Origin of the sequence: Rhodococcus sp. NPDC006774, from assembly GCF_040636045.1 — a bacterium.
Classification (GTDB): domain Bacteria; phylum Actinomycetota; class Actinomycetes; order Mycobacteriales; family Mycobacteriaceae; genus Rhodococcoides.
Genome location: NZ_JBEYIW010000010.1, coordinates 114355 through 229321, shown reverse-complemented (window position 1 = coordinate 229321; position 114967 = coordinate 114355). Strand labels below are relative to the sequence as shown.

At 63.6% G+C, this 114967-nt stretch carries 113 protein-coding genes and 1 pseudogene (1 of these 114 cut by a window edge); 63 read left to right on the top strand and 51 right to left on the bottom strand.

The genetic code is table 11. The annotated features are described in order from the left end of the window. Nucleotides 1–217, bottom strand: partial view of a DUF2071 domain-containing protein gene (locus ABZ677_RS17385; RefSeq protein WP_230596269.1) — the 5' end (the start) only. It extends 533 nt beyond the left edge of the window; the window shows 217 of its 750 coding nt (coding positions 1–217); the start codon lies at nt 215–217; its stop codon lies off the left edge, out of view. 23 nt (nt 218–240) lie between these two features. Next, complete coding sequence (locus tag ABZ677_RS17380; RefSeq protein ID WP_358371499.1) at nt 241–909, bottom strand: SIMPL domain-containing protein; 669 nt, start codon at nt 907–909, stop codon at nt 241–243. An 87-nt stretch (nt 910–996) separates the two neighbouring features. Between ABZ677_RS17380 and ABZ677_RS17375 the strand changes: the two genes are divergently transcribed. Continuing rightward, nucleotides 997–1989 carry a 2-oxoglutarate and iron-dependent oxygenase domain-containing protein gene (locus ABZ677_RS17375; RefSeq protein WP_358371496.1) on the top strand — a complete coding sequence of 331 codons (993 nt, stop codon included), beginning with the start codon at nt 997–999 and terminating at the stop codon, nt 1987–1989. Here the strand turns inward: ABZ677_RS17375 and ABZ677_RS17370 are convergent. Beyond that, complete coding sequence (locus ABZ677_RS17370; protein ID WP_358371493.1) at nt 1983–2411, bottom strand: hypothetical protein; 429 nt, start codon at nt 2409–2411, stop codon at nt 1983–1985. The genes ABZ677_RS17375 and ABZ677_RS17370 overlap by 7 nt on opposite strands. A gap of 34 nt (nt 2412–2445) precedes the next feature. Between ABZ677_RS17370 and ABZ677_RS17365 the strand changes: the two genes are divergently transcribed. Beyond that, nucleotides 2446–3513: a DNA polymerase IV gene (locus ABZ677_RS17365; RefSeq protein WP_358371491.1), complete on the top strand. Its 1068-nt coding sequence runs from the start codon at nt 2446–2448 to the stop codon at nt 3511–3513. Here the strand turns inward: ABZ677_RS17365 and ABZ677_RS17360 are convergent, their stop codons facing one another. From ABZ677_RS17360 to ABZ677_RS17350, 3 genes are all read right to left on the bottom strand, one after another. Next, nucleotides 3514–4215, bottom strand: a complete 702-nt coding sequence (locus ABZ677_RS17360; protein ID WP_358371488.1) for a tellurium resistance protein — start codon at nt 4213–4215, stop codon at nt 3514–3516. 118 nt (nt 4216–4333) lie between these two features. After that, nucleotides 4334–6085, bottom strand: coding sequence for a pyruvate dehydrogenase (locus ABZ677_RS17355; protein ID WP_358371485.1), 1752 nt, complete (start codon nt 6083–6085; stop codon nt 4334–4336). Between the two features lie 195 nt (nt 6086–6280). Beyond that, on the bottom strand, nt 6281–7333 hold the full coding sequence (locus tag ABZ677_RS17350) for a LacI family DNA-binding transcriptional regulator (protein ID WP_358371482.1): 1053 nt from the start codon (nt 7331–7333) through the stop codon (nt 6281–6283). A 112-nt stretch (nt 7334–7445) separates the two neighbouring features. Between ABZ677_RS17350 and ABZ677_RS17345 the strand changes: the two genes are divergently transcribed. From ABZ677_RS17345 to ABZ677_RS17300, 10 genes are all read left to right on the top strand, one after another. Next, nucleotides 7446–8480 carry a formamidase gene (locus ABZ677_RS17345; RefSeq protein ID WP_037190707.1) on the top strand — a complete coding sequence of 345 codons (1035 nt, stop codon included), beginning with the start codon at nt 7446–7448 and terminating at the stop codon, nt 8478–8480. A gap of 159 nt (nt 8481–8639) precedes the next feature. Beyond that, nucleotides 8640–9272, top strand: a complete 633-nt coding sequence (locus ABZ677_RS17340; protein ID WP_094629339.1) for a flavin reductase family protein — start codon at nt 8640–8642, stop codon at nt 9270–9272. Next, a complete protein-coding gene (locus ABZ677_RS17335; RefSeq protein WP_358371478.1) occupies nt 9269–10162 on the top strand; it encodes a carbon-nitrogen hydrolase family protein in 894 nt (297 codons plus the stop codon). Before ABZ677_RS17340 ends, ABZ677_RS17335 begins: the two co-directional genes overlap by 4 nt. After that, a complete protein-coding gene (locus ABZ677_RS17330; RefSeq protein ID WP_037190708.1) occupies nt 10140–11171 on the top strand; it encodes a hypothetical protein in 1032 nt (343 codons plus the stop codon). The genes ABZ677_RS17335 and ABZ677_RS17330 overlap by 23 nt, the downstream gene beginning before the upstream one ends. Before the next feature lies 1 nt (nt 11172). Next, the gene (locus ABZ677_RS17325) at nt 11173–12432 is read left to right on the top strand and encodes an FAD-dependent monooxygenase (protein WP_358371475.1); all 1260 of its coding nucleotides are present in this window, start codon (nt 11173–11175) and stop codon (nt 12430–12432) included. After that, nucleotides 12429–13859 (top strand): MFS transporter, encoded by a 1431-nt coding sequence (locus ABZ677_RS17320; RefSeq protein ID WP_358371473.1) that lies wholly within the window; start codon nt 12429–12431, stop codon nt 13857–13859. Before ABZ677_RS17325 ends, ABZ677_RS17320 begins: the two co-directional genes overlap by 4 nt. Next, entirely contained in the window at nt 13859–14710 is an 852-nt protein-coding gene (locus tag ABZ677_RS17315; RefSeq protein ID WP_358371470.1) for an FAD binding domain-containing protein, read from the top strand. Before ABZ677_RS17320 ends, ABZ677_RS17315 begins: the two co-directional genes overlap by 1 nt. Then, complete coding sequence (locus tag ABZ677_RS17310) at nt 14707–17073, top strand: xanthine dehydrogenase family protein molybdopterin-binding subunit (RefSeq protein ID WP_358371467.1); 2367 nt, start codon at nt 14707–14709, stop codon at nt 17071–17073. Before ABZ677_RS17315 ends, ABZ677_RS17310 begins: the two co-directional genes overlap by 4 nt. Then, nucleotides 17070–17573 (top strand): (2Fe-2S)-binding protein, encoded by a 504-nt coding sequence (locus ABZ677_RS17305; RefSeq protein ID WP_037190717.1) that lies wholly within the window; start codon nt 17070–17072, stop codon nt 17571–17573. The genes ABZ677_RS17310 and ABZ677_RS17305 overlap by 4 nt, the downstream gene beginning before the upstream one ends. Continuing rightward, nucleotides 17570–18196, top strand: a complete 627-nt coding sequence (locus ABZ677_RS17300; RefSeq protein ID WP_037190719.1) for an SRPBCC family protein — start codon at nt 17570–17572, stop codon at nt 18194–18196. The genes ABZ677_RS17305 and ABZ677_RS17300 overlap by 4 nt, the downstream gene beginning before the upstream one ends. Nucleotides 18197–18200: 4 nt before the next feature. Here the strand turns inward: ABZ677_RS17300 and ABZ677_RS17295 are convergent, their stop codons facing one another. After that, on the bottom strand, nt 18201–18866 hold the full coding sequence (locus ABZ677_RS17295) for an aspartate/glutamate racemase family protein (protein WP_358371463.1): 666 nt from the start codon (nt 18864–18866) through the stop codon (nt 18201–18203). 3 nt (nt 18867–18869) lie between these two features. Beyond that, complete coding sequence (locus tag ABZ677_RS17290) at nt 18870–20288, bottom strand: MFS transporter (RefSeq protein WP_358371461.1); 1419 nt, start codon at nt 20286–20288, stop codon at nt 18870–18872. Between the two features lie 199 nt (nt 20289–20487). Between ABZ677_RS17290 and ABZ677_RS17285 the strand changes: the two genes are divergently transcribed. Further along, nucleotides 20488–21162: a GntR family transcriptional regulator gene (locus tag ABZ677_RS17285; protein ID WP_358371458.1), complete on the top strand. Its 675-nt coding sequence runs from the start codon at nt 20488–20490 to the stop codon at nt 21160–21162. Between the two features lie 7 nt (nt 21163–21169). Here the strand turns inward: ABZ677_RS17285 and ABZ677_RS17280 are convergent, their stop codons facing one another. Then, nucleotides 21170–22288 (bottom strand): YbfB/YjiJ family MFS transporter, encoded by a 1119-nt coding sequence (locus ABZ677_RS17280; protein ID WP_358371515.1) that lies wholly within the window; start codon nt 22286–22288, stop codon nt 21170–21172. A gap of 155 nt (nt 22289–22443) precedes the next feature. Here ABZ677_RS17280 and ABZ677_RS17275 point away from each other — a divergent pair, with 155 nt between their 5' ends. Genes ABZ677_RS17275 through ABZ677_RS17260 form a run of 4 tightly spaced genes read left to right on the top strand, consistent with a single transcriptional unit; the run spans nt 22444 to nt 25188 of the window. After that, nucleotides 22444–22743, top strand: coding sequence for a type VII secretion target (locus ABZ677_RS17275; RefSeq protein ID WP_358371455.1), 300 nt, complete (start codon nt 22444–22446; stop codon nt 22741–22743). After that, nucleotides 22740–23747, top strand: coding sequence for a hypothetical protein (locus ABZ677_RS17270; RefSeq protein WP_358371452.1), 1008 nt, complete (start codon nt 22740–22742; stop codon nt 23745–23747). The genes ABZ677_RS17275 and ABZ677_RS17270 overlap by 4 nt, the downstream gene beginning before the upstream one ends. Then, nucleotides 23744–24661, top strand: a complete 918-nt coding sequence (locus tag ABZ677_RS17265) for a hypothetical protein (RefSeq protein WP_358371449.1) — start codon at nt 23744–23746, stop codon at nt 24659–24661. Before ABZ677_RS17270 ends, ABZ677_RS17265 begins: the two co-directional genes overlap by 4 nt. 17 nt (nt 24662–24678) lie before the next feature. Then, nucleotides 24679–25188, top strand: a complete 510-nt coding sequence (locus ABZ677_RS17260) for an LpqN/LpqT family lipoprotein (protein WP_358371446.1) — start codon at nt 24679–24681, stop codon at nt 25186–25188. Here the strand turns inward: ABZ677_RS17260 and ABZ677_RS17255 are convergent. Then, entirely contained in the window at nt 25185–26552 is a 1368-nt protein-coding gene (locus ABZ677_RS17255; protein WP_358371443.1) for an MmgE/PrpD family protein, read from the bottom strand. The two genes, ABZ677_RS17260 and ABZ677_RS17255, sit on opposite strands and share 4 nt — an antisense overlap. A gap of 178 nt (nt 26553–26730) precedes the next feature. Here ABZ677_RS17255 and ABZ677_RS17250 point away from each other — a divergent pair, with 178 nt between their 5' ends. Then, on the top strand, nt 26731–27543 hold the full coding sequence (locus ABZ677_RS17250) for a cyclase family protein (protein ID WP_037190730.1): 813 nt from the start codon (nt 26731–26733) through the stop codon (nt 27541–27543). Next, the gene (locus ABZ677_RS17245; protein WP_358371440.1) at nt 27540–28967 is read left to right on the top strand and encodes an MmgE/PrpD family protein; all 1428 of its coding nucleotides are present in this window, start codon (nt 27540–27542) and stop codon (nt 28965–28967) included. The genes ABZ677_RS17250 and ABZ677_RS17245 overlap by 4 nt, the downstream gene beginning before the upstream one ends. A gap of 58 nt (nt 28968–29025) precedes the next feature. Here the strand turns inward: ABZ677_RS17245 and ABZ677_RS17240 are convergent, their stop codons facing one another. Together ABZ677_RS17240 and ABZ677_RS17235 are read right to left on the bottom strand one after the other, a co-directional pair. Then, nucleotides 29026–29853: a CoA ester lyase gene (locus ABZ677_RS17240; RefSeq protein WP_358371437.1), complete on the bottom strand. Its 828-nt coding sequence runs from the start codon at nt 29851–29853 to the stop codon at nt 29026–29028. Beyond that, entirely contained in the window at nt 29850–30638 is a 789-nt protein-coding gene (locus ABZ677_RS17235; protein WP_094741438.1) for an IclR family transcriptional regulator, read from the bottom strand. The genes ABZ677_RS17240 and ABZ677_RS17235 overlap by 4 nt, the downstream gene beginning before the upstream one ends. Before the next feature lie 210 nt (nt 30639–30848). On the opposite strand from ABZ677_RS17235, the gene ABZ677_RS17230 reads away from it, so the two are divergent. Genes ABZ677_RS17230 through ABZ677_RS17190 form a run of 9 tightly spaced genes read left to right on the top strand, consistent with a single transcriptional unit; the run spans nt 30849 to nt 40205 of the window. Beyond that, nucleotides 30849–32069: an ABC transporter substrate-binding protein gene (locus ABZ677_RS17230; RefSeq protein ID WP_358371434.1), complete on the top strand. Its 1221-nt coding sequence runs from the start codon at nt 30849–30851 to the stop codon at nt 32067–32069. Next, nucleotides 32066–33055: a branched-chain amino acid ABC transporter permease gene (locus ABZ677_RS17225; RefSeq protein WP_094634764.1), complete on the top strand. Its 990-nt coding sequence runs from the start codon at nt 32066–32068 to the stop codon at nt 33053–33055. The genes ABZ677_RS17230 and ABZ677_RS17225 overlap by 4 nt, the downstream gene beginning before the upstream one ends. Further along, entirely contained in the window at nt 33052–34095 is a 1044-nt protein-coding gene (locus ABZ677_RS17220; protein ID WP_358371431.1) for a branched-chain amino acid ABC transporter permease, read from the top strand. The genes ABZ677_RS17225 and ABZ677_RS17220 overlap by 4 nt, the downstream gene beginning before the upstream one ends. After that, nucleotides 34092–34814: an ABC transporter ATP-binding protein gene (locus tag ABZ677_RS17215; RefSeq protein ID WP_358371428.1), complete on the top strand. Its 723-nt coding sequence runs from the start codon at nt 34092–34094 to the stop codon at nt 34812–34814. The genes ABZ677_RS17220 and ABZ677_RS17215 overlap by 4 nt, the downstream gene beginning before the upstream one ends. Next, nucleotides 34811–35515, top strand: a complete 705-nt coding sequence (locus ABZ677_RS17210; protein ID WP_037190745.1) for an ABC transporter ATP-binding protein — start codon at nt 34811–34813, stop codon at nt 35513–35515. The genes ABZ677_RS17215 and ABZ677_RS17210 overlap by 4 nt, the downstream gene beginning before the upstream one ends. A gap of 13 nt (nt 35516–35528) precedes the next feature. After that, entirely contained in the window at nt 35529–36161 is a 633-nt protein-coding gene (locus ABZ677_RS17205) for a hydantoin racemase (RefSeq protein WP_358371425.1), read from the top strand. Continuing rightward, nucleotides 36158–37531 (top strand): FAD-binding protein, encoded by a 1374-nt coding sequence (locus ABZ677_RS17200; protein WP_358371422.1) that lies wholly within the window; start codon nt 36158–36160, stop codon nt 37529–37531. Before ABZ677_RS17205 ends, ABZ677_RS17200 begins: the two co-directional genes overlap by 4 nt. A gap of 20 nt (nt 37532–37551) precedes the next feature. Next, complete coding sequence (locus ABZ677_RS17195) at nt 37552–39018, top strand: dihydroorotase family protein (protein WP_037191075.1); 1467 nt, start codon at nt 37552–37554, stop codon at nt 39016–39018. Then, nucleotides 39015–40205 (top strand): CoA transferase, encoded by a 1191-nt coding sequence (locus ABZ677_RS17190; protein WP_358371419.1) that lies wholly within the window; start codon nt 39015–39017, stop codon nt 40203–40205. Before ABZ677_RS17195 ends, ABZ677_RS17190 begins: the two co-directional genes overlap by 4 nt. Nucleotides 40206–40245: 40 nt before the next feature. Here ABZ677_RS17190 and ABZ677_RS17185 read toward each other — a convergent pair whose 3' ends face one another. After that, nucleotides 40246–41172, bottom strand: coding sequence for an ABC transporter substrate-binding protein (locus ABZ677_RS17185; protein ID WP_358371417.1), 927 nt, complete (start codon nt 41170–41172; stop codon nt 40246–40248). A gap of 75 nt (nt 41173–41247) precedes the next feature. Next, complete coding sequence (locus ABZ677_RS17180) at nt 41248–43545, bottom strand: excinuclease ABC subunit UvrA (RefSeq protein WP_358371414.1); 2298 nt, start codon at nt 43543–43545, stop codon at nt 41248–41250. Nucleotides 43546–43719: 174 nt separating this feature from the next. On the opposite strand from ABZ677_RS17180, the gene ABZ677_RS17175 reads away from it, so the two are divergent. Beyond that, a complete protein-coding gene (locus ABZ677_RS17175; protein ID WP_230596271.1) occupies nt 43720–44190 on the top strand; it encodes a PASTA domain-containing protein in 471 nt (156 codons plus the stop codon). A gap of 1 nt (nt 44191) precedes the next feature. On the opposite strand, the gene ABZ677_RS17170 is transcribed toward ABZ677_RS17175, so the two are convergent. Continuing rightward, nucleotides 44192–44731 carry a DUF2231 domain-containing protein gene (locus ABZ677_RS17170; RefSeq protein ID WP_358371411.1) on the bottom strand — a complete coding sequence of 180 codons (540 nt, stop codon included), beginning with the start codon at nt 44729–44731 and terminating at the stop codon, nt 44192–44194. 89 nt (nt 44732–44820) lie between these two features. Here ABZ677_RS17170 and ABZ677_RS17165 point away from each other — a divergent pair, with 89 nt between their 5' ends. Continuing rightward, the gene (locus ABZ677_RS17165) at nt 44821–46317 is read left to right on the top strand and encodes an acyl-CoA synthetase (RefSeq protein WP_358371408.1); all 1497 of its coding nucleotides are present in this window, start codon (nt 44821–44823) and stop codon (nt 46315–46317) included. Nucleotides 46318–46324: 7 nt separating this feature from the next. Here the strand turns inward: ABZ677_RS17165 and ABZ677_RS17160 are convergent, their stop codons facing one another. The 3 genes and pseudogenes from ABZ677_RS17160 to ABZ677_RS17150 form a co-directional block, all read right to left on the bottom strand. Then, entirely contained in the window at nt 46325–47905 is a 1581-nt protein-coding gene (locus ABZ677_RS17160) for a DUF222 domain-containing protein (protein WP_358371405.1), read from the bottom strand. Nucleotides 47906–47951: 46 nt separating this feature from the next. Continuing rightward, nucleotides 47952–48203, bottom strand: coding sequence for a DUF3253 domain-containing protein (locus tag ABZ677_RS17155; RefSeq protein WP_230596286.1), 252 nt, complete (start codon nt 48201–48203; stop codon nt 47952–47954). A gap of 15 nt (nt 48204–48218) precedes the next feature. Continuing rightward, nucleotides 48219–48347 (bottom strand): annotated as a pseudogene (locus ABZ677_RS17150) (DUF2256 domain-containing protein); the annotation flags it as partial. A gap of 22 nt (nt 48348–48369) precedes the next feature. Between ABZ677_RS17150 and ABZ677_RS17145 the strand changes: the two are divergent. Continuing rightward, complete coding sequence (locus tag ABZ677_RS17145) at nt 48370–48936, top strand: peptide deformylase (RefSeq protein ID WP_358371402.1); 567 nt, start codon at nt 48370–48372, stop codon at nt 48934–48936. Here ABZ677_RS17145 and ABZ677_RS17140 read toward each other — a convergent pair whose 3' ends face one another. Then, complete coding sequence (locus ABZ677_RS17140) at nt 48937–49377, bottom strand: hypothetical protein (RefSeq protein WP_358371399.1); 441 nt, start codon at nt 49375–49377, stop codon at nt 48937–48939. Further along, on the bottom strand, nt 49377–49709 hold the full coding sequence (locus ABZ677_RS17135; RefSeq protein ID WP_094741449.1) for a hypothetical protein: 333 nt from the start codon (nt 49707–49709) through the stop codon (nt 49377–49379). The genes ABZ677_RS17140 and ABZ677_RS17135 overlap by 1 nt, the downstream gene beginning before the upstream one ends. 108 nt (nt 49710–49817) lie before the next feature. Here ABZ677_RS17135 and ABZ677_RS17130 point away from each other — a divergent pair, with 108 nt between their 5' ends. Beyond that, entirely contained in the window at nt 49818–50231 is a 414-nt protein-coding gene (locus tag ABZ677_RS17130; protein ID WP_094634911.1) for a hypothetical protein, read from the top strand. Nucleotides 50232–50373: 142 nt separating this feature from the next. Beyond that, complete coding sequence (locus ABZ677_RS17125; protein ID WP_358371396.1) at nt 50374–51642, top strand: DUF4185 domain-containing protein; 1269 nt, start codon at nt 50374–50376, stop codon at nt 51640–51642. On the opposite strand, the gene ABZ677_RS17120 is transcribed toward ABZ677_RS17125, so the two are convergent. Beyond that, a complete protein-coding gene (locus ABZ677_RS17120; protein WP_358371392.1) occupies nt 51575–52237 on the bottom strand; it encodes a hypothetical protein in 663 nt (220 codons plus the stop codon). The genes ABZ677_RS17125 and ABZ677_RS17120 overlap by 68 nt on opposite strands. Further along, nucleotides 52234–53187 carry a hypothetical protein gene (locus tag ABZ677_RS17115; RefSeq protein ID WP_358371389.1) on the bottom strand — a complete coding sequence of 318 codons (954 nt, stop codon included), beginning with the start codon at nt 53185–53187 and terminating at the stop codon, nt 52234–52236. Before ABZ677_RS17115 ends, ABZ677_RS17120 begins: the two co-directional genes overlap by 4 nt. A 299-nt stretch (nt 53188–53486) precedes the next feature. On the opposite strand from ABZ677_RS17115, the gene ABZ677_RS17110 reads away from it, so the two are divergent. The 6 genes from ABZ677_RS17110 to ABZ677_RS17085 all read left to right on the top strand — a co-directional run bounded on the left by ABZ677_RS17110 (nt 53487) and on the right by ABZ677_RS17085 (nt 61138). Beyond that, nucleotides 53487–54467: an ABC transporter permease gene (locus ABZ677_RS17110; RefSeq protein WP_358371386.1), complete on the top strand. Its 981-nt coding sequence runs from the start codon at nt 53487–53489 to the stop codon at nt 54465–54467. Between the two features lie 31 nt (nt 54468–54498). Then, nucleotides 54499–55419, top strand: coding sequence for an ABC transporter permease (locus tag ABZ677_RS17105; RefSeq protein WP_358371383.1), 921 nt, complete (start codon nt 54499–54501; stop codon nt 55417–55419). After that, nucleotides 55412–57313 (top strand): ABC transporter ATP-binding protein, encoded by a 1902-nt coding sequence (locus ABZ677_RS17100; RefSeq protein ID WP_358371380.1) that lies wholly within the window; start codon nt 55412–55414, stop codon nt 57311–57313. The genes ABZ677_RS17105 and ABZ677_RS17100 overlap by 8 nt, the downstream gene beginning before the upstream one ends. A gap of 37 nt (nt 57314–57350) precedes the next feature. Then, nucleotides 57351–59039: an ABC transporter family substrate-binding protein gene (locus ABZ677_RS17095; protein WP_358371378.1), complete on the top strand. Its 1689-nt coding sequence runs from the start codon at nt 57351–57353 to the stop codon at nt 59037–59039. Between the two features lie 212 nt (nt 59040–59251). After that, complete coding sequence (locus tag ABZ677_RS17090) at nt 59252–59692, top strand: hypothetical protein (protein WP_358371375.1); 441 nt, start codon at nt 59252–59254, stop codon at nt 59690–59692. 81 nt (nt 59693–59773) lie between these two features. Next, on the top strand, nt 59774–61138 hold the full coding sequence (locus tag ABZ677_RS17085; RefSeq protein ID WP_358371372.1) for an acetamidase/formamidase family protein: 1365 nt from the start codon (nt 59774–59776) through the stop codon (nt 61136–61138). Between the two features lie 74 nt (nt 61139–61212). On the opposite strand, the gene ABZ677_RS17080 is transcribed toward ABZ677_RS17085, so the two are convergent. Then, the gene (locus ABZ677_RS17080) at nt 61213–61830 is read right to left on the bottom strand and encodes a TetR/AcrR family transcriptional regulator (RefSeq protein WP_358371370.1); all 618 of its coding nucleotides are present in this window, start codon (nt 61828–61830) and stop codon (nt 61213–61215) included. Between the two features lie 85 nt (nt 61831–61915). Here ABZ677_RS17080 and ABZ677_RS17075 point away from each other — a divergent pair, with 85 nt between their 5' ends. Next, entirely contained in the window at nt 61916–63268 is a 1353-nt protein-coding gene (locus tag ABZ677_RS17075; RefSeq protein WP_358371367.1) for a cytochrome P450, read from the top strand. Nucleotides 63269–63270: 2 nt separating this feature from the next. Here the strand turns inward: ABZ677_RS17075 and ABZ677_RS17070 are convergent, their stop codons facing one another. The 7 genes from ABZ677_RS17070 to ABZ677_RS17040 form a co-directional block, all read right to left on the bottom strand. Then, entirely contained in the window at nt 63271–64134 is an 864-nt protein-coding gene (locus ABZ677_RS17070) for an alpha/beta hydrolase (protein WP_094741455.1), read from the bottom strand. 47 nt (nt 64135–64181) lie between these two features. After that, nucleotides 64182–64478 carry an antibiotic biosynthesis monooxygenase gene (locus tag ABZ677_RS17065; protein WP_358371364.1) on the bottom strand — a complete coding sequence of 99 codons (297 nt, stop codon included), beginning with the start codon at nt 64476–64478 and terminating at the stop codon, nt 64182–64184. A 71-nt stretch (nt 64479–64549) separates the two neighbouring features. Then, the gene (locus ABZ677_RS17060; protein ID WP_037190791.1) at nt 64550–65926 is read right to left on the bottom strand and encodes an NAD-dependent succinate-semialdehyde dehydrogenase; all 1377 of its coding nucleotides are present in this window, start codon (nt 65924–65926) and stop codon (nt 64550–64552) included. 67 nt (nt 65927–65993) lie between these two features. Beyond that, the gene (locus ABZ677_RS17055; protein ID WP_358371360.1) at nt 65994–66980 is read right to left on the bottom strand and encodes a helix-turn-helix domain-containing protein; all 987 of its coding nucleotides are present in this window, start codon (nt 66978–66980) and stop codon (nt 65994–65996) included. A 112-nt stretch (nt 66981–67092) separates the two neighbouring features. Next, nucleotides 67093–67575: a hypothetical protein gene (locus tag ABZ677_RS17050; RefSeq protein ID WP_358371357.1), complete on the bottom strand. Its 483-nt coding sequence runs from the start codon at nt 67573–67575 to the stop codon at nt 67093–67095. Nucleotides 67576–67597: 22 nt separating this feature from the next. After that, nucleotides 67598–68125 (bottom strand): flavin reductase family protein, encoded by a 528-nt coding sequence (locus ABZ677_RS17045; protein WP_358371355.1) that lies wholly within the window; start codon nt 68123–68125, stop codon nt 67598–67600. Nucleotides 68126–68244: 119 nt separating this feature from the next. After that, nucleotides 68245–69669: an NtaA/DmoA family FMN-dependent monooxygenase gene (locus ABZ677_RS17040; RefSeq protein WP_052047713.1), complete on the bottom strand. Its 1425-nt coding sequence runs from the start codon at nt 69667–69669 to the stop codon at nt 68245–68247. 629 nt (nt 69670–70298) lie between these two features. Between ABZ677_RS17040 and ABZ677_RS17035 the strand changes: the two genes are divergently transcribed. Next, on the top strand, nt 70299–72536 hold the full coding sequence (locus ABZ677_RS17035) for an NADP-dependent isocitrate dehydrogenase (protein ID WP_037190794.1): 2238 nt from the start codon (nt 70299–70301) through the stop codon (nt 72534–72536). A gap of 68 nt (nt 72537–72604) precedes the next feature. Here the strand turns inward: ABZ677_RS17035 and ABZ677_RS17030 are convergent, their stop codons facing one another. Both ABZ677_RS17030 and ABZ677_RS17025 read right to left on the bottom strand, forming a co-directional pair. After that, a complete protein-coding gene (locus ABZ677_RS17030) occupies nt 72605–73438 on the bottom strand; it encodes an adenylate/guanylate cyclase domain-containing protein (RefSeq protein WP_358371352.1) in 834 nt (277 codons plus the stop codon). Then, nucleotides 73435–74415: a helix-turn-helix domain-containing protein gene (locus tag ABZ677_RS17025; RefSeq protein ID WP_358371349.1), complete on the bottom strand. Its 981-nt coding sequence runs from the start codon at nt 74413–74415 to the stop codon at nt 73435–73437. Before ABZ677_RS17025 ends, ABZ677_RS17030 begins: the two co-directional genes overlap by 4 nt. Before the next feature lie 123 nt (nt 74416–74538). Between ABZ677_RS17025 and ABZ677_RS17020 the strand changes: the two genes are divergently transcribed. The 4 genes from ABZ677_RS17020 to ABZ677_RS17005 are packed head-to-tail and all read left to right on the top strand — an operon-like array spanning nt 74539 to nt 77274. After that, entirely contained in the window at nt 74539–75171 is a 633-nt protein-coding gene (locus tag ABZ677_RS17020; RefSeq protein WP_358371346.1) for an isochorismatase family protein, read from the top strand. Between the two features lie 20 nt (nt 75172–75191). Then, nucleotides 75192–75611 (top strand): hypothetical protein, encoded by a 420-nt coding sequence (locus ABZ677_RS17015; protein WP_358371343.1) that lies wholly within the window; start codon nt 75192–75194, stop codon nt 75609–75611. A 12-nt stretch (nt 75612–75623) separates the two neighbouring features. Continuing rightward, a complete protein-coding gene (locus ABZ677_RS17010) occupies nt 75624–76595 on the top strand; it encodes an alpha/beta fold hydrolase (RefSeq protein ID WP_358371340.1) in 972 nt (323 codons plus the stop codon). 22 nt (nt 76596–76617) lie between these two features. Then, complete coding sequence (locus tag ABZ677_RS17005) at nt 76618–77274, top strand: nitroreductase family protein (protein ID WP_358371336.1); 657 nt, start codon at nt 76618–76620, stop codon at nt 77272–77274. 35 nt (nt 77275–77309) lie between these two features. On the opposite strand, the gene ABZ677_RS17000 is transcribed toward ABZ677_RS17005, so the two are convergent. The 3 genes from ABZ677_RS17000 to ABZ677_RS16990 all read right to left on the bottom strand — a co-directional run bounded on the left by ABZ677_RS17000 (nt 77310) and on the right by ABZ677_RS16990 (nt 80307). After that, the gene (locus ABZ677_RS17000) at nt 77310–78377 is read right to left on the bottom strand and encodes a ParB/Srx family N-terminal domain-containing protein (protein WP_358371334.1); all 1068 of its coding nucleotides are present in this window, start codon (nt 78375–78377) and stop codon (nt 77310–77312) included. A gap of 139 nt (nt 78378–78516) precedes the next feature. Further along, nucleotides 78517–79743 (bottom strand): MFS transporter, encoded by a 1227-nt coding sequence (locus ABZ677_RS16995; protein WP_358371331.1) that lies wholly within the window; start codon nt 79741–79743, stop codon nt 78517–78519. Between the two features lie 33 nt (nt 79744–79776). Next, on the bottom strand, nt 79777–80307 hold the full coding sequence (locus ABZ677_RS16990; protein WP_358371328.1) for a GNAT family N-acetyltransferase: 531 nt from the start codon (nt 80305–80307) through the stop codon (nt 79777–79779). A gap of 116 nt (nt 80308–80423) precedes the next feature. Between ABZ677_RS16990 and ABZ677_RS16985 the strand changes: the two genes are divergently transcribed. From ABZ677_RS16985 to ABZ677_RS16970, 4 genes are read left to right on the top strand one after another with little or no spacing between them, the layout of a single operon-like run. Next, entirely contained in the window at nt 80424–81284 is an 861-nt protein-coding gene (locus ABZ677_RS16985) for an ABC transporter permease (RefSeq protein ID WP_358371325.1), read from the top strand. Between the two features lie 3 nt (nt 81285–81287). Continuing rightward, nucleotides 81288–82007 (top strand): ABC transporter ATP-binding protein, encoded by a 720-nt coding sequence (locus ABZ677_RS16980; RefSeq protein ID WP_358371322.1) that lies wholly within the window; start codon nt 81288–81290, stop codon nt 82005–82007. 37 nt (nt 82008–82044) lie between these two features. After that, complete coding sequence (locus ABZ677_RS16975) at nt 82045–83091, top strand: ABC transporter substrate-binding protein (protein ID WP_358371319.1); 1047 nt, start codon at nt 82045–82047, stop codon at nt 83089–83091. A 29-nt stretch (nt 83092–83120) separates the two neighbouring features. After that, on the top strand, nt 83121–84230 hold the full coding sequence (locus tag ABZ677_RS16970; RefSeq protein ID WP_358371317.1) for an LLM class flavin-dependent oxidoreductase: 1110 nt from the start codon (nt 83121–83123) through the stop codon (nt 84228–84230). Between the two features lie 16 nt (nt 84231–84246). Here the strand turns inward: ABZ677_RS16970 and ABZ677_RS16965 are convergent, their stop codons facing one another. The 4 genes from ABZ677_RS16965 to ABZ677_RS16950 are packed head-to-tail and all read right to left on the bottom strand — an operon-like array spanning nt 84247 to nt 88252. Beyond that, nucleotides 84247–85389: a serine hydrolase domain-containing protein gene (locus ABZ677_RS16965; protein WP_358371315.1), complete on the bottom strand. Its 1143-nt coding sequence runs from the start codon at nt 85387–85389 to the stop codon at nt 84247–84249. Next, nucleotides 85379–86005 carry a TetR/AcrR family transcriptional regulator gene (locus tag ABZ677_RS16960; RefSeq protein ID WP_358371312.1) on the bottom strand — a complete coding sequence of 209 codons (627 nt, stop codon included), beginning with the start codon at nt 86003–86005 and terminating at the stop codon, nt 85379–85381. Before ABZ677_RS16960 ends, ABZ677_RS16965 begins: the two co-directional genes overlap by 11 nt. Next, complete coding sequence (locus tag ABZ677_RS16955; protein ID WP_358371309.1) at nt 86002–87564, bottom strand: class I adenylate-forming enzyme family protein; 1563 nt, start codon at nt 87562–87564, stop codon at nt 86002–86004. Before ABZ677_RS16955 ends, ABZ677_RS16960 begins: the two co-directional genes overlap by 4 nt. 25 nt (nt 87565–87589) lie before the next feature. After that, nucleotides 87590–88252, bottom strand: coding sequence for a nitroreductase family protein (locus tag ABZ677_RS16950; RefSeq protein WP_032383742.1), 663 nt, complete (start codon nt 88250–88252; stop codon nt 87590–87592). 183 nt (nt 88253–88435) lie between these two features. Here ABZ677_RS16950 and ABZ677_RS16945 point away from each other — a divergent pair, with 183 nt between their 5' ends. Both ABZ677_RS16945 and ABZ677_RS16940 read left to right on the top strand, forming a co-directional pair. Continuing rightward, a complete protein-coding gene (locus ABZ677_RS16945) occupies nt 88436–90361 on the top strand; it encodes an NAD(P)/FAD-dependent oxidoreductase (protein WP_358371305.1) in 1926 nt (641 codons plus the stop codon). A gap of 129 nt (nt 90362–90490) precedes the next feature. After that, nucleotides 90491–90886 (top strand): RidA family protein, encoded by a 396-nt coding sequence (locus tag ABZ677_RS16940; RefSeq protein ID WP_358371302.1) that lies wholly within the window; start codon nt 90491–90493, stop codon nt 90884–90886. Nucleotides 90887–90939: 53 nt separating this feature from the next. On the opposite strand, the gene ABZ677_RS16935 is transcribed toward ABZ677_RS16940, so the two are convergent. Both ABZ677_RS16935 and ABZ677_RS16930 read right to left on the bottom strand, forming a co-directional pair. After that, a complete protein-coding gene (locus tag ABZ677_RS16935) occupies nt 90940–91581 on the bottom strand; it encodes a hypothetical protein (protein ID WP_358371299.1) in 642 nt (213 codons plus the stop codon). Further along, nucleotides 91581–92249, bottom strand: coding sequence for a hypothetical protein (locus tag ABZ677_RS16930; protein ID WP_358371296.1), 669 nt, complete (start codon nt 92247–92249; stop codon nt 91581–91583). Before ABZ677_RS16930 ends, ABZ677_RS16935 begins: the two co-directional genes overlap by 1 nt. A gap of 262 nt (nt 92250–92511) precedes the next feature. On the opposite strand from ABZ677_RS16930, the gene ABZ677_RS16925 reads away from it, so the two are divergent. Next, a complete protein-coding gene (locus ABZ677_RS16925) occupies nt 92512–93036 on the top strand; it encodes a hypothetical protein (RefSeq protein ID WP_358371293.1) in 525 nt (174 codons plus the stop codon). A gap of 23 nt (nt 93037–93059) precedes the next feature. Further along, nucleotides 93060–93575 (top strand): hypothetical protein, encoded by a 516-nt coding sequence (locus ABZ677_RS16920; RefSeq protein WP_358371290.1) that lies wholly within the window; start codon nt 93060–93062, stop codon nt 93573–93575. 19 nt (nt 93576–93594) lie between these two features. On the opposite strand, the gene ABZ677_RS16915 is transcribed toward ABZ677_RS16920, so the two are convergent. The 4 genes from ABZ677_RS16915 to ABZ677_RS16900 all read right to left on the bottom strand — a co-directional run bounded on the left by ABZ677_RS16915 (nt 93595) and on the right by ABZ677_RS16900 (nt 96541). Continuing rightward, nucleotides 93595–94068 (bottom strand): helix-turn-helix domain-containing protein, encoded by a 474-nt coding sequence (locus tag ABZ677_RS16915; RefSeq protein ID WP_358371288.1) that lies wholly within the window; start codon nt 94066–94068, stop codon nt 93595–93597. Beyond that, on the bottom strand, nt 94065–95171 hold the full coding sequence (locus ABZ677_RS16910; protein ID WP_358371285.1) for a serine hydrolase: 1107 nt from the start codon (nt 95169–95171) through the stop codon (nt 94065–94067). Before ABZ677_RS16910 ends, ABZ677_RS16915 begins: the two co-directional genes overlap by 4 nt. A gap of 100 nt (nt 95172–95271) precedes the next feature. Continuing rightward, nucleotides 95272–95775, bottom strand: coding sequence for a GNAT family N-acetyltransferase (locus tag ABZ677_RS16905; protein WP_358371282.1), 504 nt, complete (start codon nt 95773–95775; stop codon nt 95272–95274). Nucleotides 95776–95809: 34 nt separating this feature from the next. Beyond that, the gene (locus ABZ677_RS16900) at nt 95810–96541 is read right to left on the bottom strand and encodes a hypothetical protein (protein ID WP_358371279.1); all 732 of its coding nucleotides are present in this window, start codon (nt 96539–96541) and stop codon (nt 95810–95812) included. Nucleotides 96542–97019: 478 nt separating this feature from the next. Here ABZ677_RS16900 and ABZ677_RS16895 point away from each other — a divergent pair, with 478 nt between their 5' ends. Next, a complete protein-coding gene (locus ABZ677_RS16895) occupies nt 97020–101006 on the top strand; it encodes a hypothetical protein (protein ID WP_358371276.1) in 3987 nt (1328 codons plus the stop codon). Nucleotides 101007–101509: 503 nt separating this feature from the next. On the opposite strand, the gene ABZ677_RS16890 is transcribed toward ABZ677_RS16895, so the two are convergent. The 4 genes from ABZ677_RS16890 to ABZ677_RS16875 are packed head-to-tail and all read right to left on the bottom strand — an operon-like array spanning nt 101510 to nt 104643. Then, nucleotides 101510–102331 (bottom strand): ABC transporter permease subunit, encoded by an 822-nt coding sequence (locus ABZ677_RS16890; RefSeq protein ID WP_358371273.1) that lies wholly within the window; start codon nt 102329–102331, stop codon nt 101510–101512. Next, nucleotides 102331–103155: an ABC transporter permease gene (locus ABZ677_RS16885; RefSeq protein WP_358371270.1), complete on the bottom strand. Its 825-nt coding sequence runs from the start codon at nt 103153–103155 to the stop codon at nt 102331–102333. The genes ABZ677_RS16890 and ABZ677_RS16885 overlap by 1 nt, the downstream gene beginning before the upstream one ends. Further along, nucleotides 103152–103961 carry an ABC transporter ATP-binding protein gene (locus tag ABZ677_RS16880; protein WP_358371268.1) on the bottom strand — a complete coding sequence of 270 codons (810 nt, stop codon included), beginning with the start codon at nt 103959–103961 and terminating at the stop codon, nt 103152–103154. Before ABZ677_RS16880 ends, ABZ677_RS16885 begins: the two co-directional genes overlap by 4 nt. A 31-nt stretch (nt 103962–103992) precedes the next feature. Continuing rightward, entirely contained in the window at nt 103993–104643 is a 651-nt protein-coding gene (locus tag ABZ677_RS16875) for a hypothetical protein (RefSeq protein ID WP_358371265.1), read from the bottom strand. 691 nt (nt 104644–105334) lie between these two features. On the opposite strand from ABZ677_RS16875, the gene ABZ677_RS16870 reads away from it, so the two are divergent. The 6 genes from ABZ677_RS16870 to ABZ677_RS16845 all read left to right on the top strand — a co-directional run bounded on the left by ABZ677_RS16870 (nt 105335) and on the right by ABZ677_RS16845 (nt 111375). Further along, the gene (locus ABZ677_RS16870) at nt 105335–106069 is read left to right on the top strand and encodes a FadR/GntR family transcriptional regulator (protein ID WP_358371262.1); all 735 of its coding nucleotides are present in this window, start codon (nt 105335–105337) and stop codon (nt 106067–106069) included. Between the two features lie 131 nt (nt 106070–106200). Beyond that, entirely contained in the window at nt 106201–106764 is a 564-nt protein-coding gene (locus tag ABZ677_RS16865; protein WP_358371259.1) for a MaoC family dehydratase, read from the top strand. Further along, nucleotides 106761–107978: a CoA transferase gene (locus ABZ677_RS16860; RefSeq protein ID WP_032406923.1), complete on the top strand. Its 1218-nt coding sequence runs from the start codon at nt 106761–106763 to the stop codon at nt 107976–107978. Before ABZ677_RS16865 ends, ABZ677_RS16860 begins: the two co-directional genes overlap by 4 nt. After that, nucleotides 107975–109345, top strand: coding sequence for an MmgE/PrpD family protein (locus tag ABZ677_RS16855; protein ID WP_358371256.1), 1371 nt, complete (start codon nt 107975–107977; stop codon nt 109343–109345). The genes ABZ677_RS16860 and ABZ677_RS16855 overlap by 4 nt, the downstream gene beginning before the upstream one ends. A gap of 39 nt (nt 109346–109384) precedes the next feature. Then, nucleotides 109385–110548, top strand: coding sequence for an acyl-CoA dehydrogenase family protein (locus tag ABZ677_RS16850; RefSeq protein WP_037190923.1), 1164 nt, complete (start codon nt 109385–109387; stop codon nt 110546–110548). After that, nucleotides 110545–111375 (top strand): CoA ester lyase, encoded by an 831-nt coding sequence (locus ABZ677_RS16845; protein ID WP_358371253.1) that lies wholly within the window; start codon nt 110545–110547, stop codon nt 111373–111375. Before ABZ677_RS16850 ends, ABZ677_RS16845 begins: the two co-directional genes overlap by 4 nt. A 2-nt stretch (nt 111376–111377) precedes the next feature. On the opposite strand, the gene ABZ677_RS16840 is transcribed toward ABZ677_RS16845, so the two are convergent. Both ABZ677_RS16840 and ABZ677_RS16835 read right to left on the bottom strand, forming a co-directional pair. Beyond that, nucleotides 111378–111755 carry a hypothetical protein gene (locus ABZ677_RS16840; RefSeq protein WP_358371250.1) on the bottom strand — a complete coding sequence of 126 codons (378 nt, stop codon included), beginning with the start codon at nt 111753–111755 and terminating at the stop codon, nt 111378–111380. A gap of 76 nt (nt 111756–111831) precedes the next feature. After that, nucleotides 111832–112278, bottom strand: coding sequence for a hypothetical protein (locus tag ABZ677_RS16835; protein ID WP_358371248.1), 447 nt, complete (start codon nt 112276–112278; stop codon nt 111832–111834). Nucleotides 112279–112352: 74 nt separating this feature from the next. On the opposite strand from ABZ677_RS16835, the gene ABZ677_RS16830 reads away from it, so the two are divergent. The 3 genes from ABZ677_RS16830 to ABZ677_RS16820 all read left to right on the top strand — a co-directional run bounded on the left by ABZ677_RS16830 (nt 112353) and on the right by ABZ677_RS16820 (nt 114485). After that, nucleotides 112353–112676 (top strand): integrase core domain-containing protein, encoded by a 324-nt coding sequence (locus tag ABZ677_RS16830; protein ID WP_358371512.1) that lies wholly within the window; start codon nt 112353–112355, stop codon nt 112674–112676. Nucleotides 112677–112895: 219 nt separating this feature from the next. Next, nucleotides 112896–113300 (top strand): hypothetical protein, encoded by a 405-nt coding sequence (locus ABZ677_RS16825; RefSeq protein WP_358371245.1) that lies wholly within the window; start codon nt 112896–112898, stop codon nt 113298–113300. 684 nt (nt 113301–113984) lie between these two features. Beyond that, nucleotides 113985–114485, top strand: a complete 501-nt coding sequence (locus ABZ677_RS16820; RefSeq protein ID WP_358371242.1) for a hypothetical protein — start codon at nt 113985–113987, stop codon at nt 114483–114485. Nucleotides 114486–114967: the final 482 nt, after the last annotated feature.

Below are 114967 nucleotides of genomic sequence, written 5' to 3'. Positions count from 1 at the left end.
CGAGGCCGGCTCCGACCATGTGGAAGCCGATCAGTCCGACCCACGACGAGCCGTCGAATTCGTCGGGCGCGCACCCTCGGGGCAACAGCGGGGCGACAGCCGAACTCGGAACCCGCCAGTGCAGAAAGACGAGCCGTTCCCATCGCTGATCCATCAGGATCGGACGAGGCAGCAGTGGTGGCCGCGGCCAGAGGCGTCGGGCATCGTCTCGATTCATCGTTCGAGCGTAGGCGCGACGCGTCAGGAGGCAGTGAATCGGGCGTGCACGCTCGCGGAGATCGTGATGTTCTCCGGTTTGAGGGCAAACCCGGCCGGCGCGGATGTGGCGGCGAACATGCGCGCCGAGGATTCGGCACCACCACTCTCCGTGATCCCTGGCAGCAGACCGGGGTCGGCCACCGCGACGGCCTGCACGCCCGATCTCCCCAGGCTCGACGCGTAGGACTCGGCCTTGGAGACGGCGTCACGAACAGCAAGTTCTCGGACGGCGAGGGTGTGAGCAGTTCTGCTGGATTCGGTGAGGTCCCAGCCGAAGTGGTCGATCGACACTCCCTCGAGTGCGGATGCTGCGTAGACGAACGCATCCACCAGATCGAGTTGGCTGAACTGCACCTCCACGGACGCCTCCGCTTGATACACGTACGGCAGTTGTTCTCCGTCGTGGTTGAACGGGCGGTGGCGCGAGTGGCGCACTTGGTCGACCGACCACCGATCGATGGGGCCGCCGTCGCTGTTGTAGAGCGGCTCGACCAATCTCGTGAGCTCCCGGACGAGTTGCTGAGCCGGTTCGGACGCCGACTCCGCCGTTCGTCCGTCGGTACGGACGGTCAGCGACAGCGTGCACTGCTCGGGCGGATAGGTGGCTGCGCCGTGACCGACGACTGTGATGTCGAGTGCTTCATGGCTCATGGCGTCCAGTCTCGCATCCGCGCACCGATATTCACCGAATCTCAACAGTGCTGGCCGACGCGTCAGGTGGGGAGGACAATTGCGAACATGCTTCCTGTTCTCGATCTTGCTTCCGCCGAAAACGACCCCCGCGCGTTCCAGCGGTCACTGCGCGAAGCTGCTCATCGTTCCGGCTTCTTCTATCTCGTCGGACACGGGATCGAGACCGAACGAATGCACGAGGTGCTGCGTCTTGCGCGTCGGTTCTTCGCCGTGCCGGACCATGTGAAGGACGAGATCAGTCAGCTGAAGAGCCCGCACTTCCGCGGTTACTCACGGGTGGGTGGGGAGCTGACCAACGGCCGGGTGGACTGGCGGGAGCAGATCGACATCGGACCCGAGCGCCCGGCCATCGACGGGGCCGAGGGGTACTGGAACCTGCAGGGTCCCAATCTGTGGCCGTCACAGCCCACAGGCTTCAGAGAGACGTTCGAGGAGTGGGAACGCACGGTATCGGGTCTCGGACTTCGCCTCCTGCGACATTGGGCGCAATCCCTCGGAGCCCCCGAGAACGTGTTCGACGATGCTTTTGCCACCGCGCCCGCAACGCTCATGAAGGTCGTCCGCTATCCGGGTACTCCCGACCATTCGCAGGGCGTCGGTGCGCACAAGGACTCCGGGGTGTTGACGCTGCTGCTCGTCGAGCCGGACTCGACCGGGCTGCAGGTGGAGACGACGCCCGATACCTGGATCGACGTTCCGCCGTTGGCCGGGGCGTTCATCGTCAACATCGGCGAGCTGTTGGAAGTGGCGACCGGCGGTTATCTACGGGCGACGCGCCATCGGGTCGTCGCGCCAGGGCCTGACACGGACCGGATATCGGTGCCCCACTTTCTGAGCCCGGCCCTCGATGCCGTCGTCCCGGTGATCGAACTGCCCGCCGAATTGGCGCAGCACTCACGAGGTGTCGAGAACGATCCCGACAACCCCATCTACAGCACCTACGGTGAGAACGCGTGGAAGTCACGTACGCGAGCACACCCCGACGTGGCGCAGTTGCACCACGGCATCGCTCCGGCCGGTCGGCAGTCTGCTTACTGACGCCGACTGCTGCCCTGACGTGACGCGCGGTACTGGGCCCACGCCCCGGTGCACCACAGTGCCCAGACGATCAGCAGCGGCTGGAACAGCAATCGGATTCCTCGTGCCGTATCGGAGTCGAGGCCGAACGCGTCGGTGTGGGTGACGAACTGCGAGATGTTGCCGGGGAAGACCGCGACGAAGAACGCTGCGACCACCCAACCCACGAGCGGCGCGCGAGCAGTCCAGAACAGCAGCGCCAGGCCGAGCGCGATCTCCACGACGCCCGATGCCAGCACGACGAAGTCGGTGCTCAGCGGCACCCACTCGGGGACCTGCGCTGCGAACGTCTCGCGCGCCCAGAAGAGGTGGCTGAGCCCGGCGAAGACGAGGAACGCCCCCAACACGACCCGCCCGATGGTGCGAGAAATCGATTTCGTCATGGCGTCATGAGACACCACGGGCACACTGAACACCATGACCGGGAGCGCTTCGACCGACTTCGCTCGTCGCCGATGGGTACTGCATGTCGACCTCGATCAGTTCATCGCCGCCGTCGAAGTGCTGCGCAACCCCGATCTGGTGGGCAAGGCAGTGGTGGTCGGAGGGCGGGGAGATCCCACCGAACGCGGGGTGGTCTCGACGGCCTCGTACGAGGCGCGTGCGAAGGGCGTCGGGTCCGGAATGCCACTGCGCGTCGCTGCGAAGAAGATTCCCGACGCGGTCTTCCTGCCCGTGGACAAGCCGGCGTACGACGAGGCGTCGGCGATGGTGATGGACACTCTGCGGACGTTGGGGTACGTGGTCGAGGTCATCGGCTGGGACGAGGCGTTTCTCGGTGTGGAGACCGACGATCCCGAGGGTGTGGCGAAGACAGTGCACGACGCCGTGTTCGACGCGACGGGGCTGCATTGCTCGGTGGGCATCGGAGACAACAAGTTACGAGCCAAGATCGCCACCGACTTCGACAAGCCGCAGGGCATCTACCGCCTGACGCAGGACAATTGGTTCGAGGTGATGGGCGATCGCGGCACCGATGCGCTGTGGGGGATCGGCAAGAAGATCTCGAAGAGGTTGGCCGCCCTCGGCATCTCGACAGTCCGAGAACTGGCCGATGCGCGGGACGCGGACCTCGCCGCTGCGTTCGGACCGAAGATCGGTCCGTGGCTCGGTACGAAAGGGCGAGGCATCGACCTCGCGCCGGTGACGTCCGAGCCGTGGGTCGCGCGGTCGCACAGCCGTGAGGTCACGTTCCAGACCAACGTCGCCGATTGGGCGGTCATCCGAGACGAGGTCGCCGGTTTGACGTCGAAGGTGTTGGCCGACATCGAAGCCGAGAACCGGCCGGCAGTTCGGGCGGCATTGAAGATCCGCTACGCGCCGTTCGAGACGCACACCGTCAGCGCACCGATCGTCGGTGCGCCGACCTTCGATCCGAAGATTCTGACCTCGGCTGCGGTGGCCCTCGTCGACCGCCTCGACCACAGTCGCGAGGTTCGACTGATCGGCGTCCGGCTGGAAATGACTCCGCCGCAACCTCTCTGACTACTTGCGACCCGCCGCCCAGCGCAGTCCCCAACCGTACTTCTTGTCGAGGTCGGCCTGGCTGCCCTGGATGTACTCCACCTCGCGGGTGACGGTGATCCCCGCAGAAGTGTTCTCCAACAATGCGATCGAGCAGATTCGCGCGGAGTTCTCGGCCGAGTCGAGGCGTACCTCGACCTGTGGTCCGCTGGTGGGGTACAGCGTCACCACCCCGTCCACTGCTGCCCAGTTCGGCGCGCCGTCGTAGATCATCGCGAAGATCAGGATTCGAGCGAACTTCTCGGGATGGGCGAGGTTGATGTGCATGTTCTCGCCTCCGCTGACCGAACCGGAGCGATCGTCGCCGTCGAGCGCGATGAACGGGGCATCCTGCAGTGAACCGAAGCTGTTCCCGAGTGCCTGGACGACGCCCTTGGAACCGTCACGCAGTTCGTAGAGGCAGCCGAGGTCGAGATCGACACCGCCGGAGCCGTACGACGCCGCGGCCAACTTGGCCAGGAAGCCCTTCTTCGGCTGTGCCGCAGGTGCGCCGGTCGACCAGTTCAGGTTGACCCGCATCGAACCCTGCTTCTCGCCGGACTTGGTGAGGCTGATCGTCGGTGACGCCTTGGACAGCGTCACTTTGCTCAGACTGACCGGAGCACCGGCCTGCGACGCCGAGGATTGCCCGGACGAGGGCTTGCGGGTGTAGTCGATGGCCATGGTTGTGCCTTCCGGAACGGTCGGTTACCGGATCGAGGTGTCCGGTTTGGGCGGTGTGTCGACAATAACCGCCTGTCCGAACATCTCGGTGATCGCACCGCTGCGTACGAGAATTCGTCTACGGTCGAGGCACGTTACGCAGATTCGACTTGGCCATTCGCATTGCCTCGCCGACGCCGCCGTTGAGTACGACTTTGCTCATCGCGAGCGCGAATCCCTTGATCTGCTCGCCGGTGATGGTCGGCGGGACGGACAGTGCCAGCGGATCGGTGATCAGTTGCACCAGCGCCGGTCCGTCGACGGCGAACGCGGTCTCGAGTGCGCCGCGGATGTCCTCGGGCTGCTCGACGCGTTGTGCGTGGATACCCGCGGCGGCGGCGATGCCGGTGTAATCGACCTGGGGCACGTCGACGCCGAAGTCGGGCAGACCGTCGACGAGCATCTCGGCCTTGACCATGCCGAGCGTGGAATTGTCGAACAACACGATCTTCACGGGCAGCTTGTACATTGCGACGGTCAAGAGTTCGGAGAGCAGCATCGAGAATCCGCCGTCGCCGGAGATCGAGACGACCTGGCGGCCCGGATTGGCGAACTGCGCTCCGATGGCGTGTGGCAGGGCATTGGCCATCGAACCGTGCAGCATCGACGCGACGAATGCCCTTCTGCCGGTGGGGTTGATGTACCGCGCGGTCCACACGTTGCACATGCCGGTGTCGGTGGTGAACACGGCGTCGTCGGCGGCGAGGTCGTCGAGCACCGAGGCAGCGTACTCGGGGTGGATCGGAACGAGCTTCTCGGCGTTGCGGGTGTACGCGCCGACGGTCTTCCCCATCAGGTCGTTGTGCTTGTCCACCCACTTCTCCACGTAGCGGCGGTCGGTCTTGCGAGTGATCAATGGCTGCAACGCATTCAGTGTTGCCCGAACATCACCGTGGATCGGGTACTGCACCGAGGTTCGACGCCCCAGCTTCGTGGGATCGATGTCGATCTGCGCGGTCGTGACGTCCTCGGGCAGGAACTGCTGATACGGAAAGTCGGTGCCGAGCAGGATGAGCAGATCCGCGTCGTGAATTCCTGCATGGGCCGCGCCGTAGCCCAGCAACCCTGTCATGCCGACGTCGTACGGGTTGTCGTACTGGATGAATTCCTTGCCGCGCAACGAATGTCCGACGGGGGCACCGATGGTGTCGGCGAATGCCACCACCTCGTCGTGAGCACCCTTGACTCCATAGCCGGCGAAGATGGCAACCTTCTCGGCATTGTTGATGGCGTCGGCCAGTTTCTGGATGTCCGCCGCAGGCGGGGTGACGACCGGTGTCGAGGGAATGGCGATCGGATCCATCGTGCCGGCGGCCGACAATTCGGCGATGTCTCCGGGGAGCGTCAGCACCGACACTCCGCCGCCGGTGATGGCGGCATTGATCGCCGCTCGGAACACCCGGGGTGCCTGCTCGGCGGTGGAGACGAATTCGTTGTAGAGCGAGCATTCGCCGAAGAGGCGATCGGGGTGCGTCTCCTCGAAGTACCCCGAGCCGATCTCACTGCTGGGAATGTGCGACGCGATCGCCAGAACCGGTGCGCCGGAACGGTGTGCGTCGTACAGGCCGTTGATCAGATGCAGATTTCCGGGTCCGCACGAACCCGCACAGACGGCGAGTGTGCCGGTGGTCTGCGCGTCGGCAGACGCCGCGAACGCCGCGGCCTCCTCGTGTCGTACGTGAATCCAGTCGATACCGCCCTTGGCCGATCCGCCGGTGCGACGCACTGCGTCGACCACCGGATTGAGACTGTCACCGACGATGCCGTAGATGCGTTGTACGCCGGCGGCGACGAGTCCTCGAACGAGCTGATCGGCCACTGTGGTGGGCATTCACTGTCTCCTCAAAATTCGGTGACGCACCGATATGCCTCGGCTGCGCCTTCTCGACGCCTTCCCTGCACCGAGGGTCTGCCAAACATAGAAGTGCACGCAACGGAGGGTCGTCAAGGTGAACCTGCTGGTGAAGGCCCTCTACGATCTCCGTCACGTCGGGATGTTCCAGGCAGCACCCAGAGATGACTGCGGCTACCCGCCGACCGGCGAGAAGTGGCTGGGTGCAGTTCGCCCCGGAACCGTGGAGTCGCGGACGACCAGCGTCGGCGTGAGTGCCACCGAGGACACCGGCAGTCCGTGAGTGACGGCCAACAGCATTTCGGCTGCGCGTGTGCCGATTTCGCGGTGCGGGCTGTGCACTGTCGTCAAGGGCACCGTCAGCTCGCTGCAGATCGAGATGTCGTTGAAGCCGACGACCGCAACGTCGCGTCCCGGCTGCAATTCCGCTTCGCGCAGGACGCCGAGAACTCCGATGGCACTGAAATCGTTGGTCGCGAAGATCGCCGTCGGCGGTGTCGGCAATGCCAGAAGTGCAGTGGCCCCGCGTCGTCCGGCCTCGGGATCGAAGCCCTCTTCCCGTACGTACTCGTCCGGAACGTCGATGCCTGCATCGCGGAGGGCAGCTCGGCAGCCCTCCAATCGGTCGATTCCGGTGCTGGCCCACGCCGGGCCGGACACGATCCCCACTCGGGTGTGGCCGAGTCTGGCCAAGTGCTCACCGGCGAGGTAACCGCCCCGATGGTCGTCGCACGTCACCGAGGTCATCCCCGGGTATCTACGGCTGATGAGAACGAACTTGATTCCTCGGCGGTGCAGGTCCTCGAGGTTCTCGCTGTCGAGGCGAGCGTCCCCGAAGATGAGGCCGTCGACGTTGCGGCCGAGCAACAGATCGATGCGTCGACGCTGTTGAATCGGATCGTCGTGGGTGTTGGCGACGAAGGTCTCGTACCCGGCACGGTTCGCTGTTTCCTCGATGGCGTCGTACATCGCCGAGAGCACCACGTCGGTCAATCGGGGGACGAGTACACCGAACGCGGTGGACTTCTTGGTGGTCAAGCTCGCCGCGTTGGGGTTGGGGACATAGTCCATCTCGCGGGCCAGCTCGAACAATCGCAGGTCTCCTGCGCTGGCACCGGCCGGGTCGAGCGCAACGCGTCGCAGAGCTCGGGAAACGGTCGAGACATGAACTCCCGCAGCAGCTGCGACCGTTTTGAGCGTGACGTTTCCCGACGTAGTGCTGTCCACTGGCGGTTCCCCTCGATCCTCCGTCGGCGCTGCCCCGACCCCTGATGACCCCTAAGCTAGCACCGTGCGCAATCGTTTGCGCAACAAGTTGCCCTCGAGGAACGGACATTCGATGACAGGTTTGGGTGGTCTCAATCCGTCGCCGACGTCGCTCACGCTCGGCCTGGTTCAGCAGCAGATTCCGCTGATCACGAGCATGGACGATGTGAACGCGACGACCGATCGCGTGTGCAGGCAGTTACGCGAGGCGAAGGCCGGCTTCTCGGCGCTCGACCTCGTGGTGTTCCCCGAGTACTCGCTGCACGGTCTGCGCAAGTCGTCGTGGGCGTCCGACGAGGTTATGTGTGACATGGACGGTCCGCAGGTGGAGCGGTTGCGCGACGCGTGCCGTGAGTCGGCAGTGTGGGGGTGTTTCAGCATCATGGAACGTAACCCCGGCGGAGCGCCGTTCAACTCCGGAATCATCGTCGACGACCGAGGTGACATCGCGCTGTACGTCCGCAAACTGCATCCCTGGACGCCCAAGGAGCCGTGGGAGCCCGGCGACATCGGCCTACCGGTCTGCCCAGGTCCCAAGGGGTCGGTGCTGTCGTTGTTGATCTGCCACGACGGAATGTTTCCCGAGATGGCGCGGGAGGCGAGCTACCGCGGTGCCAACGTGCTGCTGCGCACGGCAGGGTACAAGTTTCCGCTGCGGCAGTCCTGGCGTATCACCAACGAGGCCAATGCTTTTCACAACCTGGCGTACACCGCGTCGGTGTGTCTGGCGGGGGAGGACGGCAACGGCATCCCGTCGATGGGCGAGGCGATGGTGTGCGACTACGAAGGAACGATCGTCGAGCGCGGCGATTCGACACCCGATCGGGTGGTGACCGTGTCGATCGAGCCGGCCAGGGCGGATGCGGCACGTCGCGAGTGGGGAGTGGAGAACAACATCTATCAACTGGGTCATCGTGGGTACACCGCGCTCGATGGAGGGGCGCGCGATTGCCCGTACACCTACGTTCGCGACCTCGCCGACGGAACCTACCGAGTGCCGTGGGAGGACGAGGTTCGCATCGTCGACGGGACCTCGGAGGGGTACGGACCCCCGCGTCGGCTCGGCAGCGCAACCGATTCCGCGCGGGCCGGTCTGCGCGGGGAGTAAGGCGGAGGTTACGCGACCCGTGCCCGTGTAACGGTGCCATTAATTGGTTCCGGATTTGTCGCCCAAAGCTCGACATCGACCGAGAAACCCCTCTATCGTCAGGGCAACGCAATCGGTTGCACGACCGGTTGCGCAGCAAGCGAAAGAAGGCTCGTTTCGATGACTTCCCAGGTAGGCGACTCTCTGGAGCTCACGGATCGCACCCGCCACGACATCGAATCGATGTCGTCGGGGGATGTGTACAAACTGCTGTCCTGCGCGGTACAGCCTCGTCCGATCGCATGGATCTCGACCGTTTCCGGCGACGGCGTCCGCAACCTGGCACCGTTCAGCTTCTTCAACGTCGCGTCGCGCAATCCGGCAACGCTGATGATCTCCATCGGTGAACGCATCGGGTTCCCCGGTGAGTTCAAGGACACACTGGTCAACATTCGCGACACGGGCGAATTCGTCGTCAACATTCCGTCCGCAGACACCGTGGATGCGGTGACCGCGAGTTTCGCCACCGTCGATGCGGAGGTCGACGAATTCGAGCTCTCGCACATGACCGCGGTGCCGTCGGTGTCGGTCGAGGCCCCGTCGGTGCTCGAATCCCTGGTCTCTCTCGAATGCCGCACGATGCAGGAAATTGCACTCGGCACGGACACTCTGGTGTTGGGGACCGTGACGGCGGTGACCAGTAGGCCTGGCCTGCTCACTGCCGACCTGCACGTCGATACTCTCGAACACCGTTTTCTCGGCAGGCTGGCGGGCCCGTTCTACACCACCGACATGAATCGGGTGGCGCAGTGACCGCCTCGGCCCGGCTGCGCGGCGTCGACACCGAGTCGGTCGTCGATACGTTCGATATCGCTGTGGTGCAGACCGGTTCGCGAATCGGAGCCTGGCAGCAGAACATCGACGCGGTGCGCGCAGAGGTGCAGGCTCTCGCCGCGAGCGGGTCGAAGGTGATCGTTCTGCCCGAATTGTTCGCCAGTGGTTACGATCTCGACGGCGTCGAAACCATGGCAGAGTCCGTACCCGGTCGAACGTCGACCGCACTCGGAGCGCTGGCCGCCGAGACCGACACGGTTCTGGTGACGGCCATCGCGTTTCGTGATGCCGACGGAATCGTCTTCGACAGCTCGCTCGTCGTGGGCCCGGGCGGCCTGATTGCTCTGGGACACAAGCGCTTTCTGTGGGACCGAGAGAAATCGGTGTTCACTCCTGGCGCTGAGAGCGGACTGCTGGTCAGCACTCCGTTCGGCACCATCGGCGTCGTGATCTGCTACGAGGCAGGGTTCCCCGAGACGGTCCGAGACCTCGTCCAGCGAGGAGCCGATGTGATCGCCGTACCGTCGGCCTTCGGGCACGTCCGTTTGCACGTGTGGAAGCTGCTCACCCGCTCCCGCGCACTCGAGAACGGCGTCGTCGTCGCGGCCGCCGGACTCACCGGACAAACCGGCGACGGCCCACGGTTCGCGGGCCACAGCGTCATCGTCGGACCACAGGGGCGCACCATCGTCGAGATGGACGAGAGCGTCGGATCGGTGTCGGCAACAGTGACTCGCCGCGAGTTGCTCGACGCACGCGACGAAGTCCCCTATCTGAAAGACCTTGCCCGACTGGGCGGTATCACCGAGACACGAACGACCGAGAACGATCACGAGAGGAACCGAGATGTTCGATCTGCGATCAGCTGATCTGTTGCGCGCCTTCACCCGTCAGCTCGAGCTGTGCAAAGTTCGGCCCGGAGAGCAGGTGGTCATTCTGGCGGAACCGTCGAGCCGCGGTGATTACGTGTCGGCTGCGTTCGGGGCGGCTCAGAGTTTGGGCGCACAGGTACTCTCGGCCACCGTTCCCGGCGGAAGTCCGGCACCGATGCCGAGCACCCACACCGGTGCGGGCCCCGGTCTGGTGTCGGTCATGAACAGTTCGGTCGCACAGGACATGCTCAAGGGAGCCGACCTGGTGGTCGATCTGACCAGCGAGGGCTTCATCCACGCGCCCATCCAGCAGGAGATCCTGGCCGCAGGAACGCGCATCATCTTCGTGTGCGACGCCCCGGACGTGCTCATCAGGAACATGCCGCAGGACGGAGACAAGGAACGGGTGCAGGCCGGCGTCGATCTGATCCGCAACGGTTCGACCATGCGCATCACCAACGAGGCCGGCACCGATCTCACCGTGCAACTGAGCAATTCGCAGCCCGAGTTCCAGGTGGGCTTCGCCGACGACAAGGGACGCTGGGACCACTGGCCGTCCACCATGGTGCTGTGTTGGCCGGAGATCTCCAACGGACAGATCGTGTTGTCCGAGGGCGACATCTTGCTGCCGTTCAAGGAGTACGTCCGCGACAGGACGACACTCGCCGTCACCAACGGCCACATCGACGAGGTCACCGGCGGCGCAGAAGCGGCCCTGCTCAACATGTTCTTCGACGACTCCAACGACAAGTGGGCGCGCTACCTGTCCCACATGGGCTGGGGGTTGATGAAGACCGGCGACTGGTTCGCGGCCGCGATGTACGGCAAGGACGACATCATGGGCATGGACGCCCGAGCGTTCGCAGGCAGCTTCCTGTGGTCCACCGGCCCGCACCCCGTCCTCGGCCGAGACTCCTACGCACACCTCGACATCGGGATGCGCGCCTGCACCGTATCCATCGACGGCATCGACGTCGTCACCGAAGGTCGATTGGTGGAGAACTGACATGGCACCGATCGAAGTGGTCGTCGCAGGCGGCGGCCTGGGCGGGCTGACCGCGGCGCTCTCGCTGCGGCACAGGGGAATCCAGGTAACGGTACTCGAAGCTGCCGCCGAGCTCGGCGAGGTCGGCGCAGGCATCCAGACCGCTCCGAACGCCAGCCGCATTCTCATCGCCCTCGGTATGCGCGAGAAGCTCGAAGCGATCAAGACCGAGCCGATGGATCAGGTGCGCAGGCGGTGGGAGAACGGCAAGGTCATCGCGCTCACCGCACTCGGCGAGTACTGCAAGAAAACGTTCAACGCGCCGTACTGGCACTACCACCGCGCAGACCTGCACTCCGCCATCCACGCGCAGTGCCTCGACCCCGACGGCCCGGGCCCGGTCGTGGTGTTCGAGACCGACGCGAAGGTCGTCGAGGTCGATCGCACCGACCCGATGCGGCCCGTCGCGGTCACCGGAGCGGGACGTCGGTACGAATCGGATCTGCTCATCGGAGCCGACGGAATCCGATCTACGGTGCGCGATCTCATCGGTCTGCCCGACACGCTGGTGTTCTCCGGCGAAATGGCATACCGCGCACTCATTCCGGGTGATCGCATCGTCAAGGATCCGGCCACCCGCTGGCTCGTCGACCGATACCAGAGCACCATCTGGTACGGACCCGACCGACACCTGGTGCACTACATGATTCGTGACGGCGAATACCTCAATGTCGTTGCGCTGGCACCGTGTAGCGACGAGGTCCGCGACGGTGGACCACGGCTCGTCGGGCCCGAGGAACTGATGGCGACGTTCCCGGACTGGGACGACCGTGCCCACGCGATGCTGTCCAAGGCCGACGAGAACGTGCTGTGCCAGGCGCTCTACTACCGCAGGCCCGACCCGCGTTGGACCGACGGCCGCGTCGCGCTGCTGGGGGATGCCTGCCACGCCATGCTGCCGTACCAGGCGCAAGGTGCGTCGCAGGCCATGGAGGACGCCGCCGTGCTGGCCGAGGAACTCGCGAAGGTGACCGCGAGCGGAATCGACGACGCGTTGGCGCGCTACGTCTCTCGCCGGGCCCGACACGCGCGGATGGTGCAGGACGCGAGCCTGCAGAACAAGACCTTCTACCACATACCCGATGGACCCGAGCAGCAGAAGCGGGACGCGACACTGGCGTCGTTCGATGGGGAGTCCGACATCTCGTACGACTGGCTGTGGAGCGGTACACCGCTCGACGACAGCGACGACGAGAAATTCCATTACTCGTTCGTCCGATGACGACCTCGGACCACAAGACCGCGCCGGAGGCTGCGATGAAGACTGGTGATCAGGTAGTACAGGAACTCCCCTGGAAATGGGGTGTGCAGGGCAAGATCTTCATCATCGGCGGGCTGGGTTACATGTTCGACGCCTGGGACGTGGCGCTGAACGGCTTCTTGACGCCGCTGCTCGGAAGTTACTGGGATCTGTCCCAGGCCGAGCGTGGGCTCGTCGCCACCGGCAACCTGATCGGCATGGCCGTCGGAGCCGTCGTGTGGGGAACGATCGCCGACCGAGTGGGGCGAAAACGTGCATTCTCGTTGACGCTGTTGATCTTTGCGCTGTTCTCGGTCCTGGGTGCTTTCGCGCCGAGCTTCGAGATCTTCATCGTTCTGCGGTTCCTCGCAGGGTTCGGCCTCGGCGGCTGCATCCCGGTGGACTACGCGTTGGTCAGCGAATTCTCGCCACGCCGCATTCGCGGCAAGATTCTGTCCGCGATGGACGTCTGGTGGCCGATCGGTGCCACCATCTGCGGCGTCGTCGCCACACTTCTGGTCCCGATCGACGGTGATGTTCGCTGGCGCTACATGCTGCTGTTCATGGTTCTGCCTGCGCTGCTGCTGTTCTGGGTCCGACGCGGTATCCCGGAGTCGCCGATCTACCTCGCCAAGGTCGGCCGAGAAGCCGAGGCCCGCGCCGTCATCGACGACATGGTGACGCGCACCGGAACCGAGGCCGTCGAGTACGTCATCGTCGCCGATACCGCACCGAAGGGTCCGGGCGGCATGAAAGCTGCTCTGACACAGCTCAAATCGGTCTGGCGTTACAGCCCGCGCATCACCGCTGCAGCCTGGATGCTGTTCGTGTCGATCATGCTGCTCTACTACGCAGCGCTGAGCTGGATGCCGTCCATCCTCCGCGCCGAGGGCTACGGAGAGTTCGCAGCCTTCGCCGGTACGACGCTCATGACCGGAGTCGGCATCGTCGGTGTGCTCACCTCGGCGTTCATCGTGGAGATCTTCGGACGCAAGTGGGTCATCGGGCTGTCCGGCCCGATCGCGGGTAGCGCGCTGGTCATGTTTGCCGTGATGCTCGACATCCAATCGGCTGCGCTGATCTGGCTCGGCATCTTCGGCTTCGTCATCCAGCTGACCATCCCGGTGCTGTACTGCTACGTCTCGGAGTTGTATCCCACCAACATCCGCGCCTCGGGATTCGGGTACGCCTCCTCGGTCAGTCGGGTGGCCACCGGCTTCGCGCCACTGCTCTTCGGCTCGGTGATGTGGCCGATCCTGGGTCTGCCGTTGACCTTCGGCATCGTCACCGCGTTCGTGTTGTTCGCGGTGATCTGGATGGCGTACTTCGCACCCGAGACCAAGGGGCGCGAACTCGACACCCTCGTCGACGAACCCACCGAGGTAGTCGCAGGCGAGGCACGGGTCTGATGAAGCCCGCACAGTTCGACTACCACAGGGCGCGCGATGTCTCGGGTGCAGTGCGGCTGCTGTCCGAGCTGGGCGAGGACGCGAAGATCATCGCCGGAGGCCAGTCTCTGGTCGCCATGATGAACTTCCGCCTCGCCCGGCCCGGGCACCTGGTCGACGTGGGTGGGTTGAACACTCTGCAGTACATCCGCCGAGAATCCGACGGCCTGCACATCGGGGCGCTCACCACCCACCACGACGTCGAATCCGGTGACGTGGGAACGGACTTCGCCGTCCTTCGCGAGGCCATGCGGTGGGTCGGGCACTACCCGATCCGTACCCGCGGCACCGTCGGCGGCAGCATCGCCCATGCGGACGCCACCGCGGAATGGTGCTTGTTGGCCATCCTGCTCGACGCCCGCATCGTCGTCGAGAGCGTACGGGGGCGGCGAACCGTCGAGGCAGACTCGTTCTTCTTCGGGTACTACTCCACCGATCTCGCGTTCGACGAGATGATCGTCGAGATCGTGTTCCCGAACCCGGCACCGCACGCTGCGGTGACCGAATACGCCGAGCGGCAAGGAGATTTTGCGATCGTCGGCGCAGCAGTGTCCCTCGATCTCGACGGCGTGGCCGTGGTGGGCGGGCGCGTCGCCCTCGCCGGGGTCGGCGCGACCCCGATGCGATCTCCCGCCGGCGAGGCCGCGCTCGCGGCAGGAGGAACGTTTGCCGACTGCGCGGACGCCGCAGCCGAAGCACTGGAACTGGAGGACGAGGGCATGGTCACCGCCGAGTACCGCCGCGCCCTGGTGCGCACGTTGGTCGCCGAAGCCTGCAGCGACGCACTGGTATCGCAGGGGGTGCCCACGTGAGCGTCGATCAGGTTCTCACGCCGAAATTCGTCGGCACCTCGGTCGCACGCCGCGAGGATCCGCGATTGCTCACCGGCCGAGGCAGATTCGTCGACGACATCGCGATGCCGGGCATGCTGCACGCCCAGTTCGTGCGCAGCACCGTGGCGGCCGGCCACATCACCGGTCTCGATGTCGGTGATGTCACCGGGGTCGAGGGAGTGCGCGGCGTCTTCACCGCGGCGGACTTGGACCTGCGGCCGATCCGCGCCGAATTGTCCCGTCCGCTGAGCGAATTCGTGCCCACCGATATGCCCGTGCTGGCGCACGACGTCGTACGTTACGTCGGTGAGCCGCTGGCCATCGTCGTCGCCGCCGATGCGTACAGCGTCGAGGACGGGCTCGAAGCGGCACGAGTGTCGTACCGGACCGTCACCGCCGTCACCTCCGCAGACCAGGCCATATCCGAGGGCATTCCGCTGGTGCACGATTCGGTGCCGAACAACACCGTCGTGGACGTGCAGATGTTCGCCACCGAGGGCATCGACGAGATCTTTCACGACGCGCACACCGTGGTGTCCGTGCAGTCCAGAACGGGGCGTCAGAACGCACTGCCGCTCGAGACCCGCGGATGCATTGCCTACTGGGACGACCGCGACGAACAGTTGATCATCTACATCTGCACGCAGGTCCCGCACCAGGTTCGCACCGTCACCGCACAGTGCCTCGGTCTCGACGAACGCCAGGTTCGGGTTGTCGTGCCCGACATGGGCGGTGGGTTCGGGCAGAAGTGCGTCGTCGGTCGTGAGGAGATCGCCGTCGCGGCAGCTGCCTTGAAGCTCCGTCGCCCGGTCAAGTGGATCGAGGATCGCAAGGACGCACTGACGGCGTCGTTCCTGGCGCGCGAACAGCAGTACGACGTGCGAGCCGCGTTCGATTCCGAGGGGCACATTCTCGGCCTCGACGCAGATGTCGTGTGTGACATGGGTGCGTACTCGTGCTACCCCTTCACCGCAGGCATCGAGCCGCTCATGGCGTCGGCGGAAATGCCTGGGGTGTATCAGGTTCCGGCCTACCGAGTGCGGGGCCGTTCCGTGTTCAGCAACAAGGCACCGACCGCACCGTACCGAGGGGTGTCCCGGCCGCAGTACGTCATGGTGATGGAGCGGCTGTTCGAGCGAGCGGCTCGTGAACTGCAGCTCGATGCAGTGGAGATCAGGCGGCGCAACGTCATCACCGCCTTCCCGTACACCGGCGTCAACAACATCACCTACGACCCGGGCTCGTACCTCGAGGCGCTGAACCAGTGCGAGCAGACCCTTCGCGACGGCGGTTGGTACGACTTCCAGGAGCGGGCGACCGCAGACGGCCGACACATCGGCATCGGATACTCGTGCTTCAGCGAGCGAACCGGATACGGCAGCAGCGCATTCGCGGCCCGCAAGATGAACGTGGTGCCCGGGTTCGACATCTCGGAGGTCAGGATGGACACCTCCGGAACCGTCGTCGTGACCACCGGAACGATGAGCCACGGGCAGAGTCACGAGACCACGATGGCGCAGATCGTCGCCGACCGACTCGGCATCGGCGTCGAACAGGTCAAGATCGTGCAGGGCGACACCGACCGGATCACCTACGGCTTCGGGTCGTTCGCCTCCCGCTCGATCACCATCGGCGGCAGCGCGGTGGCGTTGGCGTCGAACAAGCTGGGAGACAAACTGTGTGAGATCGCGGCGCACCTGCTGGACACTCGCGACGACAACGTCGAGCTTGCTTCGGGGCGCGTCCGTCAGCGCGACGACCATTCGAAGTACGTCACCTACCGGGACATCGCCGACGTCGCGTACCTCAAGGCGCAGCTGCTGCCGAAGGGCGTCGAGCCGGGATTGTCCGCGACGGCGAGCTTCGACGTGTTCAACGACGGTACGTTCTCCAACGCCACGCACGGCGTTGTCGTGGAGTTGCACGAGGGCACCGGGCAGGTGGAAATTCTGAAGTACGTGTGCGTCGAGGACTGCGGAGTCGCCATCAATCCCAAGATCGTCGAAGGACAGTGCCGGGGCGGAATCGCCCAGGGCATCGCCGGTGCGTTGTTCGAGCAGGTGTCGTACGACGATCACGGAAATCCACTGTGCGCCAGCTTCATCGACTACAAGGTGCCCACTGCCTGCGAAATCCCGGACATCGAGATCCATCACCTCGAAACGCCGTGCCTGTTCACCGAATCCGGGGCCAAGGGAGCCGGTGAGGGCGGCACGATCGGCGCACCGGCCGCCGTGCTCAACGCCGTCAACGACGGATTGCGCTCCACCGGAATCGAACTGAACGACACACCGATCACCCCCGTGGCGGTACAGGCGGCATTGGCGAAGGGAAGGCCATGAGCAACAAGCAACTGATCGAACTGAACGTCAACGGAACCATCCATGAGGTGATCACCGAACCACGCCGCACTCTGGTCGACGTACTGCGGCACGATCTGCAGCTCACCGGAACGCATGTCGGCTGCGAGCACGGCGTGTGCGGAGCCTGCACCGTGCTGATCGACGGCAAGCCGGCCCGCGCGTGCCTGACATTCGCAGCGCAGGTGGAGAACTCGGACATCGAGACCGTCGAATCACTCGGCATCGACGGTGAATTGAACGATCTGCAGCAGGCCTTCGCAGACCACCACGGCCTGCAGTGCGGGTTCTGTACACCGGGATTCCTGATGTTGGCCGAGGGCTACCTCGCCGACAACCCCGATGCGACCAAGGAACAGATCCGCGAGGTGGTGGCGTCGAACTACTGCCGCTGTACCGGGTATCAAACCATCGTCGAGGCCATCGACTCGTGTGCCGAACAGCGGCGCTGCGCCGGCTGTGTGAACGGAGTTTCCCAGTGATCTTGACCAACACGCTCGATATCGATGCCTCCGCCGAGGACGTCTTCCGGTTGATCAACGACGTCGAGAAGGTGGCGACCTGCGTACCGGGTGCCGCCATCACCGGTAAGGACGGCGAGACCTACCTCGGTGGAGTCAAGGTCAAGGTCGGCCCGATCAGCGCGTCGTACGCCGGCACGATCAGGTTCCTCGAGGTCGATGCCGAAACCCGGACGCTCTCACTCGAAGCCAAAGGAGCCGACTCGCACGGAAACGGCGACGCCGAGGCCCAGGTGAAACTGGCGGTCGAGGCGATCGGTGACCGTACGCGGTTGACCCTGAACACCGATCTGGTGATCAGCGGAAAGATCGTCTCGTTCGGCAAGGGCGCGATCGTCGCGGTCTCGAACAAGGTGCTGCAACAGTTCGCCGTCAATCTCGGTGCGCTGCTCAGTGGTTCGGCCACGGCCGAATCGACCACGCCTGCAGCGGTGAGGACTGCTGCTGCGAGCCCGGTCGGCGGCGAATTGAATGCGATGAGCCTGATGCCCGAACCGGTGCGCAAGTACGCACCGATCGCGGGCATCTTCCTCGCCGGAATGGTCGAGGGCTGGCTGGTGTCCAGGGCCTTCGGGCGACGGTAGAGAGCTAGCTGCGCACCGCGCTCGAGATTCTGTCGACGACCATCGCAACGGCACTCGGAACCGGCTCGATGACGTCCACGTCGGTGCGCAGCGCCAGCCGCCGGGCCGAATCGCTCAACGGTCCGCCGCCGATGACAACGGCGCTCGCTCCGGCGGCCACTGCTGCATCGACCGCCGTTCCCAATTCGGCAACGCTCGATGCGAGGTCCTCGGCCAGGACCAACGGCGACGACGCAGTGAGGAACACACCCGCGAAATCGCCGTCGGGCACGGTGGCACGAGTCAGCGCATCGAGTTGGGCGGCGAGATCGGCTGTGGTGGTGGCGATCGCGAAGCGGTGACCGCCTCGTGCGGCGTACAGGATTCCTGCCTCGCCGATCCCGACGACCGGAATGTCGACGAGGGTTCGGAGTTCGGCCGCACCGGGATCACCGAACGCGCCGACGATCACCGCGGCCGGGCCATGGTGCTCGATCGCGTCGAGGGCCGCTGCTACGACATCCGGTCCGGCAGCACGCAACTGTTCGGTGCCGGTGATCATCGCCGGTCCGGTACCCGCGGTGACCCCGATGACGGTGAACTCTGTGTCGTGGAGCCAACGCCGCGCGACGTCGACGAGCAGCTGCGTCGTTGCAGTGTTCGAGTTGGGGTTGATCACGAGAATCTTCACTGCTCAGCCATCTTCCGGCATGGGTTGTCCGAAGGTCTCTTTCGGGAACTGCACGGCAATGCCGCACACGATGAACAGGCCGGCCAGCATCGCGAACATGGCACCCACGCCGGACGAGTCCAGTACGGCTCCGGCAATGAGCGGGAACAGTCCGCCGGAGAGGGAGCCCAGCGCCAGGATCACCGACGTCGCGAGGCCACGGATTCGCGTGGGGTACTGCTCGGGTGCGAACAGCCAGATCGTCGTGTTGAGGATGATGACCGAGAAATTGAACAGGGCACCGAAGAACAGTACGAGGCCGATGGACGTTGCGAAGAAACCGAATCCGAGCCCGGCGACAATACCGAGTACAGCGCCACCGGTCAGCGTCACCTTGCGGGGGAGTTTGCGGGCGATGAGCGCAGCGGTCAGCGCGCCGATCAGCGATCCGGACTGCATCACGAGGGTGTACCAGAGCGCACTCGAGATCGACATTCCCCGCTCGGTCAGGATGACGGGAATGAGTGTGAGCATCGAGATCTGTGCTGCGTAGGACATGCAGACGGCAATGCCGAGGGCGAGAGTGCTTCTGCGGTAACGCCGTCCGAACATCTCCGTCCACCGCGCGCGCGGTGCGGCGTGATCATCGATCGCGGTGTCGACGTTCAAGTACTGAACCTCGGAGTCGAGGGTGCCGCGAAGCTTGCCCTGCGCCAGGCGGTTGATGACGGTATTGGCCTCGGCCACACGGCCTGTCGCCGCGAGGAAGCGAGGTGTTTCCGGAAGCGAGCGGCGATAGAACACGACCGCGAGTGCGGGCAGTACGAGCAGACCGAACAGCCAACGCCAGCGGTCGTCACCGGTGAAGATGGCGAAGACGATGACCCCGAACAGTGGGGCGAGCATGTTGCCCAGGCCTGCAGCTGCGACGTTGATCATGCCGACCGCGGTACCGCGATGCTTGGCGGAGAAGAACTCCGAGAGCATGATCACCGCTACGGCGATCTCACCGCCGAGTCCGAGCCCGACCAGGAACCGAGCGCCCACCAGCACCTCGTAGTTGGGTGCGAATGCGCACAGTAGCGAGCCGAACGCGAAGACGAGAAGGTTTGCGCCGAGGAGGGTTCGACGACCGAAACGGTCCATCACCGCTCCGGCCAGGATGCGCCCGAGGGCGACGGCGGTGAACGTCGCGGTGTTCAGCAGTCCGATCTCGGTTCCGCCGAGGCCCCAGGATTCACGCAGGAGCGGTCCGGTGATGCCGACGGCATTCTGTTCGATGGCATCGAAGAACACACCGAACAGGACCATGGCGACGATGCCGAAGTGCGCTGTGGTGAGGCCGATCTTCGAGTACGACGCCTCGATCTGTTCGCTGAGGCTGCCTGCCTCGGGCGGTGGGTCGATCGGTGACGGCTTCTCGTTCGTGGTCGGGACGCTCATCCCAGTGCCTCTCGCTAAGTGGTATACCAACAGCGGAGAATTTACGGAGCATTGCGCCGCGACAGGTTTCTCGGCGGTAACACTTGTGTTTCCAGGTCCTCTCACCTGCTCCTTCCTGTCTAGGTCTTCATTGGTCAGCGTCCGCCGATGGTCAATGTGAATCAGCGGTATACCTTCGGTTCGCTGGTATACAAGCATCATGGCATCCACGGAGGGTCGCGAGTCGCTGTCGCGTTCGGTGTTCGACGCGATCAGAACACGCATTCTGGACGGCCGCCTCCGACCTGGTGAAACACTGAGCGAGCGCAATCTGGGAACCGAGCTGCAGGTGTCGAGGGTGCCGATTCGTGAGGCACTTCCATTGCTCGAAGCAGCCGGGTTGGTGACGCTGTCGCCGAGACGCCCTGCCGTGGTGACGGGAGTGACCAGAAGTTCGGTCGACGAGTTGTACGACATCAGGTCCGCGCTCGAGCCGCTCGTGGCTCGACGGGCAGCGTCCGCTGTGGCGGCGGGTGCGGACGCGTCATCGCTGGTCGACGCGGTGTCCCGTGCAGGTGCAGCGCTCGACCGGGGTGATCTACTCGACTTCCATCACGCGAGCTCAGGAGTGCACTCGGGGATCGAGGCATTGTCTGCCAACCGGCTCTTCCCGGTCATCATGGAACCGTTGCGCGAGCGCAGCAATCGACTCAACATGGCCAATCTCGAACGGGATCCGTCACTGCGACACGGGGAGCATGTTTCCCTCGTCGACGCCATCGCCAAGGGGGACGCGGAATTGGCTGCCGCCGTTGCGTTCGCACACGTGGAATGGGGCCGAGCACGAACCTTCGAGACTCTGGCGCAAGTCCCGGGTTACGACCCACAGCACTAGGTCGTCCTCAGCGCGCCGCGGTCAGTCCGGCCACCCTTACGGCCCCGGCAGTCCCGAGCACGAGCACCCCCGTCGCAACAGCGAAGGCGATCGAATAGGAGTCGCCGATGGCAGGCGCGACGATCAGTGGGCCGAGTACCTGCCCGACGCCGTAGAACGCCGTCAGTGTTGCCGCGGTACGACCGATGGGCAGTGTCTGGGCGGTGCTCATCGTCAGCATCGTGATGCCCATGAACGTTCCGCCGAACAGCAGGGCCGAGAACACGGCGGCGACGGTGTTCCCGGTCAGAGCGGGGAGTACTGCTGCGATCGACTGCAACGCGAACGCTGCCACCAGGGCGTTGCGCATGCTGGTACGGCGGGCGACTGCCTGCCACAGCACCGTCGCCGGTATCGCGGCGAATCCGACGACGATCCACACCGCCGGACCCACCGACGTGCTGCCGTGGCCACCGACCGCCGCCACGAGAAACGTGCCGACGATGATGTAGCCGAGGCCCTCGAGGAAGTACGCGAACAGCAATGTCCGCCATACGGTCCGGGTCCTGCGGTCGATGTCGCCGGGCGCGGCCCGCGTTGCGGGCTCGGGATGCACGCGTAGCGTCCATGCCGGGGCGATGAGGACCGCTGTCAGGAGCGCCGAGCACACCCACAGCGCCTCCCAGGACAGGTGCGGTCCGACGAGCAGGGTCAGAATTCCCGACGCCGCGATGCCTGCGCCGACGCCGCCGAACGCGATACCGGGGGAGGCACCGTCGGCGCGATGTTTCGTCACGGTGCTCGCGCACGCGATGAAGACCGCTGCGCTCGCCAGGCCTGCCAGGAACCTCAGTGCGGAGAACGCAGCGGTGGAATGGACAGCGGCCATGGCCAATTCGCTGGCGACGAGGACCACGGTCCACAGTCGGAACGATGTCGTCGTGTTGATCGACGGGCGTACGGACAACACGATTGCGCCGACGAGATAGCCGGCGTAGTTCGCGGTCGCGATGACGGCACCGCTGCTCGGCGTCACCTCCGCCGCATCGACCATGATCGGCAGTAGTGGCGTGAACACGAATCGCCCGACGCCCATCGCGGCCGCGAGTCCGGCCGCGGCAGCGAACGACAGTCGACGGCCGTTCATGGCGAGCACCCCCTAGATCGTTAGCCGGGCCAACGGTACCCGCCGCATTTGCGACTCCGGAATCGGACCGGACGGAACCGATCCGAGCCCACAGGCGTCAAACCCCATGACGCCGATTCACCGGGCGTCGATACGGTGCGACTCGGGGGAGCGTCATGACAGTGAATGTGGATCCAGCGATCCTGCGGCAGTTCTCGAATGTGTTGTCGGCAACTGGCGGGGCGATCCGTGAGGTGGATGCTCTTGCTCCGTTCCGGGAATCGGAGAATGCGGTGCAGGGGAGTGACTTCCGCGCAGCATGTGCGGCGGCGGCAGCTGCAGCGGCCGGAGCTGTTGCAGCCCTGGCCGGGCGGGCCGAATGCGTCGCGGACATCGCCCGCGGCGTAGCGCAGAACTACGAGATCGCCGACGACGAACTCGCCCGCCGCTTCGCTGCGATGGACCAGCCGAAGTGACCCCCACCGTGCCGCACGTCGCGGGCTGGGAGCCGGAGTCGATGCGCAAGACGATGATCGAACTGTCGGAGATCGTCGAGCGCGTCAACGGCCAGCGCACCGGAGTGCTGGAGGAGCAGGACACATTGGCCGAGACGTGGACCGGTGAGGCAGCCGAGGCCGCAGCCGAACGCGTGGTGGCCGAATGCTCCCGGATGAGCTCCGTCTGCAGTGAGATCGATTCACTCGGTAAGGCATTCGAGACCGCAGCAGCAATGGTCGACGCCGCAAAGGCGCACCTGCAGGCGCAGGTGTCGGCGGCGACGACGAGCGGGTTCGCCGTTCGGGCCGACGGTGTGGTCGACCCCGACGGGATGATCGCGTTGATACCGGACGTCCTGGGTGAAGAAAAGGTACGACAGGCCGACGAACTACGTTCTGCTGCAGCGCAGTTGACCGACGACATCCAGGATGCTCTGAGGCAGGCAGACCGAGCCGCACTCGACGCTGCTCAGCAGTTGGCCGAGCCCACGAAGCTGTTGACCGAGCTTGCGCTCGGTAGCCCGACCGGGAAGTTCGTCGAGAACCCGGACGGATCGTTCTCGTGGATGCCGGACTGGCCGACGACCATTGCAGCGACGGTGATCGGGGGCATGAGCGACGCAATGACGAGGGCGCTGGAACTTCCAGGTGTCGGTTCCGTGGACGATGTTGCCAAGAACATCGGTCGGGGGTTGGGGGCGTTCGGTGCGGTGGCGGGAACTATTCCCTCGATCACGCACGATATCGACGAGGGGGTGAGCCCCACCGAGGCGGTCGCGGTCAACACGGCGAGTACCGCCGCCGGCCTCGCAGCTGCGACCTACGTGACCGGCGCCCTGGCGGGACTCGGTGGTACCGCGGGTTCGGTGTTTCCCGGGCCGGGCACGGTGGCCGGTGCTGCCGCAGGCGTCGCGTTGGGTGCCCTGGTCGGGGGCTCCGTCAGCCACGGCGTATCGAAGGTCTTCGAATGGACGCTGCGATGACCGATCGTGAGGACACAGGCGCGAACACGCCTGCGACAGCAAATCCCGGACCTCTGTGGGTGCGGAGGTGGCGCAGTGTCCACCTCGGCTGGCTCGCAGCGGTTTTCGGCATCTGTACGGTAGTGGTGGGACTGCTGGTTGTCGCCGTCCCTGTGATTGCCAGGACGGGCGTAGGAGGCCTCCTGGCACTGTTGTGGCTCGCGTTCTTCGTGCTCCTTCCCTTGGGGATGGCTGTGCCGATGTCCGGCATCGGATCTGCACGACTGTCACGTTTCGTGCGGCGGGTCGACGTTGCAGGCGTCGGCGCAGGTTTGTCGGTGCCCGGGCGCGGGGACTTCGTGGCTCGGGCAGGTCTGCTCGCCTTCGCGTCGGTTGTGGGCCTGTCCTACTTCGTATTCAGGGACGACGGACCGGACCCTCGCCAAGAGATGGCCGAGTTGCTGACGGCGATAGGCGCGCCGGCATGCCTGGCGTGGTTCGTCCTGGGGTTCGTTGTCGTCAACCGCACCAGGGTCTCTCTGCACCCCGAAGGTATCGTCCGACAGATCTATCGACGTCGTGGGTGGAAGGTGTCGAACGACGTGACGGTCCTGCCCTGGAGCGACATTGCGGATCTGCGCCTGGAGGAGCATCCGAATCCAGCAGTACCGCACCGAGGTGACCTGCCGGTGATCACAGTCCCGCGCCGATCGAGCGAGACCGACGAGCCGGAGCTGGTCATCATGGCGTGTGAGAAGAAGGTCGAACCGAATACGCTGCTCGCGCTGCTTCTGTGGTGTCGCGACAATCCCTGGGCGCGCGAGCAACTGGGACGCGAGGATGCGCGGAAGTTACTGCGTCCGCCCAGCCTGCGCGAGCGCATCCGCGCCGACCGTGCCGCATCGACTGTCGGTGGAAGGAGCACTGTCCAGTGACGGTTCGAGAAAGGACGATGGAAACCTATCTCCAGCAGCAGGGTGTCGAACTGGCACCGGTACACCGCGACGAATGCGACAGGTTCGGGCTCGAGCTCCCGGTGCCACCGGACTGGGAGGCTGTTTTCGAGCATCACTTCCCACACGCCACCGCGGTGCTGTCCTCACCGGTGAACGCGGTCGAGGGATTCGTGCCGAACGCGGTCGTTCTGGTCGGCAAACTCAGTCGATCGGTCCATCCGGAATCGTTGCTGGACTGCGGCTTCGGTGACTCTCGGGCGCTGCCCGGCTGGGTCGAGATCGGTCACGACCGAGACTCGTTCTGCGGTCTACCGGCCGTCTCGATCGCAGGTCGCTACGACTGCGACGGTCGGTTGCTCTTCGCCCGGACCCGGTACGTCGTCGTCCACCACATCGTCGATCAGTATCTGGTGCAGGTGACCGTCACCGTGCCGGATTCGCTACGGCAGCCATTGTCCTGCGCTGTAGACGCATTCGTCGACGAGGTGCGCTTCGGACGAAGCTAGTGTTTGGGCAGCTCGCGCAACAGTGCCGCCACGTCCTCCGTCGCGCCGAGGGCATCGACGATGTCTTCGAGAACGGTGGTATCGGATTCGCCGACCAAGCGAGAGATCTTGGCCCGCAGTGCGGCGTAGTCCATGGGGAAATGGTCGATGTCGCCCACTGGATTCGGGGTGGTCGCGGAGACCGTACGTCCGTCCTTGAATTCGATCGTCACCTCGGCGGCTCGACGCGCGGGCAGCAGAGCATCGAATTCGCTCGATGACGCCACGTCGACCCGAGCGCTGAACAATTCGGCCGCCGCGAAAGTCGCACCTCGAGGATCGAGAGATTCGACGTCTATCGCGTCGGACACGACGGCGGCTGCAACGACGAACGGCAGCGAGAACATGGCGCCCAGCCTGCTGGAGGGGTGTCGGCGAAACAGTGGTTCTGCCAACGAATGCGTTCGCACCCGCACATGTTCGATGTCCTCCGCGGACCATTCGGCATTCGAGCGCAGACTCTGCACGGCGTCGACGGCGGCGTGCGTGTACGAGCAGCTGGCGTGCTGCTTCGTGTAGCCCTCGAGCGTGAGCCATCGATCGCCGAGGTCCTCCGTCAGTCTGGCGGTGTTCAAGGTCCCGACAATCGCGCCCAAGGTGTGCTCGATGGCACCCGAATTGTGCACCGCCCTCGATCGGGCCAGTCTGGCCGCGTTCAGGCCCGCCCGCGCGGCACCGCCGATCCACAGGTTGCGGGAGAAGTTTCCGTCGAGAACCACCGCCCATGGCGCTACATGAACCAGCGCAGACGAGGAGTCGATCGCTGCGGCAACCTCGTTCGCACCGGCACCGTGTATGAATGCCGCTGCCGTGGCCGCACCGGTAGCACCCCAGTGTCCATGGGTGTGCCAGGAGCTGTTGCGGTTCAGTGCCCAGCCGAATCGGGCAGCAACCTCGTATCCCGCCACGATGGCCGTCAGGAAGGTCGAACCCGAAATCGGCGTCGGTGAAAGCCTGGTCGCGGCGACAGCCGCGGGGAGCACGTGCGCAGCAGGATGACCGGCGGCGTACTTGTTCCCCTCGTCCAGTTCGAGGCAACACGATGCGATCGCGTCGAGCTCGGACGCGGTTTCGACAGTGGTACCTGCGCTTCCACCGATCGGGTGCGTCGATCCGGTCTCTGCAGCCCAGTTCCTTCGCAATTCGACCATCTCGGCGGAGCGGGCACCGGCGAGTGTGACACCCAGTAGATCGAACAGGACCAACCGAACCCGTTCGTTCAGCGGTGCGGTCAAGGGTGCGCCCCTGAGCTCGACCATCACGGCAGCCAGACGATCGACTGCGGCAATATGTTCCGTTGAGCGAAACGCGTGTGAACCGTCCATTCGCGGACTGTAGAAGGTGGAGAACGAAAGAGTCAATGATCGAGACGGGTAACCAGCAGACTGCTACGCTCGTCCTAGCGCCGGCGCAACTCTCGGAGAGTCACAAACGTTCCGGCTAGCGAAACGAAACTACGCTGGTGTGAGGTGCCTGCTCAGCGTCGAACGAGGAGATGAAGCAATGTCCGATCAACTTCTTCGTGCCGTCCAAGGGGGCGTGCACGTAGTCGATCTCGGGAGGCAGCTGAGAGTCGGCATGCCACAGTCACCCAATCATCCGCAGTTCTGGCACACGTTGCCGCGCAGGCACGGTGACATGACCCGAGCGGATGGCGGCAGCGCCGCGAACGACATGATCACCACCGGAACGCATGTGGGCACGCATATCGACGCCCTTGCTCACGTCAGCCAGGACGGCAAACTGCACGGCGGGGCCGATGCAGGTCAGTCCTGCCTCGGTGGGAAATACGTCGAACACGGCGTGCACACCATCGAGCCCATGATCCGCCGCGGTGTGCTGCTGGACATTCCGAGGCGTCTCGGTGTCGGCCGCTGCGAGGGTGGTTACGAGATCACCGTCGACGATCTCGAATCGGCCTGTGCAGCCGAGGGTGTCGAGATCGGACCTGGCGATGTCGTCTTGATACGTAGCGGCTGGGGGCAGTTGTTCGCCGAAGGGCTGCCCTACGTCGGCGGACCGTCCGGCGTTCCCGGAGTCGGAGAAGCAGGTGCGCAGTGGCTGGCGGACAAGGGCGTGCACGCTGCGGGTGCCGACACCATCGCGTTCGAGCGGCTCGCTCCCGGCAGTGGCCACGGTCTGCTACCCGCGCACCGGGTTCTCCTGGTGGAGAGCGGAATCTACATCATCGAGGCACTCGACCTCGAAGAGCTCTCGCAGCAGGAACTCTTCGAATTCACGTTCCTCCTCGTTCCGCTGAACATCTTCGGCGCAACGGGTTCGCCGGTCCGGCCGTTGGCGGTGAGGTCCGCATGACCGAACGCACTCTCGCACAGCACATAGCTCACTTCGCCGCGACCACCCGCTACCAGGATCTACCCGAGGCCGTTGTCGCCTCGGTGGGGATGCGAGTACTGGACACGCTCGGCATCGCGGTGGCCGCCACCGACCTCGATACCAGTCGGGCCGCGACCGCGTGGGCACGAGAACAAGGTGGGTCGGCAACGGCGTCCGCCGTCGGGCTCGACGTTGCACTGCCTCCTGCCATGGCCGCCTTCGTCAACGGCGTGCTCGCACACTCGCTCGATTTCGACGACACCCATCTGCCGTCGATCCTGCACCCGAGTGCCAGTGTGGTGCCTGCGGCACTCGCGGCCGCTCAAGAGCACGGAGCCGACGGTCGAGAACTCGTACGGGGCATCGCGATCGGGCTCGAAGTCTGTGTGCGGATCGGAATGGCGGGCTTCGATCCGGAGACCAAGAATTCGGTGTTCTTCGAGCACGGTCAACACGCCACTTCCATCTGCGGTGCCATGGGCAGCGCCGTGGCTGCAGCAGTCATCGGTGGTGCATCCGAGGATCGGATCGTGGACACGATGGGTATTGCCGCGTCGATGGCGTCGGGCATCATCGAGGCCAACCGCACCGGCGGAACGGTCAAGCGTATGCACTGCGGATGGGCTGCACACTCCGCGCTGTCTGCGGCCGGGCTTGCGCGACACGGGATCACGGGACCGCCGACCGTCCTGGAAGGCCGATTCGGCTTCTTCCAGGCCTGGTTGCACGAGCCGGGTCGAGCCGACGAAATTCTGGACGGACTCGGCTCCGAGTGGGCCGTTCCCGGAATCTTCTTCAAGCCCTACCCGGCCAACCACTTCACCCATGCTGCGATCGACGCGGGAGCAGCCCTGCGGGCGAGGGGAATCGGGCCGGAGCAGATCGAGAAGCTGGAGCTCGGAGTGCCCGCGGCGAACCTGCGGACGATCGGCGAACCCATCGACGTCAAGCGCACGCCCGAGACCGGATACATGGCTCAGTTCAGCGGACCCTACGCGGTGGTGGTCGGCCTGCTGGGCGGGGGCGGACTCGGTGCTGCGCTCGAGGATTACACGGACGAGTTGGCGAAGTCAGCCGATCGGCGAGCGCTGATGGCCAAAGTCGACGTCGTTCCGGATTCCCGATGCGATGCCATTTTCCCGCATCAGTTTCCAGCGGTACTGACAGCAACCCTGACCGACGGAACAGTCGTCGTCGAAGAGGTGCTGACCACCCGCGGAGGACCCGAACGGCCGCTGTCGTTCGGTGAGGTCTCGACCAAGTTCACCAGCAACGCCGGGCCGTTCCTCTCCGACGTCGAACTGAAGGAACTGGCCGGTCGATGCGATCGGCTCGGGGACCTGACCGACATCGGAACACTGCTCGCGCCGTTGACCGATCTGAAATCGTCCACGCAGCAATAGGACAGGCCTCGGGCACCGTCTTTCCTGTGGCGGTGCCCGAACTGCGGTTTCGACCAGTTCAGGCCCGGGCGAGGATCTCTCGCGCGCCCCGCACCACTGCTTCGTCGACGAATCGGCCGCTGTCGTCCACGGTCGGACCGCCCTGGGCCACGTCGTAGAGTTCCACCAGTCGACGGGCCGCAGTGACATCGTCCGCCGACGGCGTGAGTGCGGCATTGATGATCGGGACCTGGCTCGGGTGCAGTGCCGTCCGGCCGCGGAACCCCATCTGCACGAAACGTGCTGTGGTGGCGACAAATCCGTCCAGGTCGCGGAAATCGGTCGATGTCGGAGCGATCGGCGCGGCCAGACCTGCGGCAGCGCAATCGATCACGACGCTCAGGCGGATGGCGTCGATCATCGACTCGGTGGACTCCGAACGGGTGATCCGCAGGTCTGCGAGCAGGTCGACCTCACCGATCCCGAACGTTCGAACTCTGTTGCACCGAGCCATCTCCGGCAGAGCGCGCAAGGAGTGAGCGGTCTCGATCAGGCCGATCAGCTCGACGTCGGGGAGGTTGCGCATCTCGAGGAAACGGTCCGCGCGTGTCAGTGAATCGGTCGAACACTTCGCCACCATGATGCCGGTGACGGCGGTTCCGGCGACGGCCTCGAGATCCTGCGTCATGAACTCGGGGGTGACTCGGATCCAGATCTGGGTGTCGGTCGACGACCTCGACTCCAACCACTGTGCGACCTCGTTGCGCGCTCGATCCTTGTCCGGCAACGGAACCGCGTCCTCGAGGTCGATGATCACCGCGTCGGTGTCTCCGTTTACTGCCTTGTCGAACAGTTCGGGTTTGTTCGCGGGGACGTAGAGGAACGACCGGGCAGAGGTGGGGGTCATCGAGCTGCACGCGCTTCCAGGATGCTGGTGATCGACTGGGCTGCCGCGACAACCTGACCGGCGTGCACGATGTGTTCGTCGTCCGCGGACGAGGAGTAGCGGAAGGCTGGACCGGACGAGCTGACCGATCCGAGTACGTGCCCTGCGGCGTCGAAGAACGGAGCGGCGATCGAGGCTGCACCGGTGTTTCGTTCGTTCGTCGAGGTTGCGTACCCGTTGGTGCGGATCTCGGCGAGGCGAGCGCGGAAGCGGGTCTCGTCGGCGTCGGGGGAACTGCTGCGGAGTTCCTGGAAGGCCTCCTCTGCGAATCGGTCGGGTAGAAACGCCAGGATGGCTCGGCTCGAGGCACCCGAGTGCAGCGCGTACTGGGGTCCGATCTCGACGACCATCTTCACCTCCTGGGGGCTCTCGTACTGATCGAGATAGACGCGGCGGTGCCCGACAAGTACCGACAGCGTTGCGGTTTCGCGTGTGTTCGCACGCAGCGCGCGCAATACCGGAGCGGCGATGGAGCGAACGTCGAGCTGGCTCCACGCCTTCGTGCCGAGTCCGATCGCCGCCGGGCCGAGTGAATAGGTCGACTCGCCCGCGACCGGCTGCACGATCGACCGCGACGCAAGCGATTGCAGAATGCGGTGCACCACAGCCTTGCTCAGGTCCAGAGTGCGGGCGATCTCGGACACGCCGAGCGCCCGGTCGGATTGCGCGAAGGCGATCAGTACATCGGCGACACGATCGGCCGACTCGGTTCCGGTCGAGGTCTCCAGTGCAGGCTTGCTGACCATAAGTGCCACCTTTCGGATGTGCAGGCGTTCCGCTGAGCGAACCATACCCGTAACAAGAAATTGACGGAAGAGCCTGTTCTGAGGCCGTGATGCGTGCCATACTCGATTTCAGCGAGATCAATCATCAATCTGATGGTGCGCTCAGCGGAACGGTAGGTTCCGCCCAGTGGTTCGACTCGGCGCCGATGGGCGCGGAAGGCAGATTCGACAATGAAGAAGCTCGTAGGTGTGCTGACAGCCGTTGCAGTCGTGGGTGCAGCAGCGTGTGGTTCCTCCACCGGCTCGGACGACTCCGGCCCCATCAAGATCGGATCGGTTCATCCCACCACCGGAGCTCTGGCAGGTGTGGGCGGATTGATGAACGACGGTGCTGCTCTTGCGGTGGCCGATATCAATGCAGCAGGCGGTATTTCGTCCTTGGACGGTCGGCAGCTGGAGTTGGTGTCGGGTGACAGCCAGGGCAAAGCAGAGGTCGGCCAGAGCGAGGCACAGCGACTGATCGACGACGGCGCGGTGTCGCTCATCGGCACGTACCAGAGTGACGTCACTCAGAACGTCGCCTCGGTCGCCGAACGATCTCGGGTGCCGCTCGTGATCGACGTGGCCGTCGACGACAAGATCCTCGATCAGGGTTACCAGTACTCCTTCCGGATGCAGCCGAACGCCTCCAGCATGGGTACCGACGGTGCCAAGGCACTGGCCGCGATCGAGGAGCAGACCGGCCAGGCCATCGACCGAGTGTCGTACCTGCATATCGAGGGATCCTTCGGCGACAGCGTCTTCGACGCATTCGAGGCCGAGGCAGCCAATCAGGGGATCTCGTCGGTGCAGGAAATCACCTATCCCGCAACCAATTTCTCCGACGCCACCACTCAGGTCCGTGAGGCAGCGGTATCGAATCCCGACGTCATCGTCGCCACCGGCTACTACCCGGACGGTTTGTTGATCGCGCGTGCGGTGCAGCAGCTGAACCTGAACGTCAAGGGTGTCTACGGAATTGCCAACGGCGCGTTCGACGACAGCTCGTTCCCCAGCGATGCAGGCGCGGCCGGCAACGGCGTGTTGAGCGCGAACTACCACTACGACGCCACCAGTGACCGCGTCACCGACATTCGTACGCGGTTCGAGGCTCAGTACGGACGCCCGATGGAGACCGCAGCGATGCTGTCCTACCAGGCGGTCGAGGTCATCGCGGCGGGTCTGAACGACGGCGCCTCCAGCGACCCGGAAGATCTGCGCGAGGCCATTTCCGGCGTCTCGATCGACGACCCGCTCCTCGCGTTCAGCGGACCGATCGAGTTCGACGAGACCGGGCAGAACAAGAACGCGACCGTCATCGTCATGCAGGTCCGCGACGGTGCAGTCGCTCAGGTCTTCCCCGAGGAGTTCGCAACGGACGCACTCGAGTTCCCCGTGGGAGCCGGCCAGTGACGGCCGCTACCTCGACTGCGGAGAGGACGGGTAAGAAAGGTCTGGCCGGGATCGGCCCCGGTATCCCGGTCGCGGCAGCGATCGTCGTCATCATGGCGGTGATCTACCTCGTCGGTGGTAAAGATCAGGGCTTGGTCACGCAGTCGGTCGTCTCCGGACTTCTGCTCGGCGGCGTGTACGCACTGATCTCCGTCGGACTGACGCTCATCTTCGGCGTTCTCGGGATCGTGAACTTTGCCCAGGGCGCGATGCTGACGATGGCGATGTACATCGTGTACGCCCTGTCCAACGCGGGTCTGCCGGTCTATGTCGCAACGCTGTTGGCCGTTCCGGTGATGTTCCTGTTCGGGATGGTCGTGCAGGCAACGCTGCTGACGAAATTGACCATCAGCGGTAGTCACGACGGCCCACTCCTGGTGACCCTCGGCCTGTCGCTGCTGATCATCAACGTGCTGCTGATGATCTTCGGCGGACGACCACAGTCGGTGCAGGCACCGATCGAGGGTTCCCTCGACGTGCTGGGTGCCGTCGCGTCGTGGCCGCGAGTCATCGCATTCATCGGGGCTGCTCTGGTCGCCGTCGCGCTCACCGCGGTACTGAAGCGGACGCCGCTCGGATTGTCCATTCGCGCAGTCGCATCCAACTCCGAGGGCGCCAAGCTGGTCGGCGTCGACATCGGTCGGGTCTACGCGCTCACCTTCGGTATCGGTGCAGCCTGCGTCGCCGTCGCCGGCGGCTTGATGACGCCGTTCACCAGTCTGACGCCGTCGGTCGGAGAACAGTTCACCATCCTGGCGTTCGTCATCGTGGTTCTCGGCGGACTCGGAAGCGTCGTGGGAGCCATGGTCGGTGGCCTCGTCATCGGCCTCGTGCAGACCGTCGGCGCGCTGTATCTACCGGGAACAGGCTCGTTGATCCTGGTGTTCGCGGTGTTCGTTCTCGTCCTGTTTCTCAAGCCCGAAGGATTGTACGGAGCTCGCCGATGACAACGACAACGACCGCACCCACCCCGGTGTCGGACGATCCACGGTTGAAGGGCACCTGGCTTCGTCGCCAATTGATCACGCTCGCCATCGGTTTCGTCGTAGTGGCGGCATTGCCGCTGCTGCTCGGTGAGCAGGCGCAGACGGTTGCCGTTCGCACGCTGATCTTCGCCGTGATGGCCGTGGCGTGGAACATCATGAGCGGGTTCGGTGGCATGTTCAGCTTCGGCCACGCCGCCTTCTTCGGAATCGGTGCCTACACCGGTGCATATCTGTTGGTCGAACACGGCGTTTCGCCGTGGATCTCGATGGTCGTCGCGGCGATCATCTCGGCGGTGGTGGGAACCCTCATCGCGTACCTGTGTCTGCGTTACCGGCTCGCCGGGTCCTACTTCGCGTTGGCCACGTTCGCCTTCGCGCAGATGTTCCTGCTGCTGGTGCAGAACCTCGAAGTCTTCAACAAGACCGAGGGATTCAATGTGCCCATCCTGCCTCGTGATTCGTGGTGGATGCTGCAGTTCGAGAAGGGCAGCCCCAACTACGTCTGGATTCCCCTCGTCATCCTGGCCCTCGCCGTTCTCGGAACCATCTTCTACACCCGCTCGCGGGCCGGGCAGTTCGTCCAGGCCACCCGCGACGACGAAACCGCAGCAGCCTCACTCGGTATCGACACGATGAAGTATCGGCTGATTGCCGTGGCGGCGAGTTGTGCTCTGACCGCAGTCGCAGGCGTCTATTACACGCAGTACTACTTCTTCGTCGGCCCGGAACAGGCCTTCGGTTCGGCGGTCTCCGTCGAAGCGATCGTCCCGGCCGTCATCGGCGGCATCGGCACGATCTGGGGACCGGTCATCGGCGCTGCCGTGATCGGGCCGCTGTCCGAGTTGATCAACGAGCTGCTGAGAAACCCACCCGCCTTCCTCGAATTCCTGCAGGGAACAATCGGATTGGACGTTGCCGCGTACTCGGTGATTCTGATCGCGATCGTGATCTTCCTGCCCAAGGGAATCTTCGGCACGATCCGTGAGAGGTGGAACCGATGAGCCTGTTGAGCATCGAATCCCTGAGCAAATCCTTCTCGGGTATCCATGCGGTGCGCGACGTCAGCCTCGATGTGCCCGAGCACGAATTCCTCGGCATCATCGGCCCCAACGGGGCAGGTAAGACGACTTTGTTCTCCCTGCTGTCGGGTGAACAGCCGCCGACCACCGGTCGAGTGATCTTCGACGGTACCGACATCACCGGTTGGCCGGCGAGCAAGATCGCGCGCGCCGGGCTGGTTCGCACCTTCCAGCTGATGCGCCCGTTCGAGTCGATGTCGGTACTGGAGAACGTCACCATCGCCGCATTGTCGAAGCGCAAGTCGCGCAAGGATGCGCGGCGTCACGCCCTCGATGTCCTCGATCGTGTGCAATTGTCCGATCAGGTCGGCGGCAAGGTCTCGGCCATGTCGACGGCGGGATTGAAGCGACTCGAGCTGGCGCGCGCACTGGCCATGGAGCCACGTGTGGTGCTCCTCGACGAGGTTCTCGCCGGGCTGGTCCCAGCCGAGCGTGCGCCGATGATCGAACTGCTGCGCACAGTGCACCAGGAGGGCCAGACGGTGCTGTTCGTCGAGCACATCATGGCTGCGGTGATGGCCCTGTCCGAGCGTCTGGTGGTCATGCACGAAGGTGCCGTGCTCACCTCGGGTGACCCACGCACGGTGGTTGCCGACGACCGCGTCGTCGAGGCATACCTCGGTGAGGAGAAAACAGCATGATGCTCGAAATCGACAACCTGCATGCCGGGTACCGTCGTCTGGAAATTCTGCACGGGTTGACCCTCGCGGTCGACCGCCACGAGATCGTTTCCCTGATCGGTGCCAACGGGGCAGGTAAGACGACAACGCTGCGCGCCCTGTCCGGTCTGGTGTCCACCTCCGGCGGTAGGATCATGTTGGACGGCAACGCCATTCACGGCATGCGGGCGGATCGGATCGTGCGAGCGGGGCTCGTGCACGTGGCACAGGACCGAGCACTGTTCGGCAGCCTCACCGTCGCCGACAACCTCGAGATGGGTGCCTACACCCAGAAGCGCAGCGGTGTGAAGGAATCCCTGGACCAGGTCTACGCGCTGTTCCCGATTCTGGCCGAACGACGAGAACAGCGGGCCGACACCATGTCCGGTGGTCAGCAGCAGATGCTCGCCATCGGTCGCGCGATGATGTCGAAGCCGCGAGTACTGACACTCGACGAACCGTCGGTCGGGCTCGCCCCCAAGCTCGCAGCTCAGGTGCTCGACGCGATCGTCCGCATCCGTGATTCGGGTGTCACCGTGCTGATCGTCGAGCAGAACGCAGCGCAGGCACTGGCCATCTCCGATCGCGCGTACGTCATCGAGAGCGGGTCGATCGTGTTGACCGGCACCGGATCCGAACTGGCACACGACGAACGGGTCAAAGCTGCCTACCTCGGTATTTAGGAGTTCACCCCACATGCACCTCTTGGCTTTCACCCCGATCGACGTCGACGCGGCAGAACTGCAGCGGCGGCAGGATCGGTACGACCAACTTTCCCCCTCGGGGACCACAGTCGAGCTTCGCAACATCGGGGCCGACGCGCCCAGCGCACTGGACTCCGAACGCGACATCAGACGGTCCGAGGAGGTGCTGTCGGCTGCTTTCCGATCCGTGCACGAGACGGAAGCCGACGGGTTCCTGCCCGACTGCGTGCTCGATCCCTGCGCCGAAGAAGCAGATTCGTTCGCGCGGCCGCTCTACGGACTGACGCGGTTGACGGCATCGTTCTACGCGTCCCAGGGACACCGGATCGGCGCACTGGCGCGCAACGACGCCATTGCCGCGGAAATGGACCGCCGTCTCGGGTTCTACGGGATCGTCGCCGAAGCCACCGAGGTACTCGGACTCGGTGTGCACGATATTGCCGACACCGGAGCCTGGGGGAGAGCGGTCTCGGAACACGCGAGCAAGCTCCGGTGCACCATCGCCATCAATGCGTGCTCTGCCGTCGATCTCGTCGATCCACCCGCGTCGCCGCAGGTGGTCGACCCGACCGCCACTGCACTGCGGCTGCTCGGTCTGCGATCCGAACTGCAGGTCACCGCGTGAGCGAGGACGGACCCGACCTGGTGGTGGCAGGCGCGGGCGGCGGGCTCGTTGCTGCTCTCCGAGCCGCCGAGCTCGGGCTCGACGTGCTGGTGGTCGAGGCCAGTGCGCACTTCAAGCGGGGTAACAACACCGCGATGTCGACCGCCATGATCCCAGGCGCGGGTTCGCGATGGCAGCGTGAGGCCGGAATCGAGGACTCACCGCAGCAGTTCTTGGACGACGTGTTGCGCAAGACCAAGGGCACTGCCGATTTACGGCTGGCGTCCACCCTGGCCGATGTCAGTGCCCCGCTGGTGGAATGGCTCGCAGATCATGTGAAGCTGCCGCTCACCCTCGTGACCGATTTCTCGTACCCGGGGCACTCGCAATTGCGTTGCCACACTGTCGAAGGCCGGCACGGCAGTGCGATGCTCGAGCACCTTGCGCGAGCGGTGGCGGACGAGCCACGCATCGATATGTTGACTCCCGCTCGCCTGACCGACGTGTCCGTCGATTCCGACGGGGCCGTCGACGCGGTGACGATCACGATGCCCGACGGCAGTATCGACGTCGTTCCCACTCGTGCAGTTCTGTTGGCCACCAACGGTTACGGTGCCAATGCTTCGATGGTGGCCGAGCACGTCCCTGAGATATCGGCGGCGCGTTATCACGGCAGCGAGCACTCCACCGGTGACGCGCTCGCCATCGGACGTCGCCTCGGAGCCGAGTCGGCGTATCTCGATGCCTACCAGGGGCACGCCGCGCTCTCCAAGCAGGCCGCGACGCTCGTCGGCTGGGCGACGGTGATGCACGGCGGTGTTGTGCTCGACGTCAACGGCCGTCGGTTCGGTGACGAGACGACCGGCTACTCCGAGTACGCGGCCACGCTCGCGTCCAGGCCCGGATCCGAGGGGTGGATCATCATCGACCGGGCGATCTACGACAAGTGTTTGTCGTTCAAGGACTTCCAGCAGACCGTCGACTCGGGTGCTGCGGTGTGGGCCGACGATGCCGATAACCTTGCGGCCGCAACAGGGCTCCCACCTGCGGCAGTGGCGGAGGAGCTCGACGCTGTGGAAAGGTATGCCTCGGGCGAGGCACCGGACCCGTTCGGCCGCAGCTCTTTCGAGCACACTCTCACCGGGCCGTATGCCGCCATCAAGATCGTGCCCGCGTTGTTCCATACGCAGGGCGGCCTCGTCGTCGACGAGAACGCACGTGTACTGCGAACCGACGGTTCGGCCATCACCGGCCTGTTCGCCTCGGGCGGTGCCGCGATGGGCATCTCCGGCCACGGTGCTGCCGGGTACCTCGCCGGTAACGGATTGCTGCCGGCACTCGGACTGGCGTACCTCGCGGCAAGCTCGCTCCGAACCACTGAACTCTTGTGAAGAAACTCGAAAGGACCATCATGTCAACGCTGTTGATCACCAATGCGCGCGTAGTTCGGCCAGGATCCGACGCCCCCGACGAGGGTGAGTTTCTGGATCTGCTCATCGAAGACGGCAAGTTCACCCGTATCGAGGCGAACATCGATGCAGCATCCGCAGAGACCGTCATCGACGCGGCAGGCAAGGTCGCATTTCCCGGTGTGGTCGACGCACACCAGCATTGGGGCATCTACAACTCGCTCGGCGACGATGCCGAGACCGAGTCGCGGGCGTGTGTCCAGGGCGGCGTGACCACCTCACTGTCCTACATGCGGACCGGCCAGTACTACATGAACACCGGTGGTTCCTACGCCGACGTGTTCCCGAAGGTCCTCGACGCCACCGAGGGACGTCCCTACGTCGATTACGCGTACCACCTCGCGCCGATGTCGAAAGAACACATCGACGAAATTCCAGCGCTCATCGCAGATCACGGCGTCACCTCGTTCAAGATCTTCATGTTCTACGGCAGCCACGGGCTCCACGGGCGGTCGACCGATCAGAGCGAATTCCTGATGACCCCCGAGGGGGAGCGGTACGACCTCGCGCACTTCGAGTTCGTGATGCGCGGCATCCAGGCGGCACGGGAGCAGATGGGCGACAAGGCCGATCACATCTCGCTGTCGCTGCACTGCGAGACCGCCGAGATCATGAGCGCGTACACCAAGATCGTCGAGGAGGAAGGCACCCTCGAGGGCCTGGCTGCGTACAGCGCGTCACGGCCACCGCACTCGGAGGGCCTCGCCGTCACCATCGCGTCGTTCCTCGCGGACGAGACGCAGCTGCCCAACATCAACCTGCTGCACCTGTCCTCGCGCAAGGCGTTGACTGCGGCGATGCGGATGGCAAAGGCGTTCCCGCACGTCAACTTCCGCCGTGAGGTCACCATCGGGCACCTGTTGGCCGATATCGACACCGCCTACGGCCTCGGCGGCAAGGTCAACCCGCCGCTGCGTCCGCGCGACGACGTCGAAGCGCTGTGGGAGCACCTGCTCGCAGGTGACATCGACTGGGTCGTCAGCGATCACGCGTGCTGCAAGGACGAGAAGAAGTTCGCCGAGGACCGCGGCGACATCTTCGCCGCGAAATCAGGCTTCGGCGGTGCCGAGTACCTGCTGCCCGGACTGGTCAGCGAAGGACGCAAGCGCGGCCTGAGCTGGCGTCGCATCGCCGAGCTGACCTCGCTCAACCCTGCCCGGCGCTACGGCCTACCGGGCAAGGGTGACATCGCCGTCGGGATGGACGCAGACATCGCTCTGATCGACCCGGACCATACCTGGACCGTCCGTCCGGAGGATTCCGAGTCGGCGCAGGAGTACACACCGTTCGAGGGATTCGAGCTCGGTGCCAAGGTGACCGACACGTTCGTCCGCGGTCAGCGGGTACTCACCGACGGTGCCGTCGCCGGTGCTCCCGCAGGCCGCTACCTGCACCGTCCGTACCTGTGACGGGCCCACTGGAGGGCATCAAGGTACTCGACATCTCGACGATCCTCGCCGGCCCCCTCGTCGCGCAGATTCTCGGCGATTTCGGGGCGGAGGTCATCAAGATCGAGCACCCCACCAAGCCCGACGGTATGCGCGGACACGGCTTGGACAAGGACGGTCATCCGCTGTGGTGGACGATGATCAGTCGCAACAAGCGAACGATGACCCTGAACCTCGGAAACGCGCACGGCGGAGCGATCTTTCGTCGCCTCGCCGCAGAAGCCGACGTGGTGGTCGAGAATTTTCGGCCGGGAACCCTCGAACGCTGGGGACTGGGATACGACGTTCTCTCCGAGCTCAACCCTGGTTTGATCCTGTTGCGTGTCACCGGCTTCGGTCAGACCGGACCGTACGCCACGAGGCCTGCCTTCGGCACGCTCGTCGAATCGATGAGTGGGTTCGCGCATCTGACCGGCGAAGCCGATGGGCCGCCGACGCTTCCGGCGTTCGGGTTGGCCGATTCCCTCGCCGGGATTGCGGGTTCGTCTGCCGTCTCGATGGCTCTGCTGCACCGCACCAAAAACGGCGGTAAGGGCCAGCAGATCGATCTGGATCTGTTGAGCCCCATCATGGCTGCGGTCGGGCCGGGCGTCATCTACGCCGATCAGCTGGGGATCGATCAGGAGCGAACCGGGAACCGGTCGAGCAACAACGCGCCCCGCAACCTGTACAAGACCGCGGACGGGCATTGGTTGGCGATCTCCACGAGCGCCAATTCGATAGCCGAACGCGTGCTGGTGCTGGTGGGTCACCCGGAGGTGCTCGACGAACCGTGGTTTGCCACCGGGCGTCAGCGCGCCGCCCATGCCGACCTTCTGGACGAGTACGTCGGCGGCTGGATTGCCGAGCGGACCAAGGACGTGGTGATCGACGAGTTCGAGAAGGCCGGAGCGGCAGTCGCTCCCGTCTACAAGCCGAGCGACCTGTTGTCCGATCCCCAGGTCAACGCCATCGAAATGGTGACGACCGTCGAGGACGACGACCTCGGCCCCGTGCGCATGCAGAACGTCATGTGGCGGATGGGTGGCAGCCCCGGCCGGATCAGGTACACCGGCCGCAAGCACGGTGCCGATACCGACCAGGTGCTTACCGAAATCGGCTGTAGCGCCGACGAGATCGAGGCGATGCACCGCGACAGCATCGTGTAGAGCGCGGCGGGTGATCGCGATGTCCGGTCACCCGCCGAGTTCACATCGGAATCTGCTGCACCACGGCGGCGACGGCTTCCACCTGGTCCGCGATGCGTGGCCCCCACCGACTCGACAGGTCCTCGTCCATCGGGAAGATTCTGCCGTCTCGGACGGCGGTCATCGAACCCCACCCCGGCCGAGCCGCGACCGATTCGGCTGTGACGCCGCAGCATTGGGCGTCGGCGAGGAACACGATGTCGGGATCCGCGGTGATCACCGATTCGGCGGACAGCTGTGGGTAGTCGCCTGCGCCGGAGCCGTCGGCGATGCTCGTCAGGCCGAACAGACCGTAGATCTGGCCGACGAAGCTCGCGCTCGACACCGTGTACAACGTGTCGTCGAGTTCGTGGAAGTACGTCAGCGGTTCATCACGATCCGGAACGCTCGCCACCGCGGCGTCGATCCTGGACCGCATCTGCGCGACCACGGCGTCGCCGTCGGCGTCGTGCCCGGTCGCATCCGCAACGCGTTCGATCTGGGAGTACGCGTCGTCGAGGCTCGTCGCGGCCGGGACCAGCAACGTCGGAATACCCGCCTCGGCCAGAGTGGACGTCACGAGGCCGAGGTCGGTGGAGGTGATCACCAGATCGGGGTCGTACGCGACGATCGCCTCGAGGCTCGGCGTGAACGCCGACAGCCCGGTCTTCGGAGCGTCGGCGGGATAGTCCGACTGATCGTCGACGGCCGCCACCTGCTCACCCGCCCCGACGGCATACAGGGTCTCCGTCGCCGTCGGGCTGAGCGAGACGATCGAACGAGGCATCGCGTCGATGGTGACGGTCCCGCCGTCCGAGCCCGACGCGATCGTCCTCGGAAACTCCCCGCTCGACGCCGTAGCCGAGGTGGCGGCCGGCGGGGAGTCCGTGGTCGTGCTGCCGCAGCCGGTCGCGACCAGCGCGACGACCGCGAACCCGGCTGAGATCATTCGTGCCGATCGACGCTGCACTGCCACTCCTGAGTTTCCGATGCCTCGTGGAGCGCCAACACTATCGGGTCGCGGTCAGCGCCCCAGGCTCCGTGCCAGGTACGTGCCGGTGTGGGTGTCCGAGACCACCAACTCGTCGACGGTTCCGGTGAAGGTGATCAGACCGCCGTTGTGCCCGCCGTCGGGGCCGAGGTCGATGACCCAATCGGCGGCGGCGATGACGTCGAGGTTGTGTTCGATGACGATCACCGACCTGCCCTCGTCGACCATCCCGGACAACAACGCGATCAGGTTCGACACGTCCGACGGGTGCAGACCGGTCGTCGGCTCGTCGAGGACCAGCACCGGCGACGACCCGACCAGTTCGGTAGCGAGCTTGAGCCGTTGCCGCTCGCCGCCGGAGAGCGAGGACAGGTTCTGGCCGAGCGAGAGGTAGCCGAGCCCGACGTCCCGGCACCGGCGGAGGATGTCGCGGATCTTCTTGACCTCGAAGAAGTCCTGAGCGTCCTCGACGGACATCTCGAAGATGTCGGCGATGCTGATGCCGTCAACGGTATGCCGGATCGCGCCCGAACGGAATCTCCTGCCCTGGCACGTCTCGCAGGTGCTCGTCACCGGGTCGGTGAACCCGAGGTCGGTGAAGATGACGCCACTGCCTTGGCAGTCGGGGCACGCGCCGTCGGAGTTGGGCGAGAACAGCGACGGCGGCTGGCCGGTCTTCTTGGCGAAGTACGCGCGGATCGGGTCCAGCAGACCGGTGTAGGTCGCGGGGGAGGAGCGGCGCGATCCGCGGATGGGTGCCTGGTCGATGATGACGGCGTCCGGCGCGGCCTCACGGAGGTGGCCGTGGATGAGGCTCGATTTGCCGGAACCCGCGACGCCGGTGACGGCGGTCAGAACTCCGAGCGGCACGTCGACGCTGACGTCGCGCAGGTTGTGCGTGCTCGCACCGGTGATGCTCAGCCAGCCCGAAGGCGCACGGGGAGTGCGTAATTCGACGCCCTCGCGGCGCAGCGCGGCACCTGTCCTGGTGTCGGCGCGGCGGAGTTCGTCGTAAGTGCCCTCGAACACGACTGTGCCGCCTGCCTTTCCCGCGCCGGGGCCGATCTCGACGATGCGGTCGGCGATGGCCATCACCTCGGGGTCGTGCTCGACGACGAGGACGGTGTTGCCCTTGTCGCGCAGCGCGAGCAACATGTCGTCGAGGCGGTGAACGTCGCGGGGGTGGAGGCCTGTGGTCGGTTCGTCGAAGACGTAGAGCATGTCGTTGAGGGTGGCTCCGAGGTGGCGGACCATCTTGATGCGCTGGGATTCACCGCCCGACAGCGACGACGTCGCCCGGTCCAGGCTGAGGTAGCCCAGACCGAGATCGACGAGCCTTCGTAGCTGCGTGACGATTTCGGCGGTGACGGTGCCCAGTCCGTTGATCTGCCAGCCGTCGATACGATCGGCGAGTTCGGACACCTGCATCGCGAACGCGTCGGGCAGAGACAGTCCCTCGAGGGTTGCGCCGCGGATGGCCTCGTTGTAGCGGGAGCCGCCGCAGGACTCGCAGACGCCGCGCGTGACGATGCGCTCGAACGCGAGCTTGGCCTTGCCCTTGAGGGCATCGGCGTCCTTCGCCAGGTAGCTGCGCCGGAACCGGGACACGATCCCCTCGTAGCTCTTCATGACGGCGTCGGGGTTCAGCACTTCGACCTCGCCGGGCTTGGCGTCGAAGAAGATGTGGCGCTCGCGGGCGGAGTACTGCTCGATCGGGACGTCGAGATCGAACAGGCCCGAGTCGGCGAACACTCGATACGGCCATTTACCGACCTCGAAGTCCGGATGCCGGAACGGCCCCTCGCGCAGGGACTTCGACTCGTCCACGAGTTCGCCGAGGTCGACGACCTTCGCCTCACCGAGCCCGTCGCACTCGAGGCACATGCCGGCCGGGTCGTTGAACGAGAACGCGTTCGCGAACCCGATCGTCGGGGTGACGCCGCGGGACCACAGCATGCGCAGCCAGTCACCGATGTCGGTGATGGTGCCGACCGTCGACCGCGGGCCACCGAACAGACGCTTCTGGTCGACGATCACGACGGCAGACAGGTTGGCGATCAGATCTGCGTCGGGACGACCGTAGGACGGAAGGAAGGTCTGCGCGAACGCGGTGAACGTGGAGTTGATCTGCCGTTGAGCTTCGGCAGCGATGGTGTCGAACACGAGCGAGGATTTCCCCGACCCGGACACGCCCGCGAACACGACGAGCGAGCGCTTGGGCAGGTCGAGGTTCACGTCGCGAAGATTGTTCTCGCGCGCTCCGCGAACGATGATCGTGGACAGTTCGTTGCTGGATGGCTGGGCTGGGGTGGTCGGCTGGGCCTGGGTCATGTGCGCTGAGGTCGCCTTTCGCCGCCCCCGACGCTGGTTCGCCCGGGGCCGACGCAGTCTACCGTACGCCGTACGGAAATGCCGTTCGTGCGTCCGCAGTAACAGACTTACCGGTCTGGCGATCTCACATGGGCGCCGGTTGCATCAGGCGATCGGTCGTGTCGAAAGGTATTCATGACCAGTAGTAGTCGTTTCCGCGTGCGATCGGCCATCGTGCTCGCCCTCCCGGCGATCGTCCTCGCGGGCTGCGGATCGCAGGACTCCACCGAGCCCGAAGTGCGCACCGAAGTCCGGACGGTGACCGTCGAGGCAACGGCAACCCCAGCGGCTATCGCGCCGACGTCGGTCGACAGGATCGTCCTTCCGGACACCACTGCGCCCGAGCCGTCCGCATCGGAGCCGGCCGCGCCGGTCCTCGTTGCCATGCCTCCGGTCGTATGCATGAATTTGCAGTCCGCGCAGAATGCGATCCAGGCAGCCGGTGTCTTCTACTCCCGCAGCGCCGATGCCTCCGGCGAAGGTCGGATGCAGGTCAACGACTCGAACTGGATTGTCGTGGCGCAGGATCCGCCCGCAGGGACGCTGATCGGTGAGGGGGATGCTCTGCTGTCCGCGGTGAAGATCGGTGAGCCCAGCAACTGCTGAACTACCGGCGAATGCTGTGCTTGCCTGCTGGAGCCGGTTCCTGCTCGGTCGAGCTGTAGGCGAGGTGGCCTCCGATGAGGCCGCCGACGCTGGCTGTCGCCAGACCGGCCGCAGCCAGCGCCTTGGCGATGCCATCGGTCTGGTTCCGGCGACGTATGTACGAGCCGAGGAAGAGGAAGACGCCGGTCGCGTTGGAGGCCGCGTGGATCATCCCGACGCGTCGTTGGCGGGTGTTCATCGTCGACCAGTCCGCCCAGCCGGTGGCGATGGCTGCCGGTGCGGATGCCAGCCCGAGGGAGATGACCAGCTTGCTCGCCCTCGATTGGTGATTCATCAGGTCGAGGGCGACTGCGCTCGTCCAGCTGCCGATGGTGACGTTGACGAGAGCCGGGTGGATGGGGTGACCGATCCACCGTCCCCTCAGTGCGCCACCGACGGCGCTGTCGTCGAGGGCGGGCGCGAGAACGCCGTTGATCGCGTTGCCGGCACCGTCGAGAATGGACGCCGATTCGAGGCTGTCGAGTGCTTGTTTCGTCTTCATGCCTTGCCGCATGCCCCGCTGACGCTGCGCGAACCGTAAGGGCAGCCAAACACGGGACGAGATGCTTGGACGTCCTATAAAGTCGGGTGATGAGCAGCGGAACACGAGTGAACACCGTCGACGGCGTCCTGCGACGGTCGGCCGCGAAATTTCCTGACCGTCTCGCCGTGACCTTCGAGGGACGCAGTCACACCTACGGAGAACTCGATATCGCGGTCACCCGCGCCGCCCGACGACTGATCGCGTTGGGATTGAACAAGGGTGACCGTGTGGCGGCGTACGGCGTCAACTCGGACGCGTACGTCGTCGCGTTCCTCGCTTGTGCGCGAGCCGGATTGGTGCACGTTCCGATCAACTACGCGCTGGTGGGCGACGAATTGCGGTACATGCTCGACCAGTCGGGCTCCCGCGTGGTTCTCGTGGACCCGGCGTTGACGGCCACCCTCGACTCCGTTCGCGGAGACCTGACGATCGAGCACGTGATCTCACTTCCCGATGTACTGGGCACGGACGGCGACGGCTCCGAACTCGAACCCGCCGCCGATTCGACCGACCTCGCTCAGCTGCTCTACACCTCGGGAACGACGTCGAAACCCAAGGGCGCGATGATGTCTCACGGCGCACTCGTCGCGGAGTACGTCTCGTGCGTCATCGCGCTCGGGTTCACCCAGGACGACGATCCGCTGCTCGTGATGCCGATGTACCACTCGGCGGGGATGCACGTGTTCATGCTGCCGTATCTGTCGGTGGGTGCCACGGTCCGTTTGATGCGCAGGCCCGACGTTCCGGAGATCCTGCGCCGGATCGAAGAGGAGAAGATCAAGTCTCTGTTCCTGGCACCGACGGTGTGGGTTCCGCTCGCCAATCACCCCGACCTGCCCACGCGCGACCTCTCGTCGCTGAAGAAGGCACAATACGGTTCGTCGATCATGCCCGTCACCGTGCTCACTCGGCTACGTGAGCGGTACCCGGACATCGAGTTCTACAACTGCTTCGGGCAGTCCGAGATCGGTCCGCTGGCAACGGTATTGCAGCCCGAGGAGCACGAGGCGCGGCCGGCGTCGTGCGGACGTGCGGTGTTCTTCGTCGAGACCCGCGTCGTCGATGCCGACGGCAACGATGTGCCGGACGGCGAGCCCGGGGAGATTCTCTACCGTTCTCCTCAGCTGTGCGACGGCTACTGGGACAAACCGGAGGCGACGGCAGATGCGTTCTCGGATGGGTGGTTTCATTCCGGCGACTTGGTGACACGCGACGCCGAGGGTTTCATCACCGTGGTCGACCGGATCAAGGACGTCATCAACACCGGCGGCATTCTCGTCGCGTCACGCGAGGTGGAGGATGCGATCTACACCCATCCGGCGGTCGCCGAGGTCGCGGTGATCGGGACGCCCGACGACAGGTGGATCGAGGCGGTGACGGCTGTTGTCGTGCTCAAGGACGGCAGTGAGTTGTCGTCGCAGGTGTTGATCGACCATGTGAAGGGTCGGATAGCGCCGTTCAAGGTGCCCAAGACCATCACCTTCGTCGACGAATTGCCGCGCAATCAGAGCGGAAAATTGCTCAAGCGTGAGCTGCGCAGCTGACCTGTTGTCAGGCTGCGCGCCGTTTTCGTCGGTGGTAGCTGGGGATGGGTCGTCTCGAGGGGTCGACGGATTCGGGTGGGATGGCGTAGGGGTGTCCGTCGTCGCCCATGAACAGTTGCCAGTCGCCGTGGTGGACGAGGCGGTGGCATTCTCCGCAGACCAGAGCGAGGTTGTTCAGGTCGGTGTGGCCGCCGTGTTCCCAGAATTTCACGTGGTGGGCTTGGCACCACTGTGCGGGGCGGCCGCACATCACGCAGCAGGTGTCGCGGATGGTCAGAGCGATGCGTTGGTCGTCGCTGGCGAGGCGGGTGGTGCGGCCGAGGGCGAGCGGGACGCCGTGGTGGTCGACGATGACGGGGGTCAGGTCGGCGTCGCAGGTGAGAAGTTCGGCGAGGGAGCGACTGATCGGCCCGGTCCAGTCGAAGTGGAACGGCCACTCGGCATCACCGGGCTCGGGCGCAGACTTCTGCCCGCGATGGTCACCGGCACCAGCACTGCTCCCGCTGACACGGTGACCGCCGCCCGCACCGTTGGGACTCGTGTTGGCATCATCGGTTCGGGCGGTGGCATCGGCCGCGGGTGACCTCGAACCCGTTGGTGCGCATGCGGATCGGCCTCTACCACTATCGGTGAGCAACTCCCGCAGCGGGACGATCAGGTGCACCGACGCTGGCGACCCGCCCGACGATCCGCGGCTGCTGCCGTGCAGGTGCCGGTCGAGGATCTGATCGAGCGCGTCGGCCCGCCGCTTCGACGGACCACGCGGGTCGCGCTCACCACCGGGACCCGGGCGCGGGGCAGTCAACGGCGACAACGCCGTGAGCAGCTTCTCTGCCATCAACCGGTCGACGTTGCCGCCGAGTTGAAAACGACCATCGGCAAGCGGATGAACGTCGAATCGGTTCAGCTCCGGGTTCTCCGACACCGGAACCGGCGGCGGCCCCGGCGGAACAAGTGCGGGCCCAGCAGGTTCGGGCTCGCCTGACCGACCTGCATCGCCCGAACCATCCGCATCGTCGGTGCCAGCTGCATCACCCGCGCCACCGGCATCAGCTCGGCTCGCCTGTTCCCGTTCTTGTTCCTGTTCTCGTCGTTGCTTCTCGGCCTGCTCGTGTCGGGCTCTGGCGTCGTCGGCCGCAGAGTGCGCGAGAGCTTGCGCACGGGAGGTGACCTGCCCGGCGGTGCTGCGCATCGCGGTCTCGAGCAGTTCCGCGACGACAGCGTCACGGCGCTGCTCGTCGAGGGTGGGGTCGGCGACCACCACGGTGGCGTAGCCGTCGGCGATCGCCGAGGTATGCGCGGCGTGGATGTCACCACCTGCGAGGGCGTTCGACACGCTCGGCCACTCGGTGAGCCATTGACCCAGCTCCATCTGACGGGCAGCGGACCCGTCGGTGATCCGCACCGATCGCGCGTACCACCGAGTGACCGACGAGTGCCCGAGTTTCATCGCCAAACCACGTCGGTCCATCTCCGCCAGCAGCGTCAATCTCGTTGCAGCGAGCGCGTTTTCGAGGGAGGCAACGTCGGCCAGCTCGGAGACCAATTCTTGGTCCCCGAGCTCGAACACATCCCCCCATGTCTTCACCCCACGAAAGCTATACCCACCCACCGACACGTTTCCGCGACGCCGGTCAACGCTTCCAACGAATGCGGATCGGGCCCTTCGCGGTCGACGGATCGACGACGGATCCTTTCTGGGTGATCTCGACTTCTCCCGCGTCGACCATGCGTCGAGCCGCGCGGCGAACCGGTTCCATCAACTCCCGCCAACCGTCGTCGGACAGGGCGCGTGCGACGTCGGAAGGGCAGATCGTGGAGTCGCGGGATCGGGCGTCGAGCAGAGAACGGATCTTGTCTTCGAGTTCCTTGTCGGTGGTGCTCACCTTGTGCCGCCGGCATGCGTCGCTGCAGTACTTGATGTCATCCCAGTTCTTCTCCCACTTCTTGCGCCATTCGATTCGCCGCCCGCACGATGCACAGACCTTGTCCGCGGGGTGAGCCGTGGGGGAGCGACGGGAGTGAGCCATGCTTCGACAGTAACCTCGTCGCATGGCGATTCGACCCATTCTCATTGCCGGTGACCCGAGGCTGACGACGGTCGCCGAACCCGTCACCGTGTTCGACGCGGAGTTGGCCGCGTTCGTGGAGGACCTGTTCGAGACCAACACTGCGGCGCATGGTGCCGGTCTCGCCGCCAATCAGGTCGGCGACCCGCGTGCGGTGTTCGTCTACGACCTGAAGGACGGCGGAGTCCGCCATCGCGGGCACGTGGTCAATCCAGTGCTCGAGACGTCGGCGATCCCGGAGACGATGCCTGACCCCGAAGACGGTGAGGGGTGTCTGTCGGTTCCTGGGGAGCGGTACCCGACCGGCCGTGCGGACTGGGCCCGCGTGACCGGTGTCGATGTGGTGAACACTCCTGTGTCGGTCGAGGGCCACGGTTACCTGGCTCGGTGTCTGCAGCATGAATCCGACCATCTGGCCGGTCACCTGTACCTCGATCGCCTGATCGGCCGCAATCAGCGCGCTGCGAAGAAGATGATGAAGGCCCGAGGATGGACCGGGCCCGGCAGCAGCTGGCTGCCCGGGTCCGACTCCGACCCGTTCGGTTGGTGATCAGCAGGCCCCGGTGAGAGCGCATGCCGTCGATCGTTCGAGCTTCCAGCGGCCATCCGACACAACGAAGTCGATCGTCGTCGGTTGCCCCAGTGATGTTCCTGTCGCCTCGACTCTGTCGGGCGCAACGGTAGAAACGCGGTCGAAACCAACCTCCGACACGATCCCACCGCTGTCGAAGACCGCGGCGTTTTCCTCCGCTGATCCCTCGAGCGCATCGGCACGGTCGCCCCGTTCGGCGGTCCAATCGAAAACGGTACGGAAGACGGCGGTCGCTTCGTCCGGGGTCGGGATGTCGGTGGGCGCGACGGAGGGCGGCGGGGGTGGAAACGACAACGGCGCAACGTTCACCGCCGCCTCGACGGTCGGCTCGGGTTCAGTTGCGGCGCAACCGGTAAGAGCGATGAGAGCCAGTCCGCACAGGACGCGGCCGGCGATCATCAGAACGGGTTGTAGACGTAGAGCGTCCGGTAGTCCCATTCAGACGATCCGGCCGGGATTCGGATCTGAGTCAGGGCTTGCCCGTTCTGGGTGCACCAGCTCTGGCCGTGAAACGACGAGCAGTCGATCTGTCGGCTCGTGCCGAACGGGCTGACGATCAACGACTTCGTGCCCGCTGCGCCGTATGCCGCAGGGTCGAAGGCGCTCACGAAGTTCGCGGTCGAGTCCTTGGGGCCGAACGGGTTGTCGTCGGGTGCTGCGGACGCTGTCGGCGCGACGAGCACTGCGCCGCCGATCGCCAGCGCGACTCCGGCGAGGACCTTCTTCAGCATGGTGGCTCCGTTCGTTTCGAGCGCGAATGCTCGGTGTTCATGAAATCGGCTGCAACCGACCGCGCGTTACGAACCGGCTCCTCTCGCGAACGCGGCACACTGGAGTCCATGACAGCACTCGAAGCGCCCATCGTTGCCCAGCGGCTCGGCCGTCTTCTCGCGGTGTGGGGCGGTGGAAGTGTGCTCGCCGGAACGATGTTGGCGTTGCGGGGATCGTCGCCTGCCCGGCGGGCGTTCGGGTTGCAGACGGCAGGGTGGGGTGCGATCGATCTGGCGATCGCGGGTGCGGGCGCGCTGAGCTCGAAGCCCCCGACGGCTGCGAGTCTGAGCCGGCTGCTGTGGATCAATGCCGGTCTCGACGTCCTCTACATCGCGACCGGTGCGCACATCGCGGTGAGGAAGCCTCGGTTCGGCGGCCGGATCACTGCTGACCAGGCGCTGGGCCACGGCACTGCCGTCGTTGTGCAGGGCGCTGCGCTGCTCGCGCTGGATACGACTCACGCGCGCATGATCGCCGACTAATCACACGAGTGTCATTCTCGCCGTAGGCGTTTTGTCAAGTACCGACACGTCCGATTTGTTGCGTGATCAGTAGATTTGCGTAACACTCGTCCCATCAGTCACATCAGTATCGTGGGTCACACGGGAAACGGTGGGTTCGTCCATGCGTGTATGTAGTCGGCAGATCGCTGTCGGGGCTGTTCTGGCACTGGCAGTGAGCGGACTCAGCGCTCTGACCGCGCCCACCGTGTCGGCCGAGCCGTGCGGTGGGCTCGGCGGGCCGGGCTCGTCTCCGCTGTTCGGGTCGTCGGGCAGCGCGGGCATGTCGGGCAAGAACCCGCAGGGCCCTCAGGGGCCGCTTCCTCGGATCACCGGCAATACGCAGAGCATCGCCTGGGTCACCGGTCCGCAGAGCGTGAACAACACCTACAACGACCTCGCGATGTCCGGCACCGACCTCGGGATAAGTTGGGACAACGGTGCCGGCCAGATCCTGATGGCGTTCGGTGACACGTTCGGCGACTGCTCCTCCGGCAATGCGCAGTGGCGCAGCAACGCGCTCTTCCGGTCGGACAAGGCGTCGACGAACTTGGCGCAGGGCATCAAGATCGGGCCGGCCGATCCTGCGGACAACACCTCCGGTGCCGTCGTGCGTGCCGGCAGTCCGAACTATGCAGCCGAGATCATCTCGAGCGCAAAGCTACCGAGCGTGGAGGACACGACGATCCCCACGGCGGCCATCGCGATCGGCAACACCCAGTACATCAACTACATGTCGGTACAGAGCTGGGGCACACCCGGGCGCTGGATCACGAACTACTCCGCGACGGCGAAATCTACTGACAACGGCCAGAATTGGTCGACGGATCCCAAGACGATTCGCGTCAACAAGGGTGTGACCATCCCGGGCTTCACCAACGTCCACGAAAGCCAAGGCAAGTTCCAGCAGAGTGCCTACGTGCTGGGTCGCGATGGCAAGTACCTGTACCAGTTCGGTACTCCCAACGGACGATTCGGCGACGCCTTCGTTTCGCGAGTGGCACCGAACGACATCGAGAATCTCGACGCGTACGAGTACTCGACGCAGGATCCGGATCCGACGAAGCAGTGGTCGAAGAACGTCGGTGACACAGTTGCCATCGTCAAGGGCCCGGTCAGTGAGATGTCGGTTGCGTGGAACGACTACCTCGGCCGCTACGTGATGATGTACGGAGACGAGAACTCCCGCACTCTGGTCGCTCGCACTGCGGACAATCCGGAGGGGCCGTGGAGTGCTCCGAGGACCATCCTCGACGCCAATCAGACGGCCGGTGGCATCTACGCGCCGTTCATCCACCCGATGTCGAGCGGAAAAGACCTGTACTTCACTGCTTCTCGGTGGTCGGACTACAACGTACTGCTGTTGAAGACGAACCTCGATGCGCTGAAGTGATCTGCACCGATCGTTCGATGGCCGCGTCGAGGTAGGCGTCGACGTCCAGATCGAGGTCTGCGCCGAGCAGTCCGCGGCGAATGGTCGAAAGATACCTACTCGACGGTTCGCCGGGCTCGCGCACGGTCGAACTGGTCAGTGTGAAGGCGGGTCTTCCGTCGATATCCGGAAGCCGTAGCAGTGCATCGTATTTCCCGCGGAAGCTCTCGCCCTCGCGATCCACTGCCAGCTGCGACCACTGTCCGATGGCGAGTGTCTCTGTCGCCCCGATATCGACGGCTGCGACGACGTTCTCGACCGCGGCCAGATGAGCGAACTGAGCTCGCTCGATCAGATATCCGCGCCCTACAGAATGATTCGCAGGATCGACCGTCGTCGAGACGAATGCGGATGCTCCGGTCCAGCGCCGGGAGACTCCCGCGAAATACAGCGCATGATCGATCCGCAGCCATCGTTGTTCGGCGGGTGGCGACGCGGTGGGTGCCGGCGGGTGCGCACCGAATTCGGAGCGCTCGTCCGACCCGGTCAGGTAGGTATGGAACCTCTCGCGCAGCAGGTTGGACCCGTACGAGACGTACCACAGCCGATCGGTCACTCGGTCTCGAAGAGCTGCCGGTATGCCTCGGCGAGCAGGTCGGTCGCGAGGTCCTGGTTGTGTGACGCTGCGCCCGTTGAGTTTCCGGATCGCATCAACCTGGCGTTGAGGCCGTAGGCGAGGTCGTCGAACGTGTCGTCGTCGATGCCGAGGTCGACGTCCACGTCCTCTTCCAGCAGCGCGCCGAGGTCGATCGACCACGACCACACACGTTCGTCCCGGTAGGGTCCGCGCCCGGCGCTGACTGTCTCGTTGGAGACCTCGAGTTGCTCGTCGGTGCGGTCGCGCGGAACGTTGGTGTTGATCCGCAGGTCGAGTTCTATCGTGTCGTCGTGCACGATCTCATCGACGCGGAGCGTCTCGAAGCCGCCGCACGTCAGCGTCACCAAGCGTCGAGGCCCGGTGTCGGCGGGATTGTCGGAGAGGGCAGCGATCTGCCACAGGTACTTCGCGGTGTTCGCCGGGTCGGGTATGGAGGAGTTGATGTAGTCGGCCACGATGCTGCGGATGGCGGGGTACGCGATGTGGTCGGAGAGTTCCCAGAACTGCTTGCGCGCCTTGCCGACTGCCGTGTCGAGCAGTGTCGCCCGCTTGGCTCTTTCCTTCGGCAGTGCGGATTTTGCGCTCGGGGCCTCGCCGATCGCACCGGGCACCGAGGGGCGCTCGCGGAGGTGGGTCAGGCGCGACACGAGTTCCTGCAACTGCTCGAGCTGGTCTGCGGTTCCGGCCGCGAAGTCGAGTGCCTCGATGTCGGTCCACGCGTCGAGGTCCGCCGTGAAACGCGCGGCGACCGACTCTGCGACGCCCACGTAGGCCGAGCCGTCGGTGAAGTGCAGAACGTAGAGCCCGGCTCGGTGTTCCTTGGCTGCGAAGACCGTGGCGATGGATCCGGCGTCGGTGACGTCGAATCGTTCGAAGGCGAATCCGTCGGGTGTGGAAGCTGTCGGCATGGTTGTGAATCTACCGACGTGAGTGGGAAGCACCTATTCCGACGCCTTGTCCGCATTGTCGGAGTTCCCTTCCCTGTACCGGTGAATGTCTCCAAACATGTTCTGACGCCGCTATTTCCGCTTTGTCCGTTCCGCCGAAAGTATTTTCTCTTCCATGAACGAGTGTGGAATTTCTGGTGCTATCTTGTGGAATGTCTGTTTCCACCGCTAACGAAACAAGCGTGAAACACGCGGTGTGAACAATGCCGAGAGCAGTGCCAGTGGGCACCGCCGTGGTGCTCGATGGAAGGTGGTTGCGCGTGGGCGGTTATCTTGCGCGGAGGTTGCTGAACTACGTCGTCTTGCTGCTCATCGCGACGTTCCTCACCTACCTCCTGGCCTCGCTCACGTTCGATCCGCTGTCGAATCTCCTCAGCCGCAACCCGCCCCCATCGGACGCGGTGCTCGCAGCAAAGCGCGCGGCGCTGCACCTCGACGACAATCCGGTGTTGCGCTACCTGAAGTGGCTGTGGGCAGTACTGCACGGTGACTTCGGACAAACGGTCGCTGCAGGCTCGGTCAACGACGAACTGTGGCGACGTATCCTCGTATCGCTGCGGTTGGTGGTGCTCGGCACCGTCCTCGGCGCAGTGCTCGGTACGTCGATCGGTGCGTACGGAGCGGTTAGGCAGTACAAGATCTTCGATCATGTCGCCACGGTCGTGACGTTCATCCTCATCAGTACGCCGATCCTGGTACTTGCCCCGGTGCTCAAATACTTGGCGGTGCAGGTCAATCAGAGCACGGGCAGTCAGTTCTTCCAGTACACCGGCGAGACATCGACAACGCTCGCGCCAGGTTTGATGAACGAAATCGTCGACCGTGCACAGCATCTGCTGCTACCCACCGTCGTGCTGATGTTGTTCACCATCGGTGGCTACAGCCGCTACATGCGCAGTTCCATGCTCGACGAGCTGAACATGGACTACATCCGCACGGCCCGCGGCAAGGGGCTCACCCGCGGTCGCGCGATCTTCAAGCACGGCTTCCGAACCGCGTTGATCCCGATGGCGACGCTCTTCGCGTTCGGTATGGGTGCGGTGATCACCGGTGCGACGTTCACCGAGCGCGTGTTCGGGTGGTACGGCATGGGGGACTGGCTGATCTACGGCATCACCAGCCAGGACATCAACATCACGCTCGCGGTGTCGCTCTTCACCGCGCTCTCGGTGCTGGTCTCCGGAATGTTGACCGACATCTTCACTGCCGCACTGGATCCGCGCGTTCGCTACGCGGACTGACCCACCACTTCGATCGAGGAAAGGATCGGCGATGGCAACACCTGTGGTTCCCGAGATCACCGCCGTGGACGGTCCGGGCGAGACGACGGCTCCGATCACCAGGCGGCGGTTGGTGTTTCGTCGGTTCCTGCGGAACAGGCCTGCGCTGGTAGGCATCGTGGTGCTGGTGGTGATGTTCGTCGGCGCGTTCGTTCTCCCGCATTTCATTCCTTTCACCTACGAGGAACTCGACGCGTATGCGTTGAACTCTCCGCCGACCACGCGGCATTGGTTCGGCACCAACCAGATCGGCCAGGACGTCCTGGCGCAGACGCTGCGCGGCCTGCAGAAGTCCCTGATCATCGGCATGCTCGTCGCACTGATCTCCACGGTGCTCGCCGGAGTGGTCGGGGCGGTGGCGGGCTACTTCGGTGGCTGGACCGATCGCGCCCTGATGTGGGTGGCCGATGTGCTATTGGTGGTGCCGAGCTTCCTGGTCATCGCCATCTGCTCGCCGTTGTTCCGCGACAAGAGCTTCTTCATCCTGGTGCTGCTGCTCGCGGCGTTCGCGTGGATGATCACCTCCCGGATCATCCGAGCGATGACGCGGTCGCTGCGTGAGCGCGAATTCATCCGCGCCGCAAAGTACATGGGCGCAACACCGGCCAGTGTCATTGGCAAGCACGTGCTGCCGTCGATGGCCTCTATCCTGATCGTCGACGTTACTCTCAACGTGGGAATCGCCATCATCGGCGAGGCGTCCTTGAGCTACTTCGGCTTCGGTGTCCAGCGACCCGACGTCTCGCTCGGCACGCTGATCGCGGACGGTACCTCGTCCGCGTTGACGTATCCGTGGCTGTTCGCGTTCTGCTGTGGCGCATTGGTATTGATCGTGTTGGCTACCAACTTCGTCGGCGACGGTCTTCGCGACGCATTCGATCCGAACTCGACGAGGGGACAGGCACGTGGCTGAGATTGTGCCGGTGTTAAAGGTCAGCGGACTAGAGGTCAGCTTCCCGAGTGAGGAGGGGCGCGTCACCGCGGTCCGCGGTCTGGACTACCAGGTGGGTAAGGGCGAAGTGATGGCCATCGTCGGTGAATCCGGCTCGGGAAAGTCGGTGTCGTCCCTGGCAGTCATGGGGCTTCTTCCGCAGACCGCGCGGGTCACCGGATCCATCGAACTGAACGGCCGTCAACTGCTCGGCCTGTCCGACCGTGAGATGTCGCGTGAACGTGGGCGTTCGGTGGCGATGATCTCCCAGGATCCGTTGACGGCACTGACACCCATCTACCGCATCGGCGATCAGATCGCCGAGGCGATCTCCGTACACAATCCGTCACTGAGCAAGGCCAAGGTCCACGAGCGCACCCTGGAACTGCTCGATCTGGTCGGCATCGCAGATCCGAGGACACGGGCGAAGTCCTACCCGCACGAGTTCTCCGGTGGGATGCGTCAGCGCGTCGTCATCGCGATGGCCATCGCGAACGACCCCGATCTCATCATCGCCGACGAGCCCACGACAGCCCTCGACGTGACGATTCAGGCACAGATCCTCGATCTGCTCCGTACCGCCCGCGACGTCACCGGTGCCGCCGTCGTGTTCATCACCCATGACCTGGGAGTCGTTGCCGGCGTCGCTGATCGGGCGATGGTGATGTATGCAGGTCGCGCCGTCGAGACCGCGCCGGTGGACGAGCTGTATGCGAACCCGTCGATGCCGTACACCGTCGGCTTGCTCGGATCGGTTCCTCGCCCCGACCGGCCGGCCCAGGAGCGGCTCGTACCGATCGAAGGCACCCCGCCTGCGCTGGTGAACCTGCCGACGGGGTGCCCCTTCGGGCCTCGGTGCCCGTTGCACATCGACGCCTGTGACGCAGGTGAACCACCACTGGTCGAGGTCGAGGCGAACCACAGTGCGGCATGCATCCGCATCGAAGCGGCGACGGCCGAGTCCGTGGAGGCCGAGTTCGAGGGTGCCCCGCGGTCGGAGGCTCCGGCGGAACTGGTGGTGACCGTGTCGAAGGACGCTCCTGTGTTGTCGGTGACCGATCTGCACAAGAGCTACCCGATGTTCAAGGGATCCGTTCTGCGGCGTCGGGCCGGGAAAGTGCCTGCGGTGCAGGGGATCAGCTTCGACGTGCACGCCGGGTCCACGCTGGCTATTGTCGGCGAATCGGGCTGCGGCAAGTCCACGACCCTGCTCGAGATCATGGAATTCGTGAAGCCGCAGCAAGGTTCGATCCGGATCAACGGCGTCGAGCCGTACAGCCTGAGCCGAGCCGAGCAGCGACAGCTCCGCGCGCACATTCAGATCGTGTTCCAGGACCCGATGGGCTCGCTCGACCCGCGAATGCCGGTGGGGGAGATCATCGCCGAGCCTCTGAAGATCAACGGTGTCCCGGTCGACGAGCGCACCCGCCGCGTTCGGGAACTCATGGACACCGTCGGGATGCGTCCCGAACTCGCAGATCGGTATCCCACCCAGTTCTCCGGTGGCCAACGCCAACGCGTCGGTATTGCACGGGCGCTGGCGCTGAAGCCGTCGATCCTGGTTCTCGACGAGCCGGTATCTGCGTTGGATGTGTCGATCCAGGCGGGTGTACTGAACCTGCTGCAGGATCTTCAGGACGAGCTGGGTCTGGCGTATCTGTTCGTCTCGCACGACTTGTCGGTGGTTCGTCATCTCGCCGACGAGGTCGCGGTGATGCGCAACGGAGTGTTCGTGGAGAAGGGCCCGACGGCGCAGATCTTCGACGCACCCGAGGACCCCTACACCCGGGCGCTGTTGAAGGCCATTCCCATTCCCGATCCCGTGCTCCAACGAGCCCGGATCGCCGAGGCCGCAGCACTGGCCGACGCCATCTGACCCTGCAGGTTACGTGCACACTGAGAAAGGTGAATTGATGAGAGCCAAGCTATTTCGGGCGCTGGTCCCGATCGCGGTGGCCGTGACCACTGTGGGACTGGTGGCGGGCTGCAGCTCCGGCGATACCGGGCCCAACCCCGATGCCCCTGCGTCCTTCGAGAGCGGAGCGCAGATCAATCCGCATCCGATCAGCGATCTGCAGCAGGGCGGAAACATGAATTTCCCGCTCTCGCAGGTGCCGACCAACTACAACTACTACCAAATCGACGGCACCACAGTCGACGCTGCGCGGTACTACGCCGCGTTGATGCCTGCGGCGTTCAAGGCTGCTGCGGACGCAAGCCTCACGACGGCGACCGATTTCTTCACCGACATCACGGAGTCCGAGGTCGACGGCAAGCAGGTGATCACCTACAACATCAACCCCAAGGCCAAGTGGAGCAGCGGGAGGTCGCTGGACTACACCGACCTCGTGGCCACATGGACTGCGAACAGCGGCAAGGACCCGGCTTACGAGGCGTCCAGCACCGCGGGCTGGGACAAGGTGGAATCCGTTGTGCGCGGTGAGAACGACCAGCAGGTGACCTTGACGTTCGCCGAGAAGTTCGCAGATTGGCGCTCCCTGTTTTCGCCGCTGATGCCTGCGGAGTCCGTGAACAGTGTCGAGGCGTTCAACACCGGTTCGGTCGAGACCATGCCTGCCACTGCCGGCCCGTTCCGCATCCGCACGATCGAGCCCGGCGGCAAGCGCATTGTGGCCGAGCGCAACCCGGACTGGTGGGGTGAGAACCCAGCGGTGCTCGACACCATCACGTACCTGCCGCTGGATACGACGGCATCGATCGGTGCGTTGCAGAGTGGCGAGATCGACTACTTCGAATTGGGCAGCAGTGCGGACGCTTTCAAGGTTGCCCGCGGTATCCCGAATGTCGACCTGCGGCAGAGCCTGGGCCCGCAGTACCGGCACTTCGACTTCAACGGAGCCCCGGGACGCATCACCTCGGACAAGGCAGTGCGCGTGGCGTTGATGAAGGCGATCGATCGTGACTACCTGGCGACGTCACAGCTCGGTCAGATCACCTCGAGCCCGACTGTCCTGAACAACCACATCTACGTGGACGGGCAGAAGGGCTACCAGGCCAACAACGGCGACATCACCTTCGACCCCGAAAAGGCGAAGGCCGAACTCGACGCGGCCGGTTGGACGATGAACGGGGAGTTCCGATCCAAGGACGGTAAGCAGCTCGATCTGCAGGACATCATTCCGGCCGATACCCCGAATGCGACGCAGGAAGCGCAGATCATCCAGCAGAACCTCAAGGCCGTCGGTGCCAATCTCATCATCCAATCGGTGCCGTCGGACGACTTCTTCGAGAAGTACATTCTGGTCGGTGCGTTCGATGTCACGCACTTCACCTGGGAAGGAACGCCGTACTCCTCGAGCAGTGACGGTATTTTCCGCTTGACGCCCGGGAGTATGTTGCAGAACTACGGCCAGGTCGGTTCCGAGGAAATCAACGGACTGCTCGACACGGCTGCCGCCGAACTCGACGACGACGCACGAATCGCCGACTACAACAAGGCAGATGAAGCAATCTGGGCAGAGGGCCACAGCCTGACAATGTTCCAGCGGCCATCGACTTATGCCACGAAGTCCAATCTCGCCAACTTCGGAGCTCCAGGATTCGGCGATCTCGACTACTCGAAGGTCGGGTTCCTGAAATAGCTCACGGTCTCGGATATCCGGTCGGTGCCGCGGCAATCACTCTGGTTGTCGCGGCATCGACCGTTGTCGTCATTGCCCCACTGAGCGTGTTTGTTGGCCTCATCGTGCTGGTCTGGACAGGGTGGTCGGTGGGGTGCGCCCTCCTGTCCGGGCAATCAGCCCGGACGGCGGCCTCGCGAACGACTGTGCGGCGAGTGCGGTTTCAACACCGTATGCGTTCTCTCGGATACCTGGAGGTGAACGAGAACGGCGGGCGGGCCTGGTACCCCGTCTACTTTCACACCGGGCTGCTGGCGATCGTCCCCGATGCCGATGCCCGCATGAGCAAGTCGATCCTCGGCCGCCGAGCCTTTGTCGTGGAACCGGGGATTCTCGCGGTGCCGTCGGGTCGACGTCGTACGTCGTTGCCTCCCGGCGCACCTCTCGATGCTCCGCGCCTCAACGATTCCGATCTGCGCACGCGCAGCAACAGATTCGGCTCGCTACGCCGCCGAATACTGCTCGACGCCCCCGCCGCGGTCGCCGGCCCGTTCATCGGTCTGCTGTGGCTGGTCGTCGACGGAGGCGGATTCGCCGAGTTCGTCGCCGTCGCACTCCTTGCTGCGGTCACCGCCCTCTGGTGGTCGGCGATCGGCGGCAGCGACCCCAGCTGAGCAATTGGGGCGACGCGTGTTCGTAACTGCCGAGAAACACCTCCGGTCTAGGTTCGAGATTCGGACAATTCAGGAGGCATCATGGCGCGATCGATGGCGGAGCAGGCAGCGGAGACGATCAGCAAGGGGATCGGACGTCGCGGATTCATCCAAGCGGTCGCCGCGCTGGGCGCGGGTGTCGGAATCGCCGGAACGGCAGCGTGTTCGACGTCGTCGACGAGCACCGCCGCCGCGAGTTCGTCGGCGCCGGCACCCACCGCTACCGGCATTCTTCAGCCCGGCGCAGGCGACATCTCCGGCGATCACTACCTGAGTTCCGAAGTCGACAAGGTTCTGTGGGGGTACGTCCCGACGGTCGAGTCCGAATCGGTGTTGCAGATGAAGTCCGGCGAGACGGTGACCATCGATGCGCTCAGCCACGAGGGAATTCTCGAAGACCAGGGCCGCGATCCCGTCGAGTTCTTCGGCGGCAAAGGCGTATCGGAATCCGATGTGCTGCAGGATGCCATCGACATCGCCGGCGGGTACGACCGGACGGTCCGCAACTTCGACGTCGACGGACCGCACGTGGTGACGGGTCCGGTGTTCGTCGAAGGGGCGCAGCGTGGCGACGTGCTCAAGATCGAGACGCTCGAGGCGATTCCCCGCGTCCCCTACGGCGTGGTGTCGAGTCGGCACGGCAAGGGTTCCCTGGCGGTGACCGCGTCCGGTGAGGCACCTGCGGGCATCGGCCTGGACGAGGTGATGCCACCGGTCGGCAGCGACGGCAGGCCGTCGGGTGATCCGACGCAGTACGGCAATGTCTCCACATTCACTGCCGTCGAGGACGGGCAGGGAGTGATGCGTTACGGCGATGCGGCCGTGCGCTTTCCGCTGCGTCCGTTCATGGGCATGATGGGCGTGGCGTTCGCCAGCGACCCGGGTCTGACCTCGCCCAACGCGAATTCGATTCCGCCGACGCTCGGCGGCGGCAACATCGATGTCGGTCTGCTCGGTGTCGGATCGACGTTCTACCTCCCGGTGTTCGCGGAGGGTGCGTTGTTCTACGTCGGCGATCCGCACATGGCGATGGGCGACGGGGAGGTGGCGCTCACCGCGATGGAAGGTTCTCTGCGTGGCACCTTCCGCCTCACCGTCTGCAAGGCGGGCAGCGGTGATGCCCCGTCCGTCGCGTACTCGTATCCCTTTGCCGAGAACGAGGACTCGTGGATTCCGATCGGCCTGTCCGACCCGGACGGTGCCGTCGGCGGCCAGAGTTCGGACCTGAACGCTGCCATGCGTCGCGCCGTGGTCAACGCGCTCGACTTCCTCGAGACGGACCTCGGCATGGACCGGGCGACGGCGTACGCGTATCTCTCGGCGGCCGCGAACTTCACCGTGTCGCAGGTGGTCGACAAGACGGTCGGCGTGCACGGTCAGATCTCCAAGGCGCACTTCGACCGGTAAGAGTGCGCCTTCGGCGCAGTGGTGCGGGTAAGTGCCTCAGGGGCACCTGACCACGCCACTGTGCGTAGTGCACTTCAGCGGTGTGCGGTCGCGACGAAGTGGCGGGTGGCGGCGTCGACTATTTCCGTGGGGGAGATGTCGATCTCGCCGTTCAACCACGCGATGACCAGTTCGGCGAGTCCGCCGATGAACAGCAGTCCGTTGATTTCGGATTGTGGTTGCGGCCAGGCCTGTTCGCCGAACAGCTCGCGTGATTGCTCGGCGACCAGATGGGCGAACGCGCGCATGGACTTTCGTCGGTAGTCTCGCAGTGAGTCGACGGCGAGCGACTCGATCATCGCGACGCGGCCCTTGCGTCGGTCGTCGGTGAGTACGCCGACGAACGCGGCGATGGCGTTGCGCACCTGTTCCTCGACGGTGGGGGCGGGGGAGTGCAGTGCCTCCAGAGCAGCGGCCCGAATCTCGTCGGATACCGACTCCACCACCTTCTCGAGCAAGTCCTCTTTGCCGGTGAAGTTCTGGTAGAAGTAGCGCTCGGTCAGCTTCGCCTCGGCGCAGATCGCGGTCATGGTCGTGTTCAAGGCGCCGGCCGTCGAGAACACTTCGAGTCCGGCTTCGAGCAACCGTGCGCGACGGTCGGCGGTGCGATCGTCGGCGCTCATGCCGTTGTAGCGGCGCGTCGTGGAAGCCATGGGTAGATCTTGACAGAGGGAGCAAGTGTGACGCAGACTACATTCCATCTGACAGGACGCTCTGTCAGATTGATGGAGGTCGACAATGGCACGCGCTCTGGCTGCTCCACCTGCAGGTTCGGCACTTCAACCGGTGTTCGGCGACGGCGGTATGCCCGTCGTGGGCCACACCCTGGAGTACATCCGAGACCCCCTGAAACTGCTCGGGAGTCGGTGGGAGAAGTACGGCGAGGTGTCGTGGCTGACGATGGCCGGCCAGAAGTGGATCACCGTTCTCGGACCGGACGCATGCCAGGAGGTGTTGCAGAACGCCGACAAGGCGTTCGCGAACGGAGACGGCTGGTCGCTGCTGATCGGCCCGTTCTTTCACGGCGGGTTGATGCTGCTCGATTCCGACGAGCATCTCAAGCACCGACGAATCATGCAGCAGGCCTTCACGAGGGATCGACTCACCAAGTCCGTCGAGGCGTTGAACCCGGTCACCACAACCGGTTTGGACGCATGGCAGGGCGGGCGCGACGTCCAGGTCTACCCGGCGCTCAAGGCGTTGACGCTCGAGGTGGCGACGAGCATCTTCATGGGCGGGGCCGAGGGCAGCACCGAAGCCGAGATTGCCGAGCTCAATTCGAGTTTCGTGGCGTGCGTCCAGGCGGCGACCTCGATCGTGCGGTATCGAGTTCCGGGAACCCGGTGGAAGCGGGGTCTCGACGGCCGCGCCATGCTCGAGCAGTTCTTCCGGCGCTACCTACCGGCGCGGCGCGCCACCGAGACCGACGACTTGTTCTCGGTCCTCTGCCACATCGAGGGGAACGACGGCGAGCGCTTCTCCGACGACGAAGTGATAGACCACATGATCTTCCTGCTGATGGCCGCCCACGACACGTCGACGATCACGCTGTCGACGATGATGCAGTATCTCGGGCAACATCCGCAGTGGCAGGACAAGTGCCGTGCGGAATCCGAGGCGCTGGGCACCGATTCACCGACGCTCGCGCAACTCGACGAACTGCACAGCGTCGACCTGGTGATGAAGGAATGCCTACGGCTGGTCTCGCCCACTCCGGTGGTCGCGCGCCGAGCCGTCAAGGACACCGAGGTGCAGGGAAAGTTCGTCCCCGCGGGGACGTATGCGTCGGTCGCTCCGCACTTCACGCACCACATGGACCAGTACTGGCCCGACCCCGAGACGTTCGACCCCGGCCGCTTCGCCGACGACCGTCGCGAGGACAAAGTGCACCGCTACGCGTGGGAGCCGTTCGGCGGTGGCGTGCACAAGTGCATCGGCATGTTCTTCGCAGGCGCGGAGATCAAGACCATCATGCATCATCTGCTGCTGCGGTTCGACTGGTCGGTCGACCCGGATTACGTTGCGCCGCTGAACTTCACGTCGCTGCCCTTCCCGGAGGACGGGCAGCCCGTGCAGCTACGGAAGCGGTAGGTCTAGCCGGCGCGGTCGGTGAGCCAGCCGATGATGTTCGCGGTGACCTCGTCCCGGTTGGTCTCGTTGAGGATCTCGTGGCGGGCCCCGGGGTAGAGGGTGACGGTGACGTCGCTCATCCCGGCCTCGCGGTACCGGGCAGCGAGGGTCTCGATCAGCTGTCCGCCGCCGGCAAGAGGGTCGTCGGTTCCCGAGGTGATGAGCAGCGGTAGGTCGGAGCGGATCTGCTCGAGGTTGTGCGGGTCGGCCAGCTTGTCGGCCTCACCGAACAACGCGGGGACCGTCGACTCCGGAAGATCGAAGCCGCACAGAGGATCGGCGACGTAGGCGTCCACTTCGGCCTCGTCGCGGGTGAGCCATTCGTAACCGGTGCGGTGCTCGAAGGCGGCGTTGAACACACTCAGGTCACCGGCGGGGGCGTCGGCCATCCCGGCCGCGAGGATGTCCAGCGTCGTCGATCCCGACAACACCACACCCTCGTACAGGTCGGATCGTTCGATCAGAACATGCTGCGCGGCAAACGAACCCATCGAATGGGCGAACAGGAACAGTGGCAGGTCCGGATACTCGTTCAACAGCGATTCGCCCAACTGCTCGATGTCGGCCCACAAACCCGCGAACGCGGCGGCACCGAAATCGCCAGGGGTGTCGACGATCGACTCTCCGTGGCCGCGATGATCGGATGCGACGACATGAAATCCGGCGTCGTTCAAGGCGGCGGCGAACCGGGCGTAGCGGCTGCCGTGCTCGGCGAGACCGTGTGCGATCTGCACGACGCCGCGAGCCGGATCGGCCGAGGTGGTCCAGGTGTAGGTGCTGATCTCGATGTCGTCCTGCTTGGATACGAACGACGAAGCGTTGGCCACGAAAATCTCCTCGAAACGGCGACGGGAACGAGACTCGAACCTATCTCCTAGGCGTTCCCCATCGGGTCGAAATGCGAGACGACGGGGAACGGCTCGTAGAAGTGATGCAGCAGCGTCTTCCACTCCTGGTACTCGTCGGACTGCCTGAAGCCCTCGGTGTGGTTTTCGAGTCGTTCCCATTCCACCAGCAGCAGATAGACATGCGGCTGCTCGATGCCCCGCGACAGCGTCAGATTCACGAACCCCGGCATCGAGGAGATGATCGATGTCGCGGCGGCGAAGGCGGCCTCGAACTCGTCGGTTCGGTGGGGGATGACGTGCAGCAGGGCATGTTCGACGATCATCGGGACAGTATGCCCATGACCGACAACAGCTCCCCGGGCACCGTGCCCGGGGAGCTGTTGGAAGAGACGGTCTACTTCGCGGAGACGCGCACGAGTTTCTTGTTCACGAACTCGTCCATGCCCCACGGTCCCAGTTCGCGGCCGACGCCGGAGCGCTTGACTCCGCCGAACGGCAGGCCGGGCAGGGTGGTGCCGTGCTCGTTGACGAAAGCCATGCCGACCTCGAGCTGCTCGGCCACGTCGCGAGCCTTGTCCAGGTCGGCGCTCCACACCGAGCCGCTCAGTCCGTATGCCGAGGAGTTCGCCAGTTCGATTGCCTGCTGCGGGCTTTCGACCTTGTAGATCACCGCTGCCGGTCCGAACAGCTCTTCGCTGTACGCACGCATGTCCGGGGTGACGTCGGTGAGCAGCGTCGGCTGCACAAATGCACCCGGCCCGTCGATCTTCTTGCCACCGGTGAGCAGTGTTGCGCCCTTGGCGACGGCGTCGTCGATCTGCTCGATCAACGTGTCGGCGGCGGTCTGCGACGACAGCGGGCCGAGGGTGGTGTTCGCGTCCAACGGATCACCGGTCTGCACTGCCTCGAACGATGCGGTGAGCTTGGTGACGAAGTCGTCGTAGAACTCCTCGGCGACGAGGATGCGCTTGGCGGCGTTGCAGGCCTGGCCCGCGTTGGACAGCCGCGCCCGGGTTGCGGATTCGACCGTGGCGTCCATGTCGTCGGAGTCGAGCATGATGAACACGTCCGAGCCGCCGAGCTCGAGCACGACCTTCTTGAGGTTGCGTCCCGCGGTTTCGGCGACGGAGGTGCCGGCCCGCTCACTGCCGGTGAGCGAGACACCCTGCACGCGTGGGTCGGCGATCATGTCGGCGATCTGATCGTTGGTCGCGAAGATGTTGATGTACGCGTCCTGGGGGAGCCCGGCCTGCTGGAAGATCTCCTCCATCAGCAGAGCCGACTGCGGGCAGTTCGGTGCGTGCTTGAGCAGAATCGTGTTGCCCACCATCAGGTTCGGGCCGGCGAAGCGGGCCACCTGGTAGTACGGGAAGTTCCACGGCATGACGCCGACGAGGGCGCCCACCGGCTTGCGCTGCAGCACAGTGTCTTCCGCGCCGGGCACGTCGAGCGTCTCGTCCTCGAGCAGTGCGGGGCCGTTGTCGGCGTAGTAGCGGTAGATGTTGGACGACAGCTCAACCTCGCCCTGGGATTCGGTGAGCGGCTTGCCCATTTCGAGCGAGATGGTTCGGGCCAGTTCGTCGGAACGCTCGGTGTAGAGGTCGGCGACCTTGTGCAAGATTTCGGCACGGTGCTTCGGTGAGGCCTTGCGCCACGTCTGGAAACCGGCGTGTGCGTCGGTCAGTGCGCGCTCGACGCCGGCCGCGTCGAGAGTCTCGAATTCCTTGACAGTTGTGCCGTCGGCAGGATTGACAGTTTTGTAGGTCGTCATGATCTGTTCAACGGTCGGGGAGGGGCCCGTTGTTCCTATTCGGGCAAAACGGATGCTCCGACGGTGGTCAGGAAGGGGTCCGATTCCCGCCGTCGCGGTGACGCGCCCGGTACTCCATGGGCGTGCAATCGAATTGACGGCGGAATGTACGCGTCAGATGCGAACTGTCGTAGAAGCCCCACCGGGCAGCGATCTCGCCCAGAGTGACCGCGGGATCGGCAGTGAGGATGTCTCGTATCGCGCCGTTCATGCGTTCGTGGCGCACGCATTCGGAGAAGGTGGTGCCGGCCGCGTTCAGTAGGCGGTGCATCGTGCGGGTCGAGATCATCGCCTCGCGCGCTGCGGCGTCGGCGCTGACGCGGCCGGACGGTAGGGCGGTGCGGATGTAGTGGCGCAGCATCATTCGGGTGGCGTTGTCGCGTGTCTCCGAATCGCGGGTGGTCGTCGTCGATCCGGCAACCGCGGTCAGCACGTCGACGAACGATCGATCGAGTGTCGCGAGCGCGCGGGGGTCGAGTGTCGAGCTCTCCTTCCACAGGACCGACATCATCGATCCCACCAGTGCACCCGCACCCGTCGTGGTGTCGATGCTGGTGCCCGTCACCGCGTCGGGATTCCACAGCTCCCGCGGGATTCGGAACGAGAGCACTTTCCACATCTCTCTGCTGTCGGTCTCGCGGTACTCCATCTGGTACGGGCGGGTGGTGTCGAACACGGTGATCGAACCAGGCGTGATCAGCGAGCGGCGTTCGTCCTGCTCCGCGAGGCAGGTTCCTTCCAACTGGAGATTGACGAACACTGCGTCGAGCGGCGCGCGCGTGACTTCGCGCCGACCGTGCTTGAGGACCTGGGTGACCGAGGAGATCTCGGCGCAGTTGACCACCGCCAGTTCCTGAGAGTCGACCCAACCCGGGACGCCGTCGGGAACGGAGCTGCGATCTCGTTGCGAGCGGCCTCGATGGGGAGCCAACGGAGTGAAGGCCTCGCACACCACGTCACCCCAGTAGCTCACCTGCTCCTGGGGACTCAGCCCGGACGTGGACCAGTACGGCACGATGGCCCTCCTCCCGTGGTGTCGGCGTTTCCACTGGAACCGACGATAGATCGCCTGATCGACAGCTGTATTTCCCCGGCGTAACAACCTCGACCGTGGCGGTCGTCGCGCGTCAGGCCGTTCTGCGGTACGTCGATTCGGAGTGGGCTGCCCTGGTGTGCAGCATCGGCAGGACCTCGTCGAGGAGGCAGCGTTCGAGTTCGACGCGATGAGTGTCGAGCAGGGGAACGATCGTCACCCCGTCTGCGACGTGTGCTGCCGCAATGTCGGCGATGAGTCCGGCCAGACCCGACGGTGTGCCGATGTAACAGACGGTCCTGGGGGCGTGGACTCGTGCGTCGGCCAGTTCCGTGCGCGCTGTTCTCGCGTCGTGCGCTACGTGAACCGCGACGTCGAGAACGACCGACGGCGCATCTGTCCGGTGCCCACGGTCGTTGTGCGCCGCACGCAGGCGGGCTCGTGCGAGCTGGGCCGTGGCGAGATCGTCCTCCCGGATGTGAACGGTCTCGGCGACCGGTGGGTCGGTCAGCCACCGAGGATCCGACTGTTCGGTCGGTGTGAGAGACAGTGCGACAACCATATTCGTGGTGAGCATGAAGGGTCCGTTCGCGTCGAGGTCAGTGAGTGGGTTCGGGTGGGGTCAGGGACCGGAGGGTGGATCCGTGCCATACGAGGGGCTCGGTGCTCGGATCGCTGCCCATGCGGTGCACCTGCATCACCACGACGTCGTGGTCGCCGGCTCGAACTTCGCTGTGAATGCTGCACTCGAGGTGCGCTGCGGCACCGCCGATGAAGTGCGCTTCGGTCTCGGAGGTGAACGAGTCGATCCCGTCGAATCGGTCTCCGGACTTCGAGGACAGCTGACCGATCGAGGATCGGTGTAGTCCACTGAGCACCGATACCCCGATTCGCGGCGCGCTGCGCAGCGTGGGCCAAGTGGTCGACGTGTGTTGCACGGCGAACAGCACGAGGGGCGGGTCGGCGGAGATCCCGACCTGAAAGGAAGACGCCACGAGACCGACCGGCACGTCGTCGATGACGGCCGACAACATGACGATGCCCGACGGGAACAGTGCGAATGTCTTGCGAAGCAGGCTCGTGTCGTCGGGGACGTCGACGAGCGTGAGTGAGGGTGGTGTTGCCATCCGGGTCATGTGTGACCGCCGTTCTTCGGTGCTGGGGGTGGTCGAGCGGGGGGATGGCCGCCGAGTGCGGCCATCCCCCGTCCGGGGAGAGCGATGCGTGCAGAGTGTGCGGTGCGGTGTCAGACGCCTGCGGTGACCCAGTCGACGTGTGTTCCGCCCGTGCCACTGACTTCGGCGTCGCGCACGAAGGCACCTCGGTACTTGGCGGCCGCATGCCGATCGGGGAGCTGAGGGCCGATCTCCGGGAACATGCGTTCGCGCAACGTGCCGGATCCGTATTCCTTCTGCGCGAGTCCACGCTCCTGCAGCACGGGGATCACGTGGTCGACGAAATCCTCCGCCGACTGCGGGAAGTACTGAATGATCTGGTTCACGCCGTCCACGCCCGCGTCCTGCCACTGCTCGAGCTGATCGGCGATCTGCTCGGGGGTGCCCACCATGCGGCTGGCGTAGGACAGGGCCCCGACGAGATCGGAGACCTTGGCCTTCTGTCCGTTGTTGGAGTCCTCGAACATGCGGGCGTAGCCCTGCACTCCCGACATCGAGGTCTGCTCGATCGGCATGTCCGGATCCAGGCCGGACACGTCGATGCCCATGTCGCGGCCGATGTGTGCGGCCAGGCCTCGATAGCTGATGTCCTCGTCGATCTCGGCGGACTTGCGCCAGGCCTCTTCCTCGGTGGACCCGACGACGAACGAGAAGCCCTGGATGAACTTGAGGTCGCCTGCGTTGCGGCCGGCAGCCACTGTTTCCTTGCGCTGCTCGGCGATTCCCTTGCGCGCTCCCTCGATCGTCGGATACACGACGAACGTGGCCTCGGCATGACGAGATGCGAACTCGCGTCCCACTTTCGACGATCCGGCTTGATACATGACCGGTGTGCGCTGCGGGGACGGGGACGCCATGTGTGGGCCGAGGACCTTGTAACGCTCTCCCTGGTGGTAGATCCGGTGAATCTTGTCGGCATCGGCGTAGACACCGGCTTCACGATCGGCGAGCACCGCGCCGTCGTCCCACGATCCTTCCCACAGTTTGTAGACGACCTTCATATACTCGTCGGCCCAGCGGTATCGCTCGTCGTGCTCGACGATCTTGTCGAAACCGAAGTTCTGCGCGGCCGAGTGGGTGGCGCTGGTGACGATGTTCCACCCGATTCGCCCCTTGCTCAGGTGGTCCATCGTCGACATCTTGCGAGCGAAGCTGAAGGGGTGCTCGGTGAGGATCGAGCTGGTGAACGTCAGTCCGAGGTTGTCGGTCGCCCCGATGAGAGCAGCGCAGAGAGCAGCCGGGTCGTGGCAGGGCATGTGCAGCCCCTCCTCGATGTACGCGTTCCACTTGCCCTCGTACGCGGGATCGATCCCGACGACGTCCGCCAGGAACAGGGCGTCGTACTTGCCGCGTTCGAGCGTCTTGGCGAGGTCGACCCACGTATCGAGGGTGTCGAAGTGCACCTGGGTGGTTTTCGGATTGCGCCACAGACCGTGATAGGTGTGCGAGACGGTATTCATCTGGAATGCATTGAAGATCATTCGATTGCGTGTCATGGAGAGAAATGTAAACAGCGCTTGTGTCGCATCCATTAAACGCGGAATCGGTTGCGTTTCCATCACCTCACCGGTACTGCCCCTGGGCAGTGAGGAAGGTTGGGTGCCCGAATCAGCTGTGATGCAACATGATTGGCGCATCGGAATCGGTGGTCGCTGTCGTGAAAAGGGCATGGAAAAGCCGCACTCTGCTCGTGTCTTTCGGCAGATGTGCGGCGCTCTATCGGGAATGTGAATTTCTGAAATTCCACCTACGGGGTGCGCGATGAAATGGGTTTCGATCGGTGCGAGGGTCTGTTTTTCTCGGCCTGTTGTCGGAGGAATTGTTTCTCGTGGATTCGCGTGCGATCGGTTCACGGGGGCGGTCGTCGGGGTGTGCGTTCCATGTTGCCTGCGCAGTGCGGTGTCCCGATTGTAAAAATCGGCCATCTTTTTGTACGGGTGCGCCAGGTCGGTCGATCCGGGCGTGGGGAGGCGGGTCTGCCGACCTGCAGAACTGCTACTGGTCGGTAACTTCGGCGCGTGGATGGAGTGATACCCCACTGCCCCGCACAGCAGCAGATTCGAAGATTAAAGTCGAGGTTGGACGCATCCAAAAGACGACGTTGAAACTGAGGCAAAGGCGAAACATGACAGCGAAGAAGCCGACCATCATTTACACCCTGACCGACGAGGCGCCCATGCTGGCGACTCACGCGTTTCTGCCGGTCATACGTTCTTTCGCCAGCGCGGCCGAGATCAACGTCGAGTCGAGTGACATCTCCGTTGCCAACCGCATCCTCGCCGAGTTCCCCGATTACCTGAACGAAGACCAGCGAGTGACCGACAACCTCGCCGAGCTGGGCAAGCTGACGCAGCTGCCCGAGACCAACATCATCAAGCTGCCGAACATCAGCGCCTCGGTGCCGCAGTTGCTCGCTGCCGTCAAGGAACTGCAGGACAAGGGCTACGCGATCCCCGACTTCCCCGGCAATCCGAAGACCGACGAAGAGCGCGAGATCCGCGAAAGGTACACCAAGTGCCTCGGCAGCGCGGTCAATCCGGTTCTGCGCGAAGGTAACTCGGACCGTCGTGCCCCGAAGGCCGTGAAGGAATTCGCCCGCAAGCACCCGCACAGCATGACCGAGTGGTCGATGGCGTCGCGCACCCACGTCGCGCACATGCGCGAGGGCGATTTCTACCACGGTGAGAAGTCGACGGTCGTCGACGGCGATCGTGAGATCAAGATGGAGCTGCTGCCCGCCGACGGCGAGCCGATCGTGCTCAAGGAGTCGGTCTCGCTCACCGACGGTGACGTCATCGATTCGATGTTCATGAGCAAGAAGGCGCTCCTCGATTTCTACGAGCACGAGATGCAGGACGCCTACGACACCGGCGTCATGTTCTCCCTGCACGTCAAGGCGACGATGATGCGGGTATCGCACCCCATCGTGTTCGGCCACGCTGTGCGCGTGTTCTACAAGGACGCGTTCGCCAAGCACAACGAGCTCTTCGAGGAGCTGGGCGTCAACGTCAACAACGGCCTCTCGGACCTCTACACCAAGATCGAGACCCTCCCGGCGTCCAAGCGCGACGAGATCATCGAAGATCTGCACAAGTGTCACGAAACCCGTCCGGAGCTCGCGATGGTCGACTCCGCCCGCGGCATCTCGAACTTCCACTCGCCCAGCGACGTGATCGTCGATGCATCCATGCCCGCGATGATTCGCGCCGGCGGCAAGATGTGGGGAGCGGACGGACGTCCGAAGGACACCAAGGCAGTCAACCCCGAGTCGACGTTCTCCCGGATCTACCAGGAGATGGTGAACTTCTGCAAGACCAACGGCCAGTTCGATCCGACGACGATGGGCACCGTTCCCAACGTCGGCCTGATGGCGCAGAAGGCCGAGGAGTACGGCTCGCACGACAAGACCTTCGAGGTACCGAAGGCAGGCGTAGCGAACATCACCGACAAGGCCACCGGCGAGGTGCTGCTGACGCAGACCGTCGAAGAGGGCGACATCTGGCGTCTGTGCATCGTCAAGGATGCCCCGATCCAGGACTGGGTCAAGCTCGCCGTGACGCGCGCGCGTGAATCCGGAATGCCGGTCGTCTTCTGGCTCGACCCGTACCGCCCGCACGAGAACGAGCTCATCGGCAAGGTGCGCAAGTACCTGAAGGATCACGACACCGAGGGCCTCGACATCCAGATCATGTCGCAGGTTCGCGCGATCCGGTACACGATGGAGCGTCTGGTCCGCGGACTCGACACCATCTCCGCGACCGGCAACATCCTGCGTGACTACCTCACCGACCTGTTCCCGATCCTCGAACTCGGCACCAGCGCCAAGATGCTCTCCATCGTTCCTCTGATGGCAGGCGGCGGACTGTACGAGACGGGTGCGGGCGGTTCGGCTCCCAAGCACGTCAAGCAGCTCATCGAGGAGAACCACCTGCGCTGGGATTCGCTCGGCGAATTCCTGGCTCTGGCAGTGAGCCTCGAAGACCTGGGCATCAAGACCGGCGACGTCAAGGCGACCATCCTCGCCAAGGCACTCGACTCCGCCACCGGCAAGCTGCTCGAGAACAGCAAGGGCCCGTCGCGCTCGACCGGTGAACTCGACAACCGTGGCAGCCAGTTCTACCTCGCCCTCTACTGGGCACAGGAACTCGCCGAGCAGACCGAGGACGCCGAACTGGCCAAGCATTTCGCTGCACTGGCGAAGACGCTCGCGGAGAACGAGGAGAAAATCGTCTCCGAGCTCAACGAGGTCCAGGGCACCGCAGTCGACATCGGCGGCTACTACTACCCCGACCCCGAAGCCACCGCTGCGGTGATGCGCCCGTCCAAGACCTTCAACGAGGCTCTGGAGTCCGCGAAGCAGTAGTTTCTCTGGCTCACTCCCTCATCGAATGAATGGTCCATTCACGCGCTCAGACGTTGTGAATGGACCATTCATTCGTTCAGGGCGACCTGCGCACTGGGCAGCACCGGCAGCGCCACCGGATACAACTGGAAACTTCCGCTCATTCCTTTGAGTTCGACGTCTCGCGGAGTACCGAGAGTCAGATCATGCGCCGCGCCAATGGCATTCCGCACCGGTTCGCTGACCAGAATTTCGCCGCCGTCGGCCTGTCCCGCGACGCGTGCCGCCATGGCGACGTTGAGTCCGAACAGGTCGTCGCCGCGTCGCACCGAGCTGCCGACGTGCACGCCCATGCGGACGCGGATGCGGTCCCACCGATCGGGGTTCTGCAGCAGTGCTTCCTGGACTTTCACTCCGCAGCGCACCGCCTGGGCCGGGTCGGAGAAGGCGATCATGTAACCGTCGCCTTGGCTCTTCACCACGTGACCTCCGTGGTCGTCGACGTGTTTGCGGATGAGCTTGTTGTGCTTCTCGAGCAGCTTCACCCAGCCGCGGTCGCCGAGTTCCTCGTTGCGTGCGGTTGATCCTTCGATGTCGGAGAACATCACCACGATGTCGCCGTCGGCGGTCATGCGCGCCAAGTCGGGGCGTTCGACCTTGGCCCAGCCGGCCAGATCCTCGACGGAGTTGCGGACCGTTGCGCCGAAGCCCTTGGTGATGAGTAGGTCCGTGGTGTGGAAGGCAGTTCTGATCGCAAAGGGCACCAGGCCGCGTCGCTTGCGACGTTGTTGCGATTCGAGTGCACGGTCGAGTGCGCGACGTGTGTGCTTCAACTTTCGGCGCGAGACGATCAAGACCACACCGAGAGCGATGATGGCGGCGAGCTCGACTCCGGCAACTATCCACAGGATCACGTCGCTCATCCTTGCCTGTCGACCGCATCCGTGGGCGCACATCCGACGGCGAATTGCCGTCGATAGGCCGTCGGTGTCACCGCGAATGCAGAGCGGAAGTTCTGACGCAGGGTGACGGCGCTGCCGAATCCGCACAGGGCAGCGATGTTCTCGATACTGCGGTCGGTCGTTTCGAGCAGGCTCCGAGCTTCCTCGAGGCGCTTGTCCAGTACCCAGCGAGCCGGCGTGGACCCCGTCTCGAGCTGAAACTGACGGATGAAGCTGCGTCGGCTCATGCGCGCGTGTTCGGCAAGTCTCTCGATGGGTAACGGCTCGTGGAGTCTTTCGAGTGCCCAGCTCAGGACGTCGGCGATCGCAGTATCTCCCGACGCCTCGATGACCGGACGTTCGATGTACTGCGCCTGACCGCCGTCTCGATGGGGTGCGACCACCAGACTGCGCGCTACCCGCGTCGCGGCGGCCGAACCGAGGTGCTTGCGCACGATATGCAGGCAGGAATCGATCGACGAAGCAGTGCCTGCGGAGGTCATCACGTCGCCGTGGTCGATGTAGAGCACCGACTCTTCGAGGACGTTCTGCGAGTTGCGTTCGCGCAGTTCGGGCATCTTGGTCCAGTGCGTGACGGCGGGCCGGCCGGCCAGCAACCCGGTGTCTGCGACGGCGAACGAACCGAGGCAGAGGCCTGCGATCTCCGCGCCTCGCATATGTGCCCCACGGAGTGCGTTCGAGAGGTCAGTGCGTATGTAAGGCAACGACTCCGGCCACGACGTCACGATGACGATGTCAGCCCAGTCGACGGTATCGGGGCCAGCGATGTCCCCAACCGGGAAGCCCTCCTCAGTGCGGATCGAACCGGCTTCGTCGGACCACACTCGCGTCTCCCAATCCGGAGCGAGTCCGAGTCGAGTCACCTCACCGAACACCATCAACGGCGCGGCGAGATGGAACATGGTGATGCCGTCGAACGCGTAGAGCGCGATCCGCATGGCATCTCCGATCTCGAATGTTGGCGCAAATCAATCGAAAGTATGCATCCGTGCCACTCGTGAACGCAAGGTGCGCACCGGAGGATGAGAAGCGACCGAGAACGCCAGTCGAAGGAGAACACCATGACCGCACCGCGCAGAGCATTGATCGTCATCGACGTCCAGCAGGAGTACTTCGAGGGTGTGCTGCAGATTCAGTACCCGCCCCGAGACGAGTCATTGGCCAACATCGTCCGGGCGATCGAAGCCGCTGCGGCGCAGGATCTTCCCGTTGCGATCGTGCAGCACGAGATGCCCGACGGTGCACCCGCGTTCGTGAAGGGCACCCCGACCTACGAATTGCACCCCGACATTCAGGCGCTCGTGCAGCCGTCCTTCGAGCGAGTCGAGAAGAAGTACAGCAGCGTGTTCGCCGGGACCGGCGTCGCGAAGTGGTTGCAGAGCAACGACATCGATACCGTCACGATCGTCGGTTACATGACCAACAACTGCGACCTCGCCTCCAGCGCCGACGCCGAGGTGCTGGACCTGAACGTCGAGATCTTGTCCGACGCGACTGGCGCGATCAATCTCTCGAACGAGGCGGGCACCGTCTCGGCCGAACAACTGCACAAGGCGTTGATGGTGCTGCTGCAGTCGAACTTCGCGGCCGTGGCTACCACTGACCAGTGGGTCGACGCAGTCAAGAACGGAAACGGACTCACAGCAAACAATCTGGTGGTCTCGGCAGCGCAGGGCAACGACGCTGTGGCCTGACACTCGGTACGCTGGTTGCGGTGACGGCACGCGCGATAACCGACCAGACGCTCGGTGCGTGGGTGATCAAGTGCAACCCGCACAAGACCGAGTTGCCACCGATGGTCGACGACGGTCGCGCGCACGAGAACTGGTGCGTCGCCGACAACTACCGAACGCGCCTGATGGCACCCGGGCAACCAGTGCTGTTCTGGGTCAGTAGTCATCCGAGACGCGGAATCTGGGGTGCCGGCACTTTGACCGGCACCCCGGTCCCCGGCCCGCAGTGGAAGGTCTCGACGGACATCACGCTGTTCGACGAGGCGATCCTCGCGTCGAGCATTCAGTCCATCGCAGCACTGTCGATGCTCGAGGTGTTCCGATCGCCGCAGCAATCGAATCCGTCCTGGGTCGACGTGTCCGCGTGGGCAGTGATCCGGCAAATGCTGCCTCGCGAATGATGTGATGGCGGTATGACCCTGGAGGACGAGCCGACACTGCACGGAATGTTGGATGTGGGGGACGGGCAGCGCATCTACTGGGAGCAATGGGGTCCGTCCGACGGAGTCCCGGCGGTGTACCTGCACGGCGGTCCGGGCGGGACTCTGAACGCGAGCCAGTTTCGTCGTCACTTCGACCTGACCCGTGTTCGCGCAGTCGGATTCGAGCAACGCGGGTGCGGACGGTCCACCCCGCACGCGTCCGATCCCTCGACGTCGTTGTCCACCAACACCACTGCCCATCTGATTGCCGACATCGAAGCCTTGCGCGAGCACCTCGGCGTCGAGGCGTGGATCGTCAATGGCGCGTCCTGGGGTTCGACTCTGGCTCTTGCCTACGCTCTCGCGCATCCGACGAGGGTTCTCGGCGTCGTCCTCGTGTCGGTCACGACGACCAGTCGCGCGGAGGTCGACTGGATCACCGAGGGCGTCGGTGCGATCTTCCCCGAAGCGTGGGATCGTTTCGCTACCTTCGCCGAGCAGGCCGGCATCGGCTATCACCGCGGACACGGACGAATAGTCGACGCCTACGCCCAACTACTGAATTCGAGTGATCTTGTGTTGCGGGATGGCGCATCCCGTGAATGGGCATTGTGGGAAGACGTCCACATCTCGATCGGCACCGGCGGTATCCGACGCAATCCCAGGTGGGAGGATGACCGGTTCCGACAGGCCTTTGTGCGGCTGACCGCGCATTACTGGTCACACGACGGGTTTTGCGATCCGCCTCTGCTCGACCGCGCAGCAGGTCTGCGCGATATCCCGGGCGTCCTGATCCATGGCAGACGTGACGTGTCCGGACCCGCCGTCACCGCGTGGCGTCTGCACCGGGAGTGGCCCGGATCGACACTTCTCGTCGACGAGGGTGAAGGGCACGGTGGCAGGTCCATGGCCGCGCAGTGGAACGCAGCGAACGAGGAACTGGTCGACCGGGCCTCGAAGTGACCGAATGGTGCATGATCGAGAGGTGACTTCTTTCCCGATTGTCGACCTGACTCCCGACGAACTGCTGACCACGACGCGCACCGTCCGCAAGCGCTTGGACCTGACGCGACCGGTTCCGATGGAGCTGATCAAGGAATGTCTCGAGATCGCTCTGCAGGCCCCGTCCGGATCGAACAAGCAGGGGTGGCAGTGGATCGTCGTCACCGATCCTGATCTTCGTGCCCGCATCGGTGCGATCTACGGTGAGTTGTTCGCCGCGTATCAGGCGTCGAAGCATTCCGCTTCGGCGCTGTTCGCCGACGACCCGGAACGTGCCTCGGTGCAGAAGCGCGTTGGCGACAGTGCGAGCTGGCTCGGCGAGCACATGGGCGAGGTTCCGGTGCTGCTCATTCCGTGCATCCAGGCCGGCAAGACGCTCCCGGCCGGAAATCAAGCCGGTCTGTGGGGCTCACTCCTGCCCGCTGTGTGGAACTACGCCCTGGCTGCGCGGGCGCGTGGTCTCGGAACGGCTTGGACGACAATCCATCTCGCCAAGGAAAGAGAGATCTCCGAGCTGCTCGGCATCCCCGAGGACTTCCATCAGGGTGCGCTGATTCCCACGGCGTACTACACGGGTGAGACGTTCAAGGTCGCTCCGCGGGATCCGATCGAGACGGTATTGCACGTCGATCGCTGGTAATCAGCAGACCGATCACCGCCGAGTCTGAGTAGAAGCTACCTGGGCAGCGCCATCTTGTACCGCAAGGCGTAGGCCAGCTTGCCCGGCTTGTCGTCCGAGTACGGGGCCGAGAGCTTTCCGAATTCACCCTTGGTGGCTGCCTTACCGTCGTTCCACGCGTTCAGAGCCCCGAGTTCCGCTGCGGTGCGGCCACTGTCGATCACCGCGTCTTTGGGAGCCGCGACCTGTGCACGCGACACTGACTCGACGGTGCTCAGATAGCTCGTCAGGTTTTTGGCGTCCCACCCGCTGATGTCGACTGATCCGGAGTCGCGAACCCATGCACCCCAATAGAATTCCTGGAACGGAATAGTTCCGGGAGTGAAGCCTATGTCGCGGGCGAAGTACGTCAGGCTGCGGTACTTGTCGTTCTGGAACTTGGTGAGGCCGACTCCCGACGGCAGTTGTTCCACCGGAACCTCGTTGCCGTCGACGTCGTAGTTCCACACCCACTTCTCGGCTTTCATTCGCGCCCAGAAATCGGCGGTGCTCAGGTCACTGAGGTTCGCGACCACGCGCAGGCGCAGATGCAGATTCGGTCCACCGTCGGCCGTTTCGTAGAACGAGGTGAGTGTGTGGTGTCCGTCGGTCAGGTACGGCACACCGCCCGGCCCGATGACGACAGTCTTCATCGGTGCGATGGTGTCGGGCGTTTCCTGACCGACGGGGACGGTGCAGGTGAACGAGGACGGATTGTCCAGTCGCGCATCGGGTAACGCGGATGCGGCCTCCTCCTGACCGTTGGCCTCGCACCAGTCGTCGAACTTCTTGTTGATCTCGTCCTTGCCGAGCGTGTATCGACCGAGCTTGTAGTACACCTCGTCGTACCCGAGCGAGGGTTGCGTCGCGCGCACATCACCGATCGGGAGATCGAGAAGCTCACCCGCTTCGGCGCATTGGTAACCGAGGCCCGCCGAAGATCCGGAGGGAAGCAGGTCCGCGACCTGACACAACGGCGACGCCGTCCGTGCAGGGGCGGCAGTAGCAACGCCGCCCATCGACGCGGATACGACAGAGACCAGTGCGAGTGTGCCCAGTAGGGCAGCTCTACGAAGCGAGGCCATTCGTGAAACTCCTATGAGTTCGAGTGAAGTTCCCCGGAGACTGTCGCACTCCGGTCACCGGCCGATGTCGCGGAACCGAACCGCAGATGGTCTGGAGGTGAACGCACCAGGTCGCGTACACAGCCCTGGGATGGTGGTGTCAGAACTCGGCTTCAGGGTGCCGCAGTGGCGAGAACGCCACTATGGCTGCGGCGATGGCGAATACGACGATGACGCCGATCAGGGTCGGTCGTTCACCGATCACGCTGACCAACAGGCCCGCGATTACGGCACCGAGGGCGGCCATGGTGCGGTTGACGGAGCGCCTGGCAGCGTTCACACGCCCGAGTAGCTCATCCGGTGTGAGCGCTTGCCAGTACCCCATCTCGTTCGCGTTCTCCGCGCCCGCCGCCAGGCCTTGCAGGCCCAGGGCTGCGAAGAGCAAGACATGGCCGACCGCTGTGTCGGTTGCGAAGGCCACGAGAATCCAGGCGAGGGGATAGAGCGTGCGGGCGATGATGACTGCTCGACCCGAGCCGATTCGCTTGCCGAGCGTGTGGGCAATGGACGCTCCGAGCAGGCTGGCGGCACCGAACGTCGTCAGCAGCAATCCGTAGGTGTAAGCGCTGAACCCGAGCGAGCGGAGCGCGAAGAGCGCCAGCACGGTCAATGCGGCACCGTTGGCGAGAAACCACACGTGTGTCGAGACGGCGAGCGGGTTGAGCGTGCGGTGGCGGTACGTGAACTTCAGGCCCTCACGCACTTCGCCGATGAGGTTGCGGGCGGGAGCAGTAGGTCGAGGCTCGTCCACATCGAGGCTCGAATTAAGTGCCGCATCGACGAGATAGCTGATGGCGTCGACGGCAATCACCAGGGGCGCGCCGAGCACTCCTACGAGTCCGCCTCCGATCGTCGGCCCCAATGTCGTTGCGGCCGCGTCGGCTTGGTCGAGTCGAGCGTTTGCCTGCACCAGTTGACCGCGTGGCACCAACCGAGGCAACAACGACTGCATCGCAGCGAATCCGAACACCGAGAAGGATCCGAACAAGAGCAACACGATGATCAGAACCCAAATGTGGAGAAGGCCGGCGAGCCACAGGAGCGGAACCGCGCCGAGTGTGACTGCACGGCCGACGCTGGCCCACACCAGAATCGGCTTGCGACGCCACCGATCGACGTACACCCCCGCGACCAGGCCGAGTACCGCATAAGGAATGAACTGTGCAGCGTTCACGACACCGACTTCGAAGGGTGTCGCGTTCAACAACTGCACTACCAAGATGGGCATCGCTACCGCTGTCACCGACGAGCCGGCCGAACTGATCACTGCGGCCGTCAGAAACCGGCGAAACGACGAACGACGGTACGGCGGCGAGACGTCAGTCATGGGTTCTGCTCACGAAGCCTCCACCCAGCCGACTCAGCGATCCTCGCGCAACATCGCGTACACAATGGTGTCGGTCCATTCACCCTTGCACCACCAGTTCTGGCGGAAGTGCGCTTCCTGACGCATCCCGACCCGCGCGGCCAGGCGGGCAGAGGCGTCGTTGCGTCCGTCCAGCTGCGCGCTGACGCGGTGAATCTGGGGTAGCGAGAACACGTGCTCGATCAGCGCATTCACCGCCTCGGTGGCGTAGCCGCGGCCGCCCACGGTGGGGGAGAACGTCCACCCAAGTTCGACGAGAGCCGGGGATCCGTCGACCAACCATGCCTCGACGTTGCCCACCACCGTTCCCTCGTGTTCGACGACCATCGCGAGTGCCTGGGTGTGCAGCCCGATGCGCTTCATCCGTTTGCCCACGGCAGCAACCGCATCGGCGTGTGTCCACGCTTCGTGGAGCAGGTAGCGGCAGACTTCCGGGTCGCTGTAGTACGCGAGAATCCTGTCTGCGTCGGCAGGTTCGTACAGACGGAGGGTCAGGCGCTCGGTGTGGATGGGCTCGACAGTCATAAGGCCGATTCTGCCCGACTTGCATTCACGCTGATTCGAACCCTGGTCGTAGACCCCGGGTGTGATCGAAGGTGAGTAGTCGAACCTGTTCACACTCAACCGGAAGGCCTGTACCCATGGTCATGACGTCGTACGCCGCTCCCGCGGGACCCGTGGACACGCGCGACGGCGATACCTCCGACATCGGCTCCGCACCCGTCTCGCCGAAAGACTCTGCGTGGCAGCGGTACCGATGGACTGTCGTGCGCGTCCTGTCGCCCGTCGCGCTCCTCGTCCTGTGGCAGATTGCCAGCGCCGCCGGAGTTCTCTCCGAACGAGTACTGCCCGCACCGTCCCTGATCTTCGATGCAGGTCTGGAATTGCTGCGCAACGGTGAATTGGCTGACGCCCTGGCCATTTCGGGAACCCGCGTAGTCCAGGGGCTCCTACTGGGCGGGGTCATCGGGGTGGCGCTCGGAGCACTCGTCGGACTGTCCAAGCTCGCCGAAGCAACGGTCGATCCGCCGCTGCAGATGCTTCGCGCACTCCCGCACCTCGGGCTCATCCCGCTCTTCATCCTGTGGTTCGGGATCGGCGAGACTCCCAAGATCCTGCTCGTCGCTCTCGGAGTCGCATTTCCGCTCTACCTCAACACGTTCTCGGCGATCCGCCAGATCGATCGCGACTTCCTCGACACAGCCGTCGTTCTGGGTTTCTCGTGGCGTCAGCGGTTCACCACGATCATCCTGCCCAGCATCGCCCCACAGTTGTTGGTGGGACTGAGGCAATCGTTGGCCATCGCCTGGTTGTCGTTGATCGTGGCCGAGCAGATCAACGCCGAATCCGGGCTGGGCTACATCATCAACAATGCGCGAGATTTCCTTCGTGTGGACACCATCATCTTCGGGCTCGTCGTCTACGCGCTGATGGGAATCGCCACCGACGGCATCGTACGAATCCTCGAAAAACGATCCCTCCGTTACCGATTGGATGCCTGATTCATGACTCCGACGACAACTTCGGTCGCCACCCTGCACGGCATCGACAAGTTCTACGGATCCAGCCACGTGTTGAAGGGCGTCGACCTGTCCATCGAGCGGGGTGAGATCGTCTCGCTGGTCGGACGCTCCGGCTCCGGCAAGTCGACGATCCTGCGCGTTCTGGCCGGGCTGTCGACGGACCACACGGGTGAGCGGCACGTGGCCGGGAATCCCGCGGTGGCGTTCCAGGAACCACGGCTGTTTCCGTGGCGGTCGGTTCGCCAGAATGTGTCCTACGGTCTCAACACCGCAGGCGTCACCGGCAACGACGCGTTGACTGCTGCGGACGCGACTCTCGACGAAGTCGGGCTCGCGGACAAGCGAGACGCATGGCCGATGACGTTGTCCGGTGGGCAAGCTCAGCGTGCTGCGCTGGCGCGGGCGTTGGTGGGGGAGCCCGAACTGCTGCTCTTGGACGAACCGTTCGGCGCGCTCGACGCACTCACGCGACTGACCATGCAGTCTCTTCTGCTCGACCTGTGGGGACGGCACCACTTCGGCATCTTGCTGGTCACCCACGACGTCGACGAGGCGATCTCCCTGGGGGACAGGGTGGTGGTGCTCGACGGGGGTGCCGTGGCCGAGACCGTCCACGTCGACCTGCCTCGTCCCCGCGACCGGGGAACAGCCGGCTTCTCTCGCATTCGCACTCACTTGCTCGGTGCCCTCGGCGTCCACTGACGCCATCAATTTCACTGATAAGAAGGATCTTTCACGTATGTCGTCACACCCTCGTTCCCGATCACTGCGCGCAGTCGGGATACTCGCTGCCCTGTCTCTGACGGTCGTCGGACTCACCGGTTGTGTCTCCCGTGGCAGCGACACTCCAGCCACCGAAGCGCCCGAACTCGTCTCCAACGACCAGCTCGCCACGGTCACCCTCGACGTCGGCGACCAGAAGGGCGGCACCGAGGCACTGCTTCGCGCATCCGGGGAGCTGGACTCTGCGCCCTACGATGTCGCGTTCTCCACCTTCACCTCCGGTCCTCCTCAGGTGGAGGCCGCAACCGCAGGCCAGATCGACTTCGCGGTCACGGGCAACACACCGCCGGTGTTCGGCGTCGCAGCCAATGCGCGTATCAAGGTCGTCTCCGCCTACACCAACGATGCGAGTGGCGATCAGATCCTTGTGCCTGCCGATTCGACTCTCACGTCGTTCGCAGACCTGCGGGGCAAGAAGATCGCAGTGGGCAAGGGAAGTTCGGCACACGGCCATGTGCTGCTGCAGTTGCAGAAGGCCGGCTTGACCACCGACGACGTTCAGCTGGTGTTCCTCCAGCCCGCCGATGCGTTGACGGCATTCACCTCGGGTGAGGTCGATGCCTGGGCCATCTGGGATCCGTTCACCGCGATCGCGCAGGTCCAGAACGGCTCCAAAACACTGACCACCGCCGAGGGTGTGGCCAACGGCTACGGCTTCGGTATCGCCTCGCAGCAGGCACTGGACGATCCCGCGAAGAACACGGCGTTGCAGGACTTCGTGGTTCGTCTGGCCAAGGCGTCCGCATGGGCGGAGGCCAATCCGGCCGAGTGGGCCTCGGCGTACTCGACGGCCGTCGGAATCGACCCGGCTGCGGGTGAATTGGCGCAGGGGCGAAGTCAGCGACCTGCAATCGCATTGGATGACACTGTGATCGAGTCCGAGCAGGCGCTTTTCGATGTATTCGTCGAGAGCGGAAGTATCCCCGGCGGCAACACGTTCGCAGACTTCGTCGACACGCGCTACAACGACGCCATCGCCGACGCGACCGCCTCGACCAACTGATCACCGACCACGTCGTAGGAGTTTCACTCGTGACCGCACGTATTTTTTGGTTCCTTCCCACCGCAGGCGACGGCCGCTCCATCGTCGGCGCGTCCCACGCATCCGGCAATCTCCGCGAACCCACCGGGTTTCGTCGCCCATCGCTGCGCTACCTCACCGAGGTGGCCCAGGCCGCGGACCGGCTCGACTTCGAGGGCGTGCTGACCCCGACGGGAACGTGGTGCGAGGACGCATGGCTGACCACGGCGGCGTTGCTACAGAGCACCCGACGGCTGAAGTTCCTCGTCGCCTTCCGGCCCGGTCTCACGCCGCCCACGTTGGCGGCGCAGCAGGCCGCGACGTTGCAGCGGTTCTCGGAAGGGCGAGTGTTGTTCAACATCGTCACCGGGGGTGACGACGTGGAGCAGCGTCGTTTCGGGGACTGGATCGACCACGATCGGCGATACGCTCGCACCGACGAGTTTCTCGAACTCGTACAACGTATTTGGACCGAGACCTCGGTGGACCACGAGGGTGAGTTCTTCAAGGTTGCCGACGCGCGGGTGTCCGAGGCTCCGGATCCGTTGCCGGAGTTCTGGTTCGGTGGCTCCTCCGAACCTGCTCTGGCTGTCGCCGCCAAGCGGGTGCAGACGTACCTGACGTGGGGTGAGCCGCCGGCCGATGCTCGCGCCAAGATCGAGCGGGTGCAGGCGCTCGCTGACGCCGAGGGCCGCAAACTCACCTTCGGAATCCGGCTGCACACCATCAGCCGCGACACGTCCGAAGAGGCCTGGGCCGTCGCCCAGAAGCTGCTCGACGAACTTCCCGAGGAGCAGGTATCTGCGGCACACGCGCTGCACTCGTCTTCGCAGTCCGAGGGACAGCGTCGAATGGCCGCATTGCACGGTGGCAGCAAGGATTCGCTCGAGATCTACCCGAACCTGTGGGCCGGTGTCGGACTCGTTCGCGGCGGCGCGGGAACCGCTCTGGTCGGGTCACACGAGGAGGTCGCGAACCTGATCGGGGAGTATCACGACGCGGGATTCGACGAGTTCATCCTCTCGGGCTACCCGCACCTGGAGGAGGCGTACCACTTCGCCGAGGGAGTGCGTCCCATCCTCGATGCGCGGGGAATCACGGTTCCGGCGCGCCGGGTGTAGCCCTCGGACGTCCTCACTAATCAGTGGATGACATTCCGTCGTAAATCGCGTGCACGTACTGCTCCGCCCGGTCCGAGCCGATGATTCCCGGCCCCATGCGGTTCATGACGTACGAGATGGTCAGCTTCGATTCCGGGTGCAGAACGGTCAGCGATCCACCCCAACCACCCCAGAAGCAGATCTTCCCGACGGGGATATAGGGCATCGATTCGTGCTGTGGCAGAGCGAAGCCCAGGCCGAAGCGCAACGGAATGCCCAGGGCCAGATCGACTCCGTCGGATTGCTCCTCGAAGATCGAGTCGATGGTCTCCGGGCTCAAGAGCCGTACGCCGTCCACTGTTCCGCCTCGGGAGATGACCGACAGAATTCTCGCGACCGATCGTGCGTTGCCGTGCCCGTTGAGTGCACCCATGTCCGCGGCACGCCATGCCGGGGTGTTCGCGGACGAGGCCTGCACCAACGGGCCGAGGAACGTCTTGCGACGCACCATCGTCGGATCGGGCACGGCGTCATCGGTCGGCGGGGGCGGTGGAACGACGTCGGCGATCCGATCCCAGTCGCTGTGCGCGGCACCGATCTGGAAGTCCGCTCCGAGAGGACCGGCAATCTCGTCGGCGACGAACTGCCGCAACGACTGTCCGGTGACGCGGCGGACAACTTCGCCTATCAGGTGGCCTTGGCTTGCCGCGTGATACCCCGAAGTAGTGCGCGAATCCCACCACGGTGCCTGCGCGGCCAGACGCGAGGTCGAGAGTTCCCAGTCGTAGAGGTCCTCTTCGTTGAACGGTCGGTCCCAGCCCGAGACGCCGGAGGTGTGCGACAACAGGTGCCGAACCGCGATGTCCTGCTTGCCTGCGGCCGCGAACTCGGGCCAGTAGGTCGCGACCGGCGCATCCGGATCGAGCTGTCCGCGGTCGATGAGCATCAGCGCCGCCAGGCACGTCACCATCTTCGTCGTCGACCAGACGTTGGTGATCGTGTCCGACTCCCACGGCAGGCGGCGCTCGGTATCGCGGTAGCCACCCCACAGGTCGACGGCGGTGTGGCCGTCGATGTCGACCACAATGGATGCGCCTAGCTCCTCGCCGCTGTCGAGGTTGGCGGCCAACGCGTCGCGCACCGCCACGAAGCGGGGGTCGCAGTGACCGTCAATCCCCATGTGATGCACCCAGAACGCGGTGAACGGCCAATTCGACGTAGTTGTCGGCGACGTCCTCGATGCTCAGTTCGCCGCCGTCGTGGAACCAGTTGCTGATGCCGTTGAGCATGTCGGTCAGAGCGAACGACGCCAGCCGCGCATCCGGGACGGTGAACTCGCCACTGCGCATTCCGGCGGTGATGACATCGCGGACGCGTCGCTGATACTGGCGACGGTAATCCTCGATGACAGTGCGGTGCTCGGGCGTCAGCGAGGCCAGCTCGTGCAGGCCCACGATGTACTCCACCCGTCGCCGGTTCAGATGCACCAGGTGCGCACGCACCAGAGACGACAGGCGTTCGGTGGGGGTTCCGGCCGCGTCAAGCAGCGGCAGGTTCTCCTCGGCCGGTTCCTGGGTGACCGTCAGGCAGATCGCGAACAGGATGTCTTCCTTGGACGGGAAGTGGTGGTAGAGACTGGCACCCTTGATGCCGACGGCGTCGGCGATATCGCGCATCCCCACATTCGAGTAGCCCTCACGCGCAAAGATGTTGGCGGCGTTGGCGACGATGTCGTCTCGCCGTTGGCGCGTCCGAAGCTGTCGGGGCAGGGGACTCACATCAGCCGGCTGCGTCATACGGGCTCCTCCACCGCCGCCAGCAGTCGCAGTTCACGCTTGAGGATCTTGCCCTGCGGGTCGACGGGCAGTTCGGCCACGATGTGTACCGACTTCGGTGCCTTGTACGACGCCAACTCGGTGCGGCAGTACTCGATGATCGCGGCCGGGTCGGCGGTCACCCCGTCGCGGGCGATGACGAAGGCTGTGACGGCCTCGGACCAGTACGGGTCGGGGACTCCGACGACGGCGGCACGCAGCACGTCCGGGTGCGTGTGGATGGTGCGTTCCACTTCTTGCGACGACACGTTCATCCCTCCCGACTTGATCATGTCCTTCATCCGATCGTAGAAGAACAAGTTGCCGTCGGCGTCGATGCGCACCATGTCGCCGGTGTGTACCCAGCCGTCCCGGAACACTTCGGCGGTGCGCTCGGGGTCCTTGAAGTAGCCGAGCATCACCGATGGAGTGCGACAGAGCAATTCACCGATTTCGCTCTCGTTACCCGCAGGGTCGACGACCTTGATCTCGAGATGGGTGACGGGCTTGCCGATCCACGACGCGTCGCCGTCGGGAATGTCGTCGAGTGTCGTGAACCAGCCGACCGAGCCGAGCTGCGAGAGTTCGGACTGTCCCCAGTAGGTGCCCCAGATGGCCTCGGGTGCCGCGGCGGCCCAGGCGCTGATCGTGTGCGGTGACACCTGGCCACCGTAGGTGAGGCAGCGCCTGACCTGGCTGACGGACTCGGGGCCGAACTGTGCGTCGCGAGCCAGGGCCAGGTAGAACGTGGGGGTCTGCGCGATGACGGAGATCTTCTCGGCGGCGATGATGCGGAGCGATTGAGCCGGGTCGACCGTCGCGGGCAGTACAAGGGTGGCACCCATCAGCGTCAGGGTCGTCATCGAGCCGAGTCCGGCGATGGTGTGGAACGGCATGACGAACAGCCAGGTGTCCTCCGGTCCGGTGCGCAGACCCCAACTCCACGCGGGAGCGGTGGAGATCAGGAAGTTGCGGTGCGGAATCATCACGCCCTTGGGCGCCGCTTCGGTTCCGGAGGTGTAGATGACCATCGCGACGTCGTTCTCGTCCATCTCGACGCCCGGCTCGGTGGACGGGGTGTTCGCCGTCAGTGCAGCGTATTCGGTACCGAAGGTCACCAAGGTGGTGGTGTCCGGCTTCACCGAGGAGATGATCTCGGCGTAGGCCGGATCGGCCACCACCACAGTCGGTTCCGCGTGTTCGAGTTGGTGCTTCACCTCGGCGGCGCGATACATCACGTTGATGCCGGTGAAGGCCGCACCCGCTTTGAGGGTTCCGTAGTACGCCACCACCACGTCGACGCTGTTACGAGCCATCGATGCGACGCGGTCACCCGAGCGCACCCCGAGATCGACCAGCAGGTTGGCGAACTGGTTTGCTCGCGAGTCGAGTTCGCCGTACGTGGTGACCTCGCGGGTGCCGTCCGCCGCGTAGCTGATGAACGCAACCTTGTTCGGCTGAGTCCGCGCGTGGCGACGAAGCTGATCGCCGATGGTGGCGCGGCCGATGGGGGAGCGGTGGTGAATGGCAGTACCGGGCACGGCGGACTCCTCGAGGTGCGAGCTGTTAAAGGGCAGGGGAGAGTGCAGCGGAGTCGAACATCGGCTGCGAGAATGTCTCTGCCGCAACGATCTGCTCCACCGGATCACGGGTGAGCTTGCGCGGGAACGACTTCTCCGGATAGCCGACGGCGATGTGCGCGGCGGTGATGTAGTCGTCCGGGATGCCGAGCAGTTCGCGAATGGCGGGTTCCTCGTGGCACAGCAACGTCGTCACCGCGGTCGCGACGCCCTGATCGCGCAGACTGAGGCAGAGGTTCTGGACGGTCGGGTAGATGGACGCGCCGCCGACGACGGAGAGTCGGCCGAGTTCGTGGTCGGTGGGGTGCAGTCCGTCCAGTGCGGCGCAGACCACCACGATGGCGGGTACCTCGGCGAGGTGGCGGGCGAAGTAGTCGGCGTCCTGCACGGTCTTCGGCAATGCGCCGACGGCGACGGTTCCGCCGGTGATGCCGGCGAAGTAGGCGTCCCACATCGGGAGGTAGAGATCGGCGAGGGCTTGCTTGCGGGCGGCGTCGCGTACGACTATCCACCGCACGGGCTGACGGTTGCCGCCCTGCGGGCCGAAGCGGGCGACGTCGAACGCGGCCTTGAACACCTCGTCGGGAACGGGATCGCTGAGGTACCGCCTGCAGGTGCCGGTGGTGCGCATCGCCTCGGTGAGTTCCATGGGTGTTTCCCTTCGCCTGTCCGCTGTTAGGTAGTGCCATGAAGCATCGTGTGGCGTGGGCCACATTGTCAAGGCTCGATTTCCAGTTATTTTCGAGATCGCGAATCCCTTGCGCAAAATTGCCTAACCATGGTTAGTTGAGTTGTCGCAGTCGGATGGAGCAGCTCGCAACAGGAGGTACCGGTGTCCACAGGCGCAGCAACGGCAGCGGAGACCGTGGGTGGAGTAGATCGGGGCCGGCTCTCGCGGGCTCTCACCGCGGCCAACCTGCCCACGCTGGTGGCGGTGCTCTATCAGTTGACCGGCGATCCCATGTGGCTCGCCGATCCGTATCGCCCGACGCGCAGTCGGGGCATGGACAACAACGACACGGGCGGATTCGACGACGTAGTTGCCGACCGCATCCGTTCCGCGGCCCTCGATGCGATCTGCGCGTTCCACGACGGCGCGCCGATGGCGGTGCCCTCGCCCGATTCGGAGCACCTCGTCGAGATGATCAGCGTGGCCGTCGGTGAGCAGGTTCCTCCCAAGTTCGGTGTCATGGTCGCCGAGGACATGGGTTTCACCACGTCGGATACCCCGGTGGCGGCTCCGAACGATCTGTCGGTCATCGTGATCGGTGCCGGCGTCTCCGGCATGCTCGCTTCCATCAAGCTGCACGAGGCGGGCATCAAACACACGGTGCTCGAGAAGAACTCCGACGTGGGCGGCGGCTGGTTCGAGAACACCTACCCCGGTGCCGGCGTTGACACCCCCAGTCACCTGTACTCGTACTCCTTCGCGCCGCGGGCGTGGAGCACCCACTTCGGCAAGCGCGACGAGGTGTGGCAGTACCTCAGCGATGTCGCGTCCGAACACGATCTGCGGCAACGTATTCGATTCGACACCGAGGTGGCGACGGCCGAGTACGACGCGCAGCGACAGGGCTGGACCGTCAGGACGGTCGACGGCGAGACGTTGACCGCCGACGTGGTGATCACCGCGACCGGTCAGCTCAATCGGCCGAAGGTGCCCCATATTCCTGGGCTCGAGTCGTTCGACGGCCCGATCTTCCACACGGCTAACTGGCCGGCCGATCTGGAGCTGGCCGGTAAGCGCGTCGCCATCGTCGGAACCGGGGCCAGTGCCATGCAGGTGCTGCCTGCCATCGCGTCGACGGTGGGGCATGCGACGGTCTTTCAGCGTTCGCCGCAGTGGGTGTCGTCGAGTGACGTGTACTTCACCGAGATGGGCGACGATGCCAACTACCTGATGGATGTCGTTCCGCTGTACCGGCTCTGGTACCGGACCAGGTTGGCCTGGAACTTCAACGACCGCGTGCACAGCTCGCTGCAGGTCGATCCCGAGTGGGAGCATCCGCAGCGCTCGATCAACCTCATGAACGACGCCCATCGACGGGTATTCACCCGCTACATCGAAGCCGAGCTCGACGGCAGGCCGGACCTGATCGAGAAATCGCTTCCCGATTACCCGCCCTTCGGTAAGCGCATGCTTCTCGACAACGGCTGGTATGCCGCGCTCAAGTGCGACAACGTCACTCTCATCGCCGACGCAGTCTCGTCCATCACCGCCAACTCGGTTGTGGCACGGGATGGTTCGGAGACCGAGGTGGATGTGGTGATTCTCGCGACGGGCTTCGAGACGCACAAGCTGTTGACGCCGATCGACGTGCGCGGACGATCGGGGGAGTCCATCCGCGATGTCTGGGGCCCGGAGAATGCGCACGCGTACCTCGGCATCACCGTCCCGGACTTTCCGAACTTCTTCATCACCTGCGGTCCCGGAACGGTATTGGGCCACGGGGGCAGCTACATCACCATCGCCGAATGCCAGGTGCGCTACATCGTCGATGTGCTGATCGACATGGTGGACAAGCGAATCGGAGCCATCGAGTGCAAGGCCGACGTGGAGGCGGAGTACGTCCGCAAGCACGACGAGGCGCACGCGAAGATGATCTGGTCGCACGGCGGCATGGACAACTGGTACCGCAACGACGCCGGACGCGTGGTCTCGACATTGCCGTGGCGCATCGTCGACTACTGGGAGATGACCAGGCGGGCCGATCTGAAGGACTTCGTGACCGAGGGCAGGCGGGAGAACGCCCGCTGATCAGCGGGATGTCCCCTGAAAGCTGTTGGTACCCGTGATTGTTTGGACCCATACCGCCGAAGATGTCCGGATTCCATGCAAGGCTCGACGGTGCACACACACCCGAACGATCGAATGGAGTGCGCGGCGATGGAACGAACGGCAGTCAACCCGGTGCGATGGTCGGTGGACATGGGATTCAACCAGGGGGAGGTCGTCTCGGGGCAGTCGCGGACGCTCTACCTCTCCGGCCAAACAGCGACGGGTGATGACGGCTCACCTCAGCACCCCGACGACATGGGCGCGCAGTTGTCCCTGTGCCTCGACAACATGGAAGCCGTTCTTGCCGAAGCGAATATGTCCCTGGCAAACCTCGTCCGGCTCAACGTCTACACCACCGATGTCGACGCGTTGCTGCCGCACTACGGCGACTTGGCAGCGCGACTGGGTGCGGCGGGCGTGAAGCCCACCAGCACCCTGCTCGGGGTCACTCGGCTCGCGATTCCCAGTTTGCTGGTCGAACTCGAGGGCACCGCGGTCGGGTAGATCGACTACCGGGCTACGACGAGGCCCGTCAGGATAGGGCTCGCTCAGCGCAATCAGTTGGACGTGGCTTGCTGCATCGACAGCACGAATCCGTGTCCGCCGCCCGCGTCGCAGATCATCGCTTCGACGCGAGAGAAACACGTGAAGCCATTGAAGGTGATGGATGTGTTGTATTCCAACGGTTGTGCGTTCTCGACTCCGAATTCGCCTTGGTTGAAGCAGGTCGGAGTCACCTTCCCCGGGGTCATGTAGAAGCCCTTGCCGAGTTGGTCGATGGTGAACGACGGAGTGACGCAGTTCGCGCCATCAGGGATCGGAGCATCCGCAGCTTGGCAACCGGACGAGAATTCACTGTCGCCGATTTTGCAATAGATGTTGCCCGACGGCGACTTCCAGCCCACCTGATTGCCGTACGCGCTGTATCGGGCAGGGTCGACGGGGGTGATGGGTGCGGTGTTGTTCGCGGGATCGGCAGCGGTCGGGTTCGATTCGGTCGCCTGTGGCGCTTCTGTCCCACCTTTCGCGTCGCCATCGGTGGAGTCGGTCGGCGCGGCAACGGTCGCCTGCGGAGATGCGGGTATCTGTGCGGCAGCGCTCGTCGGGGGAGCGGCGGCGGGTGCATCCTGATTCCCGCATGCCGTCAGTGCCGCAGTGGTGAGAACTGCGGTCAGCGTGAGTTTCGAGAACTGCTTCATCAGAATGCGATGTTGACGTCGCGGGAGATCATGAAGCCTCGGTCGCCGTCGTAGCAGGTGATGCCGGCCTCGGTGGAGCGACAGAAGGTGCCCGTCACTCCGATGACCTGGCCGTATTCCAAGACTCTAGGGCGTTCAGGTCCGCCGACGAAGATGCCCTGATTGGTGCAGATCTGTTCGACGGTGCCGTCTTGGTTGATCTTCACCCCGTAGGTGTTGTTCTCGGTGTTGAGGCACTCGCGGCCGGTGTTGCCCGGCACCGAGTAGCGGACCTGGCAGCCCACGATGGTCCCGGGCGCATTGGAGGAGCTGAATCCGCAGAACACGTTCCCGCTGGGGGACTGGAAGAAGTACTGTCCTCCGGCTTGCTCGAAGTCGCGTGCATCGACGTTGACATCGTCGCGGTTGGGCGCGGGCGCTACGGCTGAAGTGCCCGCGGCGGTGGGGCTTGCTTGTACTGGGGTGACTATGTCGGGAGCCTGTGCGATTCCGCCCGAGCCACTACCACCGTCGGAGTCGGAGTATCCGTTCGCCGACGGAGCAGCCGCTGCGCTGGTGGCCGGTGCGGGTAGGTTGCTCACCGGCTCGCCGGAGCCGCAGGCCGTGGCTGCGAAAGCAGTAGCGGCAATCAGCGCGCCTGTGGCCACGATTGTGCGGACTTGCCTCATTCGATGGTCCTCACCGGTGGCTGCGGAGTGCATCACCTCTGATCTTTGAATCGAACGGTCCAAGTGGTCTGTTAACGTCGTTCGTGTCACGACCCCGTCACGAATCGGTATCCGAGCGGTCCTTTTGTCGCTTTGGCTGCGAGGGTGGGTCGGGTAAACACTCAAGAACCACTTGATGTTTCAGGTTCAACCTGGGGTTCTTGGTCCGGTGTCACGTGCGATCCGGTATCTCGCCGTGCGACATGAGCGAAAGGCGCGCTGTATGCGAAAAACATTGCGGCGAGCGGTCGTATTGATCGCACTGACGATCCCCCTGTTACTGGGCATCGGCGCGGGAACGGCCGCGGCAGCGCCGCAGACCACGCTCCTCCAGATTCCGGTCGTCACCGGTTTCCAGATCGCACCCGGTGCCGTGCCCGGTGGGCTGTTCCAGACCATTCCGATGAAGGCCACGGTCGGTACCGAGCCGGGTGTTCTGCTGTTGTCCGCGGCGAATATCGCGCCGTATGCAGACCAGTATCCGTACCGAAGTCTCGGTGTGAACTGGCGAAACTGGGACATCGGCTTCCGTGGAAGCGCGGGACTGCGGCATTGGCAGGACAACCCCAACCCGGGCCCGACCAACGACCTGCCGCCGCTACACAGTGAGCAGTACCCGCGCGAAGTAGCTCTGCCCACCGGAAGTGGCTGGGTCGAGATCACCGTGACCCACTACCGCGATTACTACGACGGCGAGCCCTACGCCGACACGCTGATCCCGGGCAAAGGCTTGATCTACGTGCCCTGATCGCACCTACGAAAGGCAACTCGATGAAGAAATCGATCCGCGGCGGTGTCGCCGCCCTGGCGCTGACCGTCCCCCTGGTCTTCGGCATGGGTGCCGGTACTGCAACCGCTGCGCCGCAAGAGTCGGTACTGATGGTGCCTGTCGTCACCGGGCCGGAATTCGTCCCTGCGGGCGTTCCCGGCGGACTTGTTCAGACCATTCCGATTCGCGCGGTGGTCGGCGAGAAGCCGGGTGAGGTGCGCTTCTCGGCCGCCGACATCCGGCCGTACTACTACCAGTTCGCTTACCGGCACCTGACGGTCAACTGGCGCAATCTGTCCACCGGCGAAGTGGGCTCCGAAGGCTTGCGGCACTGGAACGACGAGATCGATCGGACGCAGCCGGCCAATCAGGGTGGTCCGCAGGCCTACCGCCTGCCGACCGAGGTGACGGCTCGGACGGGTGCAGGTCCGGTGGTCGTGACGGTCACCCATGACCGCGAGAATCCTGAAGCGTCGAACGCTCTGGTCCCCGGTTTGGGTGTGTTGTTCGTTCCCTGACACGCGGTGTCATAGGCGGTCAGGTCCCTAGATCGCCTGCGATATCCGCGGCGGCGAGCATCGAAACCAGGAGCGGCACAACTCGTTTGGCTGCGATTCGATAGTCTCCGCGGCCCTGCTGCTCCACGATATTCGCCGAACTCAGCGTCTTGAGGTGGTGATAAATTTGACCGGACGAGCCGAGTCCCACTGCTGCGAGGAGATCTGCAGCGTTCGCGGGTCCTCGTAGCAGCGTACGCACGATCTGCAGTCGCACCGGATGTCCCAGAGCAGCAAGCACTTCCGATGCGGAGGGAACCGGTAGTTCCACGATGGCGTCGGGGGAGTAGCCGATGTCCCAGCGGACGGTGCCGTGCAGATGGACGTCGCCTTGATAGGCGATCATGCCGCCGGTCGACGGGGCGGCCTGGAGCTGCTGGGGAGTGTCGCGTCGCTCCAGCTCGGCGACGCGGGCTTCCAGCTCTGCCAGTCTCGATTCGAACTCTGCGCTCACACCACGCAGGCTATCCGGTCGAGAACCTCGGGCGAGAGCATCGCCTCGACGATGAGTTGCTGCTGTACGCCGAACTGGGTCATGGCCTGATCGAATCTGTCCGCGGGGAGGCCATCGATCAGCCACACTGCCGTGGCGACTGTTCCGTCGTTACGGCGCAGCTCGAATCCCTGGGTCAGTACACCGGGGAGGCTGCCACCTTTGAACCCGACACCGAGAACGCCGTCACCTGCGGGCTGCCATTCCAATTGGCGCACAATGGTGTCGGATGCTGCTCCGTATGTCCCATCCGTGAAGGCGCGATACATTCCGTTCAATTCTTCGGCCGAACCGCCGCGGAAACTGCTCTCGACCCGGGCGACCTGGTCCTCGTAGGTCGGCACTTGCACGGACGCCTCGACCTGGGCCCGGAACTGCGGGTCGAATGCCCACTTCTGAGCGGTCTCCCAGGTATCTGCATCGGCGAGTTCGGGATCGAAGACCGAGAGCATGTCGGCCACCATGCTCGGTGCCTCGAAGTTCTCCCAACCTCCTGCGGCTGCGGCGTCGACGAGTGCTTGATCGCCGAGTCGGTAGCGGAGGTAGTCGGGAACCGAGTTGTCGCTTTCCTGGATCATGGCCGAGACCATGTCGTCGATGCGGACCGTGGCGTTGGGGTCGGTTGCGTTGGTGCCGGCGTTGGCAATGCCCAACCGGGTCAAAGCATTCGGATGAGCGTTGGCGTCGGTACCGGGTACGTACCAGCGCTCCCAATCCGACAGGGCCACTTGCTCGTTGGGGTCGATGGAGCCGTTCGCGACTGCCTGGGCGTAGGCGGCGAGATGCACGACCTTGATCGCGGATGCGAGTACCTGCTCTTGGTCGGCTCGATGTTCGACGGTTCGGCCGCGGCCGTCGTCGATGACGAGGCTGACGGTGTTGGGCGTTTGGTCGATCAGTCCGATCCACCCGTCCTTGGTAGCGAGGTCGGTGGAAGTGACAGGAGCGCAGTCCTCCGGGGTTGGGGTAGTGGTGGTCGTTGCCGCTGTGTCGGTGTCAGTAGCGCATCCACCCACCAGAAGCACGGCTGCACAGGTTGTCGAGATCCAGGTCGAGCGGCGCATCGAGTTCTCCCATCCGTTATTCCGTAATTACGGATAACCATAGAAGGGGCATGGTGATCTGACAACCTTCGAATGTTCGCTCTCGCAGGAGCCATACCCGTCAATGCTTGGTTGTGTCGATCCAGAAGCGCATTTCGCCCTCGTGGTTCAGGCCGTCGGGGATGCCTCCGTTGCGTTCGACGACTGTCACCGATGCTGGGTTGTCGGGTGAGACCGTCAGCAGTGCGCGCGGGATTCCCAGGTCTGCGCACCCGTTGAGGGCCAGTCGAAGCATTCGGGTGGCGTGGCCGTTGCGCTGCCAGGGATACACGACGTGGTAGCCGATGTGTCCACCGCCTTCGTCCTCGGTGAGGCGGTGGCGCAGCACGAGCGAGCCGATGTAGTACTCGCCCGAGGTGTACCAGAAGACCTGGGAGGGAACACCCCAGCGTTCGCGTACTCCGGCGCGTTCGGCGGCGAAGCCATCGAAGTCGATACTCGCGGCTCGTAGCCAGTCCGTGCTCCGACCGCGATGAATCGAGTCGGCGAGTTCACCTACCAGATACGACGTCTTGACCAGATTGTGCGGCGTGGTCAACGAGAGCGGAGTCAGTAGTTGGATCATCCGCTGACGCTACAACGAGATTGTGGTGGCCCTTTCAGAACAAGGTGGGTGCGTTGTAGCTGCCGAATCGTGCGTCGTCGAGTCGGGCGCTCCATCGCTGCACGAGCCACATCTCGACGAGTTCGGGTCGGGTGTCGATCTCGTTGGCCCAGCTCGTGATGAGTTCGACGTAGCGGTCGTAGCGGCGACGAGTGAAGCCGGTGACGGACGGGTCTTCGAGCCACCCTTCATGGATGAGGGTCGAGACTCCGTATTGGTCGATCAGTTGGGCCGGGCCGCCGTAGACCGAGGCGTTCACCGCCCACAGAAATGTGGCCATCAGTGAGACACCGACGCCCGGAGCGTCCGGCCATCCCGAGCGAGTTTCAGTCGGGTGCTCGGGCAACTCGCGGTTTCGGACGCAGTAGTCGAGCACTGCGAGAGTCTTGGCGACGGGATTCTCATCGGGGTGTGTGAGATGCGGGTTCATGACGTCGGGGAATCGCCGCGCCGCTCGGCGATGTTTGTGACTACCCTGCCAGGCGGCGCACAGAAACAGCAGACCGAGTGAATCATGCTCGCCTACAGCTAGATCGGTGCTGATGCGAAGATCGTTGCGTTGGATTGTGGCATTGCCGTACTCGACGATTTCGCCGTCGAGGTTGCGGCCGCGAAGCCGAAGATCGTGCCCAGCCCGGTCGAGGTGGCCGTTCCACCAATCCAGGTCCACCTCCACACCGTCGTCGAGGACATGCAGGTCATAGCTGCGGTGCTGACACCACTGCACACAGGCCGTGGGCGGCGAGAACCCTTCGTCATGTTGACGAAGTTTGACTACTTGTCAACAGAAGATGCAAATCTCAACCCTGGAGGTGGGAAGAATCTATGGACGCGTGTGCCTTCGTTTGTGAAGGGTTCAAGGGCAATATGCACGACCAACCTCAGTCGAGGGTGTTCAGCCTTGTAGGGCAGTTCGTAGCATTCGATTCCCAGGTTCTAAGCGAAACCTGTGTCAGTGACTTTCACCCGCGACGCAAATTGATGGCACTGAGGCGGAGGGGAATTCCATGATTCAACGTGGAAAACAGCAACCATCCGGGTATTAAGCGATCCTAGCGGCCTGAAATGCAGAAGTATCCCGGCCTCCCACAAACAAGTTTTCCGATCGGAGGGCGGAGGGCGTCACAACCCCTAAGCTTCCAAGCGAGGCACCGAAGATCTTGGACGACTATACAAAGATCGTGACCGTATAGCATAATCGACCGGTGGACTATATTCTGGACGGACTCGGCTCACGGAATTTCGAGCACATGGTGCAGGCGCTGGCCGCCGTGCACGTCGGCGCAGGTCTTTCGACGTTCGGTGATGGCCCGGATGGAGGTAGGGAAGCCACGTGGACAGGGCCATGCCAGTCGTTCGGATCGTCCTCGAATTGGGACGGCTATGGTGTGGTTCAGGCAAAATTCTGTCTCCACCCGGGCACACCCAAGGCGAATTTTTCGTGGCTAGGGGCAGAAGTAAAGAAGGAGCTCGCTGACTGGTCCAATGAAACAAAATCACGCGAGCCGAAGCCGCAATTTATTCTGTTTGCGACAAACGTCCGCCTTTCAGCGGCTGCCGGCGGTGGGAAAGACAAGATTCTTTCCTTGATTAAATCTGAGATCGAGACGCTAAGCCTTCCGGTCCAGGACTGGTGCGTCTGGGACTACGATGAGATAAGGGCAAGGCTAGACGCTTCTCAAAGCGTACGGGTACGATATGCTGCCTTCATCACACCTGGAGATATTCTTAACCAGTTGATGGAAGACCTCAAATGGCAAGATGATCTATTTTCGGCGGCGATTCATACCCATGCTGCGCGTTCGTTCAAGGACGATAACTATCTAAACCTGACTCAGGCGGGCACTGTTACCGATCAAAACGTCAGCGTTTCTGATGTGATAATCGATTTGCCGGCAATTGTCTCCGGACGCACCTCCGCCTTCGATCCGCGCCATGCTCTCATTCAACCAAGTGGAACTGGTCTAGTGGGACAACTTGTCGGGATATTCAACGAGATGCACTCGGCAGAGGATATCCATGGGACTCGTCGAGCAGTTGTAATAGGAGGGCCAGGTCAGGGAAAAAGTACAGCGACTCAATGGCTTGCGCAAATGTATCGAGCTAAGTTTATTGAATCAACCCCCGCGTCCAGGGCCGACAATATCGCCGAGGCAGTTGAAAAGCTTAACAACCGTTGCCGGGAGATAGCCATTCCGGCAATTAAGGCAAGGAGGTGGCCATTTCGAGTCATCTTGACCGATTTTGCAGACTATTTGGCGGAAAACGAAAACCGCTCCCTCATTGATTTTATCGCAGAGCGAGTATCTTATAGGGGTGGCCACACCGTGCCCAGCGCAAATGTCATTAAATGGTTGCGCTCCTATCCGTGGATCATTCTGATAGACGGCCTTGACGAAGTCCCAAATTCTAGCAATCGACGCGTAGTTATGACCGCGATTTCTGACTTCTTTCTAATGGCAACGACGGTAAATGCCGACGTTGCAGTTATCGCGACAACCCGCCCTCAGGGATACAGTGACGAATTTCCGCCAGACAAGTTTATCGAGTTCATTCTTGCGCCGTTAGACGCTTCTGCTGCACTTAGATACGGAGAGGGGTTAATTGGGCTGCGTCACGGAATTGGCACTCCGCATTTCGATCGAATTCTTAAACGATTGGAACGTGCAATCGATGAACCATCGACAGCGCGACTACTTGAAACTCCTCTGCAAGTAACTATTCTCACAGTTCTGCTAGAGAAGCTCGGCCACGCGCCGAGGGAGCGATGGCGGCTATTTTCTCAATATTATAAAGTTATTACTCAGCGCGAACAAGAAAAAGGAGGTGAACTAGCTGAACTTCTGCAAAAATTTGAGTCAGATGTGGACTATCTTCATCGTCATGTCGGCCAGCTGCTCCAACGGCGCGGTTCTTCCGCTGGAGGAACTTCCGCGACGATCTCCGACGACGAATTTTCCGAGTTAATATCCGAACGTTTACGATCTCAGGGGCATGACCAAGAGGAAATTGAAAAACTGCAAAGAGATTTCTCGCGCCTGGTGACAGAACGATTGGTGTTCCTGGCGCGAGTCACTTCCGATAAGATAGGATTCGAACTGCGGAGCTTGCAGGAATTCATGGCAGCTGACTATGTACTAAATCTTAAGGAAGATGTAATTGTTCCCACGTTGGGCCGGTTGGCACCTAGTTCGTACTGGCGTAATGTTTCCTTGTTTGTCGCTGGCGGGATTTTTGCAGACCGTGAAACCCTTCGCGCAGAGTTAGTCTTGCTCTGCAGCGATTTGAACACTCAGCAGGGCATCTCAAATTTGGCGCGACCGGGGAGTGTCTTGGCTATCGACATTCTGTACGACGGCAGTTGCGATTCGCAGCCCAGGTATGCCCGCGGTTTAGCTAAATCCGCGTTAGATTTGGTAAAGGGTCCTCAAAGTTACCGTTTAGCTAAAATCGTAAGCACGGGAGAGATTTCGGCGTTGAAGATGGTTCGGGAGGTTGCGCGCGATTCAACCGAATGCGATTTATCGACGCGTCGAAATCGAATAGGTCTAATGGTTAGCTTGGGCCTTGCGCATACCGCTGAGGACGACTGGGATTACCTCGTAGATTTTGTAAAATCAGCCTCGGTCAGTTTAGTGAGCATTGTTGCAGAAATAGCGATCGACCTTATGAACGATAAGCTGGGTAGCTTGTTGTCCGACAAAATTCTGCAATGTGATCCGGTGACTTTGATCAGAGCACTGCAACGTCGCAACGAGTTCGATATTGATCTAGATGAAATCTCCGGTGAATGTGATTGGTTGTTTACCCTGTCCTATTTGCAAAACTTTGATAAATCGGCGGAGTGTCCAATTTATGTCGGGCGAGGCAAGGGGGAAGTCCCGCACTTCGAGCGCAACTGGTTTAATCAGACGTTCATGCCAGTATCGCAGAGTCATGATCGTCTGGCGTGGGTGTTGGAGTCGGAAGGTGGACACGTTAATTGGAAAATTTTTCGATGTATCGCACAGTTCTACTCTGCTCCGAGTTCTCAGGCCCTAGGTGAAGTCTTGTTAAGTTTTTCCAGTATTGCTCCTGCGAGATTCCCAAGAATTAGAGGGCTACCCTGGGTAATTAAGTCATGCCTTGACAATGCGAATTTCTTGGCAGAATATAGGGGAGATGATTCTTTGGCAGGGCGCCAGTTGATGCGACTGGCGGAACTTTCTTTTGATGGAAAGTTTGGAGGCATTGAGGAATGGGAGACGGCAGAGAGGCGGTGGATGGCTGGTATCGACGTTAGTAAGGAGTTGCCGGTCAATCGCAAGGACCCTGATAGTGAATATGATTGGGATTTACCCTTCCAATCTGACGTCGCGGAGTCAGGTTACTTGCTTCTCGGTGGCGGGTTCCAAGCTCGCCACGGGTCTGCTTCGGATTCCAGCGATAGCATCAGTCAGGCAACGGAGATAGTTCGGCAGATGATCTCAAACATAGATGCGGCCGGTACTGGATCGGCATCTGTTGAGTTGAGGCAGATTGTGTCATTCTTTTCGAGCGTGCTGCTCTGGTCGTACAGCGACATCGGTAAGTTGGATGAACACGTCCGGGTAGAATTTGAGCATCTGGAGTTAGAACTGTCGACTGTTGACTGGATAAGTAATGGTGGGCCTCTTTGGCCAATGTGGATGCCCTGGAAAGGCTCCCTTCCGAACAGTAATTCGCTAACTTTGATGGCGGCTTATGGTAACTCCCGAAAAATTGTGGACCGCAATGCTAATATTTTACTGGTAGAAATGGGCGCAGTAACTACGGACCTAGAAAATCAGTGGAAGTATTTACGTGCCAGGATTTTAATGAACTTGCCTTTGCCGGTTGAAGATCAGCAAGTCGATTTAACTGTAGTTCCAAAAGGGGTTCGTGCCTCGATGTCGAGTGCGCTCGCGATTTTGAACGCTAACCAGAGTGAGATTAATTTGGGCGAGGTGGATGTTGACATCCAGCTGCTTTGCTCAAACGAAGGTGATTCCATAGATGCCGACTGGCTGATGCGCTACGTCCGTAATGTGGAGCCTGAGGTAGGTATGGCGATCGCACTCCGTTCAGCTGGTGCACTACTGGAAGATGACCCTTATCGCGCCGCCGAGTTCATTGAGATTGCATCGAATATTCAAGCGGATTTCAGCGTCGAGTTGGACTGGCCGGAAAAATAGGACTGGATTATGGGGCGGGCTTTGTCGCGAGCGCATCTTATTCTGAGTGGATCGACCGCAACTATCGGCGAGGAAATGTGTTCATGCGGTCGTGTGAACTCAGTTCAGCGCTGGTGAAACTTAGGTTGTTTTATGAGCTTTTTGCCAGTTCGAGTTGATCCCATTTGGCCGCCAGGTCACAATATTCATATAATTGATTCTGAAGATAGACTAATAACGCATAAGCCGCAGCAGTGAGGTGAATCTACTACCAAAAGTGCTCACATCACGCTGACGCAATGAAAAATGATGGGTGAAAAAGTTGGGCGCTCTTCCTGTACCGTATCGCCCTTGAAGGCGTTGCCGCCCGCGACGGTCTGATTATACAATTACCTCGGGCTGTCGGTGAATTACTACTTTTCTCGTGCCATAATCGTGACCGCCTTGGGCGAGTGTCATCGCCTGGGACTGCTTGGTACGTTGGGCTTAACAATCGATCCGAGGCATCGATACGCGCGGCTCCTTCACCGACTGCCGTATTTCGAGGTGATGCGGCTCTCCAACCACTGCAGCGCAATCGTGGGCGGCAGTGCCATGACCAGAATCAACACAACCGTACCCATGATGTTTTCCATCCGTACCAGGCTGACGTTGCGCAGAAGTTCGTATCCGATGCCGCTGGACGACGAGAACATCTCGGCAAGAAGCAGTCCCAGGAACGCCAAGCCGAAGGTCATGCGCATACCCGTCGCCAACGCCGGTAGCACTGCAGGAATCACGATCTGGCGAATCAATCTGGGCCAGCTCACTTGCAGTGACGCCGCCATCTTCAGGTGGATTCTCTGGACAGATGCCGTCGCCTCGACCGCGACGAGGAACATCGGGATGAAGGCGGCGTAGAAGGAGAAGCCGAATCGGCTCAATGCGCCGATGCCGAGGAACGACAGGAAGATCGGGTACAGCACGATCTTCGGGATGCTGTTGATCGAGTAGACGATCGGGGCGATGGTTCGGGTCCAGAACGGACTCAGTCCCAGTGTCAGGCCGAGCAGTGAGCCCACGATTGTGCTGGCGAGAAACGCGAGCACGAGGATGCGCAGGGAGTCGCCGACATTGGCCCGGAAGTCGGCCTTGCCCAGGTCCTCGACGAGTGAGGCCATGGCCTCGGCAGGCGTCGGAAAGATGAGACTGTCGACGAGAACCGCCGCGACCCACCAGATCACGACCGCGACGACGGCCACGACCAGAGGAGGGAGGAACCGTCGGGCGTTGGTGCGGCCCGCAGACGAGGTCACCTTCGGGGGAACTGTTGGGACGGTGGCTACTCTGTCCAAGGTGCTGCTCATCAGCGGCGCCTCCAATCGAATCGGTTGAGCGCGAGAGAGATCAGCGAGGTCGAGAGCAAAGCGATCAGCGCCACGATGAGGATTCCGGCGTACATGTCGGCGATGTCGAACCCGTCGTAGGCGATGGAGATGAAGTGGCCCAGGCCTTGAGTCGAGAGGATGAACTCACTGGCCAACACGGAGATGACGGCATATGAGAGCCCCAGCTTGAGTCCGGTCACGATGCTCGGCAGCGCGTACGGCAGCAGCACCGACCGGAAGTACTGCCACCGCGTGAGCATCAGTGTGGTTCCCAGCTTGGTGACGATCGGCGACACCGCGTTGAAACCGGTGCGCGCGTTCAACGCGACCACACCGAAGGCGAAGATGGTCGACAGAATGGCGATCGGTGCCACGCCAGCACCGAATAACACCACCATGATGGGGTAGAGCGCAAACGTCGGGACGGCGTAGTAGACGTTGAGATACGGCTGAAATGCTCTGTCCCACAGCTCGTACCGCCACAGCACGTACGCGGCGGCGACACCGAGTACGGAGCTGAGCACGAAGGCGAGGACGATGATGCCTAACGTTCGGCCCAACTCGTCGATCAGGAAGTCAGGGTCGGTCAGCAGGCCCAGCGACGTCGAGATCATGTCGGTCACCGGAACGATGTCCAGCGGTGAGGCGAAGAACCGTGCCGAGATGTCGATGGCCACCAGTGCCGCGACGAGGATGAGCACCGTCCATCCCCAGGCAGGGAGACCGAGTTGGGTGGAGGGGGCGGGCCGGACGTATCCGGGGACCACGGAGGCGCGCGTGCTCTCGCGCGTGGGGGCACTCATGGTTCGATGCTCATCGTCTTCTTGGCCTCGTCCCGCAGCCGTGACCAGATGCGTTCGTGCAGAGCCACAGCGTCAGGACTGGCCAGCACGTCTTCGGATCGTGGGCGAGGGAGATCGATGTCCACCTCGTCGATGAATCGGCCGGGCCGCGCACTCATCACCAGCACGCGATCGGAGAGCAGTACTGCTTCTTGGATGCTGTGGGTGATGAACAGGACTCCGCACGTGAGCTTTTCGACGATCTTGAGAAGCTCGTACGACATGACCAACCGCGTCTGCTCGTCGAGTGCGCCGAAAGGCTCGTCCGCGAGAATGAGGTCGGGCTCCATGGACAGGCAGCGCGCGATGGCCACACGCTGGCGCATGCCGCCCGACAACTGAGTGGGGTAGTGGTCGCCGAACTTGGACAGCCCCACAGTGTTCAGCAACTCGTCGGCGCGCGCTCGCCTGTCCCGCTTGCCGACACCCCGGACTTCGAGAGCGAACGCGACGTTGTCGCGGACGGTCCTCCAGGGCAGCGTCGCCGATTCCTGGAAGATCACCGCAGTTTTGGAGCGGGGTCCGGTCAACGGCCGACCGTCGATCTGCACGGTGCCGCCGTCGTGATCCTGGAGGCCTGCGAACACCTCGAGCAGAGTCGACTTGCCGCAGCCACTGGGGCCGACTACGGAGACGAATTCACCTCTGCCGATGGACAAGTCGATCTCGTGCAGGGCCGTCACGTCGCCGAAGTGTCTCGACACCGAGGAGGCGACGGCGATGGCCGAGGTGGTGTCTTGGTGAGGTCGAACCGATGTTTGCGTCACGTCGCTACCTTCTGGTGGTGGGAAATTGTGGTCAGGATTCGCAGTCGTCGGGCATGTCGTTCGTGACTCCCTCGGCCAGGAAGTCCGGGTCGAACAGGGTGCAGAAATCGGGTTCACGATCGCTGCCCGACGCCTCCACTCCGTCCTGCGCGGACATGACGGACGCCGTATCGAACCCGCCGCCCCACGTGTCGACCGACGACGCCCGCTCGACCACCGCGGTGGCCGACTCCACGTCGAAGCCGGTGTAGTTCGCATAAATCTCAGCTGCCGCAACAGGATCGGCCTTGATCGACGCGACTGCCTCGGTATAGCCGGCGTTGATGGCTCGTACGACGCCGGGGTTGCTGGCGGCGTAGTCCTTGGTCGTGGTGATCGTCGACTGCAGGAACCGCGACATGTAGTCGGGGCTGCTGACGATCAGCTTGAAGTCCTCCGGCCGCTGTTCGGCGACGATGGAGGGGACGAGGGCGATGTCGACGTTGCCGGCTTCGAGAAGCGCGAAGCCCTCGCCGATTCCGCCGGAGGCGACCCGTTCGATCTGGCCGGCGTCGACGCCCGCCAGTGAGGGAATGAGGCGGGTGAGGGCGTCGGACGCCGAGTTGGGCCGGGTGTAGGCCCAGCGGCGGACGTCCTCGATGGAGTTGATGTTCGGGTTGGAGGCGAGCGCGTAGAAGTTCATCGGGTACGGCCCCTGGGGTGCCGCCGCCGACGATGCGCAGTTCGGAGCCGGCCGCGTCCGCCTGCACGATCGACGGGTAACTGACCTCGCCGATGGGAATGTTGCCGTCCAGCAGCGTGCGCATGGTCGCGCTGCCGCCCTTGCCCGGCACGATGTTCTCCACGATCACACCGTGCTTCTCGAACAGTCCCTGCTGCTGCGCGACAAGCCAAGGGATGCTGTAGATTTCGGCCGCTGCCGAGACGGTGACGTCGATCGTGACCGGATTGGCGGGGTCCGCGTCGGGACCGGGATCTGATCCGCAGGCCACCAATGCGGTGGACAGCGTCAGAACTGCCATGATGGACGTGGCTCGGCGTAAATGCATCTGCGTCCTCGCTGAATGATCGGCGTCGCACGGATCGAAGTAGTCCGCGCATTGCCGAGGTCTGGAATGTCGGCTGCCACAACCTCAGGTGTGGTGAGACCTAAGTAACAGCTGCGATCTACCTAAACATAAGATATATAGACCGTCAAGGGGCGCGTATGTGCGTCTCGATGCGTCGATTCGGGCAGTTTTGGTCGAAAACATCAGATGTATGACGGTGGCATCGATGCAACGAGCACCGTGCGCGCGATCGGTGCATGTCGTAAGTTCGGCCACGCTAGGCTCGAGCCGATCGTCAGCCGTCGTCGAGAAGCAGGGGGAGAAGTGGCCGAATCGGCATCGCTCAAGGGCACAGCCAAGAGCGTCCCCGCGTATGCGGTCCTCGCCGGACATCTGCGCACTCGCATCCTGTCGGGTGAATTGCAGCCCGGTGAGCGCCTCCCCGGCGAAGCGGAGCTGACCGCAGAGTTCGGCGTGGGCCGCAGCACCATTCGTGAGGCCCTTCGCTCCCTGGCCAGTCAGAACCTGATCGAGACGACCAGGGGAGTGACCGGGGGAAGCTTCGTCGCCGTCCCCAGCGTCGGACACATCAGCGAGCACCTGGAAACCGGTGTCGCCCTGATGGCGGCCGCGGAAACCGTCACTGTCGACCAGTTGATGGAAGTCCGCAATCTGATGGAGGTGCCGGCCGCAGGCATCGCTGCATTCCGCCGCACAGACGAGCATCTCGAACAGCTCAACGCGACGATCTTCGACCCCAACGACGTGCAGGGACCCGAAACCTTCGCCAAGAACCAGGAATTCCACCTCGTCTTGCTCCGTGCCGCCCATAACCCGCTGCTCGAGCTCATCACCGCACCCGTCTTCCGTGTCCTGTCCGGCCGGTTCGGTCGCGATCACGCGCCCGAGGGCTTCTGGCAATGCGTCGACAGTGACCATCGGGGACTGCTCGACGTGGTGGCCGCCGGTGATTCGATGGCCGCGATGGACTTGATGCGTAAGCATCTCGACCACCTCGGCGACTCGTACCGACAGATGGATCGACTCCGCAACCCGTAAACATCTGCTCTTTATCGAGCCGTTCTGTCTGAAGTCCGTCGATTATCGGTCTCGCTGAACCCTTGACGCCGTAAACGTCTGATGTTTATGGTCTAGGTAAGGCACTCGCCAAACCGACACGAGGAGACACGGTGGCAATCCATCCGGCCGTTCTGGGGCGCTTCTTCGACGACTACGCCGTGGGGGACGTCTACCAACATCCCTTCGGGCGGACGATCTCGGAGACCGACAACACGTGGATCACGCTGCTGTCGCTCAACACCAACCAGAACCACTTCAATGCGCACCTGGCGTCGCAGAACCCCATCACCGATGGGAAGGTCATCGTCAACTCCGGCTTCACAGTCTCGGTGGTACTGGGGCTTTCGGTGATCGACATGAGCCAGAACGCGATCTCCAACCTCGCATTCACCGACATCAAGATGTCGCACCCGGTGTACGCAGGCGACACCCTGTACGCCGAAAGCATCTGCACCGGGTTGCGTAAGTCCGAGTCACGCCCCTACGCAGGCATCGTCTCGATGATCACCCGCGGCCTCAATCAGGATGGCGTCGAGGTCATTTCGTGGAAGCGCTCGGTCATGGTCGCCACCCGCGACAGTGGCATCGGGCAGAACTACTTCCCCGAATCCAAGAATGGCCCGCTCGAACTTCCCGCGGACCTTGAACTACAGACGAAAGATTCCGACGCATGAGGCCACTCGAAGACGTCCGCATCATCTCGCTCGAGCAGTACGGCGCAGGCCCGTTCGGCAGCTTGCATCTGGCCGATCTCGGCGCGGATGTCATCAAGATCGAGGACCCCAGCGTCGGCGGCGATGTCGGTCGCTATGTTCCGCCCTACAACGAGGGCGAGGACTCACTGTTTTTCGAGAGCTTCAATCGCAACAAGCGCAGTCTCTCCCTTGATCTTTCGACCCCGAGCGGGCGAGCGGTGTTCGAGGACCTCGTCCGTACCAGCGACGCCGTCTACTCGAACCTCCGCGGTGACGTGCCGGAGAAGATCGGCATCACCTACGACCAGCTCAAGCACCTCAATCCCGCGATCGTGTGCTGCAGCCTCACCGGGTTCGGCATGACCGGCCCTCGCGCGAAGGAGCCTGGCTACGACTACATCCTGCAGGGACTTGCGGGCTGGATGAGCGTCACCGGCGACCCGGACGGCCCGCCCACCAAATCCGGTCTGTCGCTGGTCGATTACTCCGGTGGATTCGTCGCCGCGATCTCGCTGCTGTCGGGATTGCACGCTGCCCGACGCGACGGCATCGGCGGTGACTGCGACGTCTCGCTGTACGACACTGCGATGTCTCTGCTCACCTATCCCGCGACCTGGCATCTCAACGCCGGCTTCGAACCGATCCGTACGAAGAACTCGGCGCACCCGTCCCTGGTTCCGTTCCAGGCCTTCGAGGCGACGGACGGCTGGCTCATCGTCGGCTGCGCCAAGGAGAAGTTCTGGGACCGGCTCGTCGTCGCCATCGATCGCCCGGACCTCGGTGCCGATCCACGGTTCACCAACTTCTCGCTCCGTGGCAAGCATCAGGACGTGCTGCTGCCGATCCTGGAAGAGGTGTTCGCCACCAATACCGTCGAGCACTGGCTCTCGAAGCTGGGCCCGGCCGGGGTGCCGACCGGTCCGATCAACGACGTCGAGCACGCACTGACCGAACCGCACACGCTCGCACGCAATCTTGTGGTCGAGACCGAACATCCGGTGTACAACACGGTGCGTCAGGTCGCGTCCCCGGTGAACTTCGGTTCCGAGGCCAAGCAGTACCGTCGAGCGCCCCAGCGAAACGAGCACTTCGACGACATCGTGCGCGACCAACTGGGCTACGACGACGAACGCGTCGCGAAACTGAAGGCGGAGGGCGCCTTCGGTACGGCGAAGGACGAGGTGCGGGCGTGACCTCGACGATCTTGGCGGAGTGGGCATCGAGTGTGACCGTTGCCGACCTGTCCGAGGACGTCCGACACGCGGCTGCCCGTCATCTACTCGATGGCGTCGGTAATACCGTTGCGGCCCAACGTCTCGGCTACGGCCGGCCGGGCTGGACGGTGGCCGACGCTCTCGGCGGGCCACCTGAGGCGCGGCCTCTCACCGGCACCCGAGGTCTGTCCGCGCCGGCAGCCGCCTTCGCGACCGGGGTGATGCTGCATGCACTGGACTTCGACGACACGCACGCGGGAGCATTGGTTCACGCGACGGCCGTATCTCTTCCCGCGGCGTTCGCCGTCGGGCAGCAGGTGTCGGCCTCCGGGGCGGACGTGCTGACCGCCGCGACTCTCGGCCTCGAAACGGCCTGCCGTCTCGGTGAAGTCAGTCCGCACGGATTCCACGCTCGGGGTGTACACGCAACCGCGGCGGTGGGACCGTTGACGGCCGCACTCGTCACCGGACACCTCTCGAAGTTCAACACCGAGACGTTGGTCAACGCCCTGGGGATCGCTGGATCGTCGAGCTCGGGACTGCTCGAGTTTCTCGATACCGACGCCGACACCAAGGCACTGCATCCCGGATCGGCCAGCATGAACGGTGTTCTGGCTGCCCGACTCGCCGCCGCCGGTGCCACCGGACCATCGTCGGTCCTCGAAGGTCGACGCGGCATCTACGCTGCGCTGACCGATCGGCCGACGAACTTCGCGGCACTGACAGAAGGACTTGGCACGCGGTGGGAAGCCACGCGGATCGGCATCAAGCCGTACCCCAGTTGCCAGCTCATGCACGTCACGCTCGATGCAGTGACGAAGGCGCTCGGGGACAGTGCGGCTCGAGCAAGCGACGTGGCCGACATCGAGGTGTTCGTTCACCCCGATTCGAGCCCGTTCGTCTGCGGACCGAACACCGGGGTTGCGTCACCGCGCAGCACCTACGACGGCAAGTTCGATCTGCCCTGGAGTGTGGCCGCGCTACTGCACGACGGAGCGATCACCGTCTCGACCTACACCGACGACTCCATCGCACGCGACGACGTCCTCGTCACCGCCCGCAAAGTGCGTGTGACCAACCTCCCGTCGGAGGTTCCCGCGGCGGCCGCGTCGGGCAGGGCGGTTCTCACCCTCACCGACGGACGAGTGCTCGACGCCTCCGTCGGCGGCAGTCAAGGATCCGCCGGATTCCCCTTGAGCGACGACCGTCTGCTGGAGAAGTTTCTCGGCAACTGCGGCAACGATTCTCGTGCCGCCGAGCTCGCCGACCGCATCCTCGGACTGGTCGACGAAACCGACCTGACCGCCATTCTCGATCTCGCCGCAGCCATCGCGCCGGCACCCTGACACTTCGATCGACGACACCCCAATCGACAGGACATCATCATGGACTTCACGTACGACGAGCAGCAGATGGCCTTCCGTAAAGCGTTGCGCACCTTCGTCGACAAGGAAATCATCCCGGTCGCGAACGAGTGGGAGAAGACGGGCCGGTACCCCACCGAGATCGTCGAACACATGAAGGCCATGGGCCTGTTCGGGATCACGACGCCGGAGGAGTACGGCGGACTCGACCTCGACAAGGTCTCGTTCACCCTCGTCTACGAGGAGCTCGCCCGCGGATGGATGGGCGTTGCCGGAATTCTCGGCAGCCACAACCTCTCGTGCTGGATGATCGGCAAGCACGGCACCGAGGAGCAGAAGAAGACTCTGCTGCCCAAGCTCGGGTCCGGTGAATGGCGTACGGGAGTCGGCCTGACCGAGCCCGGTGCCGGAACCGACCTGCAGGGCATCAAGACCACCGCCAAGCGCGACGGCGACCACTACGTCGTCAACGGTGCGAAGACGTGGATCACCAACGCTCGGCATGCGAATGTGCTCCCGGTACTGGTCAAGACCGACACCTCGACCACGCCGGCGCACAAGGGCATGTCGCTGCTGTTGATCGACACCACGACCGACGGTTTCGAGGTGCAGCGCGACATGGGCAAGCTCGGATACAAGGGCACCGAGTCGTGTGAGATCACGTTCACCGACGTGCGCGTCCCCGTCGACGCTCTGCTCGGTGGTGTGGAGGGTCGTGGTCTGCAGCAGGCGCTGTCGGGCCTCGAGATCGGTCGCCTCAACATCGCCGGACGCAGCGTCGGCATCGCGCAGGCTGCCTACGACGCTGCCCTCGAATACGCGAAGCAGCGCACCGCATTCGGTCAGCCCATCGCCGAGTTCCAGGCCATCCAGCTCAAGATCGCAGACATCGCGACCCAGCTCCAGGCTGCGCGGCTGATGACGTACTGGGCTGCATCGCAGGCGGATTCGGGCAAGCGCGTGGACATGGAAGCGGGCATGGCGAAGTACTTCGCCTCCGAAGCCGCCATCACAGCCAGCCTCGAAGCCATGCGTATTCACGGTGGCTACGGCTACTCCACCGAGTTCGTCGTCGAACGCCTCTACCGGGACGCCCCGTTGATGGCTATCGGTGAGGGCACCAACGACATCATGCGCACCGTCATCGCGAAGTCCCTCGTCGCGGGTACGGGAGTGATCGGATGAGGTCGGCTCTGACGTACCTCTACGTTCCAGGGGACGTGCCGGAGCGCTTCGACAAGGCACTGGCATCGGGTACCGACGCGGTGGTGTTGGATCTCGAAGACGCCGTCACCGCGGCGAACAAGGACCATGCCCGTGCGACGGTTGTCGCGTGGGTTGCTTCCTGCGAACCGGGTGACGTGCAGATCTGGGTGCGGGTGAACCCAGGGCCGTTGCAGGAGGACGATATTCGTGCAGTGTTGCATCCGAACCTGACCGGCATCTGGCTGCCGAAGGTGTCCTCTGCTCGCGAGATAGAGCAGGCCGACGCTCTTCTGGGTGGCAGTAGCGCGGTGGTCTCGCCCCTCATCGAGACGGCCGCCGGAGTGTTCGCCGCTCTCGAGATCGCCCGTGCCCCTCGGGTCAAGTTTCTTCAGATCGGTGAGGTGGACCTGGCCGCCGATCTGGGCGTCGACGGCTCCGCGGAGTCGCTGTCGTTCGTGCGCGCCCAGGTGGTCGCAGCGAGTGTGGCGGCGGGGATCGATCCGCCGCCTGCCGCGGTGTCTCGAAACTTCCGCGATGCCGATGCGTTCGAGGCCGATACCCGAACGCTTGCTGGTCTCGGTTTTGTCGGGCGTGCGTGTATTCATCCGGCTCAACTCGCTCCTGTGCGGACGGTGTTCGTGCCGTCCGAGCTGGAAGTGCGCGAAGCCGAGGAACTGTTGGCCGACTTGGAACGTGCCGAGTCCGGTGTGGCCGTCGACCACAAGGGATTCCTGATCGACGAAGCTGTGGCCCGCACTGCTCGACGAGTGGTGGAACGTGCCGCGCGGGACACGATCAGCACCTGACGTCAGCCGAAGGCGATGCGAAGCCCGACGCTCGCGGTGGCCCCGCCTGCGCTGAGAATGAAGTTGTGCCGTCCTTCGTCGCGAAACACCATCTGCATCGGCAGGAACCAGAATCGATTCTCGCCGGTGAAGCCGGCACCGGGGATCTGCAGGCCACGCTGATTCACGATGTGTTCGCCTTTTGCGTCGAGCACTTCGAGAGTCGCGGGAAAGTCCATACCGATGTCATCGGGTCCCGTCTGCAACAGTGCGACCAGTCGGCATTCGAGCATCCGAGTCTCGCGAGGGACCGTGCAGGTATCCCAGACGCCGCCGAGGATGTCGAGCATGTCGTTGGAGGCTCGCGCATACTCGGCGAAGAACAACCCGGTGATGATCATCGGCTTCGGCTTCCTCTCTCGATCACTGCTTGGTCCGAGCTAGACAAGCCCGGTCGAGTGGCGTTGACGGAGGCGGTCACGCGCACAACTCTAGTCGGCGCGGCGATTGACCCTCGAGCTCCAACGCTGTCGTACGCAGAGCCCGCGACCACGCGAGCGCAAAGTTGGCTACGAGTACGCACAACACCGCCACGATCACGGCGACGAAAGTGGATGCCGTCGTCGAGAATCCGAGAATCCACGCAGTCCCCGTTCCGACGAGGGAGGCGAGGGCACCTCCAATCGGGAGAATGGCAGCCACAACCTTGGTCGTCCGGGACGACAACGGATCATGAGTTGCTCTGAGCAGCAACCGAACCGAGGTGACTCCGAGCACGTAGGCCAAAACTCCGGTGCCTGCGTATATCGGCAGCAAGTGCTCGGTCGATACGCCCGAACTCAGGCCGGAGAAGCTCGTTCCGACCAGAATCAGCACGGGCGTCATCCTCAGCGTCACGCCGATCAGACCGGCAACGACGACCACCGGGAAAGTATCAGGAGGGTGCCGTCGCCGGCGTTGTCGTTCTGCTGCAATAGTTCTGCCGCGACCGTGTCGGTATCTCGTACATTCCACCTGGCACACCTTGGAACGACGGACATATCGAATCCTTGAACAACCGCCTACGGAAAGAGTGCCTCAACCGAATTCACTGGACCAGCCTGCTCGAAGCGAGGGTCGTGATCGGCTACTTCAAAGACGGCCACAACAATCGACCTCGCCACTCGTCTCTGGACCGTCAGCTGAGTACGGTGCCCAATTCACCCACACCCACCGACCCGTGGGCTGCGAGATCGACTCACATTAATCACACTGGGGCGATAGAACGCGGTGGTCCGACTATCGTGGACCGGCCACCGCCGCTCGTCAGAGGTGTCGGCTGAACCCCAAACATCAACTGCCTTCTCGGCGGCCACAAGGCCAGCTCGAAATAGTTCACGCTGCCTCCGAATAAACCTGGCACCGCTACACTCCGTGTTGCTCCGCCACAATTTTGGAGAGCAACACTCGGGAACGTTGAATGAACGCCGTACGCAAAAGTGTGTCGGTGATCGGATCGCGGAAAGTCGGTAGCGCTGGTGCATCGTCGTTTTTTTGGGATCGTGTTTTTCGTAATCGCCAGCTCGGTCGGGTGTTCGTCGGACGAACCGGCTGCCCTTAGGTCCGTCGTTGAGGGAACTGTCGACGGTGACGGCGTACGGGTTGTCGGTCAGTCGAGATGCGCGGTCATGGACAGTGGCAGGAAGTTGATCGAGGCATGGTCCGGTGAGTCGTCCTCGGACGCCGATGCGGTTCTCTACATTCTTACGCGAGAAGACTGGGCCGACGTAAAGCACTTCGAGTATCACCTGGGCGGGAGGGATATTCTCGTCAACCTCGAGGTGGAGCCCGGTGCTGTGTCTGTGACGCAGGATGGTGGTGTTTACCGGTTCGTCGGTGACGTGACAGGTGCTGATGGCTCCGCTGTGCCGGTGGACCTCGATGTCACGTGCGAGACAGACGAGTGATGCAGCGCGCCCACGCGTCAGAGTCCAGTAGCCCTTGATTGGCCTATGGGCTAGTTAAAGGGTTACAGCCAAGAATGCGGCGGCTTGGGTTGTCGTGAGGTGATCGTTATGAACTGCGAATAGGGTGACTTTCATCCAATCAGATGACGGCGACAACAGGCAGCAGTGTGTACCGTGAGCAGGGCCGTGAATGATTCCGTTGGAAAGCCTGTTCGGGATCTTCGAATCACTAATTACACCGCTCGCGCGCGCAAGGAGATCCAGTTTGTTCAGTCGGTTCGGTCGAGTATTCATCCCCGAACTGCTCCCGCCGCTCGTAGCTCCAGTGGGCTACGTGCACGATCGTCAACCAACTGTGCAGATCGTGGATTGCGCACCTATTGGCACCGCCGTGAAGGCGGATCGGATGCACGGTGGGTATGCCACCGCAGCCGGTCATGCCACCTCGATGCCCATGGATGCCTCAGTCCTGGCATTCGTGTTTCCTGTTGCCGCAATGTCGGTTGAGCCCATCGCGCGAGGTCCAGTTTTGTCATACCGGGGGAACTGGCAATGCACGAGCTCTCGTGGATTTGGCGGTCAGGTACTGCTGAATATTAATGGAAGGCTTCGCGATTTAACCTTCGGATTTCTACAACTGGATCGAGTGCCGTGGCTATGGAAATCAACGGGCAGGGTTGAGGCATGAACGTCGAGGCGAATAACAACGGTTCGAACAAGAATCTATTGATCATTATTGCTGTTTTCAGCGCAGTTTCGGCCTCAGTCTTGATGTTGGCGCTGGGAGCTTGGGTGTTCAACACATGGCGGACTAATCAAATTATCAACAACTCCGTTGCAGCCGTGAGTTCGACGCCTGATCTGGAAGGGGCATGGGAGGGCGTTACAGAATATGTGGACGGTACCCCGTCGAGCATCGTTGCAGAATTGCATAATTCAGATCCCATAGAGGGGTCGTTCACATTTCTGCACGATGGGAGCAGTTGCAAGGTTGATGTATTCGAGACAAGCCGAAATTTTGGGACGATCTACGTCGACACACGCAGCACATACCAATCTGACGATGACTGCGCCACGTCGGGTGAGTGGCAGCTGAATTCGGCTGGAAACACACTGACCGGCACGCTCACATGGTCGAGCATTCCCGAACTCGAGGGAATGACACTATCGATACACAAAAACTGACAGGTAGCGTTCTCCACCAACGCCACCCGGGGCCATCCGGGTTTCCTTCAAGTTATGACAAAGGTTTGGAGTTCTTGCCCGTAGTTGAAACCCGCCGGATACTCTGTACGTACTTTGCGTAAGCGGGATGGATAGAAGCCTAGTGGAGATCGATACCGAGAGCCGGGGCTGCCCTTAGCTACGCGCGAGTTCCAAATTCATTCAGTTACTGTACATCGCAGTCTTGGCAATTTCAGCCGAGGTCAACCACCCTGTTTGTAGAAGAATCGGAGTTGCCAATGTCGACGCCAGAACCTCGACTCGGCGACTCTGTCGTCGGACCACCACCACCACCAGCCCCGCCACCGCCGCCTCCGACGTCACCCGGGGAGAAACGTCGGGGACGTCGGCGGGCACTACCTCTCGTGGCGTCGATAGTAGCGATTGTTGTTCTGGTAGTAGGTGCGTGGTGGGCCCTTGGTTATGCGGTCCCGGATGAGCGT

Coding starts and splice junctions, on each gene's coding strand:
- ABZ677_RS17380 (WP_358371499.1), bottom strand. CDS start 909: ATGAGCCATGAAGCACTCGACATCACAGTCGTCGGTCACGGCGCAGCC.
- ABZ677_RS17375 (WP_358371496.1), top strand. CDS start 997: ATGCTTCCTGTTCTCGATCTTGCTTCCGCCGAAAACGACCCCCGCGCG.
- ABZ677_RS17370 (WP_358371493.1), bottom strand. CDS start 2,411: ATGACGAAATCGATTTCTCGCACCATCGGGCGGGTCGTGTTGGGGGCG.
- ABZ677_RS17365 (WP_358371491.1), top strand. CDS start 2,446: ATGACCGGGAGCGCTTCGACCGACTTCGCTCGTCGCCGATGGGTACTG.
- ABZ677_RS17360 (WP_358371488.1), bottom strand. CDS start 4,215: ATGGCCATCGACTACACCCGCAAGCCCTCGTCCGGGCAATCCTCGGCG.
- ABZ677_RS17355 (WP_358371485.1), bottom strand. CDS start 6,085: ATGCCCACCACAGTGGCCGATCAGCTCGTTCGAGGACTCGTCGCCGCC.
- ABZ677_RS17345 (WP_037190707.1), top strand. CDS start 7,446: ATGACAGGTTTGGGTGGTCTCAATCCGTCGCCGACGTCGCTCACGCTC.
- ABZ677_RS17340 (WP_094629339.1), top strand. CDS start 8,640: ATGACTTCCCAGGTAGGCGACTCTCTGGAGCTCACGGATCGCACCCGC.
- ABZ677_RS17330 (WP_037190708.1), top strand. CDS start 10,140: ATGTTCGATCTGCGATCAGCTGATCTGTTGCGCGCCTTCACCCGTCAG.
- ABZ677_RS17325 (WP_358371475.1), top strand. CDS start 11,173: ATGGCACCGATCGAAGTGGTCGTCGCAGGCGGCGGCCTGGGCGGGCTG.
- ABZ677_RS17320 (WP_358371473.1), top strand. CDS start 12,429: ATGACGACCTCGGACCACAAGACCGCGCCGGAGGCTGCGATGAAGACT.
- ABZ677_RS17315 (WP_358371470.1), top strand. CDS start 13,859: ATGAAGCCCGCACAGTTCGACTACCACAGGGCGCGCGATGTCTCGGGT.
- ABZ677_RS17305 (WP_037190717.1), top strand. CDS start 17,070: ATGAGCAACAAGCAACTGATCGAACTGAACGTCAACGGAACCATCCAT.
- ABZ677_RS17290 (WP_358371461.1), bottom strand. CDS start 20,288: ATGAGCGTCCCGACCACGAACGAGAAGCCGTCACCGATCGACCCACCG.
- ABZ677_RS17285 (WP_358371458.1), top strand. CDS start 20,488: ATGGCATCCACGGAGGGTCGCGAGTCGCTGTCGCGTTCGGTGTTCGAC.
- ABZ677_RS17280 (WP_358371515.1), bottom strand. CDS start 22,288: ATGAACGGCCGTCGACTGTCGTTCGCTGCCGCGGCCGGACTCGCGGCC.
- ABZ677_RS17275 (WP_358371455.1), top strand. CDS start 22,444: ATGACAGTGAATGTGGATCCAGCGATCCTGCGGCAGTTCTCGAATGTG.
- ABZ677_RS17265 (WP_358371449.1), top strand. CDS start 23,744: ATGACCGATCGTGAGGACACAGGCGCGAACACGCCTGCGACAGCAAAT.
- ABZ677_RS17260 (WP_358371446.1), top strand. CDS start 24,679: ATGGAAACCTATCTCCAGCAGCAGGGTGTCGAACTGGCACCGGTACAC.
- ABZ677_RS17255 (WP_358371443.1), bottom strand. CDS start 26,552: ATGGACGGTTCACACGCGTTTCGCTCAACGGAACATATTGCCGCAGTC.
- ABZ677_RS17250 (WP_037190730.1), top strand. CDS start 26,731: ATGTCCGATCAACTTCTTCGTGCCGTCCAAGGGGGCGTGCACGTAGTC.
- ABZ677_RS17245 (WP_358371440.1), top strand. CDS start 27,540: ATGACCGAACGCACTCTCGCACAGCACATAGCTCACTTCGCCGCGACC.
- ABZ677_RS17240 (WP_358371437.1), bottom strand. CDS start 29,853: ATGACCCCCACCTCTGCCCGGTCGTTCCTCTACGTCCCCGCGAACAAA.
- ABZ677_RS17235 (WP_094741438.1), bottom strand. CDS start 30,638: ATGGTCAGCAAGCCTGCACTGGAGACCTCGACCGGAACCGAGTCGGCC.
- ABZ677_RS17230 (WP_358371434.1), top strand. CDS start 30,849: ATGAAGAAGCTCGTAGGTGTGCTGACAGCCGTTGCAGTCGTGGGTGCA.
- ABZ677_RS17220 (WP_358371431.1), top strand. CDS start 33,052: ATGACAACGACAACGACCGCACCCACCCCGGTGTCGGACGATCCACGG.
- ABZ677_RS17215 (WP_358371428.1), top strand. CDS start 34,092: ATGAGCCTGTTGAGCATCGAATCCCTGAGCAAATCCTTCTCGGGTATC.
- ABZ677_RS17210 (WP_037190745.1), top strand. CDS start 34,811: ATGATGCTCGAAATCGACAACCTGCATGCCGGGTACCGTCGTCTGGAA.
- ABZ677_RS17205 (WP_358371425.1), top strand. CDS start 35,529: ATGCACCTCTTGGCTTTCACCCCGATCGACGTCGACGCGGCAGAACTG.
- ABZ677_RS17195 (WP_037191075.1), top strand. CDS start 37,552: ATGTCAACGCTGTTGATCACCAATGCGCGCGTAGTTCGGCCAGGATCC.
- ABZ677_RS17185 (WP_358371417.1), bottom strand. CDS start 41,172: ATGATCTCAGCCGGGTTCGCGGTCGTCGCGCTGGTCGCGACCGGCTGC.
- ABZ677_RS17180 (WP_358371414.1), bottom strand. CDS start 43,545: ATGACCCAGGCCCAGCCGACCACCCCAGCCCAGCCATCCAGCAACGAA.
- ABZ677_RS17175 (WP_230596271.1), top strand. CDS start 43,720: ATGACCAGTAGTAGTCGTTTCCGCGTGCGATCGGCCATCGTGCTCGCC.
- ABZ677_RS17170 (WP_358371411.1), bottom strand. CDS start 44,731: ATGAAGACGAAACAAGCACTCGACAGCCTCGAATCGGCGTCCATTCTC.
- ABZ677_RS17165 (WP_358371408.1), top strand. CDS start 44,821: ATGAGCAGCGGAACACGAGTGAACACCGTCGACGGCGTCCTGCGACGG.
- ABZ677_RS17145 (WP_358371402.1), top strand. CDS start 48,370: ATGGCGATTCGACCCATTCTCATTGCCGGTGACCCGAGGCTGACGACG.
- ABZ677_RS17140 (WP_358371399.1), bottom strand. CDS start 49,377: ATGATCGCCGGCCGCGTCCTGTGCGGACTGGCTCTCATCGCTCTTACC.
- ABZ677_RS17135 (WP_094741449.1), bottom strand. CDS start 49,709: ATGCTGAAGAAGGTCCTCGCCGGAGTCGCGCTGGCGATCGGCGGCGCA.
- ABZ677_RS17130 (WP_094634911.1), top strand. CDS start 49,818: ATGACAGCACTCGAAGCGCCCATCGTTGCCCAGCGGCTCGGCCGTCTT.
- ABZ677_RS17125 (WP_358371396.1), top strand. CDS start 50,374: ATGCGTGTATGTAGTCGGCAGATCGCTGTCGGGGCTGTTCTGGCACTG.
- ABZ677_RS17115 (WP_358371389.1), bottom strand. CDS start 53,187: ATGCCGACAGCTTCCACACCCGACGGATTCGCCTTCGAACGATTCGAC.
- ABZ677_RS17105 (WP_358371383.1), top strand. CDS start 54,499: ATGGCAACACCTGTGGTTCCCGAGATCACCGCCGTGGACGGTCCGGGC.
- ABZ677_RS17095 (WP_358371378.1), top strand. CDS start 57,351: ATGAGAGCCAAGCTATTTCGGGCGCTGGTCCCGATCGCGGTGGCCGTG.
- ABZ677_RS17090 (WP_358371375.1), top strand. CDS start 59,252: ATGCGTTCTCTCGGATACCTGGAGGTGAACGAGAACGGCGGGCGGGCC.
- ABZ677_RS17085 (WP_358371372.1), top strand. CDS start 59,774: ATGGCGCGATCGATGGCGGAGCAGGCAGCGGAGACGATCAGCAAGGGG.
- ABZ677_RS17080 (WP_358371370.1), bottom strand. CDS start 61,830: ATGGCTTCCACGACGCGCCGCTACAACGGCATGAGCGCCGACGATCGC.
- ABZ677_RS17075 (WP_358371367.1), top strand. CDS start 61,916: ATGGCACGCGCTCTGGCTGCTCCACCTGCAGGTTCGGCACTTCAACCG.
- ABZ677_RS17065 (WP_358371364.1), bottom strand. CDS start 64,478: ATGATCGTCGAACATGCCCTGCTGCACGTCATCCCCCACCGAACCGAC.
- ABZ677_RS17060 (WP_037190791.1), bottom strand. CDS start 65,926: ATGACGACCTACAAAACTGTCAATCCTGCCGACGGCACAACTGTCAAG.
- ABZ677_RS17050 (WP_358371357.1), bottom strand. CDS start 67,575: ATGCTCACCACGAATATGGTTGTCGCACTGTCTCTCACACCGACCGAA.
- ABZ677_RS17045 (WP_358371355.1), bottom strand. CDS start 68,125: ATGGCAACACCACCCTCACTCACGCTCGTCGACGTCCCCGACGACACG.
- ABZ677_RS17040 (WP_052047713.1), bottom strand. CDS start 69,669: ATGACACGCAATCGAATGATCTTCAATGCATTCCAGATGAATACCGTC.
- ABZ677_RS17035 (WP_037190794.1), top strand. CDS start 70,299: ATGACAGCGAAGAAGCCGACCATCATTTACACCCTGACCGACGAGGCG.
- ABZ677_RS17030 (WP_358371352.1), bottom strand. CDS start 73,438: ATGAGCGACGTGATCCTGTGGATAGTTGCCGGAGTCGAGCTCGCCGCC.
- ABZ677_RS17025 (WP_358371349.1), bottom strand. CDS start 74,415: ATGCGGATCGCGCTCTACGCGTTCGACGGCATCACCATGTTCCATCTC.
- ABZ677_RS17020 (WP_358371346.1), top strand. CDS start 74,539: ATGACCGCACCGCGCAGAGCATTGATCGTCATCGACGTCCAGCAGGAG.
- ABZ677_RS17010 (WP_358371340.1), top strand. CDS start 75,624: ATGACCCTGGAGGACGAGCCGACACTGCACGGAATGTTGGATGTGGGG.
- ABZ677_RS17000 (WP_358371334.1), bottom strand. CDS start 78,377: ATGGCCTCGCTTCGTAGAGCTGCCCTACTGGGCACACTCGCACTGGTC.
- ABZ677_RS16995 (WP_358371331.1), bottom strand. CDS start 79,743: ATGACTGACGTCTCGCCGCCGTACCGTCGTTCGTCGTTTCGCCGGTTT.
- ABZ677_RS16990 (WP_358371328.1), bottom strand. CDS start 80,307: ATGACTGTCGAGCCCATCCACACCGAGCGCCTGACCCTCCGTCTGTAC.
- ABZ677_RS16985 (WP_358371325.1), top strand. CDS start 80,424: ATGGTCATGACGTCGTACGCCGCTCCCGCGGGACCCGTGGACACGCGC.
- ABZ677_RS16980 (WP_358371322.1), top strand. CDS start 81,288: ATGACTCCGACGACAACTTCGGTCGCCACCCTGCACGGCATCGACAAG.
- ABZ677_RS16975 (WP_358371319.1), top strand. CDS start 82,045: ATGTCGTCACACCCTCGTTCCCGATCACTGCGCGCAGTCGGGATACTC.
- ABZ677_RS16965 (WP_358371315.1), bottom strand. CDS start 85,389: ATGGGGATTGACGGTCACTGCGACCCCCGCTTCGTGGCGGTGCGCGAC.
- ABZ677_RS16960 (WP_358371312.1), bottom strand. CDS start 86,005: ATGACGCAGCCGGCTGATGTGAGTCCCCTGCCCCGACAGCTTCGGACG.
- ABZ677_RS16950 (WP_032383742.1), bottom strand. CDS start 88,252: ATGGAACTCACCGAGGCGATGCGCACCACCGGCACCTGCAGGCGGTAC.
- ABZ677_RS16940 (WP_358371302.1), top strand. CDS start 90,491: ATGGAACGAACGGCAGTCAACCCGGTGCGATGGTCGGTGGACATGGGA.
- ABZ677_RS16935 (WP_358371299.1), bottom strand. CDS start 91,581: ATGAAGCAGTTCTCGAAACTCACGCTGACCGCAGTTCTCACCACTGCG.
- ABZ677_RS16930 (WP_358371296.1), bottom strand. CDS start 92,249: ATGAGGCAAGTCCGCACAATCGTGGCCACAGGCGCGCTGATTGCCGCT.
- ABZ677_RS16925 (WP_358371293.1), top strand. CDS start 92,512: ATGCGAAAAACATTGCGGCGAGCGGTCGTATTGATCGCACTGACGATC.
- ABZ677_RS16920 (WP_358371290.1), top strand. CDS start 93,060: ATGAAGAAATCGATCCGCGGCGGTGTCGCCGCCCTGGCGCTGACCGTC.
- ABZ677_RS16910 (WP_358371285.1), bottom strand. CDS start 95,171: ATGCGCCGCTCGACCTGGATCTCGACAACCTGTGCAGCCGTGCTTCTG.
- ABZ677_RS16905 (WP_358371282.1), bottom strand. CDS start 95,775: ATGATCCAACTACTGACTCCGCTCTCGTTGACCACGCCGCACAATCTG.
- ABZ677_RS16890 (WP_358371273.1), bottom strand. CDS start 102,331: ATGAGCAGCACCTTGGACAGAGTAGCCACCGTCCCAACAGTTCCCCCG.
- ABZ677_RS16885 (WP_358371270.1), bottom strand. CDS start 103,155: ATGAGTGCCCCCACGCGCGAGAGCACGCGCGCCTCCGTGGTCCCCGGA.
- ABZ677_RS16875 (WP_358371265.1), bottom strand. CDS start 104,643: ATGAACTTCTACGCGCTCGCCTCCAACCCGAACATCAACTCCATCGAG.
- ABZ677_RS16860 (WP_032406923.1), top strand. CDS start 106,761: ATGAGGCCACTCGAAGACGTCCGCATCATCTCGCTCGAGCAGTACGGC.
- ABZ677_RS16850 (WP_037190923.1), top strand. CDS start 109,385: ATGGACTTCACGTACGACGAGCAGCAGATGGCCTTCCGTAAAGCGTTG.
- ABZ677_RS16845 (WP_358371253.1), top strand. CDS start 110,545: ATGAGGTCGGCTCTGACGTACCTCTACGTTCCAGGGGACGTGCCGGAG.
- ABZ677_RS16840 (WP_358371250.1), bottom strand. CDS start 111,755: ATGATCATCACCGGGTTGTTCTTCGCCGAGTATGCGCGAGCCTCCAAC.
- ABZ677_RS16820 (WP_358371242.1), top strand. CDS start 113,985: ATGAACGTCGAGGCGAATAACAACGGTTCGAACAAGAATCTATTGATC.